General features: G+C 58.1%; 98 protein-coding genes, 3 tRNA genes and 1 pseudogene (1 of these 102 running past the window's edge). 52 read left to right on the top strand and 50 right to left on the bottom strand.

Annotation, left to right across the window (positions count from 1 at the left end; all coding sequences use genetic code 11):
• The 3 genes from ACFO6X_RS13015 to ACFO6X_RS13005 form a co-directional block, all read right to left on the bottom strand.
• A protein-coding gene (locus ACFO6X_RS13015; protein ID WP_382433729.1) for a high-affinity branched-chain amino acid ABC transporter permease LivM crosses the window boundary here: on the bottom strand, positions 1-553 show its 5' portion. It extends 677 nt beyond the left edge of the window; only the first 553 of its 1230 coding nucleotides appear in the window; it begins with the start codon at positions 551-553; its stop codon lies beyond the left edge, outside the window.
• The gene (livH, locus tag ACFO6X_RS13010) at positions 553-1479 is read right to left on the bottom strand and encodes a high-affinity branched-chain amino acid ABC transporter permease LivH (protein WP_382433727.1); all 927 of its coding nucleotides are present in this window, start codon (positions 1477-1479) and stop codon (positions 553-555) included. Before livH ends, ACFO6X_RS13015 begins: the two co-directional genes overlap by 1 nt.
• A gap of 117 nt (positions 1480-1596) precedes the next feature.
• On the bottom strand, positions 1597-2721 hold the full coding sequence (locus ACFO6X_RS13005; RefSeq protein ID WP_382433724.1) for a branched-chain amino acid ABC transporter substrate-binding protein: 1125 nt from the start codon (positions 2719-2721) through the stop codon (positions 1597-1599).
• A gap of 121 nt (positions 2722-2842) precedes the next feature.
• On the opposite strand from ACFO6X_RS13005, the gene ACFO6X_RS13000 reads away from it, so the two are divergent.
• The 3 genes from ACFO6X_RS13000 to ACFO6X_RS12990 all read left to right on the top strand — a co-directional run bounded on the left by ACFO6X_RS13000 (position 2843) and on the right by ACFO6X_RS12990 (position 5747).
• Positions 2843-3682: a helix-turn-helix transcriptional regulator gene (locus ACFO6X_RS13000; RefSeq protein ID WP_382433722.1), complete on the top strand. Its 840-nt coding sequence runs from the start codon at positions 2843-2845 to the stop codon at positions 3680-3682.
• 159 nt (positions 3683-3841) lie between these two features.
• Positions 3842-5533 (top strand): FAD-dependent monooxygenase, encoded by a 1692-nt coding sequence (locus ACFO6X_RS12995; RefSeq protein WP_382433715.1) that lies wholly within the window; start codon positions 3842-3844, stop codon positions 5531-5533.
• Between the two features lie 16 nt (positions 5534-5549).
• A complete protein-coding gene (locus tag ACFO6X_RS12990; protein WP_382433713.1) occupies positions 5550-5747 on the top strand; it encodes a DUF2783 domain-containing protein in 198 nt (65 codons plus the stop codon).
• A gap of 203 nt (positions 5748-5950) precedes the next feature.
• Here ACFO6X_RS12990 and ACFO6X_RS12985 read toward each other — a convergent pair.
• A tRNA-Lys gene (locus ACFO6X_RS12985) sits at positions 5951-6026 on the bottom strand.
• A 187-nt stretch (positions 6027-6213) separates the two neighbouring features.
• Between ACFO6X_RS12985 and ACFO6X_RS12980 the strand changes: the two genes are divergently transcribed.
• Together ACFO6X_RS12980 and rraA are read left to right on the top strand one after the other, a co-directional pair.
• Positions 6214-8259 (top strand): methyl-accepting chemotaxis protein, encoded by a 2046-nt coding sequence (locus ACFO6X_RS12980; protein WP_382433712.1) that lies wholly within the window; start codon positions 6214-6216, stop codon positions 8257-8259.
• A gap of 30 nt (positions 8260-8289) precedes the next feature.
• On the top strand, positions 8290-8799 hold the full coding sequence (gene rraA / locus ACFO6X_RS12975; protein ID WP_382433711.1) for a ribonuclease E activity regulator RraA: 510 nt from the start codon (positions 8290-8292) through the stop codon (positions 8797-8799).
• Between the two features lie 34 nt (positions 8800-8833).
• On the opposite strand, the gene ACFO6X_RS12970 is transcribed toward rraA, so the two are convergent.
• Genes ACFO6X_RS12970 through ACFO6X_RS12960 form a run of 3 tightly spaced genes read right to left on the bottom strand, consistent with a single transcriptional unit; the run spans position 8834 to position 11783 of the window.
• A complete protein-coding gene (locus tag ACFO6X_RS12970; RefSeq protein ID WP_382433709.1) occupies positions 8834-10039 on the bottom strand; it encodes an alpha/beta hydrolase family protein in 1206 nt (401 codons plus the stop codon).
• A 47-nt stretch (positions 10040-10086) separates the two neighbouring features.
• The gene (locus tag ACFO6X_RS12965) at positions 10087-10947 is read right to left on the bottom strand and encodes a MipA/OmpV family protein (protein ID WP_382433707.1); all 861 of its coding nucleotides are present in this window, start codon (positions 10945-10947) and stop codon (positions 10087-10089) included.
• An 8-nt stretch (positions 10948-10955) separates the two neighbouring features.
• Complete coding sequence (locus ACFO6X_RS12960; protein ID WP_382433705.1) at positions 10956-11783, bottom strand: undecaprenyl-diphosphate phosphatase; 828 nt, start codon at positions 11781-11783, stop codon at positions 10956-10958.
• A 209-nt stretch (positions 11784-11992) separates the two neighbouring features.
• Between ACFO6X_RS12960 and ACFO6X_RS12955 the strand changes: the two genes are divergently transcribed.
• The 3 genes from ACFO6X_RS12955 to ACFO6X_RS12945 are packed head-to-tail and all read left to right on the top strand — an operon-like array spanning position 11993 to position 14321.
• Positions 11993-12406: a DUF2306 domain-containing protein gene (locus ACFO6X_RS12955; protein WP_382433703.1), complete on the top strand. Its 414-nt coding sequence runs from the start codon at positions 11993-11995 to the stop codon at positions 12404-12406.
• Between the two features lie 26 nt (positions 12407-12432).
• On the top strand, positions 12433-13506 hold the full coding sequence (locus tag ACFO6X_RS12950; protein ID WP_382433701.1) for a sensor histidine kinase: 1074 nt from the start codon (positions 12433-12435) through the stop codon (positions 13504-13506).
• A complete protein-coding gene (locus ACFO6X_RS12945; protein ID WP_382433699.1) occupies positions 13503-14321 on the top strand; it encodes a LytR/AlgR family response regulator transcription factor in 819 nt (272 codons plus the stop codon). The genes ACFO6X_RS12950 and ACFO6X_RS12945 overlap by 4 nt, the downstream gene beginning before the upstream one ends.
• A gap of 14 nt (positions 14322-14335) precedes the next feature.
• Here ACFO6X_RS12945 and ACFO6X_RS12940 read toward each other — a convergent pair whose 3' ends face one another.
• Positions 14336-14971 carry an ABC transporter ATP-binding protein gene (locus ACFO6X_RS12940; RefSeq protein WP_382433697.1) on the bottom strand — a complete coding sequence of 212 codons (636 nt, stop codon included), beginning with the start codon at positions 14969-14971 and terminating at the stop codon, positions 14336-14338.
• A 98-nt stretch (positions 14972-15069) separates the two neighbouring features.
• Here ACFO6X_RS12940 and ACFO6X_RS12935 point away from each other — a divergent pair, with 98 nt between their 5' ends.
• Genes ACFO6X_RS12935 through ACFO6X_RS12915 form a run of 5 tightly spaced genes read left to right on the top strand, consistent with a single transcriptional unit; the run spans position 15070 to position 18486 of the window.
• Positions 15070-15447, top strand: coding sequence for a hypothetical protein (locus ACFO6X_RS12935; protein WP_382433695.1), 378 nt, complete (start codon positions 15070-15072; stop codon positions 15445-15447).
• Positions 15448-15473: 26 nt separating this feature from the next.
• Entirely contained in the window at positions 15474-15770 is a 297-nt protein-coding gene (locus ACFO6X_RS12930) for a DnaJ domain-containing protein (RefSeq protein WP_382433693.1), read from the top strand.
• 53 nt (positions 15771-15823) lie between these two features.
• A complete protein-coding gene (locus ACFO6X_RS12925) occupies positions 15824-16402 on the top strand; it encodes a hypothetical protein (protein WP_382433691.1) in 579 nt (192 codons plus the stop codon).
• 27 nt (positions 16403-16429) lie between these two features.
• Positions 16430-17179, top strand: coding sequence for a hypothetical protein (locus ACFO6X_RS12920; RefSeq protein ID WP_382433689.1), 750 nt, complete (start codon positions 16430-16432; stop codon positions 17177-17179).
• A gap of 14 nt (positions 17180-17193) precedes the next feature.
• Positions 17194-18486 carry a hypothetical protein gene (locus ACFO6X_RS12915; protein ID WP_382433687.1) on the top strand — a complete coding sequence of 431 codons (1293 nt, stop codon included), beginning with the start codon at positions 17194-17196 and terminating at the stop codon, positions 18484-18486.
• Here the strand turns inward: ACFO6X_RS12915 and ACFO6X_RS12910 are convergent.
• From ACFO6X_RS12910 to scpB, 3 genes are all read right to left on the bottom strand, one after another.
• A complete protein-coding gene (locus tag ACFO6X_RS12910) occupies positions 18457-18924 on the bottom strand; it encodes a bacteriohemerythrin (protein WP_382433685.1) in 468 nt (155 codons plus the stop codon). The two genes, ACFO6X_RS12915 and ACFO6X_RS12910, sit on opposite strands and share 30 nt — an antisense overlap.
• Entirely contained in the window at positions 18914-19051 is a 138-nt protein-coding gene (locus ACFO6X_RS12905) for a hypothetical protein (protein ID WP_382433683.1), read from the bottom strand. The genes ACFO6X_RS12910 and ACFO6X_RS12905 overlap by 11 nt, the downstream gene beginning before the upstream one ends.
• Positions 19052-19162: 111 nt before the next feature.
• Entirely contained in the window at positions 19163-19978 is an 816-nt protein-coding gene (scpB, locus tag ACFO6X_RS12900; RefSeq protein ID WP_382433681.1) for a methylmalonyl-CoA decarboxylase, read from the bottom strand.
• Positions 19979-20230: 252 nt separating this feature from the next.
• Between scpB and ACFO6X_RS12895 the strand changes: the two genes are divergently transcribed.
• The gene (locus tag ACFO6X_RS12895) at positions 20231-20833 is read left to right on the top strand and encodes a TRAP transporter small permease subunit (protein WP_382433679.1); all 603 of its coding nucleotides are present in this window, start codon (positions 20231-20233) and stop codon (positions 20831-20833) included.
• An 11-nt stretch (positions 20834-20844) separates the two neighbouring features.
• On the top strand, positions 20845-22677 hold the full coding sequence (locus tag ACFO6X_RS12890) for a TRAP transporter large permease (protein ID WP_382433677.1): 1833 nt from the start codon (positions 20845-20847) through the stop codon (positions 22675-22677).
• A gap of 65 nt (positions 22678-22742) precedes the next feature.
• Here the strand turns inward: ACFO6X_RS12890 and ppc are convergent, their stop codons facing one another.
• The gene (gene ppc / locus ACFO6X_RS12885) at positions 22743-25589 is read right to left on the bottom strand and encodes a phosphoenolpyruvate carboxylase (RefSeq protein ID WP_382433675.1); all 2847 of its coding nucleotides are present in this window, start codon (positions 25587-25589) and stop codon (positions 22743-22745) included.
• Positions 25590-25717: 128 nt separating this feature from the next.
• Here ppc and hemC point away from each other — a divergent pair, with 128 nt between their 5' ends.
• From hemC to ACFO6X_RS12830, 11 genes and pseudogenes are all read left to right on the top strand, one after another.
• On the top strand, positions 25718-26644 hold the full coding sequence (hemC, locus tag ACFO6X_RS12880) for a hydroxymethylbilane synthase (protein ID WP_382433673.1): 927 nt from the start codon (positions 25718-25720) through the stop codon (positions 26642-26644).
• Positions 26645-26689: 45 nt separating this feature from the next.
• The gene (locus ACFO6X_RS12875) at positions 26690-27502 is read left to right on the top strand and encodes a uroporphyrinogen-III synthase (RefSeq protein WP_382433671.1); all 813 of its coding nucleotides are present in this window, start codon (positions 26690-26692) and stop codon (positions 27500-27502) included.
• A complete protein-coding gene (locus ACFO6X_RS12870; RefSeq protein WP_382433669.1) occupies positions 27499-28614 on the top strand; it encodes a uroporphyrinogen-III C-methyltransferase in 1116 nt (371 codons plus the stop codon). The genes ACFO6X_RS12875 and ACFO6X_RS12870 overlap by 4 nt, the downstream gene beginning before the upstream one ends.
• 20 nt (positions 28615-28634) lie before the next feature.
• A pseudogene (locus ACFO6X_RS12865) lies at positions 28635-29885 on the top strand (heme biosynthesis HemY N-terminal domain-containing protein); the annotation flags it as partial.
• 33 nt (positions 29886-29918) lie between these two features.
• Entirely contained in the window at positions 29919-33125 is a 3207-nt protein-coding gene (locus ACFO6X_RS12860; protein WP_382433751.1) for a PAS domain S-box protein, read from the top strand.
• 40 nt (positions 33126-33165) lie between these two features.
• Positions 33166-34164 (top strand): substrate-binding domain-containing protein, encoded by a 999-nt coding sequence (locus ACFO6X_RS12855; RefSeq protein ID WP_382433667.1) that lies wholly within the window; start codon positions 33166-33168, stop codon positions 34162-34164.
• A gap of 16 nt (positions 34165-34180) precedes the next feature.
• On the top strand, positions 34181-37231 hold the full coding sequence (locus ACFO6X_RS12850; RefSeq protein WP_382433665.1) for an ATP-binding protein: 3051 nt from the start codon (positions 34181-34183) through the stop codon (positions 37229-37231).
• Positions 37204-38544: a diguanylate cyclase gene (locus ACFO6X_RS12845; protein ID WP_382433663.1), complete on the top strand. Its 1341-nt coding sequence runs from the start codon at positions 37204-37206 to the stop codon at positions 38542-38544. Before ACFO6X_RS12850 ends, ACFO6X_RS12845 begins: the two co-directional genes overlap by 28 nt.
• 147 nt (positions 38545-38691) lie before the next feature.
• Positions 38692-39279 carry a cytochrome b gene (locus ACFO6X_RS12840; protein WP_382433661.1) on the top strand — a complete coding sequence of 196 codons (588 nt, stop codon included), beginning with the start codon at positions 38692-38694 and terminating at the stop codon, positions 39277-39279.
• A gap of 50 nt (positions 39280-39329) precedes the next feature.
• Positions 39330-39905, top strand: a complete 576-nt coding sequence (locus ACFO6X_RS12835) for a YceI family protein (protein ID WP_382433659.1) — start codon at positions 39330-39332, stop codon at positions 39903-39905.
• 41 nt (positions 39906-39946) lie between these two features.
• On the top strand, positions 39947-40522 hold the full coding sequence (locus ACFO6X_RS12830) for a YceI family protein (protein ID WP_382433657.1): 576 nt from the start codon (positions 39947-39949) through the stop codon (positions 40520-40522).
• A gap of 149 nt (positions 40523-40671) precedes the next feature.
• On the opposite strand, the gene ACFO6X_RS12825 is transcribed toward ACFO6X_RS12830, so the two are convergent.
• From ACFO6X_RS12825 to uvrB, 11 genes are all read right to left on the bottom strand, one after another.
• Positions 40672-40746 (bottom strand) — tRNA-Val (locus ACFO6X_RS12825).
• A 36-nt stretch (positions 40747-40782) separates the two neighbouring features.
• Positions 40783-40857: transfer RNA gene (locus tag ACFO6X_RS12820), tRNA-Val, on the bottom strand.
• A gap of 46 nt (positions 40858-40903) precedes the next feature.
• Complete coding sequence (gene dnaQ, locus ACFO6X_RS12815) at positions 40904-41608, bottom strand: DNA polymerase III subunit epsilon (protein ID WP_382433655.1); 705 nt, start codon at positions 41606-41608, stop codon at positions 40904-40906.
• 1 nt (position 41609) lies between these two features.
• Entirely contained in the window at positions 41610-41948 is a 339-nt protein-coding gene (gene fdx, locus ACFO6X_RS12810; protein ID WP_382433653.1) for an ISC system 2Fe-2S type ferredoxin, read from the bottom strand.
• 20 nt (positions 41949-41968) lie between these two features.
• Complete coding sequence (gene hscA, locus ACFO6X_RS12805; RefSeq protein ID WP_382433651.1) at positions 41969-43840, bottom strand: Fe-S protein assembly chaperone HscA; 1872 nt, start codon at positions 43838-43840, stop codon at positions 41969-41971.
• A 35-nt stretch (positions 43841-43875) separates the two neighbouring features.
• Entirely contained in the window at positions 43876-44394 is a 519-nt protein-coding gene (gene hscB / locus ACFO6X_RS12800) for a Fe-S protein assembly co-chaperone HscB (protein WP_382433649.1), read from the bottom strand.
• 75 nt (positions 44395-44469) lie between these two features.
• Positions 44470-44793, bottom strand: coding sequence for an iron-sulfur cluster assembly protein IscA (gene iscA, locus ACFO6X_RS12795; RefSeq protein ID WP_382433647.1), 324 nt, complete (start codon positions 44791-44793; stop codon positions 44470-44472).
• Positions 44794-44797: 4 nt separating this feature from the next.
• The gene (gene iscU, locus ACFO6X_RS12790) at positions 44798-45202 is read right to left on the bottom strand and encodes a Fe-S cluster assembly scaffold IscU (protein ID WP_382433645.1); all 405 of its coding nucleotides are present in this window, start codon (positions 45200-45202) and stop codon (positions 44798-44800) included.
• Positions 45203-45217: 15 nt separating this feature from the next.
• Positions 45218-46438, bottom strand: a complete 1221-nt coding sequence (locus tag ACFO6X_RS12785; protein ID WP_382433643.1) for an IscS subfamily cysteine desulfurase — start codon at positions 46436-46438, stop codon at positions 45218-45220.
• A gap of 93 nt (positions 46439-46531) precedes the next feature.
• Positions 46532-47068 carry a Fe-S cluster assembly transcription factor gene (locus ACFO6X_RS12780; protein ID WP_382433641.1) on the bottom strand — a complete coding sequence of 179 codons (537 nt, stop codon included), beginning with the start codon at positions 47066-47068 and terminating at the stop codon, positions 46532-46534.
• 221 nt (positions 47069-47289) lie between these two features.
• The gene (uvrB, locus tag ACFO6X_RS12775; protein ID WP_382433639.1) at positions 47290-49353 is read right to left on the bottom strand and encodes an excinuclease ABC subunit UvrB; all 2064 of its coding nucleotides are present in this window, start codon (positions 49351-49353) and stop codon (positions 47290-47292) included.
• A gap of 172 nt (positions 49354-49525) precedes the next feature.
• Here uvrB and ACFO6X_RS12770 point away from each other — a divergent pair, with 172 nt between their 5' ends.
• A complete protein-coding gene (locus tag ACFO6X_RS12770) occupies positions 49526-50728 on the top strand; it encodes an amino acid aminotransferase (protein WP_382433637.1) in 1203 nt (400 codons plus the stop codon).
• A gap of 64 nt (positions 50729-50792) precedes the next feature.
• On the opposite strand, the gene ygfZ is transcribed toward ACFO6X_RS12770, so the two are convergent.
• Positions 50793-51710 (bottom strand): CAF17-like 4Fe-4S cluster assembly/insertion protein YgfZ, encoded by a 918-nt coding sequence (gene ygfZ / locus ACFO6X_RS12765; protein WP_382433635.1) that lies wholly within the window; start codon positions 51708-51710, stop codon positions 50793-50795.
• Positions 51711-51757: 47 nt separating this feature from the next.
• On the opposite strand from ygfZ, the gene mltG reads away from it, so the two are divergent.
• From mltG to ACFO6X_RS12735, 6 genes are all read left to right on the top strand, one after another.
• Positions 51758-52741 carry an endolytic transglycosylase MltG gene (mltG, locus tag ACFO6X_RS12760; protein WP_382433633.1) on the top strand — a complete coding sequence of 328 codons (984 nt, stop codon included), beginning with the start codon at positions 51758-51760 and terminating at the stop codon, positions 52739-52741.
• A gap of 39 nt (positions 52742-52780) precedes the next feature.
• A complete protein-coding gene (gene tmk, locus ACFO6X_RS12755; RefSeq protein WP_382433631.1) occupies positions 52781-53437 on the top strand; it encodes a dTMP kinase in 657 nt (218 codons plus the stop codon).
• Positions 53434-54465 carry a DNA polymerase III subunit delta' gene (locus tag ACFO6X_RS12750; protein ID WP_382433629.1) on the top strand — a complete coding sequence of 344 codons (1032 nt, stop codon included), beginning with the start codon at positions 53434-53436 and terminating at the stop codon, positions 54463-54465. Before tmk ends, ACFO6X_RS12750 begins: the two co-directional genes overlap by 4 nt.
• 16 nt (positions 54466-54481) lie before the next feature.
• Positions 54482-54847, top strand: a complete 366-nt coding sequence (locus tag ACFO6X_RS12745; RefSeq protein ID WP_382433627.1) for a PilZ domain-containing protein — start codon at positions 54482-54484, stop codon at positions 54845-54847.
• Positions 54848-54917: 70 nt separating this feature from the next.
• Positions 54918-55724 carry a TatD family hydrolase gene (locus tag ACFO6X_RS12740; protein ID WP_382433625.1) on the top strand — a complete coding sequence of 269 codons (807 nt, stop codon included), beginning with the start codon at positions 54918-54920 and terminating at the stop codon, positions 55722-55724.
• Entirely contained in the window at positions 55721-56389 is a 669-nt protein-coding gene (locus tag ACFO6X_RS12735) for an ankyrin repeat domain-containing protein (protein ID WP_382433623.1), read from the top strand. Before ACFO6X_RS12740 ends, ACFO6X_RS12735 begins: the two co-directional genes overlap by 4 nt.
• Here ACFO6X_RS12735 and ACFO6X_RS12730 read toward each other — a convergent pair whose 3' ends face one another.
• Both ACFO6X_RS12730 and ACFO6X_RS12725 read right to left on the bottom strand, forming a co-directional pair.
• The gene (locus ACFO6X_RS12730) at positions 56390-56911 is read right to left on the bottom strand and encodes an ImmA/IrrE family metallo-endopeptidase (protein ID WP_382433621.1); all 522 of its coding nucleotides are present in this window, start codon (positions 56909-56911) and stop codon (positions 56390-56392) included.
• 122 nt (positions 56912-57033) lie between these two features.
• Positions 57034-57546, bottom strand: a complete 513-nt coding sequence (locus ACFO6X_RS12725) for a tellurite resistance TerB family protein (protein WP_382433619.1) — start codon at positions 57544-57546, stop codon at positions 57034-57036.
• A 301-nt stretch (positions 57547-57847) separates the two neighbouring features.
• Between ACFO6X_RS12725 and ACFO6X_RS12720 the strand changes: the two genes are divergently transcribed.
• Both ACFO6X_RS12720 and ACFO6X_RS12715 read left to right on the top strand, forming a co-directional pair.
• Positions 57848-58489: a histidine phosphatase family protein gene (locus ACFO6X_RS12720; protein WP_382433617.1), complete on the top strand. Its 642-nt coding sequence runs from the start codon at positions 57848-57850 to the stop codon at positions 58487-58489.
• Positions 58486-60663: an EAL domain-containing protein gene (locus ACFO6X_RS12715; RefSeq protein WP_382433615.1), complete on the top strand. Its 2178-nt coding sequence runs from the start codon at positions 58486-58488 to the stop codon at positions 60661-60663. The genes ACFO6X_RS12720 and ACFO6X_RS12715 overlap by 4 nt, the downstream gene beginning before the upstream one ends.
• A 12-nt stretch (positions 60664-60675) precedes the next feature.
• Here the strand turns inward: ACFO6X_RS12715 and ACFO6X_RS12710 are convergent, their stop codons facing one another.
• Positions 60676-61734: an AI-2E family transporter gene (locus ACFO6X_RS12710; RefSeq protein WP_382433613.1), complete on the bottom strand. Its 1059-nt coding sequence runs from the start codon at positions 61732-61734 to the stop codon at positions 60676-60678.
• Between the two features lie 206 nt (positions 61735-61940).
• Between ACFO6X_RS12710 and ACFO6X_RS12705 the strand changes: the two genes are divergently transcribed.
• From ACFO6X_RS12705 to ACFO6X_RS12685, 5 genes are all read left to right on the top strand, one after another.
• The gene (locus ACFO6X_RS12705) at positions 61941-64817 is read left to right on the top strand and encodes a 2-oxoglutarate dehydrogenase E1 component (RefSeq protein ID WP_382433611.1); all 2877 of its coding nucleotides are present in this window, start codon (positions 61941-61943) and stop codon (positions 64815-64817) included.
• 48 nt (positions 64818-64865) lie between these two features.
• Positions 64866-66110 (top strand): 2-oxoglutarate dehydrogenase complex dihydrolipoyllysine-residue succinyltransferase, encoded by a 1245-nt coding sequence (gene odhB, locus ACFO6X_RS12700; protein WP_382433609.1) that lies wholly within the window; start codon positions 64866-64868, stop codon positions 66108-66110.
• 86 nt (positions 66111-66196) lie between these two features.
• Positions 66197-67624, top strand: a complete 1428-nt coding sequence (lpdA, locus tag ACFO6X_RS12695) for a dihydrolipoyl dehydrogenase (protein ID WP_382433607.1) — start codon at positions 66197-66199, stop codon at positions 67622-67624.
• Positions 67625-67717: 93 nt separating this feature from the next.
• Positions 67718-68821, top strand: coding sequence for a cell division protein ZapE (gene zapE, locus ACFO6X_RS12690; RefSeq protein WP_382433605.1), 1104 nt, complete (start codon positions 67718-67720; stop codon positions 68819-68821).
• A 5-nt stretch (positions 68822-68826) separates the two neighbouring features.
• Positions 68827-69459 carry a hypothetical protein gene (locus ACFO6X_RS12685; RefSeq protein ID WP_382433603.1) on the top strand — a complete coding sequence of 211 codons (633 nt, stop codon included), beginning with the start codon at positions 68827-68829 and terminating at the stop codon, positions 69457-69459.
• A gap of 21 nt (positions 69460-69480) precedes the next feature.
• On the opposite strand, the gene ACFO6X_RS12680 is transcribed toward ACFO6X_RS12685, so the two are convergent.
• Positions 69481-70281 carry a PP2C family protein-serine/threonine phosphatase gene (locus ACFO6X_RS12680; RefSeq protein ID WP_382433601.1) on the bottom strand — a complete coding sequence of 267 codons (801 nt, stop codon included), beginning with the start codon at positions 70279-70281 and terminating at the stop codon, positions 69481-69483.
• A gap of 33 nt (positions 70282-70314) precedes the next feature.
• On the bottom strand, positions 70315-71115 hold the full coding sequence (locus tag ACFO6X_RS12675) for an outer membrane protein assembly factor BamD (protein ID WP_382433599.1): 801 nt from the start codon (positions 71113-71115) through the stop codon (positions 70315-70317).
• 131 nt (positions 71116-71246) lie between these two features.
• On the opposite strand from ACFO6X_RS12675, the gene dnaE reads away from it, so the two are divergent.
• The 3 genes from dnaE (at position 71247) to clpA (ending at position 77629) form a co-directional block, all read left to right on the top strand.
• Positions 71247-74759, top strand: coding sequence for a DNA polymerase III subunit alpha (dnaE, locus tag ACFO6X_RS12670; protein ID WP_382433597.1), 3513 nt, complete (start codon positions 71247-71249; stop codon positions 74757-74759).
• Between the two features lie 88 nt (positions 74760-74847).
• Positions 74848-75216 (top strand): ATP-dependent Clp protease adapter ClpS, encoded by a 369-nt coding sequence (gene clpS, locus ACFO6X_RS12665; protein WP_382433595.1) that lies wholly within the window; start codon positions 74848-74850, stop codon positions 75214-75216.
• 55 nt (positions 75217-75271) lie between these two features.
• Positions 75272-77629: an ATP-dependent Clp protease ATP-binding subunit ClpA gene (gene clpA / locus ACFO6X_RS12660; protein WP_382433593.1), complete on the top strand. Its 2358-nt coding sequence runs from the start codon at positions 75272-75274 to the stop codon at positions 77627-77629.
• Between the two features lie 60 nt (positions 77630-77689).
• Here the strand turns inward: clpA and ACFO6X_RS12655 are convergent, their stop codons facing one another.
• From ACFO6X_RS12655 to ACFO6X_RS12625, 7 genes are all read right to left on the bottom strand, one after another.
• Positions 77690-78589 carry a YbgC/FadM family acyl-CoA thioesterase gene (locus ACFO6X_RS12655; RefSeq protein WP_382433591.1) on the bottom strand — a complete coding sequence of 300 codons (900 nt, stop codon included), beginning with the start codon at positions 78587-78589 and terminating at the stop codon, positions 77690-77692.
• A 4-nt stretch (positions 78590-78593) separates the two neighbouring features.
• Positions 78594-79517 carry an alpha/beta hydrolase gene (locus ACFO6X_RS12650; protein WP_382433749.1) on the bottom strand — a complete coding sequence of 308 codons (924 nt, stop codon included), beginning with the start codon at positions 79515-79517 and terminating at the stop codon, positions 78594-78596.
• An 82-nt stretch (positions 79518-79599) separates the two neighbouring features.
• Positions 79600-80871, bottom strand: coding sequence for an Hsp70 family protein (locus ACFO6X_RS12645; protein ID WP_382433589.1), 1272 nt, complete (start codon positions 80869-80871; stop codon positions 79600-79602).
• 69 nt (positions 80872-80940) lie between these two features.
• On the bottom strand, positions 80941-81840 hold the full coding sequence (gene galU, locus ACFO6X_RS12640) for a UTP--glucose-1-phosphate uridylyltransferase GalU (RefSeq protein ID WP_382433587.1): 900 nt from the start codon (positions 81838-81840) through the stop codon (positions 80941-80943).
• A 6-nt stretch (positions 81841-81846) separates the two neighbouring features.
• Entirely contained in the window at positions 81847-84849 is a 3003-nt protein-coding gene (locus ACFO6X_RS12635; protein ID WP_382433585.1) for a valine--tRNA ligase, read from the bottom strand.
• Between the two features lie 110 nt (positions 84850-84959).
• On the bottom strand, positions 84960-85565 hold the full coding sequence (locus ACFO6X_RS12630) for a VOC family protein (protein ID WP_382433583.1): 606 nt from the start codon (positions 85563-85565) through the stop codon (positions 84960-84962).
• 129 nt (positions 85566-85694) lie between these two features.
• Positions 85695-86483, bottom strand: coding sequence for an SDR family NAD(P)-dependent oxidoreductase (locus ACFO6X_RS12625; RefSeq protein ID WP_382433581.1), 789 nt, complete (start codon positions 86481-86483; stop codon positions 85695-85697).
• A 228-nt stretch (positions 86484-86711) separates the two neighbouring features.
• Between ACFO6X_RS12625 and ACFO6X_RS12620 the strand changes: the two genes are divergently transcribed.
• The 3 genes from ACFO6X_RS12620 to ACFO6X_RS12610 all read left to right on the top strand — a co-directional run bounded on the left by ACFO6X_RS12620 (position 86712) and on the right by ACFO6X_RS12610 (position 87802).
• The gene (locus ACFO6X_RS12620) at positions 86712-87023 is read left to right on the top strand and encodes a DUF883 domain-containing protein (RefSeq protein ID WP_382433579.1); all 312 of its coding nucleotides are present in this window, start codon (positions 86712-86714) and stop codon (positions 87021-87023) included.
• A gap of 63 nt (positions 87024-87086) precedes the next feature.
• A complete protein-coding gene (locus ACFO6X_RS12615; protein ID WP_382433577.1) occupies positions 87087-87482 on the top strand; it encodes a phage holin family protein in 396 nt (131 codons plus the stop codon).
• A 20-nt stretch (positions 87483-87502) separates the two neighbouring features.
• Positions 87503-87802, top strand: coding sequence for a hypothetical protein (locus tag ACFO6X_RS12610; protein ID WP_382433575.1), 300 nt, complete (start codon positions 87503-87505; stop codon positions 87800-87802).
• A gap of 41 nt (positions 87803-87843) precedes the next feature.
• Here ACFO6X_RS12610 and ACFO6X_RS12605 read toward each other — a convergent pair whose 3' ends face one another.
• Entirely contained in the window at positions 87844-88911 is a 1068-nt protein-coding gene (locus ACFO6X_RS12605; protein WP_382433573.1) for a quinone-dependent dihydroorotate dehydrogenase, read from the bottom strand.
• Positions 88912-88947: 36 nt separating this feature from the next.
• On the opposite strand from ACFO6X_RS12605, the gene rpiA reads away from it, so the two are divergent.
• Positions 88948-89637 carry a ribose-5-phosphate isomerase RpiA gene (gene rpiA, locus ACFO6X_RS12600; protein WP_382433571.1) on the top strand — a complete coding sequence of 230 codons (690 nt, stop codon included), beginning with the start codon at positions 88948-88950 and terminating at the stop codon, positions 89635-89637.
• A gap of 14 nt (positions 89638-89651) precedes the next feature.
• Here the strand turns inward: rpiA and ACFO6X_RS12595 are convergent, their stop codons facing one another.
• From ACFO6X_RS12595 to tolB, 4 genes are read right to left on the bottom strand one after another with little or no spacing between them, the layout of a single operon-like run.
• The gene (locus ACFO6X_RS12595) at positions 89652-90437 is read right to left on the bottom strand and encodes a tRNA threonylcarbamoyladenosine dehydratase (RefSeq protein WP_382433569.1); all 786 of its coding nucleotides are present in this window, start codon (positions 90435-90437) and stop codon (positions 89652-89654) included.
• Positions 90437-91246 carry a tol-pal system protein YbgF gene (ybgF, locus tag ACFO6X_RS12590; RefSeq protein ID WP_382433567.1) on the bottom strand — a complete coding sequence of 270 codons (810 nt, stop codon included), beginning with the start codon at positions 91244-91246 and terminating at the stop codon, positions 90437-90439. The genes ACFO6X_RS12595 and ybgF overlap by 1 nt, the downstream gene beginning before the upstream one ends.
• Positions 91246-91797: a peptidoglycan-associated lipoprotein Pal gene (gene pal / locus ACFO6X_RS12585; protein ID WP_382433565.1), complete on the bottom strand. Its 552-nt coding sequence runs from the start codon at positions 91795-91797 to the stop codon at positions 91246-91248. Before pal ends, ybgF begins: the two co-directional genes overlap by 1 nt.
• A 45-nt stretch (positions 91798-91842) precedes the next feature.
• On the bottom strand, positions 91843-93162 hold the full coding sequence (gene tolB / locus ACFO6X_RS12580; protein WP_382433563.1) for a Tol-Pal system beta propeller repeat protein TolB: 1320 nt from the start codon (positions 93160-93162) through the stop codon (positions 91843-91845).
• Positions 93163-93276: 114 nt separating this feature from the next.
• Between tolB and msbA the strand changes: the two genes are divergently transcribed.
• Complete coding sequence (gene msbA / locus ACFO6X_RS12575) at positions 93277-95094, top strand: lipid A export permease/ATP-binding protein MsbA (RefSeq protein ID WP_382433561.1); 1818 nt, start codon at positions 93277-93279, stop codon at positions 95092-95094.
• Positions 95095-95159: 65 nt separating this feature from the next.
• Positions 95160-96602 carry an exodeoxyribonuclease I gene (gene sbcB / locus ACFO6X_RS12570; protein WP_382433559.1) on the top strand — a complete coding sequence of 481 codons (1443 nt, stop codon included), beginning with the start codon at positions 95160-95162 and terminating at the stop codon, positions 96600-96602.
• Positions 96603-96651: 49 nt separating this feature from the next.
• On the opposite strand, the gene ACFO6X_RS12565 is transcribed toward sbcB, so the two are convergent.
• Positions 96652-102759, bottom strand: a complete 6108-nt coding sequence (locus tag ACFO6X_RS12565) for a DUF4347 domain-containing protein (protein ID WP_382433557.1) — start codon at positions 102757-102759, stop codon at positions 96652-96654.
• 157 nt (positions 102760-102916) lie between these two features.
• Between ACFO6X_RS12565 and ACFO6X_RS12560 the strand changes: the two genes are divergently transcribed.
• Positions 102917-103891: a LysR family transcriptional regulator gene (locus ACFO6X_RS12560; protein WP_382433555.1), complete on the top strand. Its 975-nt coding sequence runs from the start codon at positions 102917-102919 to the stop codon at positions 103889-103891.
• Positions 103892-103916: 25 nt separating this feature from the next.
• Here ACFO6X_RS12560 and ACFO6X_RS12555 read toward each other — a convergent pair whose 3' ends face one another.
• From ACFO6X_RS12555 to ACFO6X_RS12540, 4 genes are all read right to left on the bottom strand, one after another.
• Positions 103917-104909: a Bug family tripartite tricarboxylate transporter substrate binding protein gene (locus tag ACFO6X_RS12555; RefSeq protein WP_382433553.1), complete on the bottom strand. Its 993-nt coding sequence runs from the start codon at positions 104907-104909 to the stop codon at positions 103917-103919.
• Positions 104910-105096: 187 nt separating this feature from the next.
• Positions 105097-105990 carry a 3-hydroxyisobutyrate dehydrogenase gene (gene mmsB, locus ACFO6X_RS12550; RefSeq protein ID WP_382433551.1) on the bottom strand — a complete coding sequence of 298 codons (894 nt, stop codon included), beginning with the start codon at positions 105988-105990 and terminating at the stop codon, positions 105097-105099.
• 39 nt (positions 105991-106029) lie between these two features.
• Positions 106030-107196 carry an acyl-CoA dehydrogenase family protein gene (locus tag ACFO6X_RS12545; RefSeq protein WP_382433549.1) on the bottom strand — a complete coding sequence of 389 codons (1167 nt, stop codon included), beginning with the start codon at positions 107194-107196 and terminating at the stop codon, positions 106030-106032.
• A gap of 83 nt (positions 107197-107279) precedes the next feature.
• Complete coding sequence (locus ACFO6X_RS12540; protein WP_382433547.1) at positions 107280-108779, bottom strand: CoA-acylating methylmalonate-semialdehyde dehydrogenase; 1500 nt, start codon at positions 108777-108779, stop codon at positions 107280-107282.
• A 132-nt stretch (positions 108780-108911) separates the two neighbouring features.
• Between ACFO6X_RS12540 and ACFO6X_RS12535 the strand changes: the two genes are divergently transcribed.
• A complete protein-coding gene (locus ACFO6X_RS12535) occupies positions 108912-109802 on the top strand; it encodes a LysR family transcriptional regulator (RefSeq protein ID WP_382433545.1) in 891 nt (296 codons plus the stop codon).
• A gap of 23 nt (positions 109803-109825) precedes the next feature.
• On the opposite strand, the gene ACFO6X_RS12530 is transcribed toward ACFO6X_RS12535, so the two are convergent.
• Genes ACFO6X_RS12530 through ACFO6X_RS12515 form a run of 4 tightly spaced genes read right to left on the bottom strand, consistent with a single transcriptional unit; the run spans position 109826 to position 114663 of the window.
• Positions 109826-111391 (bottom strand): DHA2 family efflux MFS transporter permease subunit, encoded by a 1566-nt coding sequence (locus tag ACFO6X_RS12530; protein ID WP_382433543.1) that lies wholly within the window; start codon positions 111389-111391, stop codon positions 109826-109828.
• Positions 111392-111406: 15 nt separating this feature from the next.
• Complete coding sequence (locus ACFO6X_RS12525; protein ID WP_382433541.1) at positions 111407-112642, bottom strand: HlyD family efflux transporter periplasmic adaptor subunit; 1236 nt, start codon at positions 112640-112642, stop codon at positions 111407-111409.
• A gap of 48 nt (positions 112643-112690) precedes the next feature.
• The gene (locus ACFO6X_RS12520; protein ID WP_382433747.1) at positions 112691-114097 is read right to left on the bottom strand and encodes an efflux transporter outer membrane subunit; all 1407 of its coding nucleotides are present in this window, start codon (positions 114095-114097) and stop codon (positions 112691-112693) included.
• A 56-nt stretch (positions 114098-114153) separates the two neighbouring features.
• A complete protein-coding gene (locus tag ACFO6X_RS12515) occupies positions 114154-114663 on the bottom strand; it encodes a MarR family winged helix-turn-helix transcriptional regulator (protein ID WP_382433539.1) in 510 nt (169 codons plus the stop codon).
• Between the two features lie 175 nt (positions 114664-114838).
• On the opposite strand from ACFO6X_RS12515, the gene ACFO6X_RS12510 reads away from it, so the two are divergent.
• Positions 114839-115343 (top strand): nuclease/transposase family protein (locus ACFO6X_RS12510; protein ID WP_460536911.1); only part of this gene is annotated, 505 nt, incomplete at its 3' end.

Genomic DNA, 115343 nt, shown 5'->3' with positions numbered 1-115343 from the left:
AATCACCCCGCAAACGCAGCACCGGAAAGCCGAGCAAAAAGCCAAACAACGCCGAGGCTGCACCAGCCAGCGGCAGTGCCTCCCAGAAGCTCCAGCCCGCCCAATGGAACAGCAATCCATAGGTGTATGCGCCCACTGCATAAAAGCCGACAAAGCCCAGATCGAGCAGGCCTGCAAAGCCAACCACAATGTTCAGCCCCAAGCCCAACATGACATAAATCATGGCCAGCGTGGCAATGTCTACCGCATTGCGCCCAGCAAAGAAAGGCCAGCTTACGGCAATCAGCAAAGCCGCCAACACCAGCCCCATACGCTGGCTACCAGACACTGGTGGCAAAGTGGGCCAAGCAAGGTGCGATAGGCGTTTACCCAGCAGTGGGCGCAACATCTGCACCACAAACACCAAAGCGCAAGCCCAGAACACAAAACCCCACTGCGGCTGCACCACCGTGCGGCCTCCAGCACGCTCTAGGTGCAGGCCAAAAATCGGAATCACGACCAGTGCCGTGAGCACAGTAGCCATGAGCGCATGGCGAAGGTTAGAACGCAGCATCACACCTTCTCCACTTCTGGTTTGCCCAACAGGCCCGTGGGGCGGAACAGCAAAATCAGCACCAACAGGCCAAAGGCGACAATGTCTTTGTATTCAGACGAGATATAAGCGGCGGCAAAGGTTTCAGCCACCCCCAATAGCAAACCACCCAACATAGCACCCGGAATACTGCCAATACCTCCCAAGACGGCGGCGGTAAAGGCTTTGATGCCCACCAAAAAGCCAATAAACGGATTGAGCTTGCCCACGGCCAGTGCGATCAGCACCCCCCCCACCGCAGCGAGCATGGCTCCCAAAATAAAGGTGAAAGAAATCACACGATTGGTATCAATGCCCAGCAAATTAGCCATGTGCATATCTTGCGAGCAAGCGCGCGAAGCCCGGCCCATGCGTGAATGCTTGATATAGAGCGTCAAGGCAATCATCAAGGCCACGGCCACCACAATAATCAGCACGCGCGAGTAGGGGATATAAATCTCAAAGCCGCCCTCAGTACCAAAGCGCATGGCACCAGGGATGAGCGATGGCACCGCCATATCGCGTGCGCCTTGGCCCAAGGCCACCCAGTTTTGCAGAAAAATCGACATCCCGATGGCCGAAATCAGCGCCACCAATCGGGGGCCGTGGCGCACGGGCTTATAAGCCACCTGCTCCACCACAAAACCATAAACGCCCGTGAGCAATGCCGATACCAGCAACATGAGCCCAATCACCACCGCCACGGGTAAACCACTTTGCGTTCCAATGACCGACAAAGTGACCAGACCGGCATAAGCACCGATCATGTAAATTTCGCCATGCGCAAAGTTGATCATGCCGATGATGCCGTACACCATGGTGTAGCCAATGGCAATCAGCGCATAAATCGCACCCAGCGACAAGCCGTTGAACAGCTGTTGAATCAGCTGTGGCAAGAGTTCAGACATCCAAGGACATCCCAAAAAAAGGGGGCCACACGCCCCCAAAGTGAATGACGCACCAAAGCATGGCCGCCGCTGCCGCGGGGCCATGCTCAGGCAAAGGGTTGAAGAGTAAGGAGCGGTTTACTTGGTAGCCAACGACTTACCGCCGTCTTTGTGCCATTGGTAAATCTGGAACTCAAACGACTTCAGATCGCCCTTCTTATCCCAGGCCACAGTGCCAATGGGGGTGTCAAACGAAGCTTTGTGCAAATGCTCAGCCACTTTGGAGGGGTTGTCACCCACGGCCTTGATGCTGTCGATCAGCACCTGGGCCGCAGCGTAAGAAGACAATTGGAAGGCACCGGCAGGGTCGCGCTTCTTGTCTTTGAAGGCCTTGACGATGGCTGCATTCTTGGGATTGGCAGAAAAGTCAGCGGGCAAAGTCAGCAGCATGCCATCTACAGCCGGGCCAGCAATCGCATTGATTTCGGGGTTACCCACACCTTCTGGGCCCATGATGCGGGTTTTGAGGCCTTGCTCTGCCGACTGGCGCAACAGCAGGCCCATTTCGGGGTGGTAGCCACCGTAGTAGACAAAATCTACACCGGCACTCTTGAGCTTGGTGATGACAGCAGAGTAATCGCTGTCGCCCGCATTGATGCCTTCAAACAACACCACATTGACGCCCGCCTTCTTCAGATCGTCGCGCACCGAGGCGGCAATGCCTTGGCCGTAGGATTGCTTGTCGTGCAGCACGGCCACTTTTTTCGGCTTGACTTTGTCCGCAATAAACTTGGCGGCAGCGGGGCCTTGCTGGTCGTCACGGCCAATGGTACGGAAGATGAACTGGAAGTTTTTGCCTTCAGTCAGGGCTGGAGAAGTCGCCGAGGGCGTGACCGCCACAACGCCTTCGTTGTTGTAAATAGGCACGGCGGCAATAGCGGCACCCGAGCACACTGGGCCGACCACATAGCCGATTTTGGCATTGACCACACGGTTGGCGGCTACTGGGCCTTGCTTGGGTTCACAAGCATCATCCACCGGAACCAGCTCAATCTTCTTGCCGTTGATGCCACCAGCAGCGTTGGCCATTTCTACAGCAGTGGTCACGCCTTCTTTGACCATATCACCGTACTGCGTCACGGGGCCAGTAGCCGGAATGACCATCGCAATTTTGATATTTTGTGCATGCGCCACAGGCAGCAACATGGCACCAGCCAAACCCAAAGCAGCAGCGACGGTATGCAAACGGAACGGGAGCATCATCAGGAATCCTTCCAGAATAGGGTGATACCAAACTTACAATTTGGTGAAAAGTAACGCTATTGTCCGTCAGGACGGCCCATTTTGTGCCACAAAGCCATTGCACTGCACTACAGTGCTGCTTATGTCCAACTATTGGCTGCTTGCGCCCTCCCCCAGCCACGGTCTGCCGTTGCCACTGGAAGATGCAACCGCCTTACTAGAAAAATTGGGCCGTGCCAGCAGTCATGCCGTAGCGGAAGATTTGCTGCACCTGCTGGGCCGCCATGTCGGCTTGGCGCAATGCACGATCTTTACCTTGCGAGGCCAAGGCACACCGCAATTGGTGGGGCTGGGGGATCGTTCGCGCACCCACCAATTGCCCCTGATCTCTAGCGACTATGTGAGCCGTTTTTATCTGCTGGATGGCAGCCAGCAGGTCATGCAAGCCGAAGAAAACCGCCATCGTCGCTTGGATGCCACCCGTCACCAGCAGCGCATTGTGCTACACCGACAACGCAGTAGCGATGTGCAACACACTGAATACCGGGCCGTATGCTATGAACAGCCCCAGCTGCTAGAGCGATTGTCTGTCTTGCAGCCACAGGAAGGTGGGCGCTGGCTATCGGTCAATTTATACCGCGGTACAGAACATGGCTTTTTTGACGCCACAGCCATTGCCACCGTCGAAGCCTATGCCCCCTTTGTCATGCAGGCCATGCGCTTGCACTATGCGGGCCAAACCTTGCAAGACGATCTGGCCGGCTTGGTACTGACCCGCCTGCAACAACGTTGCCCTGCCTTGACACCCCGTGATCTGGATGTGGTGCGTAGCGTGTTGCAAGGGCTGAGCACCGAGGCGCTGGCCGAGCGCCTCGGCCTGACCATAGAAAGCGCCCGAACCTACCTTAAGCGCCTGTACCGCAAACTAGGGGTAGCCGGTCAGCGTGAACTGTTTTCGCTGCTACTAGAGCCTTTGGCCTGAGACCTGCCACGAAGCCCAGGGAAAACCCACCCCTGAACCAAGACGATACGTCCCCTTTTAGGGACAGTGTGGGCTGTATGGGTTTCTACACTGCATACCATCTCAACCCAAGGTGAGCGCCATTCACCGGGCTCATCCCCACCACTGGAGACCACTTTTATGCACCGGCCCAGCACCCAGCCTCGTCCTTCCATTTATTACGATTACCAAGTGTTTGCCCCTTGGCTCCCCTCACAAAACCCCGCACAGGAGCGCAAAAAAGTAGTGATTGTGGGCGCGGGGCCTTCTGGCATGGTCACAGCCCTAGAACTGGCCCGCCACGGTGTACCCTGTGTGGTGTTGAATGCTGAACTACAGTTTTCCCAAGGGAGCCGGGCCATTGTGTTCACTCGGCGCTCGATGGAAATTTTGCAACAGGTCGGTGTGGCCGACCGAATGACCGAAGGCGGCCTGCCTTGGCGCTTTGGCAATTCCTACTACCGCAACCAACGGTGTTTTCGCATGGAGGCACCGCATGATCCGGATGACCGCTTTTTTCCGATGATCAACGTGCAACAACAATACATGGAAGAGTATTTGCACGATGCCTGCCAAGCACATGGGCTGATCGATTTTCGCTGGGGCAATAAAGTCATTCAAACCGAGCAAAAAGAAGGCTTTGTCACGGTGACCGTAGACACCCCAGAAGGGGAATACACCTTGGACAGCGCGTGGGTAGTAGCCGCCGATGGCGGACGCTCTGCCATCCGCGAAGGCATGGGCTTGCGTATGGAGGGCGCATCGTACGAAGGCTTTTTTGTGATTGCCGACATCAAAATCGACCTGCCTCTGCCTACCGAACGACTGGCCTACTTTGATCCTGCCTGGAACCCTGGCAACACCATTTTGATGCACCGTGAACCCCACGGCATCTGGCGCGTCGATTACCAATTGCCCGCAGGCGAAACACCCGAAGAAGCCCTTCGTCCAGAGTCGCTCAAGGCCCGCATTGATGCACAGTTGGCGATGATTGGTTTTGGCGGCACGCCTTGGGAGATGGACTGGTCATCGGTTTACTCAGCCCGCACACTGACCCTGCCCGACTATGTGCATGGCAACGTCATCTTTACTGGGGATGCTGCGCACCTGCTACCCATTTTCGGGGTGCGTGGGGCCAACACTGGTTTTCAGGATGCGCAGTCGCTGGGATGGCATCTGGCGTTTGTCATCCAAGGGCTGGCAAGCGAAAAACTTCTAGCCAACCACAGTGCCGAACGTGTGGGCGCTGCGCGTGAAATTATCGATGAAGCAGGCAAAAGCACCCGTTTCATGGCCCCCCCTTCGGGCGGCTTTACAGTGCTGCGCAATGCCGTGTTGTCATTGTCACTGACACAGGATTTCGTGCGCCCGCTCTACCACTGGCGCACCTCACGGCCCCATGAGTACACACATTCAGCACTCAACAGCCGCGGCGATGACAACGCTCTGTTCACTACCGGGCCTGCCCACGGCGCCCCACCACAAAATGTTCGTCTGGGGGGCAATGACTTTTTGCTCGATCATCTGGGCGGTGGTTTTGATTTACTTTATTTCACCCATGCAGCAGCCATCCCACAGCCCCTGCAAGAGGTGGTAGCCGCGGCACGCGCCCAAAAGATACCACTCAAGGTGATTGCTGTAGGCGCCATCCAACCCGTGGCGGGCGCTGACCTCACCCTGCCAGACACGCACAGCCATTGCCGCCAGCGTTATGGCATCCAAACCGATGGTGGCGCCTACCTGTTGCGCCCCGATCAGCATGTCTGCGCCCGCTGGCTCACGCTGGATGCGACACGCCTACAAGCAGCCTTGAATGCTGCCCTACCCCAATAAGAGAAGAAAGAGCTTTATGTCGAGCACCACACCCCACACCTTGACCGTTCCGGCACTAGAAACGGTTTACGACACTCTGGCTACCGCCATTGACCAAGCTGGGCCAGAAAAATCACAGCTTTTTTTAGTCAAGCTGGCGCTGCTCAATGCCAATGTGCTGGCAGATGCCGAGTTGTTTGGGCAACACATCCAAATCGCTTTGCGTGACCTGTAAGACACCCTGCAGCGCCAAGTAAGTATCTTGTTCTGTGCTGCGCCCACTACACACAGACTCCTAGTCAACCGAGGGTTTGGAGCAGCACAAAGACTGCTACCTCCCCCGACTCTCAGCAAGCGCCTAGCTTAGGTGCCATGAACAACAAAAAACCCTGCCACCAAAAAGTAGCAGGGTTTTGTTGCGCCGTAAGGCTAAATACTTGGTGGGACGTGCGGGAGTCGAACCCACGACAAACGGATTAAAAGTCCGCTGCTCTACCAACTGAGCTAACGTCCCAACTGTGTTTCGACTCGAATTATAGCATGGAAAATTCTTTCGGGGAGCAACCAGCACCAATCTTGCTCTTTACGACGACAAAAACAGCACGTTTGCTGTACCAGGCAACCTCAGTGAGCACAAGCTCCCCTATGATCCCCGCCTGTCAGCAAATCGTCATAAAAATACTATCAAGACAAGCGATGCCATGAATGATTCCGTTCCACACTCTACCGCCGCGTCCTTACACCGCTCTGATGATTCCGGTTTTTTTGAACACCACGGCGTCTGGGCACCAGGTGTGCGGGCTTTTCGTAACCTGCGTTTTGCCACCAAAGCCCTGATCATCTCGCTGGCCTTTATGCTGCCAATGTTGGCGCTGGTAGGCTGGATGCTGAAAACCGAGTTTGATACCTCTATCCAGTCGCGCATGGACGCCACCCGTCAACATGTAGAGGTGGCTTATGGTTTTCTGACGTGGGCACATGGTCAAGAAACATCGGGGCAACTGACCCAAGCACAGGCGCAAACATTGGCCAAACAAGTGATTGGTAACCTACGCTACGACAAGCAAGAGTATTTTTGGATCAATGATGTGCAACAGCGCATGGTGATGCACCCGATCTTGCCCGATCTGAATGGTAAAGATATGCGCGACCGCAAAGACCCTAACGGTTTTGCGCTGTTTCAAGCCTTTGCAGAAACTGGTCGGGATGGTGGCAAAGGCTTTGTGTCTTACCAATGGCCACGCCCAGGCAATCAACTGCCAGTAGACAAGCTGGCCTATGTGCAAGGTTTCCAGCCCTGGGGTTGGGTGCTGGGCTCTGGTATTTATGTGGACGATCTTTACAGCGTTTTTCTGCATGAATTAACCATCGCCGGACTGGGCGTACTGGTCAGTGTGGTGGTGGCAGGCTACCTGTTTTTGACCTTTTACCGCGTGATGGATGGTGGCCTCAAAGAAACGCGCCGCCACCTGCGGGCCATGACCAGTGGCGATCTGACCACCTCGCCTTCGCCTTGGGGCAAAGACGAAGCCGCCCAACTGATGATTGAACTGCATGCGATGCAGGATGCACTGCGCACCATGGTGCTGCGCGTGCGCCGCTCCAGCGATGACATCGTCCATTCAGCCAGCGAAATTGCCAGCGGGGCGCTGGATCTGTCTCGTCGCACAGAGCACACCGCCAGCAATTTGGAGGAATCTGCGGCCTCGATGGAAGAAATTGCCGCCACCGTGAGCAACACCACACAGCACACGCAAGAGGCGTCCAAAGTGGCGCAACACAATGCCCAAGTTGCTAGCGATGGTGGCAATGTGATGCGGGAGGTGGTCAACACCATGGAAGGCATCCGGCAGTCGTCGGCACAGATCTCCGACATCATCAGCACGATTGATGGCATCGCTTTCCAGACCAATATCTTGGCACTCAATGCAGCCGTAGAAGCTGCCCGCGCTGGAGAGCAAGGCCGAGGCTTTGCCGTGGTCGCCTCTGAGGTGCGCAATCTGGCTGGGCGCAGTGCCGCAGCCGCCAAAGAAATCAAAACCCTGATTGACAGCAGCGTTGACCAAGTAGCTACCGGCACCGACATTGTGCGCAAAGCGGGCAGCACTATCGAAGATATCGTGCATTCCTCCCAGCATGTCAACAACTTGCTGAGCGAGGTGGCCACAGGCGCCCGCGAACAAGACCAAGGTATTGGCCAAATCGGTCAAGCCGTGCAGGAACTCGACCGGATGACACAGCAAAACGCTGCGCTGGTCGAAGAAACGGCCGCTGCCGCAGCCGCCATGCAAAATCAGGCCCAAACCTTGGCCAGTGAAGTCGCTCGTTTTATCCTTCCTGCCATGGCCCAACTGTCAGAGCAGGACGATGCGGGGTACGGCACCACCGCCGTGACAGATTTTGATTTTGACACTGCCATTGAGGCCCACCGCCAATGGAAGGTCAAGCTGCGTTCGGCCATTGCCAAACACGACAAGTTGGATGCCGACACCATTTGCCGCGATGACCAGTGCCCCTTGGGCCGCTGGATTCATGGCCCCGGTGGTGAACGCTGGGGCAACCGCCCTCTGTTCTCGCAATTGCTGACCAAACATGCCGACTTTCACCAAAGCGCAGGTGCAGTGGCCCGCAAAATCAATGCGGGGCAATACAACGATGCCGAAAAACTGATTGGTGCGGGGTCTCACTTCTCTGATATTTCACTGGAAGTGACCACCCTGTTGAGTACGGCCAAACGTGGTCTGTAGAGAGATTTTTTCTGTCTGGAGTTTTTTGACATGAGCAACATCCCTGCCCCTACCTTCAGCACCTGTGATTTTTGTGATGCCTACAAAAATGATGACAGCGGTAGCTTTCGGGTACTGCCACCCGTTTTTCGAGATTTTGGCGGACTGACACAGTTCAGCGGCCCTATCAGTACGGTGCAGTGCCACGAAGACAACTCTCTGGTCAAGGCGGCCTTGGACACTCCGGGAGAGGGCCGGGTGCTGGTGGTCGATGGGGGGAGTTCTCTGCGCCGGGCGCTAGTTGGGGGCAATCTGGCCGCTGCTGCGGCCCGCAACGGTTGGGCTGGCGTGGTAGTGGACGGCTGTGTGCGCGATGTAGCGGAGCTGTCCGCCAGCGCCGTGGGCATTCGGGCGCTGGCTAACATGCCCCTGCCCACCGAAAAACGAGGCCAAGGTTTACGGGACGTGGCCGTGCGGATTCAGGGAGTTTGGGTGCGTCCGGGCGACTGGCTCTATGCTGATGCCGATGGCATCGTCATCCACACCACAGCCCTGCCATAAACCTTTTTGGGGCAAGCCAAGCTTGCCCCGCCAATCACAAGCCTTGGGCCTGCAAAGCCAACTGATTGAGCATGAAATCTAAAAAAGTGGGCACGCACTGCAAATGGCCTGCAGGGGTGGCAGGACAGTCGGTCAGGTTGACCAGATCACCTGCCCCCTGAGCCTGCATGGCTTGCAGGGTTGTCAAAGAACTGGCGTAGGGCACCGTGCGATCATCACGGCCATGATAGAAGTGGACAGGCAGATTGGGCTTCCAGTTGTGAACGTTGCTCAGCCGCTCTAGATTTTGCACATCATCAGACAAAAAGTTGTCGATAAAGGTGGCATCGATCACCACGTCTGCATCATCGGGCAGCAACTGTTTGAGCAAAGCACGACGCACCTCCCTTTGTGCGCTTCCCCCCAGATAACGCAAGAAACCTGGATTGATCAAGGCACCAATCAAGCGGTTTTCGTTGCGCACCACATCGACCAAGCCATCCATAGTGGCTTGCACGTTGTAGGGGCCACTGCCCACCACCACCTGACGCAGGTTTTGCAAATGGGCTGAATGGCTGTTTTGCAAGGCCCGGTAGGCTGCCAATGTGACATAACCACCTTCTGAATACCCCGTCAGGAAAAGTTGACCATTGTCACCCACCCCCTGTTGGCGGCGCCAAGTCTGGGCCGCTGTCAGAAAATCGACCGTGGCAGCCGCCGATGGTACGGACAACAAGTATGGATGGGGCGCCCCTTTGGAGACGCCATAACCCACATAATCGGGAGCCAACACGATATAACCCAGCGAAGCCATGAGCACTGCGACTTCAGAAGCCACAGCGTTGTTGCTGGGTGCTTCTATGTCACGGAAAATAGTGCCATGCTGGTAACTCAATACCGGGCTGGAAGCTCCTGGCATCTTGACAGGCACACTGACCAGCCCAGACGCCCGGATCAATTGACCATTGACGTCCGTAGTCATGTATTCCAGACGATAGGCCGTCACGTCGTAGCGGGGCTGCAAATTCTGCACCCGGGTCTCTTCGGCCTGCAAAGCCTGGGCCATGTCTGCCGTGGTGATCGTGGCCAACACCGTAGCGGCCTTGAACTCACCTGAACCCACCGGGGTTACAGGCACCACGGGAGTGTCTGGGCCGCTGCCTGTGTCGGTGTTGCCGTCTTCACCACCACAGGCGGCCAATGCGGCCACCAATACCCAAGTCAGGGCCAGACGGGGCCAACGGGAAACAGAATGTTGCATAGATAAAACTCCTGTGGCGAAAGAGCCCGTTGGTGGCACACCGGGCATCAATAACGATAGGCCAACCCCACAGAAACACTGTAGTTGTCTGGCTTGACGGTGAGCGGACTGCGACGGGCATCGCCACGCAATTGGGAGTAGCGCAACCCACCCAACAACACCCAGTGGTGGTGCAAGTTCTGACGCCAATCTACACCCACCTCGGTGCTGTGTACCCCCGCGCGGGGTTGAAAGGCGGGCAATGGCGTGGTAACGCCTGCCAACGCCGCAGGCACACCAAAAAAGCTACGCATGTAGGTGCGATCGGCCAGATGCAGGCCCGCTACCAGCGCCAGCTCGGTGCCAGGGGGCAAATCCAACTCATAGCGGGCGGTGTTGTTGAGTATGGCCCCTCCACCGCGCCCCAACAAATCTTGGCTCAGCGAGCTTCGGAAAGACCAATGGTCATTAGCGTCATAGACGACGCCCAAACGCCCACGCAAAGTGCGCCGAATTTCTGGTAGGCCTTGCAGCCGGGGCTCATCACCCGCTTTTCGCCCTCCGCCAAAGCGCAAAGAGCCTGTCAGACGCATCTTGCCATGATCGACCAAACGGGCACTCAACCCAGACTCCGCCCGATCCAAATCGCGATCGAGCAGGGCGCCCCCACCACCAGAACTAAGGGTGTAGCGCCCCAGCGCCACCCCGATCACTGGCCTCAGGCCCGTACTGCGCCGATCACTGCCCGCATAGCTGGCTCCATTGTCTAACGTAGCGCCCAGCGCCCAAACAAACCCAGCATGTCCTGGTGTGCCCTCGACAGGTGCTGTGGTTGCTGGCGCACCCTGCGCACTTGCGTTGGCAGACAACGCCATGCCCACAGCACACAGACAGGCTTGCCAAGCTGTGGTGGTAGAGAAGGTGTTCATTTGGGCAATTATGAATCAGCCCATTGCACCCAGCCAGTCCAGGCCGTGAGCAACACCAACGCCCCAAAGGCAATACGGTAGTAGGCAAAGACAACAAAACTGTGCGTGCTGATGTAGCGCAAAAGCCAGCGTACACAGAGCCAAGCACTGAAAAATGAGAATACCAGCCCCACGGCAAACATCGGGGCATCAGCCCAATCCAGCAGCGCCCGCTCTTTGTACAGGCTATAGACCCCAGCACCAATCAGCGTGGGCATAGCCAAAAAGAAGGAAAAGTCGGTAGCGGCCTTGCGTGACAAGCCCAACAACATGCCACCGATGATGGTGGCCCCACTGCGGCTGGTGCCTGGAATCATGGCCAAGCACTGCACCAGCCCCACCTTGAGGGCATCGATGGTACCCATATCGTCTACCGAATGCACCCGAACAACAGACACTGGACGGCGCTCAGCCCACAAGATGATGAAGCCCCCAATAATGAAGGTGCTCGCCACCACCACCGGCGTGAACAGGTGTGCCTTGATGGCCTTGCCCAACAACAAGCCCATGACCACCGCTGGGACAAAGCCAATCAACACATTGAGTGCAAAACGCTGTGCCTGTGGTTGCGTAGGCAAGGCCACCAATGTGGCCCGGATTTTTTGCCAATACACCAAAATGACAGCAAAAATCGCCCCCGTCTGGATAGCAATGTCAAATACCTTGGCCTTGGCATCATCCATACCCAGCAAGGCACCCGCCAAAATCAGGTGCCCGGTTGACGAAATGGGCAAAAACTCGGTCAACCCTTCTACCACCCCCATGATGGCGGCTTTGACCAACAAAACGATATCCACGGTTGTCCTTCAAGCCCGCAGGCGGGCCAAAAAAGCGCGGATTATCCGCCTGCGCTGTGGCTAAGACTTCTCATGCACCTAGAAACGTGCCGCCGTTTGTCCCAACGTGCGTGCGTTGCACGCCGCCAAATGGCATTTCGTCGCTGGTGGGTGGCCTTGGCTACCGTGGCTCGGCACAGTGGCGGCATCAACCAACCGACGCTTTCACCATGCAGCCACTGACACCCACCATCGCCATCCATCTCACCGCAGCATTGGCGGCCACCGCCATTGGCCCCTTGGCCCTGTGGGCGCGACTGGGCCGCTCCACTTACCCACGCTTGCACCGCGCTGCTGGCTATGCTTGGGTGATGCTGATGCTGATTACTGCGCTGTCTGCACTGTTTATCCGGGATGTACGCGGGCTTCATCTGGCGGGCTACAGCCCTATTCATTTACTGATTCCCGTCACGCTGCTGAGCGTGGGGCGGGGACTGTGGTATTTGGCAAAGCACAACATCACGGGCCACCGACTCACGATGCAACGGACTTATATCGGCGCTTGTGTCGTGGCAGGGGGCTTTACGCTATTGCCCAGCCGATTTTTGGGGCAGTGGCTATGGGGTCATCTGGGTTTGCTCTGATCTCTCGTCCCATTCCGATTCAAGCTATGCAAAATTTTGATTGGCGCTCCTTTGGGGGCCACGGTTTAGCTACTACCCTGTGCTGTGGCCTGATCGCTTTGGCACTGGTATTGGCCCAACATCGCACTTGGGACGTTGCGCTTGTCTACTCTTTGTCGATTGGACTGATCAGTTGGCTGGTGATTGATCTGGGCCGGTGGTGGTGGTGCCAAGCCCAAGCCGTTGCGTGGCCCCGAGGCTGGCGGGGAGGGGCCCTGCTGGCGCTGGGCATAGGCAGCGGCTTTGTATTTGGCAAGGCGCTGGGGGATGCTTATAGCGGTGGCCGCCCGGAGGCACTGCACCTGTGGACACCCCATGATACTGCCTTGACCTTGGCGATCACTGTAGTGGTCAGCGTGTCTATGTCGTTCTTTTTCTATAGCCGGGGCAAAGCCCGGTTTTTGGAAACACAGATGGCTTTGGCTCAACGCGATGCCGCACAGGCCCGCCTGAAACTGCTGGAGGTTCAATTGGAGCCACACATGGTGTTTAACACCTTGGCCAATCTACATACCTTGATTGCTACCGATCCGGTGCGCGCCCAAACCCTGCTAGAGCACCTGATTGCCTATTTGCGTGCCACCCTTGGTGGTTCGCGCAGCACACAACACCCCTTGACCGAAGAGTTTGAGCGGGTGCGCGACTATCTGGAAATCATGGCCGTGCGCATGGGAGCAAGGCTGACCTATACGCTGGACTTGCCTGAGGCCTTACACGATCTTCCTGTACCCCCGCTATTGCTCCAGCCCTTGGTGGAGAATGCTATCCGCCACGGCTTAGAGCCACAGGTGCAGGGCGGGCACCTGCTGGTGCAGGCCCGTGTTGTAGAGGCAGCACCCACGCGCCTGCTGCAATTGCAGGTGCTGGACAATGGCGTCGGTCTGGCAGCCACGGCCGCGGCCCATCTACAAGAGGGCGGCCACTTTGGTTTGGCCCAAGTGCGTGAACGGCTTAGTACGCTGCATGGCCCCACCGCAACGCTGGAGCTGGCCGCTGCGAGTGCCGGGGGCACCAGCGCCAACATCACCTTGCCCTTACCGCCTGAGACTTGCCCCACATGACATCTCCTCCCCGCGCCTTGATTGCTGAAGATGAACCGCTTTTGGCCGCAGCCTTGGAGCACGCACTGCGTCAGGTCTGGCCGGAGTTGCACATTGTGGCCACGGTGGGCGATGGCATCAGCGCCGTGGAGCAGGCATTGGCATTGCGCCCCGATGTGTTGTTCTTCGATATTCGGATGCCGGGCCAGACGGGTTTGGAAGCCGCTGCTCAACTGGCGGATGCTTGGCCTGCCGACCAGCCTTTTCCAGCCTTGGTGTTGGTTACTGCTTACGAACAATATGCGGTGCAAGCCTTTGAAGCGCAGGCGGTGGACTATCTGCTCAAACCGATACAGACCGCGCGATTGCAAAAAACAGTACACCGACTCCAGCAGCTACGGCAGCAGCCATTGCCCTCTGCACCAGCACTCGACGCCACGGTAGAACAACTGCGCCAACTGCTGACGGTGCCGGGCTTGGCCAGTGCTATGCAGGTACCATCGCCACGCCCACTGCTCACGGTGATTCAAGCCAGCAGCGGGGCACATCTGCATTTGGTTCCGGTCTCAGACGTGTTGTACTTTGAGGCCGCCGACAAATATGTGCGCGTACTGACCGCCGAGCGTGAATTTTTGATCCGCACCCCCCTCAAAGAGCTGGTAGCACAACTAGACGCCCAAGTGTTTTGGCAAGTACACCGGGCCGTGCTGGTGCGTGCCAGCGCCATTGCCACAGTCGTGCGCGATGAGGCTGGTCGATTACACCTGCAATTGCGCCAACGACCAGAGAAACTGACCGTGAGCAGGCTGTATGCGCACCGTTTTAAGGCTATGTGAGGCCCACTGCCCATTCAAGCCTCGTCAGGCAGTTCGATCACTTGTGCCCACGGCAGGCCATCCAACGCCTCGTAGTGGGCAACGATCAGGGTGCGACCGGGCTGCGCTGCCGCATCGGCCAACGCCTGTTGCAGGTACTGCACCGAGGCACGATCCAGCCCAGCCATCGGCTCGTCGATCAAAGTAAGAGTAGCCCCGGAGGCCAATGCCGCCGCCATCAGCACCTTGCGCCGGGTGCCCGCCGAAAGCTGGTACAACGCTTTGTCCAGATGCGGCTCCAAAGCAAACCCCGCTACATGGGCTGCTAACGCTGCCGCATCCCAGTGGCTGTGGCGAGCGGGCAGACTGTCCCACCACTGCTGCACGCTCAAGGCGTCTAGGGCGGACGAGCGCGGGTCTTGCCAGAACACCTGCTCGCGGTAGGCTGGGGCGTCTTCGTGCAGCGCCACACCCGCCAGCGTGAGCGTGCCAGACTCTGACAACACATCACCGGCCAGCAATTGCAGCAAAGTGGTTTTGCCACTGCCGTCGCTACCTAACACCAGCGTCGCACCAGCCCTCACCGTGACTGACCAATGCGCCCAGAGTTTGCGCTCTGGGTAGCCAAAACACAGCTCTTTCACTTGCAGCACTGCGGCCTTATCGTCCATCTACACTCCTTGTTTGCCACGGCTTGAAAACCCGCCGCACACTACCTATTTTGCATTTGCCGCACAATCGTTGCCCCGCTACCCGATGCCTGCGCACCATGACCTTGTCTTACCTCGATTTTGACTACAGTGAAGACGATCAGGGCATCAGCACCTGGGATGCCATGGCTTGCGTGCCTGCACAGCGCCTGGCCGCACTACTGGCCGAGATCACGCTGGTGCTGAACTGGGCACAGCAGCAATTTGGCGCTCAACGCGGCCCACTGGATGAAGATGGCCTGTGGGACTACGATCTGCAAAGCCAGTCAGAAGACCATGCGCCTGCCCTGCATCTGCACTACGACGAAGAAGCCGGGCAGCTCGCCTTGGGCCAGCCTCCCGAGCCCCACGCCCGCTATACCCTGACCTTGACCCTCAGTGGCAGCCCTCCCTTTGCCCAAGCCCTGCGGGCACGCTTTGGGCTGGATACAGAATAATTTCTCTCTTTTGGATAAAGCCCCGCATGACAGACCACTACGCCGCCCTAGGGCTGGGCAGCGATGCCTCGCTGGCCGACATCAAAAAAGCGTTTCGGCAAAAAGCCTCGTTTTATCACCCCGACAAGAACCCCGCACCCGATGCAGCCGCCCGCTTTCGCGCTGTGCAGCAAGCCTACGAGGTGTTGTCCGACCCAGAAGAGCGCCAAGCCTACGATGACAACCGACGCCGCAATCTGTTGGACGACCCACTAGAAACCGCCCAAGCTATTTGGCAATCGTATTTTCAGCAGGTGCTGGCAGGCGTTCAGCCACCGCGCTAAGGCGCCACCACCTGCCCCTCTACGTCTTTCCACCTATTTTTCTGTCAAAACACATGCGACTGACTTCCTTTTTCCATCCTCTGCGCTCGGCTTACCAAGCTGAATTGGACGACCTGACCTCTGACTCCGAAGGCAAAGACGTGCTGCGCAAACGCTTGGCCGACAAACGCAAGGAACTCGATTTTCTGGTGCAAATGATCGAGCTCAGCCCCGAAATGGTGGCAGTGGTCTTTCATCGTGCCTTCCGCTTTGGCAACGCAGCGGCCACCTTAGAGCGATTTTTGACCCACGAAAACAGCCAACCCCACTGGGCAGAGTTGGCCCCCACCGTCACGTTGGAAACTTGGGCACAACCGCTGGCGCAGCGTGTGTTGCAAGAACCACAAGGTGCTTGGTTTCTGGCCGTGGCAGCCTGTTTGGAATACCTGCAACAACACCCCCGCCTAGGCTTGGCCTCCGCCGCTGTGGACGAAGACGACGACAACGCCCAAGACCACGAAGACAACGACCGTGACGACGACAACGCCCAGCCCCTGAGCGCCGACGATGCCACCGACCCACAAGACGAACGCAGCCGCGATGAAGCCAGTGAAGACTGGCTGTCCGGACAAGGCTTTGATCGCAAAGACTAAGCAGCAAGCAGCACCAAGAAGCCCCCCATGAGCAACCACCTGGCCCTCATTACCCAAACCCAAAGCCTGATCGCCGCTGGCGACATCGTTGGCGCCGAATACGCACTGGCCGAACTGGCCGACACCGAAGGCGACCACGCCCTGATGGAAGTCATCGCCCAACTGCCCGCCAAAGACGTGCTGGCGGTGATCCGGGAATACGACTCCTCGCGTGACTCGGTGGTCAACCTGCTCATCACCCCTGAGCAGTTTGCCCGCGCCTTGGTGCTAGAGAAACAATACAAAGACCTCACCCACACCCACCTGCGCGGCATGGTCAACGGGATCATCTTCCGCGACGAAGCCGATCCCCTGGAGTTTTTGAACGCGATTGGCGATTTGGAAGGCGGCAGCGAAGCCTTGGCCAACTACTTTGCCGAAAAGTGGAGCCGCATCGAGGCTTTTGCCCGCACCGGCCACTTTGACACCATCGAAGACGACGGCGATCTGCTCAGTGACGACGAACTGCGGGCCTCAGCCTATGTGCGTCCTCACATCAGCCAAGACGAAGTGGCCGATGGCGACTGGATGGAGTTGGCCTGGCTGCTGCGCTACGAATGCCGCGACCTGTTCATTGAAATGCTGTTGGTGCTGCGCGCCAAGGCCCGCGCCCACGACCTTGGCTTGGGTGAAGAGGAAGAAGCCGAAGAAGACGATGGCAAATTTGAAACCCGCGACACCGACCGCGGCAAAGCCACCCCGGTAGCCCGCGACCCGGACGAAGAATCGGCCATCTGAAAGCAACCGCGTCTATGTCTGCTTCGGCCCTTCTTTCTCCTGCCGCTTCGGCGCTTTCGCTGCACGATGCCCGCCCGTTCTTTGAAAAGGCGCTGGTGTATGGCGTACAGCACGGCCTGCTGAGTGCTGCCAAACTAGACGCCATCTGCACTGAAGCCCCCAAAGGCATGGTGCAGATTGCCCGCTACTTTGGCAACGAAAACCTGCGCCCCGATCTGGAGCAGGCCCGACTGCGCATCGTCAATTTGGTCAGCCTGTACCTGCTGGAAAGCTGTGGTGGCGACCTCCATCTGGCGGCGCAGTCTCTGCGCGACCACAGCCTGCTGTCGCGCTCCAAAGGGGGCTCCGAGATGCTGAAAAAACTCATCTCTATGCCGCAAAACACCCACTTTGCCATGCACGACCGCGAGGGCTTTACCGAGGCCCAGATACCGCAACTGGCCAAGTGGAGCCTGCAAAGCCATGCCCAGTACCAGGCCGAGTTGGCTGTGCGCCAACCCATCGGCCAACTGATCGACGCTGCGTTGTGGTTGGCCGCCCGTTTTGACTTGCACGCTGATGATCTGGAAGAAGCAGGCACCGATGCCGAAGCCGTGATTCGCACCGCCCTGCTGCTGCACACCTTGACCCCCCAAGCGCAGCAATGGCCCGACAGTGTGGGTTTTGAAGCTCTGATTGGCGCATTGCGCAAAAAGACGGGCTCTATCAGCTTGACTCTGCCAACACAGTTTCCGGCAACACTGCGTCCAGCAGTAGAACGTGTGCGCGCCAGCGTACTGTCCGACTTGCCACGCCTGCGTGACACCAGCCAGAACTTGCGCACCTTGCTGCGCAGCCCAGCCTTCAGTGGTCACTATTTCTGGCAAGAAGATCCGCTGGCCGAAATCGACCACTATCACCACAGCCTAGACGATGAAGCCCACGGCCACGATCCAGCCACAGCACCCACCAGCGGTAGCAAGACTTGGCAACGCGTCACACAAGGTCAATCGGATGAACATGCCCTGCTCACGCTATTTTTGTATCTCTCGGTAGGAGCGCCCAAACGTTACGTGCCTGCAGACAAAACCCTACTGACCGAAAAGGCAGCGGTTGCCCTGTTGCGCTCCATTCAACAACGCGGCTTGCACCCCACACAAGCAATCGACTTTATCCGCAGCCATGCCCCGGCTGCGCACCAAGACACTTACTGCACGCTATGGCAAAGCTTTGTCGAAGAATCCCACCGCACCCTGTGTGGTGACCACCACGGCCAACGCCAAGAAGCCTTGGCATTGCTACGACGCGAATGCCATATCATGGATTAACACAGGACGCACCCCTACGGCCTGTGGCTGGCGTGGGTGGTGCAAGAACTGTTTGACTCTGAGATCCATCTCGCTGAGATGGTGGTTCATCCAATCTGTCAGTGCATGGCGCAGGTGGGCTTGGTCTAGGCACAATTGTGCTGCCTGGCACAAAGCAGCATGAATATGCTCTCTGGATTGGGCATGGGCCGCCCGGTGCTCCAACAGGCTAGGGCAGCCGTTGTCAGACAAAATGCTTTCTTCCAGCGCATCGTGATGGCTGGAAATGACAAAAAAGTCGTTCAACAACGACCACAGCCGCTGCTGTGCCATGCCACCACGGTCTAGCAACTCGATCATCTCACGGCCAATTTCCAGCAAGATGATGTGCTGTGCATCCAAATCGGCATTGCCCACACTCAGCGCCGGACTCCAGTGCAGAAGGTGCTCATCGGTCATAACTGCCTACCCCCAATTCCCCTTGGTACACCAGCAGGGCCACCAGCAAGAAACCCAGACAAATCACAATCTTGGGCTTAGCGCTGTAGGCAAACCGCAGAATTTTTTCCATGATGGAACGCTGCATGACGAATTTCCCCATAAAAAATAGGGATTCATCATGAAAACGTTTTTTTACACCCTGATGAAAAAACCTGCCTCCGTGTAGACCCGCACCGCACAGGCCAGCATCAGGGGCTTATTCGCCGTGGTAATGGGGCAGACGCTTTTCTTTGAACGCCTGTATACCCTCGGCATAGTCGTGGCTGTTGTATACCACCCGACGCAAACTCTGAATACGCTCAAAGTCTCCTGGTGACACTGCATTGGCACCCGCCAAAATGCGCAACTGCTCTTTCATCACACTCACTGCCAAGGGAGCATTCTGCGCAATAGTGCGGGCCATTTCAAAAACATGGGCTCCAATATGCTCGGCAGGCACCACGCCATTGATCACCCCTTGGCGCTCTAAGCGTGCGGCAGTCATGGGGCGCCCCGTGAACAACATCTCTTTGGCAATATGCGGGGGGGCCACATTCAAGAAGGTCAGCAAGCCTGTGACGTTGTAGGGTACGCCCAACTTGGCTGGGGTGGCCGCAAAGGTGGCTTCGGGGGTAGCAACCACCATATCGCAAGCAAACACCAACTCACAAGCTCCACCCCACACACCACCTTCGATCAACGCCACCACAGGGCCAGGAAATATTTCCACCTCCCGGATCAACGTGCGCAGCGAGTCTTGCCAACTCAACGGATCATGCCCGCCAGCCGGCAACTCCGTCACATCATGCCCCGCAGACCACACCTTGACGCCAGGCAGCGCACGCAAAATGGCTACACGCACCCCTGCCTGCTTGAACTGGTCAAAAGCCTGAATCATTTCCTGCACCATGTGCTCAGACAAAGCGTTGCGCTTGGCCTCGTGGTGCAATGTGATGGTGCCGATACCATTGCTGACCTCGGTCAGAATGAGGGAGGGTGCTTGCATTTCAGTCGTATGGCTTGGTATTTGCATGAAAAATCCTGTGCCTATGGGCCGCAGGGGAATCCTGCCACCGCCGCTCACTGTGGGACAGGGCGGCCCAGCCATTATCGGCTGCGCTTGTGTCGCTGCCATGACCACGGCCTGACCGCTGGCTTTGCCGCATCTTAAAATCGCGCTCCTTGCGCCACCATTGCGCATGCTCCTGCACAGGCCCGCAGTACCCCTGCGGGCCTGTGGCGTTTTCAACACCTCTTGTGACCGCAGGGTTTTCTCGGAGAGAACATGCACGCTTTACTCAGATTGTCCCAGGGCATCGACCGGCTCAACAGCCAGATTGGCAAATACGTCTTGTGGCTCATTTTGGCCTCTACCGTCATCAGCGGCGCCAACGCTGTGGTGCGCAAGGCATTCAACTACAGCTCCAACGCTTTTCTGGAGGTGCAATGGTATTTGTTTGCAGCCGCCTTCATGCTGACAGCAGGCTACACCTTGCTACAAGGCGAACATGTGAAGGTAGACGTCATCGCCAGCCGCTTGTCTAAGCGGGCACAAATTTGGATTGATATTTTTGGTTTCGCCTTCTTTTTGACTCCGGTCTGTTTGGTGGTGCTCTGGTATGGCGTTCCGTTTTTCCTACAAGGCTACCAGTCCAATGAAATGTCGGGAAACGCTGGCGGCCTGATCCGCTGGCCGGTGTATGCACTGATTCCAGCAGGCTTTGTGTTGCTGTTGCTCCAAGGTTGGTCTGAACTCATCAAACGCTTGGCCTTCTTGCATGGCCTGATCGATGACCCTACCGTGAAGAAGATCGAGAAAACGCCAGAAGAAGAACTGGCCGAAGCCATCCGCCGCCAAGCGGAAGCCCAACCCAGTCAGCCTCACTGAGCGTCCCTATCATGGAATTCATTACCCACAACATTGCGCCGATCATGTTCGGCGGCCTCATCATTTTTTTGCTGCTGGGCTTTCCAGTGGCTTTCAGCTTGGGTGCCTGCGGACTGTTTTTTGGTTTCATCGGCATTGAGCTAGGTTTACTGCCAGAGGCGCTGTTGCAGGCATTGCCACTGCGCATCTTTGGCATCATGCAGAACGAAACGCTGCTGGCTATTCCCTTCTTTACGCTAATGGGCCTGATCCTAGAGCGCAGTGGCATGGCCGAAGACCTGCTCGACACCATTGGTCAGCTCTTTGGCCCCATCCGAGGTGGCTTGGCCTTTGCCGTGATTTTTGTGGGGGCGCTGCTGGCTGCCACCACGGGGGTGGTTGCGGCCTCGGTCATCTCGATGGGCTTGATCTCGCTGCCCATCATGCTGCGCTACGGCTACGACCGGCGCATTGCCACAGGCGTCATTGCCGCCTCGGGCACCCTAGCGCAGATCATTCCCCCCTCGCTGGTACTGATCATCCTGGCCGACCAACTCGGACGCAGCGTAGGCGATATGTACAAGGGCGCGTTTCTGCCCGGCTTTATGTTGACTGGGTTGTATGCCCTGTTTGTGATCGCCTTGGCTGTCTTCAAACCCCATTGGGTGCCAGCGTTGCCCGCCGAAGCCCGCACCATCCGAGAAGACAGCGGCAAAACCGGCCTGCCTTCTTTGACGGTACTGACGGCACTGTGCACTGCGGTGAGTGTCTATCTAGGCAAGAACATGGTGACTGTGCACTCTTGGTGGAAGGGCGAAGCCGTGCAGCAGGTGGCCTTGGACGAAACCATTGTCGTGTCGATGTGCGCTGGCGTGGCCTTGGCTTTTGTCATCGCAGTGGTCAACAAGGTATTGCGTCTGGGCTTGCTCTCACGCATGGCCGAGCGCGTGACTTTTGTGCTCATTCCACCACTGTTGCTGATCTTTTTGGTATTGGGCACGATCTTTTTGGGCGTAGCCACCCCCACTGAGGGCGGTGCCATGGGTGCATTGGGTGCCTTCGCCATGGCCCTGGCCCGTGGCCGCCTGAATATGTCGTTGCTGCAACAGGCACTCAACACCACCACCAAACTCTCGTGCTTTGTGGTGTTCATCCTGATCGGCTCCACCGTATTCGGGCTGGTGTTTCAGGGGCTGGACGGCCCACGCTGGGTCGAGCATTTGCTGGGCAATTTGCCTGGTGGACAAACAGGCTTTCTGATTCTGGTCAACGTCATGATTTTCTTCTTGGCGTTTTTCTTGGACTTTTTTGAGCTTTCATTCATCGTGGTGCCATTGCTGGCCCCGGTGGCCGACAAGCTGGGGATTGACCTGATCTGGTTTGGTGTGTTGCTGGCGGTGAACATGCAAACTTCATTCATGCATCCCCCCTTTGGCTTTGCCTTGTTCTTTTTGCGCAGTGTGGCCCCGAGCACGGCCTACACCGACAAGGTGACCAAAAAATTGGTACAGCCCGTGACGACCATGCAGATTTACTGGGGTGCCGTCCCCTTTGTGCTGATCCAGATCGTGATGGTGGGATTGATCATCGCCTTCCCAGGCATTGTGTCGGGCAATCTGGACAAGGCCCAGGTTTACGACATGGACAAAATCCAGCAGCAAATGGAGGCAGAAATGCCGGATGCCACACCGTTTGGCTCCGACCCCTTCGCCAACGAAGAAAACCGCACCGACAGCGCCGATCCGGCCAGCCCCTCAGCCCCGGCGGAGTCAACCCCTGACCTGCCCGCCACCAGCGATGCAGATGCCCAGGCCGAACTGCTCAAGGCGGCGCAGGAGAGCGTGCCCTCCGACAAAAAGCCCTGATCTCCTTGGCCTGCACACCAAAAAGCCCTGCATTGCAGGGCTTTTTTTATCGGGTGATTGTGGCGTTAACCGGTGTTGCGTAAACCCGCTGCAATACCGTTGATCGAGATATGGATACCCGTCTGCACGCGCTCATCACCCTCCCCCTCACGCCAGCGGCGCACCAGTTCTACTTGCAGATGGTGCAGCGGGTCGATGTAAGGGAAACGGTGGCGAATCGAGCGGGCCAACGCCGTGTTATTGACCAGGCGCTGCTTCTCGCCAGTGATGCGTGCCAGTGCCTCGGCGGTACGGTGCCATTCTGTTTCAATGGTGCTAAAAATCTTCTTGCGCAGGCGGGGGTTGTCTACCAACTCGCTGTAGCGCGAGGCCAGTGCCAAATCACTTTTAGCCAACACCATGTCCATGTTCGACAGCAGCGTGCTAAAAAACGGCCACTGGCGGTACATCTTGCGCAACAGCGCCAGCTGGGCCTTGGGGTCGGTGCCTTCGGCATGCAAAAAGGCGTCTACCGCCGCACCAAAGCCATACCAACCTGGCAGCGTCAGGCGGCACTGGCCCCAACTGAAGCCCCAAGGAATAGCCCGCAAATCCTCAATCTTTTGTGAAGGCTTGCGCGAGGCCGGGCGCGAACCGATATTGAGCTCGGCAATCTCGCGGATGGGCGTGGAGTTGAAGAAGTAGTCGGTAAAACCGGGGGTCTCATAGACCAGCGCGCGGTAGGCGTCCATGCTGGCCTGTGACAGCTGGGCCGCAGCCGCCAGAAAATCTGGCGTGGCCGACTTGGTGGGCTGCAACAAGGTGGCCTCCAAAGTGGCTGCCACCAATGTTTCCAAATTGCGGCGGCCAATTTCGGGGTTGGCATATTTGGAGGCAATCACTTCGCCTTGCTCTGTCAGGCGAATCTGGCCGCGCACGGTGCCTGGGGGCTGCGCCAAAATCGCTTGGTAGCTGGGGCCACCGCCCCGACCTACCGTGCCGCCACGCCCGTGGAACATGCGCAAACGGATGGGCGTGTTGCCCGCAGACAGCTCGTCAAACAGCTCCACCAAAGCGATTTCTGCCCGGTAAAGCTCCCAGTTGCTGGTAAAGATGCCGCCGTCTTTATTGCTGTCGGAGTAACCAAGCATGATGTCCTGCTCGGCACCACTGCGGCGCACCAAGGCCGCTACATCGGGGAGTTGGTAGAACTCGCGCATGATGGTGGGGGCGTTGCGCAAGTCTTCAATCGTCTCAAACAGCGGCACCACAATCAGGTCGCAATGGGCTTGGCCCCATACCGGAGAGGCCTGCCCCAAAGTGCCACGCAGCAGCCCCACCTCTTTTTGCAACAACAGCACTTCCAGCAAATCGCTCACGGTTTCTGTATGGCTGATGATGTAGTGCCGGATGGCCTCGGCCCCATAGCGGCGGCGCATTTGCAAGGCTGTCTCAAAAATCGCCAACTCGCTTTGCGTATGTTCAGAATACGGCACGCCCTGCACCCGCAACGGACGTGCGTCCTGCAATAGACGCATCAGCACAGCCCGTTTGGCAGCCTCGCCCAAATCCGCATAGTCTGGCTCAATACGGGCCACAGCCAATAACTCGGCAATCACCCGCTCGTGCTGGTCAGAGCTTTGACGCAAATCCACCGTAGCCAGATGGAAGCCAAACACCTCTACCGCCCGTATCAACGGGCTCAGACGTTCAGGCACCAAAGCAGCACCGTGGTGTGCCTGGAGTGAAGCGGCAATCGTGCGCAACTCGGCCAAAAATTCGGCCGCATCACCATAGGGGTTTTGCGGTGCCACGGCATGGCGTGCCGCTTCGGTACCGGCCAACTGCTCTAGGGTTGCTGCCAGACGCGCATAGATGCCTGTGAGGGCGCGGCGATAAGGCTCATCTTGGCGGTGGGCATTGCTATCGGGCGAGCTTTGGGCCAAGGCTTGCATCTCAGGCGTTTGTTCCACCAGCCGGGCCGACATGGACAACTCGCTGCCCAACAAATGCACCTCGGTCAGGTAGTGGCGCAGGGCCACTTCACTCTGACGGCGCAACGCCTGCTCCAACGTGGTGGCACTGACATTGGGGTTGCCGTCGCGGTCACCACCAATCCATTGCCCCATGCGCAAAAAGCTGTGTACGTGCTGATCACCCAGTTCGCTTTCCAACTCGGCATAGATGCGTGGAATTTCGCGCAGAAAGGTGGCCTCGTAATACGACAGGGCATTTTCAATCTCGTCGGCCACGGTCAATTTGCTGTAGCGCAGCAAGCGGGTTTGCCACAACTGGGCCACCCGGGCGCGCAATTGGGCTTCGTTGGCAGCCAAAGCGCGTGGAGTCAGGGCGTCTTTGGCACTGTTGTAGAGCTGTGCGCGCTCCACAATGTCGTCACGGGCACCCAAGAGCTGCGCAATGCCGCGTTCGGCGTCCAGAATGCTTTTGCGCTGCACCTCGGTGGGGTGGGCGGTGAGCACCGGAGCCACATAACTGCTGGCCAGTGCCTCGGCAATGGTGCTGGGTGCAATGCCCTCCCAACGCAAGCGCGACAACGCCACAGCAATGCTGCCCTCTTGCGTATCACCCGCACGATCGCGAATGGTGCGGCGGCGGATGTGGTGGCGGTCTTCGGCCAAGTTGGCTAAATGGCTAAAATAGGTGAAGGCGCGGATCACGCTCACCGTTTGGTCGCCACTCAAACCCTTGAGCAACTTTTTAAGCGCCTTGTCGGCGTCGTGGTCGGCATCCCGGCGAAAAGCCACCGAGAGTTTGCGCACCTGCTCAATCAGCTCAAAAGCGTCTACGCCTTCTTGCTCACGGATCACATCACCCAGAATGCGCCCTAACAGGCGGATATCCTGGATCAGGGGCGCGTCTTTGTCGGTTTTACGCGCCGGTGGGGCTTCTGTCTTACGAACGGACGAAGTCATTTTGGTTGAGTCTCCTGGCTCAATGGTTTTAAAACTGGAGCCATGCTAGCATCCCGCGCTTGGCTAACCATGTGCCATACAGCCGGTTTTTCTCCTAGGTTCGCCCTCTTTTTGCTCCGCCTGCCGCGATGACTTCCCAAGCCCCCTCCTTACCCTCCATCGTCATTGCCACACGCGAAAGCCGCCTGGCGTTATGGCAAGCCGAACATGTACAGCAGCTGCTGCAAGCGCGCGGCCATGCGGTCTCCTTGCTGGGCATGACCACCTTGGGTGACCAAATTTTGGATCGCAGCCTGAGCAAAGTGGGGGGCAAGGGGTTGTTCGTCAAGGAACTAGAAACCGCTCTGCACGATGGGCGGGCTGATATTGCCGTCCATTCACTCAAAGACGTGCCCATGGAGCTGCCCGAGGGCTTTGCCTTGGCCTGCGTGATGGAACGCGAAGACGCCCACGATGCCTTTGTTTCCCCCCACTATGCCAGCTTGCAAGATTTACCCGCCGGTGCGGTGGTGGGCACCTCCAGCCTGCGCCGTCAGGTGCTCTTGCACGCCCTGCGCCCCGACTTGCACATTCAGCCGCTGCGGGGCAACCTGGACACTCGGCTGCGCAAACTCGACGAGGGCCAATACGATGCCATCGTGCTGGCCGCTGCCGGGCTCAAGCGTCTCAACCTGCATGAACGCCTCCGCAAAATCTTCACCCCCTCCGAGATGTTGCCCGCCGCAGGCCAAGGTGCCTTGGGCATTGAGGTGCGCAGCGACCGCCAAGACTTGATCGATGCTTTGGCTCCCCTAGCACACCAGCCCACCTGGCTGCGCGTGACAGCCGAGCGAGCCGTAAGCCGTTGTCTGGGGGGCAGTTGCTCCATGCCACTGGCGGCCCACGCCGTGTTGCACCATGACCAATTGCAACTGGATGCTGCTTGGGGAGACCCAGAACAACAACAGGCACTGGTACGCGCCAGTGCCTGTGCCACCGTCACCACTTTGGCCGATGCCGATGCGCTAGGACAGGCCGTAGCGGCACAGCTACGGGCTGGCGGTGCGGGCAGCTAAGAAGCAACCACAGCACACCCACCCCACTCCCTTTGTGCGCCTGCCATGCCACCACGGATCGTCATTACCCGCCCTGCGCACGAAGCGGCGCAGTGGGTCGCTGCATTGCAATTGCGTGGGCTGCCAGCGCAGTCTTTGCCCCTGATTCAAATCACGGCCCCCCAAGATACCGAACTGGTGGACAGGCTGCACACTGCGCGACAGCAATTGGCACAGTACGATGCGGTAATGGTGGTCAGTGGACAAGCCGCCCGGTACTTCTGGACGCCTGCTGCGGTTCAAACCCTGGCCTGTTTGGTGGCTACAGGCCATGCACCCAGAGTGTGGGCACCCGGCCCCGGCACCGCCAGCACATTAGAGGCACTGGGTATGGCGCCTTCGTGCATCGACCAACCCGCCAACGATGCCCCACAGTTCGATTCCGAAGCCCTCTGGCAACAGGTACACACACAGATCCGGCCGGGCTGTCGGGTCTTGATTGTGCGCGGCAGCAACGCCACAGCCTCTAACGCCCCCACAGAAGGCTCTGGGCGAGATTGGTTAACCCACCAATTACAACAGGCAGACGCTCTGGTTCACACAGTGGTTGCCTACCAACGTACCGCCCCGCATCTCACACCCGACGAAAAAGCACTGGCCGTACAGGCCGCCCATGATGGCTCACTTTGGCTGTTTAGCAGTTCACAAGCCATCGCCCATCTGCAAGCGCAGCTACCCACACAGTCTTGGCAGCAGGCATTGGCCCTGACCACACACCCTCGCATTGCGGCAGCAGCACAGGCCATCGGCTTTGGCACAGTGCGTCAATGCCGCCCCGCACTCAAGGATGTAGCAGTCTCGATAGAATCCATGCCATGAGCTCTGCGCCTTCTCCCGACCTGTCTGCTGCAACCCCGGTGCCGCCGACAACGGCCTCTGTAGCACCAGAGGCTGCGCCCGGCGGTGCAGGCAAGCTGTGGAGTTACAGCTTGGCTGTCGTAGCCACCCTGGCGGCAGTGGGCCTGACCAGCAGCACCTTGCTGTGGCAAAAGCTCCACACCATCCAAGAACAGCTGGCCCGTCAAAGTGCCGATGCTGGCACCCAAGCCGTAGAAGCCCGCACCTTGGCCCGCGAGGCACAAGAACAAGCCAACGACAACGCCACCCGACTGACTGTGGCCGAAACCCGCCTCAACGAGGTAGCTTTGCAACGCGGTCAGCTAGAAGAGCTGATGCGCAGCGTCTCACGCTCACGCGATGAAACGCTGGTGGTCGATATTGAAGCGGCCTTGCGGCTGGCCCAGCAACAGGCCCAGTTCACCGGCCATCTGGAACCTCTGGTGGCTGGGCTCAAAAGCGCACAGCAGCGCATAGAGCGGGCGGCACAACCGCGCCTGCAACCCTTGCTACGGGCCATGGGCCGCGATCTGGAGCGCCTGAGCACCGCCCATGTCGCCGACACCGCCGGTCTGCTGGCCCGTCTAGACGACTTGGTACGCCAAGTGGACGACCTGCCACTGCAAAATGCGGTGGCGCAGGCAGCAGCCACGCGCCGCCTGCAAGCCAAAGCCAACGCCCAAGCCCATCACAGCAGCACAGCCCCTACCGCCGACCAACCGTGGTGGCAAACCACCCTGCTGCATGGCTGGGAGGTCGTGTGGGACGAAGTGCGCAGCTTGGTTCGTGTCAGCCGCATAGACCAGCCCGAGGCCATCTTATTGGCGCCAGAAGAAGCCTTTTTCCTGCGTGAAAACCTCAAACTCAAACTGCTCAATGCCCGTTTGGGGATACTGGCACGACAATCTGAGTCGGCCCGCTCCGACTTGGCCACCGCCAGTGCCGCCATCAATAAATACTTCGATCCCGCCTCGCGGCGCACCCAGAATGCGGCCACAGTGCTGCAACAGGTGCAGACCCACATGAAAAATACCGAGCTCCCCCGTCTAGACGAAACCTTTGCCGCCCTGGGCAGTGCGGCAGCAGGCCGTTAAGGCCCAGAAAGCACCCGCCTATGCGTGCCGCCCTCTGGCTTTTGGCCCTTTTTGCTGTTGCTGTGGCCTCGGCACTGTTCGCAGGCAACAACCAAGGCACCATCACCCTGTTCTGGCCCCCTTACCGACTAGATTTGTCACTGAATCTAGTGTTGCTGCTACTGGTACTGGGTTTTGCCACCATCTATGCGGCTCTGCGTGGGCTAGCGGCTTTGCTGGCCCTGCCACGCGAAGCCCAACGCTGGCGCCTGCAACAAAAAGAACGGGCCATGCACGCAGCCCTGCTGGATGCCTTAGCCCAATTCATGGCAGGGCGATTCTTGCGCTCACGCAAAGCAGCCCTGCTGGCACTGGCACAGGAGGCCGCCCTCACCCAAGCAGGTGAGGCCATCCCCCACGCACATCAACTGCGGGCCTTGGCCCATCTGATTGCGGCCGAAGACTCCCAGGCACTGCAAGACCGCAAGCACCGTGAACAACATGTGCAACAGGCCATGGAGCAAGCCCCCGCCCACGGCACTGCCCATGCGCAGGTGCTGCGCGAGGGCATACAACTGCGGGCAGCCCGCTGGGCCTTAGAAGACCACGATGCCCGCAGCGCCTTAGACTGGTTAGGAGCCTTGCCCCAAGGAGCAGCACGCCGCACGTTGGCGTTGCGCATTCGGCTCAAGGCCGCACGCCATGCCCACCAGACCCAAGATGCCCTAGAAACCGCCCGCCTCTTGGGCAAGCACCGTGCGTTCTCTGCAACTGCAGCCCAAAGCATTGTGCGTGGGCTAGCCACCGAACTGATAGACAGCGCACACGACCACATCCAATTGCAGCAAGTTTGGCAATCGCTCGAAACCCACGAACGCGCCATGCCCGAGTTGGCCATCCATGCCGCCCAGCGCCTGAGTGCTTTGGGGGGAGACCCTGCCCAAGTGCGCCACTGGCTACTGCCTGTATGGCCGCTGCTGCAAGAATATCCGGGCACTCTGAGTGATACCCTGGCCCTCAAACTGGTCTGCACCCTAGAAGCCAGTCTGCATGAAATAGATGCTCCCTGGCTAGCGCGCATTGAGTCCGCTGCCCAAGCGCAGCCACAACATGCCCGCCTGCAATACTTGGCTGGCGTAGCTTGCCTACAGCGTCAATTGTGGGGCAAAGCCCAGCAATTGCTGACCCCATGCAGCCAGCAATTGCCCGATACGGGGCTGCGTCGGCGGGCTTGGTTGCACTTAGCGGCTCTGGCAGAACGGCGTGGTGACACCCCAGCCGCCACCACAAGCCCAAGCCGAATAACCAGTGGCGCTGGCCCCCCTATGCCGTCCATGCGCCCACCTCCCTCCTCGCGCGACTGGTTGCCCTACCTGACTGGGGCCAGCGTGATTGGCATTCTGATCGTGGTGCTCACTGCTATGGCACTGTGGCAAGAAACCCAGCGCCAGCAAGAACGCCACGTCACCCAGACGCAGGAAACCACCCATCTGCTGGCCCACCATATCGAATCCATTTTCGATCAGACCGACACGGCCCTGCAGTCAATTGCCTATCACTACACCGAACAACAGCACACAGGCACCTTCCATCCAGCACGCTTCAACGCGGCCATGCAACAGCAACTGACGCTGTTGCCACATCTGTACAGTTTGCGCATTACCGACCCCCAAGGCGTGCTGCGTTACGGCACGGGTGAACTCCAGCCACTCGACTTGGCCGATAGACCCTACTTCCAATCGGTGCGCAGCGCAACAGTTACGCCAGGCCATGCAGGTCTGGTCATAGAAGGGCCACTGCAAGATCGGCTGGGTGGCCGTTGGATACTGGTGCTGGCCAGGCGGCTAGAACAGCCCGGCGGTGATTTTGCAGGCATGGTCTATGCCACTTTTGCGATTGCCTCGCTCGACCATATTTTGAGCCAGACCCCCATCGGCCCCGCTGGGATGGTGGCTCTGCGCACCGCCCAATCGCTGACCCAGATCGCCCAATACCCTGCCACGCCAGACACCCACCACCGCCCAGAGCAGTCCAGCCCAGTCTCACCCAAGTTACACGAACACTTGGCTACAGCCCCCCACAGCGGCAGTTACTTGGATACCTCTCCACTGGACAGCATCACACGCTTTTATGCCTACCAACGGCTTGATAACTACCCTCTCTTTGTCATAGTTGGCAAAGCGCGTGAGCACTGGATGGCGGCTTGGGGGCCAAACACTTACCTGTTGCTGGGTTTTAGTGGCCTGATGGTGTTGCTCACATTGCTGGGTGCCCACCGCCTATACCGCATGGCCCAGCAGCATGGTCAGCGGCGCAGCGAGCAAAGTGCAGCCCAAGTGCTGCAAGCCTCGCCCATCGCCATGCTGGTGGTAGACCGGCAAAGCACCGTGCTGCGCGCCAACCAAGCCGCCTGCGCACTGTTGGGCTACACCCCCGAAGAACTGGTCGGCCTGCACAGCATCTATTTGCTACCACCATCTATGCACGATGTGCAAACGCAACTGGCACAACGCTTGCTGCAAACCGCTAGTCCTGCACTGTCTCCACTGTTGGAGCGGGAAGTTTTGCTGCTGCACCACTGTGGCAACCCAATTCCGGTGCAAATCACTGCGGCCGTGATTGAAGTTGACGGCCAACGTCAGGCCATTTTGGCGCTAGAAGACCTGAGCGCCCGCCAACAGGCCGAGAAAATCGTCCACGAAGTGCTCAAGCTACAAACGGCCATCCTCAACCATGCTGCCTATGGCATCTTGGCTACCGACCCTGCTGGAGTGCTGACACTGTTCAACCGCACTGCAGAGCAGATGCTTGGCTACCGGGCCAAAGAGGTGGTGGGTCGGCAGCGTCCCACCCTGTTTCACGACCCACAAAACCAACAAGCCGACTTTGTCACTCTGTTTGCGGGCCGCGATGATCACCAGCCCGTCCAAGACGAGATCATCTATGTGCGCAAAGACGGCAGCCATTTTGTAGGTTCGCGATCAGTCTCGGTGCTCAAAGATGAGCATGGAGCTGCCAGCGGCTACTTGACTATCGTGGCCGACATCTCTGAACGCCGGGCCAATGAACAACTGGTATCCAATGCCCTGGCACGGCTCAAAATGGCCACCGACATTGCCGACTTGACCATCTGGAGCTGGTGTTTTGCCAACGACCAGATTGACGGGGATGAACGGTTGCACCAATGGTATCGGCTGGCTCCAGAAGTACCACTTCAAGGCATCCGCCGCCGTGATTGGCATCGATGGGTGGCTGCCGACGACAGTGCCAAACTCGACGCTCGGATGGAACACAGTCGCCAGACAGGTGCCTCTGGCGGAGGCAGTTTTCGTGTGCAGCAGGCAGATCACAGCTACCGCCATTACGAGGCCCGTTGGATGCTGGAGCGCGACAGCAAGGGCCAACCCCTGGGCCTGCTGGGGGTGGTGCGTGACATCACCACCGAGAAAGAATACGCCCAAAGCCTGCGTGCGGCCAAAGACGCTGCCGATGCAGCCAATCAGGCCAAAAGTGATTTTCTGGCCAACATGAGTCACGAAATTCGCACCCCCATGAATGCCGTGCTGGGCATGACCGCCTTGGTACTGAACTCAGAATTGACCCCGCGCCAACGCGACCACTTAGGCAAGGCCCACGCCTCAGCACAAGCCCTACTGCAGCTGCTCAACGACATCCTCGACTACTCCAAAATGGAAGCGGGCAAACTGCAACTGGAGCAACAGCCTTTTGCACTGGCCACAGTGGTGGGCAAGGTGCAAGACATGTTTGCACATCGCCTAGAGGCCAAGCACCTAGGCTGGCAGGTTCTGCTAGACCCTGCACTGCCCACCCACCTGCTCGGCGATGCCTTGCGCCTAGGCCAAATACTCACCAACCTGCTGGACAACGCCATCAAATTCACAGAGCAAGGTGGCATCACCCTGTCCCTGACCGTGCAAGAGCAGCAGAACGACACCCTGATGCTGTGCGGCGAAGTCCGTGACACGGGCATCGGCATGACCCCCGAGCAAATTGCACGCCTGTTCTGTGCTTTCACACAGGCCGATGGCTCCATCACCCGCCGATACGGTGGCACCGGGTTGGGGCTGTCGATTGTGCAACGTCTGGTGCAACTCATGCACGGCCAAATCACGGTACACAGCAGCCCCGGCCAAGGCAGCACCTTTCGCTTTGCGCTCAGGCTCCAGTGTGTCACCACCACAGAGTCCCCGCATGCCCCCGTCACGGCTGCCTGCGTGGCACCACGGTTGACTACGGCAGCGCCAGCGCCCACGCCACCACAGCAGGCCAGCGTCGCGCACCACACGCGCCTCCAACTCGATGTTTTGCTGGCCGAACTCGAACCCCTGCTGATCCACAACCGCTTGGCCGCCAAGCGCGTGGGTGAACAAATCGAAACCCTGCTGCAACCCACCCCCTGGGCCGATAGCTTTGCAGCCGTCATGGGGCCGACCCGCCGACTTCAGTTCAAAGAGGCGCTCAACGCCTTACACCACTGGATAGCCAGCCTGCCCCCCGAAGAAAAACAATAATGGTGCACAGCACCCTGCCCGTACAACGGAGATCCTGATCTTGACCACCCTTTTGCAATTTTTTTCTGTGATCTTGCTGGCACTTGGTCTGTTGGGCTGCAAAGATGCCAACGAACTGCAACTCAACAGCGTCACCACCGCCTCAACGCCCAGCGTCTCTGCCCCGGCCCCAACGGCTACAGAACAAAAAACGGTAGCGTTGGTGATGAAAACACTGACCAACCCCTTCTTCATTGCCATGGAACGGGGTGCGCGCCGTGCCGAACGCCAATTGGGTGTGCAACTCCAAGTCAAGGTGGCCGCCCAAGAAACCTCTATTGAGCAACAAATTCAGATCATCGACGACCTGATCGGTGCAGGCGTCCATGCCATCATCATCGCCCCCGGCGACTCGCAGCGCCTAGTGCCAGTGCTCAAAAAGGCCGCCGATGCAGGCATCAAGCTGGTCAATGTAGACAACCGGCTAGACCCACAGACGGTGCAACAGGCAGGTCTGGCACCTGTTCCGTTTTTAAGTGTGGATAACGAAAAAGGCGCCTATGCTGCTGCACAGGCGCTGGCCCTTCATGCAGCCCCCGACACCCAAGCCATTGTGTTGGAGGGTATTCGCAGTGCCGACAATGCCCGCCAACGCCAGCGTGGCGCCGAACGCGCCCTGGCCGACAACCCAGCAGTGCAGCTGGTGGCCAGCGAGACAGCACACTGGAAAATTGACGAGGGCTATAGCGTCACACAAGAGCTCATGACCCGCCATCCCAAAGTGCAGTTGGTGTATGCCGCCAATGACATGATGGCGCTGGGAGCCATACAGTACCTGCAAGAGCAAGGACGCACCGACGTCAAGGTAGGAGGCTACGACGCCATTGACGAGGCAGTGGCAGCCATTCGCAAAGGCCAGATGAGCGTCACCGTCGACCAACAGGCCGCCGAACAAGGCTTTCAGGGCGTGGTGCTGGCGCAGCGCCTGCTCCAAGGTGAAACCGTGCCGCTGATGACACTCATCGACGCCCGATTGGTCACGGCCTCTACTCTGCACTAATTTGGTAGGGATGGCCGTGCGCTGGAATACCAACATCACCACCCGGCTGGTGGTCTATCTGCTGCTGACCGCTCTTGTGCCGCTGTTACTGTTTGGCAGCAGTGCGTTCTACATGGCCCGCAGCATCGTCATTGAACAAACCACAGCCAACAACCACCGCACGCTGTCTGAAGTGCAGCAGTTTCTGACCCTCTATACCGAACAAATAGAGGACTTGGCGGCCAATATTGCTGGCAATGAGGCCATTGCCAAAGCCTTGTACGAGGTAGATCGCTCTGCCGGAAAAACCTACGACCGGCTCAACACCCAAGCACAGATTGGTTATATCCTGAACCACTTTTTGCGGGCGCGGGGGTTGGTGTCGTTGGATGTGCTGTCGCTGCATGGTCAGCACTTTCATGTTGGCTCCACGCTAGACACCCACGACGTGCCAGCGCAAACCGTTCGGCGCTTGGTGCAAGAAGCCCAAGTTTCTGGGCAAAGCACCTACTGGCGTGGCATGGACGATGGTGCCAATTTGGGACTGACCTCCAACAAGGTCTATACGCTGATCCGGCCCATCAGCCATTACAACGAAAAAGCCCATGTGCACTCGGTGGTTGGTGTGCTGGTCATCAGCCTCAACGATGCCATCTTTCAAAGTTACCGGGGCCAAGACCCTCACCAAATCCGCCTGATGGCTGTAGATCGGGATGGCCGCTTCATACACCACCCCGAGCGCAACCACTTTGGTCAACCTGCAGCCCCCGGCTTGCTGCGCCTGCTGCACCAAAACCCGACTGATCAACGCCTGGTGCTGGATGGACAAAAAGTATTGCTGTCGTCCATGCCACTACCCAAAATTGGGGGGTATCTACTGCTCACCACCCCGGTAAAACAGCAAACCTCCCAAGAGATGCGTCTGGCCCTGTTGGCGCTGTCGTTGTTGCTGGTGTGCCTGACTGTGATGGCGCTGTTGGTGCGCCACCATGCACGGCAAGTGGTCATGCCCCTGCGGGCCGTGGCGCAAAGCTTCCAGCGGCTGAGCCAAACCCCAGAGGCCACACACACCCCTTTGCCCCTGCCTGCGGTACGCGATGAGATTGCCGACCTGGTCTCAGGCTTCAATGCCTATTTGCAAACCATCCAAGACCAACGCGATGCCGCTGATGCACTGCGCCGCACACAACAGGAAGTGCTAGACAATGCACAAACCCTGCGCACCGCCATTGAGGCCATTGACGAAGCCTTTGTACTGTTCGACCACCACGACCGTTTGGTCTTTTGCAACGACAAATACCGCTCCCTCATCCCCGGCAATCAACACATCAACCCCCAAGGCAAAACCTTTGAGGCACTGCTGCGCGCCCGCATAGAGGCTGGGCAATATGCCGAACTCTTGCATGCACCGCCAGAGCAACAAGAGGCATGGATTCGCCACCGCATGAACATCCACCACAGCGGCCAAGGGGTGATAGAACAAAAGCTGCAAGACGGACGCTGGCTGCGCATTGTGGATCGCAAAACCCCGGCAGGCTATACCGTAGGCTTTAGGGTAGACATCTCCCACATCAAACAAATGCAGGAGGCCGCCGAGGCGGCCAACCATGCCAAGAGCAATTTTCTGGCCAATATGAGCCACGAAATTCGTACGCCGATGAACGCCATCATCGGCATGACGGCGCTGGTGCTCGACTCCACACTGACACCCCGTCAGCGCGACTACCTGGGCAAGGTACACAACTCAGCACGAGCCTTGTTGCAACTGCTCAATGACATTTTGGACTACTCCAAAATTGAGGCCGGGCGACTAGAACTGGAGCAGCTGCCGTTTGAACTGGCAGGCGTACTGCAACAGGTCAGTGATATGTTTGCCCACCAACTCGACGAGAAGCACCTGAACTGGCAAATGGTGCTTGACCCACGTCTGCCACGCTACCTTGTGGGCGATGCCTTGCGTTTGGGGCAGATTCTCATCAACTTGGTGGGCAATGCCATCAAATTTACCGAACGGGGCAGCGTGCAAGTGCAACTCACGTTGCACACAGAAACTGACCATACCGTGACGCTCCAGGGCAGCGTATCCGACACCGGCATTGGCATGACGCCAGAGCAGGTAGCGCGGTTGTTTGCTGCCTTCACCCAGGCCGACAGCTCCATCACACGCAAATACGGCGGCACGGGGTTGGGCCTGTCCATCGTGCAACAACTCGCCCATTTGATGCATGGCAACGTACAAGTGCAAAGCCACGCCGGCCAAGGCAGCACCTTCCGCTTTGAGGTGACCCTGGCACGGGCCAGCGAAGAGGCCCTGCCCCACACTGCCGATGCCCTGGCCCAAGCAACCTGGACATTGCAGACAGCACCGTTACACCACAAACAAGTGCTGGTGGTCAGCCCCCCAGATGCGCCCTGTGCCGACATCCAGGACATGTTGACGCACATGGGGATGAGCGTGAGTACCGCAGGCAACCCCACCGATGCCATTGCCACCGCACAACACAGCCCACTGGCAGCCATTGTGGTGGATTTGCGCCTGCCTGGCATGGATGGGTTCTGCCTTACCCAACAGCTGTACACCACACTGGGCGCACAATGCCCGCCCATCATTGCACTGGCAGCACAGGCCAGCCACCCCCCAGCCACCCCACAGAACCTGACCACAGGCATAGTGGCACAGCTTGATCCCCCCTGGGCCGCAGAACAGTTGCGAGACACCTTGTTGCACTGGATTGCGCCCATCACCCACACCGCACCAGACGAAACCACCTGCGTTGCCAGACAACTGCCTGTGGCCCCGCCTTTGGACTACGCTCTGCTACAACAACGCATAGCGCAACTGGAGCCACTGCTCAGCGCCAACCGGCTGGCGGCCAAACGCATGACCGAAGACATCGAACTGCTGTTACAAAACACTACACTGGCCCCGGCCTTTGCGCCTGTCAGCATAGCCGTGCGGCGCTTGCAATTCAAACCTGCACTAGAGGCCTTGTGGGTGTTTGCATCCCACCTGCCCAGCCATTCACCACTGGCAACACCCCAGATACAAGAGACACCGCCATGCCCAGCCCACGCGCCCAAGTCCTGATTGTGGACGATCAACCTGAAAACATCGAAGTCCTGGGTGAAACGCTGGCCGACATCTGCGAAATCGGTTTTGCACTGTCTGGGCCAGAAGGTTTGACGCAGGTGGCCGAGCATCGGCCCGACCTGATTTTGCTCGACGTGATGATGCCAGACATGAACGGCTACGAAGTGCTGGAAATACTGCAACGCGACCCCAACACCCGCGAGGTGCCCGTGATCTTCGTCACGGCCCGCATCGATGCCGACAGCGAAACACGGGGTATCGAGGCAGGGGCGGTGGACTTCATCCACAAGCCCATCAATCCACAGGTAGTCAAGGCCAGGGTCTCGGCCCATCTAGAGCGGGCGCAGCAACGTGCAGCCCTGGCCGAGCTCAACCAGCAACTGCAAGACTCGCTGGCCCAAATCAAGGCGGCGCAAAGCCGGTTGTTGGTACTCTCAACGGCCATTGAGCAAAGTCCACTCACGGTGATGGTGACCGACTTGGATGGCCATATCGAGTACGTCAACCCCTACTTCACCCAGCTCACGGGCTATACCTTTGATGAGGTTCATGGCCGCAAGCCCTCTATGCTGAAGTCGGGCCTGACCGACCCCACCATCTACCGAGATCTGTGGATACAACTCTCCCAAGGGCAATGCTGGGTCGGAGAAATCATCAACCGCACCAAAGCCGGTGACACCTATGTGGAAGAAACCCACATCGCTCCAGTGGTCGATGCTGAAGGCCAGCGCCAACACTATGTCGCCATCAAACTCGACATCACAGAACGCAAACATGCCCAGCAAAAACTCGACCATCTGGCCCACTACGACATTCTGACCAATCTGCCCAACCGCAGTCTGTTTTTGGATCGCGCCGAGCGCGGCTTGGCTCTGGCCAAACGCCATGACCGCCCACTGGCTTTGCTGTTCATCGATCTGGACAAGTTCAAACCCATCAACGACACCTGGGGCCATGCTGTTGGCGATGTGGTGTTGCAAGAAGTGGCACGGCGCATGCAAGCCTGTGTGCGCGAATCCGATACGGTCAGCCGCGTAGGGGGCGATGAGTTTGTGGTGCTGCTGCTCAATCTCAACACTCCCGCCGATGCCCTGATGGTGGCAGAAAAAATCCGTGTCGCCCTGAACGAACCCATGCTGATCGATGACAAAACCCTGTCCATTTCTTCATGCATCGGTGTGGCCCTCTACCCAGAACACGGCCAAACGCAAATGGAACTGTCACGCCATGCCGATGCCGCGATGTACCAAGCCAAAGAACGGGGCCGCGACCGGGTGGTACTGTTTGACGCCACCATGAGCTCTGCATAGCGCCACTGCCCAATATTCAATTTTTTTCAATTGAAACATCAATTCAATTGGAACTAAAAGAATTTGGTGGTTCTTACACTGACACGTGTTCCACAACGCAACCGCCTCTGGCCGTTGCCGGAACCCCCTCAGATGCAAGCGACCACCATGCCAGATCACCGCCCACCCCATACCCCTGCCGACAGCACACCCGCCAGCCGCTACAACACCACAGCCATAGCCCTGCACTGGGTGCTCGGCGGTGCCTTGGTGGCCGTGTTTGCCATCGGCATTTACATGGCCGACCTGCCGTTTTCTCCCCAACGCCTGCAACTCTACAACTGGCATAAATGGGCAGGCGTAGGCATCTTGCTGCTGTCGGCGCTGCGGTTGGCTTGGCGCCTAACGCACCGCCCTCCAGCCTTGCCCGCATCCATGCAGGCAGCCATGCCCGCATGGCAAAAGGCAGCCCACCACGGCACCCACCATGCCTTGTATTTGCTGTTCTTTGCCGTTCCTCTGCTAGGTTGGGCTTACAGCTCCGCCGCCGGGTTTCCTATCGTTTTTCTGGGGATGCTGCCCCTGCCCGACTTTGTACCCGTCAGCCCAGCCTTGGCAGAGTGGCTCAAACCACTGCACAAGTTATCCGCCTTCGGGATGGCGGCGCTAGTGCTGGTGCATGTGGCAGCGGCCCTGAAACACCAATTCATTGATCGCGACCAGTTGCTGCTCCGCATGTGGCCTGGTCAACACTGAACTTTCCTTCACTGATCGCGCTCAGACCCCCTTTCTTCTCCAATACCACCATGAAACCCACTTCTTTTCTTTCTGCCCTGCTGTTGGGTAGCACCGCCTTGCTCATGGGCACCCCCGCCAGCGCACAACAAGCCTTGGTGCCCGCACAAAGCAGCATCGGCTTCACCGCCAAACAAATGGGCGTGCCACTGCAAGGACATTTCAAAAAATTCACGGCCCAAGTCGTCTTCGATCCCACCAAGCTGGCAAGCAGCAAAATCAGCTTTAGCGTAGATACCGGCAGTGCCACGCTCGGCTCTCGGGAAACCGATGCCGAACTGCCCAAGGCGGTATGGTTCAACGTGCCGCAGTTTCCGCAAGCCACATTTGAATCCAGCAGCATCAAGGCACTGGGCGCAGGCAAGTTTGAAGTGCTTGGCAAGCTCAACATCAAAGGTACCGTCCGCGATGTGGTAGTGCCCGTCGCCCTGACCCAAAACGGTGCTGCCACCACGGCCACCGGCACGCTGGCCCTCAAGCGTCTGGCCTACAAGATCGGCGAAAACGAATGGGCCGACACCTCTATGGTGGCCGACGATGTGCAAGTCCAATTCAAGCTCGCGCTGACTGGCGTGGGCAAACTTTGATTTCTTCAACCCTGTTTTCTTACTTTTTTTAGGAGCCTTTCATGCGCAAATCCCTCTTTACTCTGGCTGCTGTAGCCACCTTGGCCGCTGGTGCTGTGCAAGCGGCACCCGCCGACTACGCTATCGACCCCACACACACCTTTGCCACCTTCGAGATCAGCCACTTCGGTGCCTCGGTCAACCGTGGCCGCTTTGACAAGAAAGAAGGCTCGGTGCAGTTTGACCGTGCAGGCAAGACCGGCAAGGTAGACATCACCTTCGATATCGCCTCGATCAACACGGGCACTGCGGCTTTTGACAAGCATCTGCAAAGCGCCGACATCTTTGATGTGGCCAAGCACCCCACCGCCAAGTTTGTCTCCGACAAGTTCCATTTCGACGGCGACAAAGTCACCGCAGTGGATGGCAAACTGACGCTGTTGGGCAAAACCCAGCCTGTCACCCTCAAGGCCCACCAATTTGCTTGCTACAACAACCCCATGCTCAAGCGCGAAGTGTGCGGCGGCGATTTTGAAGCCACCATTGACCGCACAGCCTTTGGTCTGAACTATGGCGTGGACTGGGGCTTCCCGAAGAATGTGCGCTTGGTCGTACAAGTAGAAGCCGTGAAGCAATAAAACCGGCTCACTCACGCTAGGGTTCGGGTTGGCCTGCGCAGCACTGGTGCAGGTAGCCCGAACCTTTTTGCACTCTGCGTTGTATGGTTTAGAACCGTGCCGAGCAACAAAAAGCCTCTTAAATTGAGAATTTAAGAGGCTTTTGTGTTTGGTGGGTGATACATGGATCGAACATGTGACCCCTGCCGTGTGAAGGCAGTGCTCTACCGCTGAGCTAATCACCCAATGGCTTTGATTCAAAAAACCAAAGCCGCAAATTGTGGTGGGTGATACATGGATCGAACATGTGACCCCTGCCGTGTGAAGGCAGTGCTCTACCGCTGAGCTAATCACCCGTGTCTTAATGACAAGACTGCTATTATGGCACAGTTTTTTGCTGTTTTACATTGCCCGCCACACTGTCTTGCCACCGCTGGCCTTGTCAATCTGGGCCAGCACAGCCTCATGGGCCTCTATTTCCTGTGCTGTGGCTTGCAACACCGGCAGATCAATACCGCGCAAATCCAAGCCCGGCACCTGTACGGCGCCCCCCAACTGGGCATCGTCCTCAGCAATCAACAACGCATCTTGGCCACGGGTCAGGTTGATATAAACATCGGCCAGCAACTCCGCATCCAACAGCGCACCGTGCAAGGTGCGCCCAGAGTTGTCCACGCCCAAGCGGTCGCACAAGGCATCGAGCGAATTGCGCTTGCCAGGGTACATCTCCTTGGCCATGACCAGCGTGTCGGTGATCTCGCCCACAAAATGGCTCAGGGGCGGGCGGCCCGTGCGTTCCAGCTCTTTGTTCAGAAAGCCTATATCAAACGGCGCGTTGTGGATGATGAGCTGGGCACCTTGCAAATAGTCCAGCAACTCTTCCACCACCGCCTCAAACTTGGGTTTGTCTTGCAGAAACTCGTTGCTGATACCGTGGATACGCAGCGCATCTGGGTGGCTGTCGCGCCCAGGGTTGAGATAGAAATGCTTGTTGCGCCCTGTCAACTTGCGGGCCACCAGCTCTACACAACCGATTTCAATGATGCGGTCGCCGTTGTCTGCCGACAGCCCTGTGGTTTCGGTATCGAGAATAATCTGGCGCAACATGTCAGTGGTTTTCTCGGGCGTGATTGATGGTGTATTTGGGAATTTCCACCGTCAGATTGTGCGCACCGACAATGGCCTGGCAGCTCAAGCGCGATTGCGGCTCCAAGCCCCAAGCCCGATCAAGCAGGTCTTCTTCTTCCTCTTCTGCCGCATTGAGCGAGGCATAGCCTTCGCGCACGATGACGTGGCAGGTGGTGCAGGCACAGCTCATGTCACAAGCGTGCTCAATGGCGATGTGGTTTTCTAGCAAAGCTTCACAAATCGAGGTGCCAGCGGGGGCCGTGATCTCGGTGCCTTGAGGGCAGAGCTCAGGGTGGGGCAAAATTTTAATGACGGGCATAGCGTGTCGGGGTAGTGGTTTTACAGACTTTGGACATTTTTGCCGGCCAGCGCCTGGCGGATACCTTGGTTCATGCGCTGGGCGGCAAAACCTTCGGTGCCTTTAGCCAATGCTTGGGTGGCAGCCTCAATGGCAGCAGCATCGTCGCTGCCCTTTTGCTGGCGCAGGGCATCCATCAGGGCGTCAATCGCGGTGCGCTCATCACTACCGAGCAACGCACCGTCGATATCTAAGGCACTTTGTGTCGCCAGCAACATCCGGTCGGCATCCACGCGGGCCTCTACCAACGCACGCGCTTGCATATCTTGGGCTGCCGTGGCAAAGCCGTCTTGCAACATTTTGGCAATCTGCTCATCGCTCAGGCCATAAGAAGGCTTGACATCGATATGGGCCTCGACACCACTGATTTGCTCTTTGGCACTGACCGACAACAGGCCATCGGCATCCACGGTAAAAGTGACACGGATACGCGCCGCCCCAGCCGCCATCGGTGGAATGCCGCGCAACTCAAACCGGGCCAAACTGCGGCAGTCTTGCACCAAATCGCGCTCGCCTTGCACCACATGCAGCGCCAGCGCGGTCTGACCATCTTTGTAGGTGGTGAAGTCTTGCGCCTTGGCCGTGGGAATGGTTTCGTTGCGCGAAACGATGCGCTCCACCAAGCCCCCCATCGTCTCAATACCCAAAGAGAGCGGAATCACATCCAGCAGCAACAAATCGCCAGCGGTGTTGTTGCCTGCCAATTGATTGGCTTGGATGGCTGCGCCCAAAGCCACCACTTCGTCGGGGTTGAGGTTGGTCAAGGGTGTATGGCCAAAAAACGCACCCACGGCCTGCTGGATGTGCGGCATCCGGGTAGAGCCACCGACCATCACCACGCCTTGCACCTCATCGACCGCCAGTTGGGCATCACGCAAAGCCCGACGCACGGCAGCGAGCGAACGGGCGGTGAGGTGGGCGGTGGCGGCTTCAAAATCGCTGCGCTGCACGGTGCATGCAATGGTGGTTTCAGCCAATGTGGCACTGAACTGCGCCGTCTCGTGGCAGGTCAGGGCTTCTTTACAGGCACGGGCAGCCAAACGGGCTGCCGTTTTGTCGCTCGGGGTGTGCAAAGACACGCCCAAGGGAGCCAACACTGCATCAGCCAGTGCCGCGTCGTAGTCATCACCGCCGAGTGCCGAATCGCCCCCAGTGGCAATGACCTCAAACACGCCTTGCGTCAGGCGCAGAATAGAAATATCAAACGTGCCCCCGCCAAGGTCATAAACGGCATAAACGCCCTCACTGGCGTTGTCCAAGCCATAAGCAATAGCGGCTGCCGTGGGTTCGTTAATCAGACGCAGCAGGTGAATACCAGCCAGTTGGGCTGCATCTTTGGTGGCTTGGCGCTGGGCATCGTCAAAGTAGGCTGGGACAGTGATCACAGCCCCATACAGATCATCGTTGAAGGTGTCTTCAGCACGGTAGCGCAGCGTAGCCAAAATATCGGCACTGATTTCTACAGGCGATTTCACGCCCCCAGCCGTTGCTATATGCACCATGCCGCTGGGCGTGCCTGCCTGCGCACCCACCAATGCGTAGGGTAACTTGTCGGCGTGGGTAATGTCGGCCAACCCTCGCCCCATGAACCGCTTGACCGAAGCAATCGTGTTACTGGCATCGTCGGACTGTGCAGCAGCAGCGGCATAACCAATTTGGCGCTTGCCCCCTTCCAGATAACGCACGATAGAAGGCAGCAGCACCCGGCCCTGATCGTCGGGCAGGCATTCGGCCACGCCATTGCGCACGGCAGCCACCAAAGAGTGGGTAGTGCCCAAGTCAATGCCCACGGCAATGCGCCGCTGGTGGGGATTAGGGGATTGGCCGGGTTCGGAAATCTGCAACAGCGCCATGAATTTTTTCTTCTGTGGGATTGGGAGATGGGGCGTTATTGTCCCAGTTGATCTTGGCGCTGCCCAATATCATGGGCAAAACGCGCAATGAACATGAGGGCTCTGACCTGCTGGGCAGCAGCGGCAAAGTCTTGCTGTGTGTCGATGAGTGCTGCGCAACGCTCTAGCCCCGCTTTTTGTGCTTGGCGCACCTCGCGCTCTAAGGCATCCACTTCTGCCAACGTCTCGGCCTCTTCCAAGGCTTCACGCCATTCCATCTGTTGCATCAGAAAGGCCGCTGGCATTGCGGTGTTGTCTTCGGCACGGATTGGCATGCCATGCAACTCGCACAGGTAGGCAGCGCGGCGCTGCGGGTCTTTGAGGCGCTGATAGGCTTCATTGATGCGCACCGACCACTGCATGGCCACCCGTTGGGCGGCAGCGCCTTGGGCAGCAAAACGGTCGGGGTGGGCTTCGCGTTGCAGCTCTTTCCAGCGGTTGTCAATGGCGTTGCGGTCTTGGGCAAAGCGCCGGGGCAAGCCAAACAGTTCAAAATCGTCAGATTGGAGGTTCATTGGGAAAATCCATAAAAAAACCGCCAGCACGCTGCGCGGTGGCGGTTTTGCAGCCAAAGGCCCACCAGAGAGGCGTTAGACGCGGAAGCTCTCTCCACAACCGCAGCGGTCACGCTCGTTAGGGTTGTTAAAACGAAAGCCCTCGTTCAAACCTTCGCGCACAAAATCGAGCTCAGTACCATCAATGTAGGCCAAGCTTTTGGGGTCAATAATCACCTTGACACCGTGGTTCTCAAACACCAGGTCTTCAGGGGCGATTTCATCGACATATTCGAGCTTATAGGCCAACCCCGAGCAGCCGCTGGTCTTGACGCCCAGACGCACCCCCAGTCCTTGCCCTCGGCGGCTGAGGTAGCGAGTGACATGCCGCGCAGCGGCTTCGGTCAGCGTGATGGCCATGATGTCAGGCTGCCGTGCTGCCGTCGCCACCGTGGCGGGCTTTGTAGTCGTTGACTGCGGCCTTGATGGCGTCTTCGGCCAAAATGGAACAGTGGATTTTGACCGGCGGCAGCGCCAGTTCTTCGGCGATTTGGCTGTTTTTCAGGGCAGCCGCCTCGTCCAACGTTTTGCCCTTCACCCATTCTGTCACCAATGAACTGGACGCAATCGCCGAGCCGCAACCGTAGGTTTTGAAGCGTGCATCTTCAATCACACCGGTGTCGGGGTTGACTTTGATCTGCAACTTCATCACATCGCCACAGGCTGGTGCGCCCACCATGCCGGTGCCCACGGTGTCGTCACCCTTGTCGAACGAACCCACGTTGCGGGGGTTTTCGTAGTGATCAATCACTTTGTCAGAGTAAGCCATGAGGAATTTCCTTGATTAGTGCGCGGCCCATTGGATCGTCGAGAGATCAATGCCGTCTTTGTACATATCCCACAAGGGGCTGAGTTCGCGTAGCCGGGCTACGTTAACGCGAATGGTGTCGATGGCGTAATCGATTTCTGCTTCGGTAGTAAAGCGGCCCAAGGTCATGCGCAAGCTGCTATGGGCCAGCTCATCGCTGCGGCCCAAGGCGCGCAACACATAGCTGGGCTCCAAGCTGGCCGAGGTGCAGGCCGAGCCAGACGAGACCGCCAGCCCCTTGATGCCCATGATGAGCGATTCGCCTTCAACATAGTTGAAGCTGATGTTCAGGTTGTGTGGCACACGGCGCTCTAAATCGCCATTGATGAATACCTGTTCGATGTCTTGCAAGCCCTTGAGCAGGCGCTGTTGTAACGCTTGGGCCTTGGCCGCGTCTTGGGCCATTTCTTCTTTGGCAATGCGGAAGGCCTCGCCCATGCCCACACATTGGTGCGTGGGCAAAGTGCCCGAACGCATACCACGCTCGTGGCCGCCCCCGTGCATTTGTGCCTCTAAGCGCACGCGGGGTTTACGGCGCACATACAGGGCACCGATGCCCTTGGGGCCATAGGTTTTGTGCGAGGCCAAGCTCATCAAATCGACGGGCAGCGTTTGCAGGTCGATCTCGACTTTGCCTGTGGCTTGGGCTGCATCGACGTGGAAGATGATGCCTTTTTCGCGGCACAGGGCACCAATGGCCGGAATGTCTTGGATGACCCCAATTTCGTTGTTCACGAACATCACGCTGATGAGGATGGTGTCGGGACGGATGGCAGCCTTCAGGGCTTCAAAATCCACCAGGCCGTTCTCTTGCACATCCAAATAGGTGACTTCAAAACCTTGGCGCTCCAACTCGCGCATCACATCCAGCACTGCCTTGTGCTCGGTCTTGACCGTAATCAGGTGCTTGCCCTTGCCCTTATAGAACTGGGCCGCCCCCTTGATCGCCAGATTGTTCGATTCGGTGGCACCGCTTGTCCAGACGATTTCACGCGGGTCGGCATGGATAAGGGCTGCGACCTGCTCGCGGGCTTTTTCGACAGCGGCCTCAGCTTCCCAGCCCCAAGCGTGGCTGCGGGAAGCAGGGTTGCCAAAATGCTCACGCAACCAAGGAATCATGGCGTCTACAACGCGCGGATCGACGGGCGTAGTAGCGCCGTAGTCCATGTAAATGGGAAAGTGCGGGGTCATGTCCATGGCTGGCTCAATGAAGGTTCAGGCTGGCAAAGAAGAAAATACAGGCGAAACCAAGCCGACCCCTGTGGGCCAGCTTGCGCATCCAGCAATCAATCAGGACTTGGCGAAAGCGTTGCCCAGCGCAAACACCGAGTTGGGCGCATTGACACGAATAGGCTTGACCACTGGCGTGGTGGATATGGCACGGCGCACAGCAGGCTTTTCCTCAACCTGTACGCCCTTAGCCACCTGATCGTCCACCAACTTTTGCAGCGTGACGGCGTCCAAAAACTCCACCATGCGCTGGTTGAGTGCCGACCACAAATCATGGGTCATGCAGCGGCCCGACTCACCCAAGCAATTTTCTTTGCCACCGCATTGAGTGGAATCAATGGGCTCATCTACCGACACGATGATATCGGCCACAGTGATCTCTGTGGCCTTGCGGGCCAAGGTGTAGCCGCCACCGGGGCCACGGGTGGACTCCACCAGCTCATGGCGGCGCAGCTTGCCAAAGAGTTGCTCCAGATACGACAGGGGGATGCGCTGGCGCTGGCTGATGGCAGCCAAAGTAACGGGGCCGTTGTTTTGACGCAAGGCCAGATCAATCATGGCAGTGACCGCAAAACGGCCTTTGGTGGTAAGACGCATGGCAAGCTCCTTTTTCGCTTGTGGGTTCATGAAACAGCCCTCGTAGCGGATCGCGCACTGGACACCGTTTCATCCCCATCGCCTTGCAATGGCTGCAAGACGCTTTCATCGGGGTAGTTGTTGAGTGTTTCGCCCCAGTATAGCACAATTCCCATTAAATTTGTCGGATAAGTAAGTTGGTGGTCATCTACGAGGCGTACAGGCAACACTTACCGCGCAACTCAAGGTTCTGCATCGTCACCGGGGCCACCAAATGCCTGATTTTTGAGGTGGGTCAATTGGTCACGCACCCGTGCCGCTTGCTCAAACTCCAGATTTTTGGCATGACCCAGCATCAGCTTTTCCAATCGCTTGATTTCTTGGGCCACCGCCTTGGGTGACATAGATTCCACTTTGGCACGTTCCAGTGCGGTTTTTGCCAATTTTTCGGCTTCTTTACCCGATTTTTCGCTATACACCCCGTCAATCAGGTCTTTCACCTGCTTGACAATGCTGCGCGGCGTAATTCCCTGCATCGCATTGTGTTGGAGTTGTTTTGCGCGTCGGCGTTCCGTTTCATCGATGGCTTTTTTCATCGAGGCGGTGGTGCGGTCGGCATACAAGATGGCTTTGCCATGCAAATTGCGGGCAGCGCGGCCTATGGTTTGAATCAAACTGCGCTCAGAGCGCAGAAACCCTTCTTTGTCGGCATCCAAAATAGCCACCAAAGACACCTCAGGGATGTCCAGCCCCTCGCGCAGCAAGTTGATGCCCACCAACACATCAAAAGTGCCTAAACGCAGGTCACGGATGATTTCAACCCGCTCCACAGTGTCAATGTCGCTGTGCAGGTAACGTACCTGCACGCCGTTGTCGCTCAAGTAGTCGGTGAGCTGCTCGGCCATGCGCTTGGTCAGGGTGGTAATCAATACGCGCTCTTGACGCTCTACACGCAGGCGGATTTCTTGCAGCACATCATCGACTTGGCTGCTGGCCGGACGCACTTGCACTTCGGGGTCGACCAACCCGGTAGGGCGCACCAGTTGTTCTACCACTTTGCTGGCATGGGTTTTTTCATACTCTGCCGGGGTGGCAGAGACAAAAATCACTTGCCGCATCCGTTGTTCAAACTCTTCCAGCTTGAGTGGGCGGTTGTCCAAAGCACTGGGGAGCCGAAAACCGTATTCAACCAGTGTGGTCTTGCGTGAGCGGTCGCCGTTGTACATGGCCCCCAACTGGCCAACCATCTGGTGACTCTCATCCAGAAACATCAGCGCATCTTTAGGCAAATAATCCGTCAGGGTGCTGGGCGGCTCGCCCGCCGCTGTACCCGACAGGTGGCGCGAGTAGTTCTCAATGCCTTTGCAGTGGCCCACTTCGCTGAGCATTTCCAAATCAAAGCGGGTGCGCTGCTCTAGCCGCTGTGCTTCTACCAGTTTGCCGTCTTGTTGCAGTTGCTGCAAACGCTCGGCCAGTTCGGTTTTGATGGCTTCTATGGCCAGCAAGACCTGATCGCGTGGCGTGACGTAGTGGCTGCCCGGATAGACGGTAAAGCGCGGGATGCTTTGGCGCACCCGTCCGGTGAGCGGGTCAAACAGTTGCAGGCTGTCGATTTGGTCGTCAAACAGCTCTATACGCAAGGCCAATTCAGAGTGCTCGGCAGGAAACACGTCAATCGTGTCGCCCCGTACCCGAAAGTTGCCCCGCGCAAAATCCATATCGTTGCGCTGGTACTGCATACGCACCAGTTGGGCAATGGCATCGCGCTGGCCCAATGTGTCGCCCACCCGCAGCGTCATGACCATGCGGTGGTAGCTCTCAGGGTTGCCAATGCCATAGATGGCCGACACCGTTGCCACAATCACCACATCACGCCGCTCCAACAGACTTTTGGTGCAAGACAGACGCATCTGCTCAATATGCTCATTGATCGCGCTGTCTTTCTCAATAAACAAATCACGCTGCGGCACATACGCCTCGGGCTGGTAGTAGTCGTAATAGCTGACAAAGTATTCGACGGCGTTCTTGGGGAAGAACTCACGAAACTCGCTGTACAACTGCGCGGCCAGCGTTTTATTGGGTGCAAAGACAATGGCCGGTCGCCCCAGTTGGGCAATGACGTTGGCTATCGTGAAGGTTTTGCCCGAGCCAGTCACACCCAGCAGGGTTTGAAAGACCTCGCCATCTTGTACGCCTTCTACCAATTGGGCAATGGCGCTGGGCTGGTCACCCGCAGGGGGATAGGGTTGGTAGAGCGCAAAGGGAGAGCCGGTGAAGCTAACAAAGGAGCCTTGGAGACCTGACATTCAAAAAATCCTCAAACGGTTCGTAGCGCATTCTGCGGGCTGGCAACGCGGCCCTGCTTGCACAGGGCAGATAGATGCAGCACAAACACCTGCCCTATCGGAGTGTCATAGCCGTTTTGTGGCGACCCACAGTAGAATCCGGCGTTTGTTCACCCCTCCACAGGAACGTTCCATGTCTCTGTTCTCCGCCGTCGAAATGGCCCCCCGCGACCCTATCCTGGGTCTGAATGAGCAATTCAACGCCGACACCAACCCCAACAAGGTCAATCTGGGTGTGGGCGTGTATTTCGACGACAACGGCAAGCTGCCACTGCTGCAATGCGTACAAGCGGCTGAAAAAGCCCTGATGGACAAGCCCACAGCCCGTGGCTATCTGCCCATTGACGGTATCGTGGCCTATGACAACGCCGTCAAAGGCTTGGTGTTTGGTGCCGACAGCGAGCCTGTGACATCGGGCCGTGTAGCTACCGTGCAAGCTATCGGCGGTACAGGCGGCCTGAAAATCGGCGCCGACTTCCTGAAAAAGATCAGCCCCGATGCCAAGGTGCTGATCTCCGACCCTAGCTGGGAAAACCACCGTGCGCTGTTCACCAACGCGGGTTTCGTGGTCGACACCTATGCCTACTACGATGCAGACAAACGTGGCGTCAACTTTGACGGCATGCTCGCCAGCCTGAATGCCGCAGCCCCCGGCACCATCATTGTGTTGCACGCCTGCTGCCACAACCCCACCGGCTACGACATCACTTCGGCCCAGTGGGATCAGGTGGTGGAAGTGGTCAAGGCCCGTGGCCTGACCGCCTTCCTAGACATGGCTTATCAAGGCTTTGGCCACGGCATTGCCGAAGATGGTGCTGTCATCCAGAAGTTTGTGGCAGCTGGCCTGTCCTTCTTTGTCTCGACTTCGTTCTCTAAGAGCTTCAGCCTGTACGGCGAGCGCGTGGGTGGCCTGAGCGTGCTGTGCGACAGCAAAGAAGAGGCCGGTCGCGTGCTGAGCCAACTCAAGATCGTCATTCGCACCAACTACTCCAACCCACCCACCCACGGCGGTGCTGTGGTGGCAGCCGTGCTGGGCAACCCCGAACTTCGTGCCCTGTGGGAAAAGGAACTGGGTGAAATGCGCGTGCGCATCAAAGCCATGCGCCAAACATTGGTCGATGGCCTCAAAGCAGCTGGTGTGCAGCAAGACATGTCGTTCATGACCCAGCAAATCGGTATGTTCAGTTACTCCGGCCTGAGCAAAGACCAAATGGTGCGCCTACGCAGCGAGTTTGGTGTGTATGGCACCGATACTGGTCGTATTTGCGTGGCCGCGCTCAACAGCAAGAATATCGACTACGTCTGCCAAGCCATCGCCAAGGTGATTGCAGGCTGATTGCCGTTGTTTCTTTAAAAAAAGCCGCTCCAGTTGGAGCGGCTTTTTGCCTTTGGGTACAAGCTCAGATTTCTTGGGCCAGCGTGTAAGGCAAGGGCTGTAAGGCCAATGCCGTGCCATCGCTGACGCCCACTTGCAAGCCCCCTTGGGCTGCTGCAGCCACTTGCAGCGATACCAGCGCATCCCAGCCACCTGTGGGGGCTGGGGCAGCCTGCACCACAATGCCACAAGGCTGCTCGGTATCACTGGCCACAAACACCTCGGCGCCCACGGCCATCTCTGCCGCTGCATGGGCCAAATAGGCCCGGCGTTTGAGTGTGCCCCGAAACTGGCTACGTGCCACTACTTCTTGGCCGGGGTAGCAGCCTTTCTTGAAATTGACGCCGCCCACCGATTCGTAATTGAGCATTTGTGGCACAAACTTATCCACCAAAGGCGCACTCAGGGTCGCAATGCCACTGCGCACTTCACCCCAAGCCCACAAATCGGGGGCCAACGCTGGGCCTATTGGAGCGGGTGTGCCAGCAGGCGCTACCAGCAACGCACGGGGCTGATCTTCGGCAGGATAGAGGTGTATCCAACTGCTATCGCCTTGGTCCATCTTGCCCCAAGGTGCTTGTACGCCACCTGCCAGCGCAGCCACACTGGCTCCGGCCACACCATACAAGGCAAATTCTTCCGATGCATCGCTCAGCTTGGCTTTGGCCCGCAGCACAAACATGCTCAGGCGCTTGAGGGTAGGGGCCAGCAAATCACGGCTGCATACCAACAGCACCTCGGTGGCGCTGCGTTTGAAACCAATCAAACTGGCCTGCATACGGCCTTGGGCCGACAAAAAGGCCGTAAGGCGGGCCTGCTCCATACCCAAGAGGGCAAAATCGTTGGTCAATTGGCCGTGCAGAAACTTGACGGCATCATCACCTTGGGCGCGAATGACGCCCAGGTGACTGAGAGGGGTGATTCCATTCAGGTGAGAGGTCATGTGCTGAATTATGATGGGCGGTTGTTTTTTCTACAGGGCACAGATTTGTGGCTCGTTTGCTGACATGGTTGTTGCTGCTGGTTCTGGCCTTGTGCGCAGCCGCAGCGTGGTGGCTGTACCAACCGCTTGAATTGCGGCACAGCCCCCTAGAACTCGAAATCGAGCATGGCACCACACCACGCGGTGTGGCGCAAGAAGTGGTGGCTGCTGGTGTGCGCACCGATGCCCGACTACTGTATTGGTGGTTTCGGCTGTCTGGGCAAGACCGGCAAATCAAGGCGGGCAACTATGAGCTGGAACGTGGCACCACACCTTACAGCCTGTTGCAAAAGCTAGCCCGCGGCGAAGAATCACTGCAAACCCTGACGTTGGTGGAAGGCTGGAGTTGGCGCCAAGTGCGTGCGGCCCTGACCAAAGAAGAAGGACTGCGCCACGACAGCGCCAGCTTGAGCGACGAGGCCTTGATGGAACGCTTGGGCCGACCCGGCCTGCCACCAGAGGGGCGATTCTTTCCAGACACCTACACCTACGCCAAGGGCAGCAGCGACCTGGCTTTGCTGCGCCGGGCTTTGCACGCTATGGATCGTCATCTGGAAGCCGTCTGGGCGCAGCGTGCCAGCGACACACCCCTGCAATCGCCACAGCAGGCACTGATTTTGGCCAGCATTGTCGAAAAAGAAACCGGCCGCGCCAGCGACCGACCACAAATTGCCGGGGTGTTTGTCAACCGCCTGCGCATCGGTATGCTGCTGCAAACAGACCCTACCGTGATTTACGGTCTGGGCGAAAAGTTTGATGGCAACCTGCGCAAAAAAGACCTGCAAACCGACACCCCTTGGAATACCTACACCCGCGCTGGCCTTCCTCCCACACCCATTGCCATGCCCGGCAAGGCTGCATTGATGGCCGCTGTACAGCCTGAAGCCACCAAGGCGCTCTATTTTGTTGCCAAGGGCGATGGCAGCAGCCACTTCAGTGCTTCATTGGACGAGCACAACCGCGCCGTCAACCGCTACCAGCGGGGCCGCTAACGGCCTCTGGTGCCTTTTTATTCCCAGGATTTTTGTTGCATGGCTTCTGGCTTTTTTATCTCTTTTGAAGGCATTGACGGCGCAGGCAAATCCTCGCACATTGCGCCCTTGGCAAAAGCGTTGCGCGCCCAAGGCCATGTTGTCACCGTCACACGCGAGCCCGGCGGAACAGCACTGGCAGAAAAGCTGCGCACCTTGTTGTTACACGACGAGATGGATGCCTTGACTGAAGTTCTGCTGGTATTTGCGGCCCGCCGAGACCATCTCCGTTGCGTGATTGAACCCGCTTTGGCACGCGGCGAGGTGGTGTTGTGCGACCGCTTTACCGATGCCACCTTTGCTTACCAAGGTGCCGGACGGGGCTTTAGTCCCACCATCTTGGCACTGCTGGAGCAGTGGGTGCAGGCCCAGCCCGATCTGCCCGACAGCACGATCCGCCAGCCCGATGTCACGCTCTGGTTTGATCTGCCCCCAGCAGTGGCCGCCGCCCGTTTGGTGGATGCCCGCCAGCCAGACCGCTTTGAAGCACTCAACCAAGATTTCTTTGCGCGGGTAGCCCAAGGTTATGCCGACCGTGCCGCACAAGACCCGCATCGTTTTGTACGCTTAGATGCAGCCCAAACGCCAACGGCTGTCTGGCGGCAGCTGCTGGCTGCCTTGGTCTGCCGGGGCTGGCTGGATGAGGCACAGCCATGAGCCTGCCGGAGGCGGGCCAGGCCCAATCACCGTTGGCACCGTGGATTTCGGCCCAGCGTGATGCCCTACTTGCCCAGCGCGGCCATGCGTGGCTGTTACAAGGACCATCTGGGCTAGGTCAATTTGCTTTGGCACAAGAGTTGGTACGGGCTTGGCTGTGCGATACCCCCAGCAGCCAAGGTGCCTGTGGGCACTGTGGCAGTTGCCATGCCATCGACGTACATACCCATGCCGACTTGTGTGTGCTGATGCCCGAAACCGAATTGCTGGCCCGTGGCTGGCCGCTGCCAGAAAAGGCCCAGGCAGAGATCGACGATAAAAAACGCAAACCCAGCCGAGAAATCCGGGTGGAGGCCATGCGCGAGGCGGTGGAGTTTGCCCAACGCACCAGTGCCCGCAACCGGGGCAAGGCCGTGTTGGTGTACCCCGCCGAGCAGATGAACACCATCACCGCCAATGCGCTGCTCAAGACGCTGGAAGAGCCCCCCGGCGATGTGCGCTTTGTACTGGCCAGTGAAGCAGCCCACCAGTTATTGCCCACCATCCGCAGCCGTTGTCTGGGGCACACCATGACGTGGCCCCAGCAGGAGCAAATGCTGCAATGGCTGGGGCAGCAAGGCGTGCCACCCGACACGGGCACGGCCTTGCTACGCATGGCGGGTGACCGCCCCGACGATGCTTTGGCCTTGGCCCATGCCAACCACAGCCCACACAGCTGGGCGCAATTGCCGCAGGCACTGCTGCGTGGTCAGGCCCATGCCCTGAGCAGCTACACGCCTGTGCAAGCCATTACAGCATTACAAAAACTCTGCCACGACCTGCTGGCATTGTCTGTGGGGGCACCGCCGCGCTACTTTGCCGCAGCAGATCTGCCCGTAGCCCCGCCATTGGCTGCGCTCACCCAATGGAGCAAAATGCTAATGCAAGCTGCGCGCACAGCAGAGCATCCCTTTAACACCGGCCTCATGCTCGAAGCCTTGGCCGCACAAGCGCGAAACGTTCTAAACTCACGCCCATCCACTGTTTGAAGCCCCTTGCCCTACCATGCTGACCAGTAGCCCTTCTACCGCGCCCCGCCCCAGCGTCATGCAATTGGCCATCAAGGAAAAAGCGGCACTGCATGCGGCTTACATTCCGTTTTTTGCCGAGGGAGGGATTTTTGTGCCCACCCCACGCGAATACCGACTGGGCGATGATGTCTATGTGCTACTCACCCTGCCCGAAGATACCCAACGCTACCCCGTGGCTGGTCGGGTGGCTTGGGTCACGCCCGCCCGTGCCGGTGGCAACCGCATCCAAGGCGTGGGGGTTCAGTTTCCCAAAGATGAGAAGGCCCGCCAACTCAAGGCCAAAATTGAATCCATCCTTGGTACGGCCCTAGGGTCTGACAAACCCACACAAACCATCTAACCCCGCTCTGCCTTTGGTGCCGACCTGCACAGTGCTGGTCGGCATTTTCTTTTTGCATCCCAGACTGTCCATGTTTATCGATTCCCATTGTCATCTCAACTTTCCTGAACTCAGCAGCCAGTTGCCCGCCATCCGCGAAGCCATGACCCAAGCACAAGTGGATCGTGCCTTGTGCATCTGCACCACGATGGAGGAGTTTCCGGCAGTTCACGCCCTTGCCACCCAATACCACAACTTCTGGTGTACCGTTGGTGTGCATCCCGACAACGAGGGAGTGCATGAGCCCTCCGAACAAGAGCTGCTGGCCCATGCTGCTTTGCCCCGCGTGGTCGCTATTGGCGAGACCGGACTCGACTACTACGGCATGGAAGATCGCAAAGGCGGGCGCAGCATTGCCGATTTGCAATGGCAGCGTGAACGCTTTCGCACCCATATCCGGGCTGCCCGTGCCTGCGGCAAACCACTGATCATCCACACCCGTAGTGCTGCTGACGATACCTTAGCCATCCTGCGTGAAGAAGGCGAAGACGGCCACCACAATCGTGCCGGCGGCGTATTCCACTGCTTTACCGAGTCCATCGAGGTGGCCCGCGCAGCACTGGACTTGGGCTACTACCTCTCATTCTCCGGCATCATCACCTTCAAAAGTGCGCAAGCCCTGCGCGATGTGGTGGCCATGGTGCCACTGGATCGCCTCTTGATCGAAACCGACAGCCCCTATCTGGCCCCAGTGCCCTACCGTGGTAAGGTCAATACCCCTGCCTACGTACCTCTGGTAGCCCAACAGATTGCCACGACCAAAAACCTGCCCCTGGAAGCAGTGGCCCAAGCCAGCAGCCGTAATTTTGAAACCTTGTTTGCTGGGGTCGGCACATGAATCGCCGCTCTTTTCTATCTACCAGCCTCTGCGCCACCGTCGCCCTCAACGTGCAAGCGGGCGCGCACGATGACTTCTTTGTGGCTATTCACCGTGATGACGGTCAGGGTTTGCAAACCCTGTTGCGCCGAGGCATGGACCCCAACACCAGCAACGACAAAGGCCAAACCGGTCTGGTGCTGGCGTTACAACTGGGCTCATTGCATGCATTTCAAGCCTTGGTCAATGCCCCCCGGGTGAATGTGGAAGTGCGTAATGCCCACGGCGAGAGCCCCCTGATGATGGCAGCCCTGAAAGGCTATTTGGAACCCGCACACCTGCTCATTGCCCGTGGTGCAGATGTGAACAAGACCGGCTGGACGCCCTTGCACTACGCAGCCTCCAAAGACCAACCAGCACAGGAGCAAATGGTGGCACTGCTGCTAGAGCACCATGCCTATATTGATGCGGCCTCGCCCAATGGCACCACGCCGTTGATGATGGCAGCGCAGTACGGCAGCATGGCTGTCTTGCAACTGTTGCTCGATGAGGGCGCAGACCCCTTGCTAAAAAACCAACTGGGACTGCGGGCAGTGGACTTTGCGGCACGCGCACAACGCCCTGACAGCATCACCCTATTGCAAGCAGCCATCCGCCAACGCTTGCCCAACCAAGGCCAATGGTAGTTATTCGCCGCCATCCCAAGGCACACGCTGCAAGGCCAGTGGACGGTTAAAGTGCAGATTCAGATCGGCCATGCGTTGTTTGACCAAAATTGGGGGCACCTCAAATAACGGTGCCAAATCCTCCCACTGCGCCATGCGCAGCTCCTGCACCCGCTGCTGTAGCGCCTGCGCAGGCATCAGCAACGCCAAGGCAAACTGATTGGCCTCGGTTTCGCTGCGATTATTGGCATCCACGCCAAAGTTGTCGGACACATCTATCAGGCGCTGATGTCCCGGACGCAAATGGTGCAAAGCCACATGCCCTATAGCATGGGCCACCCCATACCGCTGGCGCAGCACACTTTGCTGCTTGCCAATGGTGATACATGCCTTGTTCTGCACACTGATGTCGAGTTGCGCACAGGCTTGCAGGGTATCGCTCAGGCGCACAGCAATATCCATACGCCGGGCAATACGCGCTAGATTGACTGGTACCGATTGATCCCAGTGAAGTTTCAGGATGCCTTCCGCAAACATGGCCATAAGACGGCATTATCCTAGGCTCGGCCATGACCAACGCCCTGACTCATAGCCTTTCACGGGTACAAGACAGGGCGTTGTGCAAGAGACTGGGGCTGCCCGAATAGGCAGCCTTATCCTGCCGCTCAGGACGGCAACGACAACTTGACTTGGTAGCTTGGGTCGTTCTTGGGGTGGTTCTGGTTGGTAAACACCGTACGATCGTTTTTGAGCACGATGATTTCAAAGAAGGGGCGGAAACGCGCCTCCGAGACGCTAAAAGCCTGCAGGAATTTGCCAAACAATGCCTGCTCTTCGGGCTCGGGCTGACCATCTACCAACGAAGAGTCGATCAGGTTAACCAAAATGCACATTTTTTGTGCATCGCTCAACAGTGGTGCGGCCTCTTGCAAGAAGGTATCGACCGAATTCTTGCGGCGGTACTTGACCGCGCTATCGAGCAGTGCCTGATTTTGCGCACCCACACCCACAGTGCCATTGCCCTGATCGGCACCGCCCAGCACCGACAACAAATGACCGATTTCTTCGTGGTCAATCTCACCATCAGCAGACATCATGTAGATCAGGCTGGTGGCAAAAGCCAGGTGGGGCGTCATTTTGTCGCCCGAATCGCTCTTGAACATATCAAACAGACCCATTGTGCTTACTCCTTGAAAACAAGTTGGCCAGAAAACCGAACCGGTACACCACAGTGCCGGGGCTCGCCGCAGTGTACCGAAGCAGGCCACGCATTGAACCTGAACCCCTGCAAGTTGCAGGACATTTGCCATCGATAGCGCCCTGCGCCCACCCTGAAGAAGGCATTGCCTCAATGCCCCCCTGCCTTCGGTACACTTTGCACTGCAACAGACCCCACAGGCGCCAGTACAAGGAACATTCATGGACAACACGAGCACAAGACACCTATCCAGCCCTCGGTGCAGGATTTGGTTCGGGGTCTTGACTGCCCTGTTACTGACCAGCGGTGGGGCTGTCGCTGCCGATGTGCCCATCCCGCCTCCTGCCCATTTCCGAGTAATACCGGCCAATAAAAGCCATGTGCAACTGTTGCGCCGTGGGGGTCTGGTGCTGTACATGCGCCACGGCGCTACCGATGCGCGCATTCCTGATCAAATCCCCGTCAAGCTGGATGACTGTCAGAGCCAACGTCCACTCACCGATGCAGGACGCACCCAACTCGACCAGATCAAGGGTTTTATCAGCCGATTGCGCCTGCCTTACAACGAGCTCATCAGCAGCCCGTTTTGCCGAGCCGTGGAAAGTGCCCGCCGTGTCTTTGGTGCATCGGTACAGATAGACCCCGAACTGCGCTACACCGCCACCATGCCAGAGGCGGAAAAAAAACCTGCTGTGGCCCGCACTCGACACTGGCTGTCGCGCAAGGTATCCACCGCCGGTCACAATCGTGTGGTGGTGGCCCACGGCCCCAACATTGCCGAGCTGATGGACTACCTGCCCCCCGAAGCCACCCTGATACTTTTTCGGCCCCTGGGTGGTAGCGCACACCCCGGTTTTGAATACATTGCCAGTATTGAACCAAGCCACTGGCCTCAATTGCTCTCACAACTGGAAACGCCATGAACACAGGCCGCCGACTACAGCTTTTTTTGCTGGGGCCAATGGTGTTGATAGGGCTGGTAGCACTGTTGGTGCTTTACGGCTCCTTGACCAGCATGCGCCAGCAATTTGAGATTGCCAATACCGCGCAACACAACGATCTGCAAGTCATGGCAGATGCGGCTGGGTTTGCACGCGACATCGGCCTGATTCAAAAAAGAGTAGCTACGGCACTCAATGGTGCGCAAAACGGTACGCTGAACGAGTTACAGCTCTACCGCATGCACAGTGCCATCGTCAATGACCTCGACACTCTGGGCCAGCACATAGAGCAACTCACCAGCTCTGCACTGGTGGTGGATGCCAACCACGGCAGTGCCAAAGGGCTGAAACAGGAATTTGAGTCGTATCGGCGCTTTATCATCATGTCTACCGACGCCTTGGCCGTAGACCCCTCTGTGGCGCGTGACTTCATGGAACAAGGGCGCCAACACTTCCGTGATTTTTCCATCTTTGCCAGCAGCATTGGCGTCTTGCTGGCGCAGCGGTCACAAGAGCGCAATGCCATGCAAGCGCAGACCTTTATCAGACAGGCCAAGCAGGTATTGGCGCTTGGTATAGCCGCCTTGCTCATGCTGCTGGGCATCGCTTACTGGCTGGCACGGCGGGCCAGCCAGTCCATGCTGGATCTTGCCGATGCACTGCACACCCTGGCTGGCAACCAAAACACAGAAATTCCGCTACCGCGCGTGGAGGCTCTGCACAAACAGGGCCAAGGTGAGTTGGGCCGCTTGGCTGGGGCGGTACTGGCATTTCGCAATGCCATTGAGCGCCAACGCCAAGCAGAAGCCACGGCACACCAACTGGCTTTTTACGACACCCTGAGCCAACTGCCCAACCGACGCATGCTCATGGAGCGGCTCAAACTAGCACTGGATGGCTGCGCACGCAGCGATCAGCGTGGTGCAGTGATGCTCCTGGATCTTGACGGGTTCAAACGCATCAACGATGCCCGTGGTCACAGCATTGGCGATCAACTACTGCAGCAAGTGGCCCAGCGTTTGGCACAGACCGTGCGTGCCAATGACACTGTGGCACGTCTGAGTGGTGACAAATTTGGTTTTGTGCTGGCCGCCTTGAACCCACTGCCCCAACAAGCCGCCAGCGAGGTAGAACAGATCGTGGTGGAATGCGCCCAGAGCTTGGCACAGCCCATCTTGCTGGAAGGACAAACCTACTTCATCACCGCCAGCATTGGTATCACCTTGTTTGATGCCGAACGCCAAAGCCTTGACGCCCTGCTCAAGCAAGCCGAGGCAGCCATGTACCGGGCCAAGAACGAAGGGCGCAATACCTATCGCTTCTATGACCCGCAAATCCAAGCCCACCTTGAGGCCAAGGTGAGCCTAGAAACCGATTTGCGTCTGGCAGTCGAGCAACAGCAACTTTGCTTGTTTTACCAATTGCAGGTAGATGAGCAAGATCGCGTGCAGGGTGTCGAAGCCTTGGTACGCTGGATTCATCCCGACAAAGGCATGGTCTCACCAGCACAATTCATTCCGCTGGCTGAAGAGTCTGATCTCATCCTTCCCATCGGCCATTGGGTGCTAGAGACTGCCTGCCGACAGCTCAGTCAATGGGCCAGCCAACCCGAACGCGCGCACCTGAGTATTGCCGTCAACGTCAGCGCCCGACAATTTCGCCAGCGTGATTTTGTTGAACAGGTGCGGGCCGTGCTGGCCAGCACGGGCGCACCAGCACAAAGCCTAAAGCTCGAACTCACCGAAAGCCTGGTGTTGGAAAACGTTGAAGCAACCATCTCCAAAATGCTGACCCTGCGGGCATTGGGGGTGCGTTTCTCTATGGACGACTTTGGCACGGGCTATTCATCCTTGCAATACCTCAAGCGTTTGCCACTGGATCAGCTCAAGATAGAACAATCCTTTGTACGCGACATCACGACCGACAGCGATGACGCCGTGATTGTGCAGACCATCATTGCGATGGGCCGCGCTTTGCGGCTCGAAGTGATCGCTGAAGGCGTAGAAACCAGAGAACAACAAGCCTTTTTGCGTGCACAAGGCTGCTCTGCTTACCAAGGTTATCTGTTCAGCAAGCCTATGCCGATTGGGCAACTGGAGCCACACCTGCCGCCCGCCACCACGCCCCATGAAGCACAGGCTACAGCGCCTGAGTGAACAACGCCTTGGTTATTGGGGTGGGCGGCTTTTTTCCACCGCAAAAATATCCCAAGTAGCCATGAACAGTGCAGCAATCACGGGGCCAATCACAAAGCCATTGAGACCCAACAAGGCCATGCCGCCCAAAGTAGAAATCAGCACTACATAGTCGGGCATCTTGGTGTCTTTGCCCACCAAAATCGGGCGCAGCAGGTTATCTACCAGCCCAATCACGCCCACACCAAACCCGGTGAGGATAAGTGCCTGCCCTACCGCCCCAGTGGCTAAGAAATAAATAGCCACCGGCCCCCAAATCAGCCCCGCCCCTACCGCAGGCAGCAAAGACAAGAAGGCCATCAATACCCCCCAGAGCAAAGCGCCCTGAATACCCAACACAGCAAAAATAAAGCCCCCCAACATCCCTTGGGAAGCGGCGACCAACACATTGCCTTTGACCGTAGCACGGATGACTGTCGTGAATTTGGCCCCAAGATGGTTCTTGTGCGCCTCATCAAGCGGCACCGCATCGCGCAAACGGGCAACCAACGCAGCACCATCGCGCAACAGAAAAAACAGCAAATAGAGCATGATGCCCAAACTGACCAAGAACTGAAATGTGTTCTGCCCAATGTTGAGTGCCCTGGTCGCCACAAATTGACTGGCCTGCACCGCCACCGAAGACAGCTTGTGTTGTACCGCCTCCATGCTGGTCAACTCCAGCCGAGCCAGCAACTCCACCGCCCATGCGGGCAAGGCTGCAATGATTTGCTGAAAATACAGTCCCAGATTGAGTTGCCCAGAGCGCAACCGTTCATAAATGTGCGTGGCTTCCTGCACGAGCGACAGACCCAGCAATGTCATGGGCAAAATCACCACCATCAGACACAAGCCCACCATGATCAAGGCCGCCAGGTTGGGATGCATGGGCAAACGCTGCAACAAACGCCGGTGCAATGGCGCAAACAAAATAGCCAGCACCACACCCCAGAAAATGGCATCGTAAAAAGGCCACAGAATGGCCAAGAAAGCCAGCGAGACACAAATCAGCAGCAACAAAAAGGCTTTGTTCGGTGACGAAGGGGAATTCATGGCGGGTGCAAGGGGTCAATTAACAGACCCAATGTAAGCGACAAGGGAAACTCCTAGCACGCAGAGATGGATTTTCGGTGGCACAATCTCGGGTGAACAGGCCCTTCCCAGCCACAGTCGCATCCGCCAATCGGTTCAGCCGTGTCGCGGAAGGTTTCTTAAACCAGCTAATGCTTTCCAAAGGAAAGCTGAGGTCAGCGGAAAATATGAGCGATCAGACATCAGTCTATCAAGCCTACCAAGGCAACACCTATCTCTTCGGCGGCAATGCGCCTTATGTTGAAGAGATGTATGAGAACTATCTCGCCAACCCAGGCAGCGTGCCTGACACTTGGCGCGACTATTTCGATGCACTGCAGCATGTACCCGCTGTAGATGGCACCAACGCCAAAGACGTTCCGCACCTGCCTGTCATCAATGCCTTTGCCGAGCGTGCAAAGCAAGGTGGTACCAAGGTGGTGTTGGCCAGCGCAGATGCCGAAATGGGTCGCAAGCGCACCGCCGTGCAACAGCTCATCGCCGCTTACCGCAATGTCGGCCAGCGTTGGGCAGACCTTGATCCCCTCAAGCGCACCGAGCGTCCCGCCATCCCCGAACTGGAGCCATCGTTCTACGGTTTCAGTGATGCCGACCAAGAAACCGTGTTCAACACCAGCAACACGTTCTTCGGCAAAGACTCTATGCCGCTGCGCGAGTTGATCAATGCGCTGCGCCAAACCTACTGCGGCACCATTGGTGCCGAGTTCATGCACACCACCGACCAAAACCAAAAACGTTGGTGGCAGCAAAAACTCGAAAGCATCCGCAGCAAACCCCAGTTCAATGCAGACAAAAAGAAGCACATCCTCGACCGTCTGACAGCAGCCGAAGGCCTAGAGCGTTATCTGCACACCAAGTACGTGGGTCAAAAGCGTTTCTCGCTCGAAGGGGGCGAGAGCTTCATTGCAGCGATGGATGAACTGATCCAACAAGCTGGTGCCAAGGGCGTACAAGAAATCGTCATTGGCATGGCACACCGTGGCCGCCTGAACGTGCTGGTCAATACCTTGGGCAAAATGCCCAAGGATCTGTTTGCCGAATTCGACCACACCGCCCCCGAAGACCTACCTGCCGGTGACGTCAAGTACCACCAAGGCTTCAGCTCTGATGTCGCCACAGCGGGCGGCCCAGTGCATTTGTCGCTGGCCTTCAACCCATCACACCTTGAGATCGTCAACCCTGTGGTGGAAGGCTCGGTGCGCGCCCGTATGGACCGCCGTGGCGACCCCAAAGGCAGCCAAGTGCTGCCAGTGCTGGTACACGGTGATGCGGCCTTTGGTGGTCAAGGCGTCAACCAAGAAACCTTGGCTCTGTCTGAAACCCGTGGCTACAGCACGGGTGGCACGGTACACCTGATCATCAACAACCAGATCGGGTTCACCACCTCCGACCCCCGCGACATGCGCTCGACGCTGTATTGCACCGACATCGTCAAGATGATTGAGTCGCCCGTGCTGCACGTCAATGGCGATGATCCAGAAGCCGTGGTTTTGGCCATGCAGTTGGCGCTCGAATTCCGCATGGAGTTCCGCAAAGACATCGTGGTGGACATCATCTGCTTCCGCAAACTGGGCCACAACGAGCAAGACACCCCTGCGCTCACCCAGCCACTGATGTACAAAAAGATCAGTCAGCACCCTGGTACACGCAAGCTGTATGCCGACAAACTGGCGGCACAAGGTTTGGGCGACTCGCTGGGCGACGATATGGTCAAGGCTTACCGCGCTGCAATGGATGCGGGCAAGCACACAGTAGATCCCGTGCTGACCAACTTCAAGAGCAAGTACGCCATTGACTGGTCGCCATTCGTTGGCAAAAAGTGGACAGATGCTGGCGAAACCGGCATCCCACTGACCGAGTGGAAACGCCTGTCCGAAAAGCTCACCACCCTGCCTGCCACCGTCACACCACACCCGTTAGTCAAGAAGGTCTATGACGACCGCGCAGCGATGGGTCGGGGCGAGATCAATGTGGACTGGGGCATGGGCGAACACATGGCCTTTGCCTCGCTGGTGGCCAGCGGCTACCCCGTGCGCTTGTCGGGCGAAGATTGCGGCCGTGGCACCTTCACGCACCGCCACGCCGTCATTCACGACCAAAACCGCGAAAAGTGGGATACCGGCACCTATGTGCCCCTGCAAAACGTGGCCGAAAACCAAGCCCCCTTCGTCGTCATCGACTCTATCCTGTCGGAAGAGGCAGTGATGGGCTTTGAATACGGCTACGCTGGCTCCGATCCTAGCTCGCTGGTGATCTGGGAAGGCCAGTTTGGCGACTTCGCCAACGGTGCCCAAGTGGTGATTGACCAGTTCATTGCCTCGGGTGAAGTGAAGTGGGGTCGTGCCAATGGCCTGACCTTGATGCTGCCGCACGGCTACGAAGGCCAAGGCCCAGAGCACAGCTCGGCCCGTGTGGAGCGTTTCCTGCAATTGGCCGCTGACACCAATATGCAGCTGGTGCAGCCCACCACAGCCAGCCAGATCTTCCATGTGCTGCGTCGCCAAATGGTGCGCGACCTGCGCAAGCCGCTGGTTATCTTCACGCCCAAGTCGCTGCTGCGCAACAAGGATGCTACATCGCCACTGAGCGAGTTCACCTCGGGCAGCTTCCAAACCGTGATTGGCGAGCAAGACGAAGCCATCCTCAAGAAGGCAGACAAGGTCAAGCGCGTCATTGCCTGCTCTGGCAAGGTGTATTACGACTTGGTGAAGAAGCGTGTCGAGAAGGAAGCGACCGATGTGGCCATCATCCGCGTCGAACAGCTCTATCCGTTCCCACACAAGGCTTTTGCTGCCGAACTGAAGAAGTTTGTCAACGCCACCGACATCGTGTGGTGCCAGGACGAGCCACAAAACCAAGGGGCTTGGTTCTTCATCCAGCACAACATCCACGAAAACATGTGGGAAGGTCAAAAGCTGGGCTACTCCGGTCGTGCCGCTTCGGCTTCGCCTGCTGTGGGCTACTCGCACCTGCACCAAGAACAGCAAAAGGCGCTGGTCGAAGGCGCGTTTGCCAAGCTCAAGGGTTTTGTCCTGCCCAAGTAAGGCCAAGCCCCACCTCCAGAACAAAACCCTGTATTTGAAAGAATTGAAATGGCAATCGTAGAAGTCAAAGTTCCACAGCTGTCCGAATCCGTGGCCGAAGCCACCATGCTGACTTGGAAGAAAAAAGCCGGTGAAGCCGTAGCCGCCGATGAAATCCTGATCGAAATCGAGACCGACAAGGTCGTGCTGGAAGTGCCCGCCCCTGCCGCTGGCGTGCTGGCCGAAATCATCCAAGGTGACGGCGCTACCGTCACCGCTGAGCAACTGATCGCCAAGATCGACACCGAAGGCAAAGCTGGTGCTGCCGCTCCTGCTGCGGCCCCCGCAGCTGCGGCTCCAGCAGCAGCCCCTGCTGCCGCTGCCGCCAACAAGGGCGACGTGGCCATGCCCGCCGCAGCCAAGCTGTTGGCCGACAACAACCTGTCTGTCTCTGCTGTCACAGGCACTGGCAAGGATGGCCGTGTCACCAAAGGTGATGTGCTGGCCGCTGTGGCTGGTGGCGTGCAATCCACTGCCGCCGTGATCCCCACTGGCGTACCTACCAAGGCACTGCCCCAAGTGTCGGCCCCTTCGTCCAAGCAAGATCTGGGTGACCGCCCCGAGCAGCGCGTGCCCATGAGCCGCCTGCGCGCCCGTGTGGCCGAGCGTCTGTTGCAATCGCAGTCGACCAATGCCATTCTGACCACGTTCAACGAAGTGAACATGGCCCCAGTGATGGACATGCGCAAGAAGTTCCAAGATGCCTTTACCAAAGAACACGGCGTCAAGATTGGCTTCATGAGCTTCTTCGTCAAGGCGGCTGTTCATGCACTGAAGAAATTTCCCGTGCTGAATGCCTCGGTCGATGGCAACGACATCGTCTACCACGGTTACTTCGACATCGGTATCGCTGTCGGCTCGCCCCGTGGTTTGGTGGTGCCCATTTTGCGCAATGCCGACCAAATGAGCTTTGCCGAAATCGAAAAGAAAATCGCCGAATTTGGCAAGAAGGCTGCTGAAGGCAAGCTGGGCATTGAAGAAATGACCGGTGGTACCTTCTCCATCTCCAACGGTGGCACTTTCGGTTCGATGCTGTCTACCCCCATCATCAACCCACCCCAATCGGCCATTTTGGGTGTTCACGCTACCAAGGATCGCGCTGTGGTCGAAAACGGCCAAATCGTGATTCGTCCCATGAACTACCTGGCTATGTCCTACGACCACCGCATCATTGATGGTCGTGAGGCTGTGCTGGGTCTGGTGGCCATGAAGGAGGCGCTGGAAGACCCTTCGCGCCTGCTGTTTGACATCTAAGCCCTGACCCACCAACCCACCCATGTGGCCCAGCCTGTGCTGGTGCCCATCGGTGGGTTTTTTTGAACCGATAAAGAAAGATTTTTATGAGCAAAGCATTTGATGTGGTGGTGATTGGTGCGGGCCCCGGTGGTTATATTGCTGCCATCCGTGCTGCCCAACTGGGCTTTAACGTCGCTTGTATCGACGAATGGAAAAACGAAAAGGGTGGCCCAGCCCCCGGCGGCACCTGCACCAACGTAGGTTGCATTCCATCCAAGGCACTGCTGCAATCGTCCGAACACTTTGAGCACGCCAACCACCACTTTGCTGAGCACGGCATCACCGCCAAGGATGTGAAGATCGACGTGGCCAAAATGGTGGCCCGCAAAGACAACGTGGTCAAGCAAAACAACGATGGCATCTTGTACCTGTTCAAGAAGAACAAGGTCAGCTTCTTCCACGGTCGTGGCTCTTTTGCCAAGGCCGTCGAAGGCGGTTACGAAATCCAAGTGGGCGGCGACAAGCCCGAAACCTTGGTGGGCAAGCAAATCATTGTGGCTACCGGCTCCAACGCCCGTGCCTTGCCCGGCCTGCCCTTTGACGAAGAAAACATCCTGTCCAACGATGGCGCCCTGCGTATCGGTGCCGTGCCGAAAAAGCTGGCCCTGATCGGTTCGGGTGTGATTGGCCTGGAAATGGGTTCCGTCTGGCGCCGTCTGGGTGCAGAAGTGACTATTCTCGAAGGTCTGCCCACTTTCTTGGCCGCTGTGGATGAACAAATCGCCAAAGAAGCCAAGAAAGCTTTTGACAAGCAAGGCCTGAAAATTGAGCTGGGCGTCAAGGTTGGCGAGATCAAAACCGGCAAGAAGGGCGTTACCGTGCCCTATACCAACGCCAAAGGCGAAGAAGTGGCGCTGGAAGTGGACAAGCTGATCGTATCGATTGGTCGTGTGCCCAACACCAATGGCCTGAATGCCGAAGCGGTGGGCCTGCAATTGGACGAGCGCGGTGCGATTGTGGTCGATGGCGACTGCAAGACCAATCTGCCCGGCGTCTGGGCTGTGGGTGATGTGGTGCGTGGCCCCATGCTGGCGCACAAAGCCGAAGAAGAAGGTGTGGCCGTGGCCGAGCGCATCGCGGGCCAGCACGGGCATGTCAACTTCGGCACCATTCCTTGGGTGATCTACACCAGCCCCGAAATTGCCTGGGTAGGCCGTACCGAGCAGCAGCTCAAGGCCGATGGCGTGAAATACAAGGCGGGCACCTTCCCATTCTTGGCCAATGGCCGCGCCCGTGCCTTGGGTGACACCACCGGCATGGTCAAGTTCTTGGCAGACGCCACCACTGACGAAATCTTGGGTGTTCATATCGTGGGCCCTATGGCTTCCGAATTGATCTCCGAAGCGGTGGTCGCCATGGAATTCAAGGCCAGCGCCGAAGATATTGCCCGCATTTGCCATGCCCACCCCTCTTTGAGTGAAGCCACCAAAGAAGCTGCCTTGGCCGTGGACAAGCGCACACTGAACTTCTGAGCCTTCCTGCCCAGTTAGTTCGGTCATTTTGTAACTCTGGCACCTGCTTGGTGGGTGCCAGAGATTTTCTTTTTTGAGAGCAAGGAGGCTGGTTTGTCTGTTTCCGTTCTTCAGGCTTATGAGGCCGAACTGGTAGCCAAGGGCTTTCAGAGTGATCCGGCCCAGCTGCGTGCCGTGCAGGCTTTAGATCGCTGTGCCCAAGCGTGGGCGGTGTATAAGTCACGCCGCTCTAATGCGCTCAAAAAACTCATCAACCGTCCAGACATTCCTCAGGGGGTTTACATGTACGGTGGCGTGGGGCGCGGCAAGAGCTTTCTGATGGATTGCTTTTTTAATGCCGTACCACTCAAACGCAAAGTGCGCCTGCATTTTCATGAGTTTATGCGCGAGGTACACCGCGAACTAGCGGTATTGCAAGGCACACAAAACCCGTTGGATGTGCTGGGAGCGCGCATAGCCAAGCGTTACAAACTTATCTGCTTTGATGAGTTCCATGTGGCCGATATTACCGACGCCATGATTTTGCACCGCCTTTTGGTGGCGCTGTTTGATAATGGCGTGGGTTTTGTTACCACTTCCAATTTTGAGCCAGACGGGTTGTATCCCAACGGGCTGCATCGTGATCGAATTTTGCCCGCCATTGCGCTGCTCAACCAGCGCATGGAAGTCATCAATGTGGACAACGGCACCGACTACCGCCGCCGCACGCTGGAAAATGCCAAGCTCTACCACTGCCCCTTGGGGGAGCAAGCCGATGCGGAGATGACGCAAACTTTCAACCAATTGGCAGAAATTCACGACGAAGACCCTGTGCTGCACATTGAGGCACGCGAGTTGCGCGCCCGACGCAAAGCGGGTGGCGTGGTGTGGTTTGATTTTCGGGAGTTGTGCGGTGGCCCACGCTCACAAAACGATTATCTGGAGCTTGCCAACCAGTTTCATACGGTGTTGCTGTCCAACGTGCCACACCTGCCTGTGAGCATGGCCTCGCCAGCACGGCGCTTTACGTGGTTGGTGGACGTGCTGTACGACCGCCGCGTCAAGTTGGTGATTTCTGCTGCCGTGCCACCAGAGCAACTCTATACCGATGGGCCGCTGGCGCACGAGTTTCCGCGCACGGTGTCTCGGCTCAATGAAATGCAGTCCAAAGAGTTCCTGGCACTAGAGCGCCGGGTGGTCGATACCGGATTGACCTGATGTGCATGCGCTCACTCTTGCATGGCTTGCGTCGCCTGAGCTTGGCGGCTTGTCTGGTGCTGCTCCCAGCCTATGGCATGGCCCAGCAAGCACCATCGATGGCCACGACCAGCCCCACTGTGGCCCCAACCACCGATGAGCGCACCACCTTGCGCCAAGAACGTGCCCAGCTTGATGCTGCGTTAAAGGCGGCTGAGGCTGCCTGTCAGCGGCGTTTTGCGGTGGAAGATTGCTTGCGGGCCGAACGGCGCAAGAGCCGCCAAGCCAAGGATACTTTGCGTACACGCCAGAACCAACTGGACTTGCTGGAGCGGCGTGAACGGGCTGAGCAACGCCTGCAAAGTATCGAAATGCGTCAGCGGGAACATGGCCCTACAGGTGAGGCACGGTTGCCCACGGCTGCACAGCGCCCTCGGGCACATCCAGAGAACCGCAGAGCCACTCCCCCCTTAGCCGTCATCCGCGCCGAGCGCCAGTCACGTCAACACGAAGCCGCACTGCGGGCCGCACAAGCGCAGCAACAGCAACGGGAAAAACAGGCTGCTGCGCAAGAACACAAGCAACGTGTACAACAAGCCCAGGCCGAGCGTGCGCAAAGGGGGCTGCCTGTAGCAGCACCGTTACCCACACCCAAATAATTGGTTTTTCAGCACACTGCTTTAAGGTGCAGGCCGCATCCCCAAACGCAAGGGCTTCTTCTCGACCTCCAACGCCTCAATCTTGACGATCACCAGCGACAGATTGTCGCCACCGCCCCGTCCACGCATCCGTGCTTTTTCAATCAAAAACTCGGTAGCTTCACGCGGCGTCAGGGACTCCACGACTGTCGCCATTTCGGTGGCTGAAAAATAGTGCCAAACACCATCGCTACAAGCCATCAGCACATCGCCGGGGCGTAACTGGTGGATGCTGTGCGTGCCTATGGGTGGATCGGCATCGGTGCCCAGGCAACCCAGCAAAATATTGGACTGAGGATGCACCTGTGCTTCATCTTCCGTCAAGTCACCACGATCGACCAAGGCCTGCACATAAGAGTGATCCATGGTGCGATGCACCATCTGACCATCACGAAAATGGTAGATACGAGAATCGCCCGCATGCACCCAATAACAATCCCCCCGAGGATTGATCAGAAAAGCGGCAATGGTGCTGTGGGGCTCTTCCTCAGAAGAAATAGCCGTGAGGCGAATCACAATATGCGCTTCTTCCACCATGGTTTTGAGCATGATGGGGCCATCGTCGTAGTCGGGAGAATAGCGTTCAAACAGCTGGCGGGCCGTCATCATCACCTGATCCGAGGCTTTGCGGCCACCACTGCGCCCGCCCATGCCATCGGCCAATACCCCCAACAAGCAACCGTTGTAACGCGGATGCGTCAGCAGAGCTACCTGATCTTGCTGGTAACTACGATCACCTTTGTGAATGCCGGTGGATGCAGTAATGCGAAATGCTTTAGACATGTCCAAACCGAAAAGAGGACAGGCCGCTGGTGCTCACCAAGGCTTCCACCATGAGGAAGAACGCTGCTGGATGCCATGCTTCAGATAGTTGCTTTGTGGGTAGCTGGCATCCAACACCCGGCGAGCATCATCGCGCAATTGCGCCATGCCCAAGGCATCATAAGACTGGATGAGGATATAGAGTGCCTCTTCTTGGGCAGGCACCCCTTGGTAATCAGACAGCGCGATCTGCGCCCGGTTGATGGCCGCAACGTAGGCACCACGCTGAAAATAATACCGCGCCACATGCACCTCGTATTGGGCCAGTGCATTGACGATATAGGTCATGCGTTGGCGGGCGTCTTGGGCATAGCGAGACTCCGGAAAACGCGTGCTCAACTCACGAAAGGCTTCAAAGGAGTCTTTGGCCGCCTTTTGGTCACGCTCCGACAAATCCTGATTGGCTACCCAAGAAAACAGGCCCAGATCGTCATTGAAATTAACGAGTCCTTTGAGGTAGAGGGCGTAATCTACGGCAGGGCTGGCCGGGTGCAGCTTCAAAAAGCGGTCTAACGTAGCCAGCGCCTGTGCTTTATCGCCCCCCTTGTATTGGGCATGGGCTTTGTCGAGCTGGGCCTGCTGGGCCAATGGAGTGCCTGCGGCACGGCCTTCCAGTTTCTCGAGCAGGGGCACGGCCTTGTCATAAGCACCGCTGCTGACTTCCTCGCGGGCCTCGGCATAAAGGCGTTCGGTACTCCAACCCGCTGTTTTGTCTTCAGTGGTGCTGGAGCAACCGGCCAGCAAGGCACTGGCGGCCAGCAGGGCGGGAAGGATCGCGAGAGACACACGCGGCATGGCAAACAGCTTTCTGGCAAGAGGAGGCATGAACTGGAGCACCACCCACCGTGGCGCACACGGCAGATCAGGGCCGGGCTGCGATTGTACCGGCGGCCAGAGACCTGCTTGGTCTTTCTACAATGGTGCCCATGTTTGTTCATTTGCGCCTGCACACCGAGTTTTCCGTCATTGACGGCACCAACCGTATCGATGAGGTGGTTCAAGCCGCCGCCGCCGATGGTCAGCCTGCGCTGGCGATCACGGATTTCAACAACCTGTTTGGGGGCGTTAAGTTCTACAAACAAGCACGGGGCAAGGGCGTTAAACCTGTCTTGGGCGCAGAGATTTTGCTCGAAGGCGAGGCTGCGGCAGACCCCTGTGCCCGCATCGTACTGCTGGTGCAGAACATGCAAGGCTATCTGAACTTATCAGAATTGCTGGCCCGTGCTTGGACACGCAATCAGATCAAATCCCAAGCAGTATGCACTTGGCAATGGTTAGAAGAACTGCACCAAGGGCTGATGGTGCTCACTGGTGCGCAAGCTGGCCCTGTAGGGCAAGCCTTGGTGCGGGGCGACAGTGTAGGGGCCATAGCCATTGCACAACGTCTGGCAACCCTGTTTCCTGAACGCTGCTACATCGAAATCCAACGCGCAGGCCGCCCCGATGAAGAAAGCCATGTAGCCGCCACTGTGCAGTTGGCTGCGCAATTGGCCTTGCCAGTGGTGGCCACCCATCCGGTGCAGTTTGCAACCGAAGACGATTACGAAGCCCATGAGGCCCGCGTGTGTATTGCCGAAGGCGAGATTCTGGGCAACCAACGCCGCGTGCGCCGTTTTACGCGCGAGCAATATTTCAAGTCGTCTGCACAGATGCAAGCACTGTTTGCCGATGTGCCCTCGGCGCTGGCCAATACGGTAGAGATTGCCCGGCGCTGCAACCTGACGTTGGTGTTGGGCAAACCGCAGTTGCCTAATTTTCCGATTCCACCGGTCAATGGACAAGTGCTGTCGGTGGATGATTATTTCCGCCATGTCTCGCACGAGGGGCTGGAACAACGTTTGCAGCATCTCTATCCCAACCCCGCAGTGCGCGAAGCGCAACGTCCACGTTATTTAGAACGACTGGAGTTTGAGCTCAACACCATCTTAAAGATGGGGTTTCCGGGCTATTTTCTGATTGTGGGCGACTTTATCCAGTGGGCCAAAACCCACGGCTGCCCAGTGGGGCCTGGCCGGGGGTCGGGGGCAGGCTCGCTGGTAGCCTACGCGCTCAAAATTACCGACCTTGACCCGCTGGAATACAAGCTGCTGTTCGAGCGTTTCTTGAATCCAGACCGGGTGTCCATGCCCGACTTTGATATTGACTTTTGCCAGTCCAACCGCGACCGGGTGATTGACTACGTGAAAGAAAAATACGGCAAAGATGCCGTGAGCCAAATTGCCACCTTTGGCACGATGGCCGCCCGCGCCGCTATCCGCGATGTGGGGCGGGTGCTAGACATGAGCTACACCTTTTGCGATGGCATCAGCAAATTGATTCCCAACAAGCCCGGCCAACACATCACTATTGCTGGGGCCATTGAAGCCGAGCCCGTGCTGGCCGAACGGTTAGCCAAAGAAGACGAGGTCAAAACCCTGTTGGCATTGGCGCAAAAGCTCGAAGGCCTCACACGCAACATTGGTATGCACGCAGGAGGGGTCTTGATTGCACCGGGCAAACTGACCGACTTTTGCCCGCTTTACCAACAGCCAGGCAGTGATTCGGCAGTCAGTCAGTACGACAAAGACGATGTAGAAGCCATCGGGTTGGTGAAATTCGACTTCTTGGGCTTGGCCACGCTCACCATTTTGGAGCTGGCACGCGAGTTCATCGTGCAGCGCCACCCTGACCAGGCCCATTTTGCCTTTGAAGATATTGCGCTCAACGACAAAGAGACCTATGCCCTGTTTTCCGACGGTCTGACCGAGGCCGTGTTCCAGTTTGAAAGCCGAGGAATGCAGGGGATGCTCAAGGAAGCCCGCCCCACCCGCCTAGAAGACCTGATCGCCCTGAACGCGTTGTACCGCCCAGGCCCAATGGACTTGATTCCGAGCTTTGTCAACCGCAAGCATGGCAAAGAGCCGGTAGAGTACCCACACCCACTGGTGGCCGAGATGCTGTCCGAAACCTACGGCATCATGGTTTACCAAGAACAGGTGATGCAGACCGCGCAAATTCTGGGCGGCTACTCGCTGGGCGGCGCAGACTTGCTGCGCCGGGCTATGGGCAAAAAGAAGGCCGAAGAGATGGCTGAGCACCGGGCCATCTTTCGAGCCGGGGCAGCCAAAAATGACATCAGCCAAGAAAAGGCCGATGAGATTTTTGACTTGATGGAGAAGTTTGCGGGCTACGGCTTCAACAAATCGCACGCTGCCGCCTACTCTTTGCTGGCTTACCATACCGGCTGGCTCAAGGTGCATTTCACGGCAGAGTTCTTTTGCGCCAACATGACCATCGAAATGGACGACACCGACAAACTCAAGGTGTTGTTGGACGACGCGCAAAAGAATTTTGGCATCTCTTTTGAGCCCCCCGATGTCAATCGAGGCGCTTACCGCTTTGAGCCGATCTCTGACACCGCTATCCGCTACGGTTTGGGTGCCGTCAAAGGCACCGGCAAAGCAGCCATTGAGGCGATCATTGCTGCCCGCGAAGGTCGGGGCGAAGGCCCACAAGGAGACCGGTCTGGCCCCTTCAGCAGCTTGTTTGACTTCTGCCTGCGCGTAGAGCGCAGCAAGATCAACAAGCGCACCGTAGACGCCCTCATCAAGGCAGGTGCCTTCGATGCCATCGAACCCAACCGTGCGGCGTTGTCGGCCTCTATTGACCGCGCGTTTGAGTTTGCCACCGCCACGTTGGCCAATGCCAACCAAAGCGGCTTGTTCGATATGGATGCCGATGCCCACGGCTCCAGCACCCAAGAGCCAGCGTTGGTCGATGTCGCCCCTTGGGGCGTGAAAGAGCGCCTGACCTACGAAAAGCCAGCATTGGGCTTTTACTTGTCTGGTCATTTGTTTGACGAAGTGGCCCCAGAAGTGCGCCGTTTTGTCCGCACCCGCATTGCCGATCTGCGTGACACCCGTGACACGCAAACCATTGCCGGTATTGTGGGCGGCTTTCGGGTCGTCAATGGTATGCGCGGCAAGCAAGGGATTTTGGTGCTGGACGACACTTCAGCCCAGATCGAGGCCTCAGCCAGCGAAGCGGTGCTCAACACCTACCGTGAGCTGCTGCAAGACGACGAGCTGGTGATTGTCTCGGGCCGCTTGCAGCCGGGACGCAACGGCTTTGAAGCCCGATTTATCGTGCAACAGGTGCATGATCTGGCCACAGCCCGCACCCGCTTTGGCCGATACCTGCATGTGGCGGTGGGCGAGAGCGTCCCCGATGTGGCCCGCTTGCTGCGTGAATACCCCTGCCGCCCAGAAAATACCCCACAGGGAGAAGTGCTAGAGCACGGCTTGCGGGTGCGTCTGGAGATTCGTTGTGCCACACCTTGGGGCCAAACCAGCGCAGAATTGCAATTGGGCGATGCTTACCGCACTTACCCCAGTGATGAAGCCTTAGCTGCTTGGGCACAACAGGCAGAACAGGGGCAAGCCACCATCGTTTACGAATAGTTGCCTAGGATGTAGCCTCTGGCCTTGAAAAACCCGGCCAATATGCTCAGATTCCCTTATTCAGCGCCAATGCGCGCGCATCGTTAGAATGAATTTCATGGCAACACACCCCCCCACCCCTGCCCGTGCGCCTGCTGTGCAGCGGCCCGCGTCGGACGACGGCGATGCCGTTGTGCTGGAGCGTGTGCCGCAAAAAACCCAACCACCGCAGATGTATCGCGTCGTCATGCTCAACGACGACTACACACCGATGGAATTTGTCATCGTGGTGTTACAAGAGTTTTTTGGCAAAGACCGCGAAATGGCCACCCAAATCATGCTCCAGATACATCTGGACGGCAAAGGGGTGTGCGGTATCTATTCACGCGACATTGCAGCCACCAAAGTGGAGCAAGTGATGGATGCGGCCCAGCAAGCAGGCCATCCCCTGCAATGTCTTAGCGAGCCGGTTGAATAAACCAGCACCGTCCCGAAATACAGTCCACTTTACCCGCAAGCACAAAGGAGTTCACATGATTGCCCAGGAACTGGAAGTCAGCTTGCACATGGCCTTTGTAGAGGCCCGCCAGCAACGCCACGAATTCATTACCGTGGAGCACCTGTTGCTCGCACTGCTCGATAACCCTAGCGCCGCTGAGGTGTTGCGGGCCTGCTCGGCCAATATGGACGATCTGCGCACCGCGCTGTCCCACTTCATTAAAGACAACACACCGCAGGTGGCAGGTACCGACGAGGTCGACACCCAGCCTACGCTGGGTTTTCAGCGCGTCATTCAGCGCGCCATCATGCACGTACAGTCCACGGGCAACGGCAAAAAAGAAGTCAACGGCGCCAATGTGCTGGTGGCCATCTTTGGTGAAAAAGACTCACATGCGGTCTACTACCTGCACCAGCAAGGCGTAACCCGGTTGGATGTGGTCAATTTCATCGCCCACGGCATCAAAAAGAGCGAACCGCCCGAGCCAGCCAAAGGTGCGGAAGGCAGCGGCAGCCCCGAAGGGGAAGACGCAGCCCCCACTGAAAAAAGCGAAAAGGCTTCGCCGCTGGAGCTGTACACGCAAAACCTCAATCAACTGGCCAAAGACGGCAAGATTGACCCACTGATTGGCCGCCATTTTGAGGTAGAGCGCACCATCCAGATCCTGTGCCGCCGCCGCAAAAACAACCCCCTGCTGGTCGGTGAGGCTGGTGTGGGCAAAACCGCCATTGCCGAGGGCTTGGCTTGGCGCATCACACAACAAGATGTGCCAGAGATTTTGGCCGAAGCCACCGTCTATTCGCTGGACATGGGTGCCTTGTTGGCAGGCACCAAGTACCGGGGAGACTTTGAGCAGCGCCTCAAAGGCGTGCTCAAGGCACTGAAAGACAAGCCGCACGCAGTGCTGTTTATTGATGAGATTCACACGCTGATCGGTGCTGGTGCCGCCTCGGGCGGCACGATGGATGCGTCTAACCTGCTCAAACCGGCGCTCAGTTCGGGGGTACTCAAGTGCATTGGAGCCACCACCTTCACTGAATACCGGGGTATTTTTGAGAAAGATGCCGCTCTGTCGCGGCGCTTCCAGAAGGTAGACGTGGTCGAACCCAGCGTGGCCGAGACAGTAGACATTCTCAAGGGACTGAAGTCGCGCTTTGAAGAGCACCACAGTGTCAAGTATGCAGCAGCAGCCCTGCAAGCGGCTGCGGAGCTGTCGGCCAAATACATCAGCGACCGCCACCTGCCCGACAAGGCCATTGATGTGATCGACGAGGCTGGGGCCGCTCAGCGCATTTTGGTCGCCAGCAAGCGCAAAAAAACCATTGGCAAGGCCGAGATTGAGGAGATTGTGGCCAAGATTGCGCGCATTCCGCCGGCCAATGTCTCCAACGACGACCGGGGTAAGCTGCAAGTGCTGGAGCGTGACCTCAAAAGCGTGGTGTTTGGTCAGGATAAGGCATTGGAGGTGCTGGCCTCCAGCGTCAAAATGGCCCGCTCGGGCTTGGGCAAGCCCGATAAACCGATTGGCTCGTTCTTGTTCAGTGGCCCCACCGGTGTGGGCAAAACCGAGGCCGCGCGCCAGCTTGCCTACATTCTGGGCATTGAGCTGATTCGCTTTGATATGTCGGAATACATGGAGCGCCATGCGGTCAGCCGCCTGATTGGTGCGCCCCCCGGCTATGTCGGTTTTGACCAAGGTGGTCTGTTGACCGAAGCCATCAGCAAAAAGCCACACTCTGTGCTGCTGCTCGATGAGATTGAAAAGGCACACCCCGACATCTTCAATGTGCTGCTGCAAGTCATGGATCACGGCTCCCTGACCGACAACAACGGGCGCAAAGCCGACTTCCGCAATGTCATCATCATCATGACCACCAATGCGGGGGCCGAAACCATGAACAAAGCCACTATCGGCTTTACCACCCAGCGCGAGGCCGGTGATGAAATGGCTGACATCAAGCGCCTGTTCACGCCAGAGTTCCGCAACCGTCTGGACGCCATCGTGAGCTTCAAGGCGCTGGATGAGCAAATCATCTTGCGGGTGGTAGACAAGTTTCTGTTGCAACTCGAAACCCAACTGGCCGAGAAGAAGGTGGAAGTCACCTTTACCGATGCCCTGCGCAAGCATCTGGCCAAGAAGGGCTTTGATCCGTTGATGGGCGCTCGCCCCATGCAGCGCCTGATCCAAGACACCATCCGCCGCGCTCTGGCCGATGAACTGCTGTTTGGCCGCCTGACCGAGGGGGGCCGTCTGACGGTGGATGTAGAACAGCACAAAGACGAGAAGGGTACAGAGACAGCAGAGGTCAAGCTCGACATCCAACCCCTTCTCAAAAAGGAGCGGACGGCCAAATCTGAACCGGCAGAGCCCGAGGAAGCTGCGGCCCGTTAAACCTTCGCGTTTGACGAAACGTCCAGGCCCGTTGTCTGCACTGTCAGACAACGGGCCTTTTTACACAATGGCCGTGATATCGCCCACACCCAAGGCGGGGCCGTGCAAGGAGCGTTCCATTGTGATGTGGGTGATACCGGCTTCTTCGTAAGGTGCCCCACGGGTGACAAAACCAGCGCGGGCATAGAAAGGGATGGCGGTGCATTGGGCATGCAGCTCAATACAAGTGTCGCCACGACTGCGGGCAGCCTCCAGCAAGGTTTGAAGTAACGTATGGCCCCAATGGGCACCACGCAGTGCCCGATGCACTGCCATGCGGCCGATGCGGCCCATGCCGTCTTGGGCAGGCAACAAGCGCCCGGTGGCAATGGCTTGCCCCAGACGGTTGTACAACACCGCATGGACGCAGTGCGTGTCGTGGGTATCGAGTTCCAACTCTGGAGCAATTCCTTGCTCTTGCACAAAAACGGCGGTACGCAAGGCCAAGGCATCATGGCCCAACTGTTGCCAGTCTCCCGTGCGCACTTCGGCCATGTGGTGGCCCGCCTCAAAGCTCTCCAACAGAGTGCGCAAACCACTGGGCACGGGGCAACTGCTGTGCGTTGTCAAGTTCACAAACACGGTGACGATTTCTGCCGAGACCAGCAACTGTTCACCCTGAAAAATACCCGCCTCCAGTTGCACAGAAGAAGTGCCCACGCGCACGCAGCGCAAAGCCACATCCAACACATCGTCTAACCGTGCCGAAGCGTGGTATTCGAGCGTGACTTTCTTCATGACCAGTTCACCCCCCAACAGCGCCATGCCAGATTCATAAGGCAGGGCCAAGGCCCGCCAGTAATCCATCATTGCGGCCTGAACATAGATCAGGTAGTGTGGGCTAGAAACAATTTTCTGGCTGTCAACCTCAGCCCAACGCACACGCAAACGGTGCAAACAACGAAAATCCGTGCGTTGCATGGCATCACTCCAGGGAAAAGGCTTGGCGCAATGCACGGGCTGCATCGGCGTGGGCGGTGCGGGCCTCGGCAATTGCACGGCCCATTTTGATAAATTCATGGGTGACGCCACGATAGATCTCCAAATCCACCGCTACCCCGGCCAACCGCAGCTTGTCGGCGTAGTCCACGCCCTCATCCACCAAGGGATCGCATTCGGCCAGTCCCATCCAAGCGGGGGCCACCCCTTCCACATCGGGGGCCAACAGCGGAGCAAAGCGCCAATCTTCACGCTCTTGCCGCGTCTGCACATAGTTGCCAAAAAACCAACTGATGGCAGGCTCCTCCAAGACCAAGCCACGCGCATAGGTAGCGTGCGATGGAGTATCTTGGTGGGCAGCACAGCCGGGGTAAAACAGCAACTGAAGGGCCAATGGCAGACCAGCATCACGCGCCAAAATAGCATTGACCGCAGCCAGTGTGCCCCCGGCACTGTCACCGCCAACGGCCAGCCGAGAAGCGTCCGCACCCAATGTGGTGGCGTGCAGCGCCAGCCATTGCAAGGCATCCCACGCATCATGGGTCGCGGTAGGAAAGCGGTGCTCGGGGGCCAGACGGTAGTCTAACGACACCACCATGCTATCGGCCAGCCGAGCCAGCTCGCGGCACAGAGTGTCGTGGGTGGCAATGCTGCCAATGGTAAAACCGCCGCCATGCAGGTACAACAGCAGTCCGGGGGCTGGGCCTGCTGCACTTGGGGCATAGAGTCGGGCAGGCAGTGCATAACCATCGCGGGCAGGAATGGTGAAATCTTCCACCCGTGCCAGGGTGGCTTTGGGCACTTCTAGCACCCCAGCCCCCGTTTCATAAGCGATGCGGGCTTGCAGGGGCGTCAGGGTGTGTAGGGGGGCACCGCCAGCACGGTGCATGCGCTGCAAAACACTGCGCATAGGTGCCGTTAAGCGGGTGTGGTGAAGATGCAGTTCAGGATGGGCAGTCACAAGTGGGGCATACAGGCAATCGAAGCCGCCATTATGCGGATGCCCTTGCCAATGGCCCGTAAGCCAACCCAGAGGCCACACCACCAAAAAGATCTCCCTCAACCAAAGGCACCCCAGGAAAGCCTTGTGCCAGCACCTGTTGAAACGCCCGCAAAGCCGACGAGCCCCCCGTGAGGTAAATGGCCCCCAGTTGGGCCGGTTGTAGTCCTGCTTGGCGCACACATTCTTGCGCACACTGCACCACACGCTGCAGCAGGGCAGAGAGATGGTGCGCCACCTGCTCTGGGGCCAACGTGGCAATCAGTGCAGCCTCTACTTCTGACAAATCCAATGTTTGTGGCTGCTCGTGGATGGAGCAGGCAATTTTGGCCTGCTCCATCGCATTCATCAGACGGTGCCCCAGTTGCTCACGCAGCACGACCATCAGGCGCTGGTGCAGGCGCTCATCACGAAAATCTTCGCGCAGGGCTTGGGCTTCACGCACTGCCTTGGGCGACGACAGCCAATGGATCATGTGCCAAGTAGCCAAGTCAAAAAACACCCGGCTGGGCACCTCGCGGCCTTTGGGGCCAATATGGCGATAACCCAGCAATGGCATGACCTGCTCTAGGTGCAGTTTGTGGTCGTAGTCAGTGCCTCCAATATGCACGCCGGTGGTTGCCAGAATGTCGGCGCTGCGATCCGTTTGGGCAATGCGCTGCGGCCCTAGGCGCACCACAGTGAAATCGGAGGTGCCACCACCAATGTCCACCACAAGCACTGTGCTTTCTTGTGCCAAGCGGCGCTCATAGTCCAGCGCGGCGGCAATAGGCTCCAACTGAAACCCCACTTCGGCAAACCCACATCGGGCCGCCGCTTGCAACAGCGATGCTTGCGCCAACTGATCTCGTTCGGGATTGTCATCTACAAAATGGACGGGGCGCCCCAACACCAGCCGCGTTGGCAACCCACCCAATTGCACACGAGCGCGCTGCACCAGCTCCAACAAAAATCGCTCGATGATGTCTTGAAAACTCACCATCTCATGGTGGATGGCGGTTTTCTCCTGTAGCAACGGGCTGCCCAACAGGCTTTTGAGCGAACGCATCAAGCGCCCTTCGGTATGCGCCAGATAGTGGGTCATGGCGTCGCGGCCAAAATGGGTGCTGTGGTTTTCGCTGTTGAAAAACAGGGCTGTGGGCAGGGTGGTAGCCTGGCCTTCCAGACAGAGCAGTCGGGCCGTGCCTTGGCCATCGGCCCAAGCCACGGCAGAGTTGGACGTGCCAAAATCGATACCCAACGTACCAGGAAGATGAGAGGTCATGCGCAGCAAAGCAAAAAAGCGGGCGATTGTGGCATGACACCACAATCGCCCGCAGCAAGTGGCGCAGGATTACAGCGCCAAACCCTTCAGGTATTCGCGGAAGGAGGTGCCCACCTGTGGATGGCGCAAGGCCAACTCTACAGTGGCTTGCAAAAAACCCTCTTTACTACCGCAGTCGTAGCGTTTGCCGGCATATTGGTAGGCATAGACGGCCTCGTGCTGCATCAGGCGGGCAATCGCATCAGTGAGCTGAATTTCGCCCCCGGCACCCTGCGTTTGTTGACGGATATGAGCAAAAATGGCAGGGGTCAAGATATAGCGCCCCGCCACCCCCATGCGCGAGGGCGCATTTGCTGGGCTGGGCTTTTCGACAATGCGCTCAATGCGCAACAGCGGTGAGGGGCCACCTGCTGGCGGCCCGGCCACAATGCCATAACGATTGACCTGCTCTAGCGGCACTTCTTGCACTGCCAACAGCGAGCGCCCCTGCTCGGCAAAGGTGTGCGCCATTTGCGCCAATACGGGCAGCCCTTCGGCGGGAGCCGTCATCAAGTCATCGGCCAGCAGCACCGCAAAAGGCTCTTGCCCCACCAGCGGTTCTGCACACAGCACGGCATGGCCCAAGCCCAGAGCACGCGGCTGGCGCACAAAGGCACAGTCCATGTCAGGGGGCTGAATGGAGCGCACCAGCGCCAGCAGCTCCTGCTTGCCCGCCTGCTCCAGTTCATTTTCCAGCTCGTAGGCGGTATCGAAATGGTCTTCGATAGCCCGTTTGCCACGCCCCGTCACAAAGATCATGTGCCGCACGCCAGCGGCATAGGCCTCTTCCACCGCGTACTGGATCAGCGGTTTGTCTACCACCGGCAGCATCTCTTTGGGTGATGCCTTGGTGGCGGGCAAAAAGCGGGTGCCCAACCCAGCCACCGGAAACACGGCTTTGCGGATGGGGGTCTGGAGGTGCAGGCTCATCGTTGTTTAACCCAAGCGGGACAGTTGCTCCTGAATACGACCCAGCGTGGCCGTAAAGTCGGCCACCCGCTTTTGCTCTTGCTCAATCACCGCTGGGGGTGCTTTGGCCACAAAAGCCTCGTTGCCAAGTTTGCCTTGGGCCTTGGCAATTTCGCCTTGCAGGCGGGCCGCTTCTTTGCCTAAACGGGCCTTTTCTGCCACGACATCAATCTCGACAAACAAGGCCAAGCGGGCTTCACCCACCACGGCCACAGGAGCCGTTTGTGCAGCGGCTTGCCAAGCGGCCTCATCGTCAAACACCTTGACCTCGCTCAGTTTAGCCAACGCTTGCAGCACGGGGGCCACGCCACGCACAAAGCTGGCATCCCCCACCACCAGCAGGGGCAGACGGGTGGCGGGCGAGACATTCATCTCGCCGCGCAGGGTGCGGCAAGTATCTACCAGCGCCTTGAGGCGGGCCATTTCGGCCACGGCAGCGGTGTCGATGGCTTCGGTGTGGGCCTCGGGGTAGTGGGCAATGCTGACCGAAGCGCCAGCCAAGCCAGCCACCGGTGCCACGGTTTGCCACAGGGCTTCGGTGATGAAGGGAATCACAGGGTGTGCCAAACGCAAGATGGCTTCGAGCGTGCGGATCAGGGTATGGCGGGTGGCGCGTTGTTGCGCTTCGTTGCCCTGCTGGATTTGCACCTTGGCGATTTCCAGATACCAGTCGCAGAACTCGTTCCAAACAAAGTCGTAAATGGTGTTGGCAACGTTGTCGAGGCGGTATTCGGCAAAGCCTTTGGCCACTTCAGCAGCCACTGTTTGCAGTTGGGCTTGAATCCAACGGTCGGCGGCGCTGCGCTCCAGCACGGCATTGGCGGTGGTGCCGCAATCGTAGCCTTCGCAGTTCATCAGCACAAAGCGGCTGGCGTTCCAGAGTTTGTTGCAGAAGTTGCGATAGCCTTCGCAGCGTTTGCTGTCAAAGTTGATGCTGCGGCCCAAGCTGGCAAGGGCCGCAAAGGTAAAGCGCAGCGCATCCGCGCCATAGGCCGGGATGCCGTCTGGAAACTCTTTTTGCGTGTCTTTGCGCACACGCGGTGCGGTTTCGGGCTTGCGCAGGCCGGTGGTGCGCTTGTCCAGCAGCGGCTCTAAGGCAATGCCGTCGATCAAGTCCACTGGGTCCAGCACATTGCCCTCGGACTTGCTCATCTTCTTGCCTTGGGCATCGCGCACCAAGCCGTGGATATACACATGCTTGAATGGCACACGCCCGGTGAAGTGCGTGGTCATCATGATCATCCGGGCTACCCAGAAGAAAATGATGTCATAGCCCGTGACCAGCACGCTGCTAGGCAGGTAGAGGTTAAAGTCGTCGTTGGCCGCTGCGGTTTGCTCCGGCCAGCCCATGGTGCTAAACGGCACCAAGGCGGAGGAATACCAAGTATCCAGCACGTCTTCGTCGCGGCGCAGGGTTTTGCCTGGCGCTTGGGCTTGGGCCTCGGCTTCGTTGCGCGCCACATACACATGGCCTTCTTCGTCGTACCAAGCTGGGATTTGATGGCCCCACCACAGTTGGCGGCTAATGCACCAGTCTTGGATGTTGTTCATCCACTGGTGGTAGGTGTTGATCCAGTTTTCGGGCACAAACTTCACGGCCCCGGAATCGACGGCTTCAATGGCTTTTTGGGCAATGCTCTTGCCGGTGGCATCGCCCTCACCCACCTTGTTCATGGCCACAAACCACTGGTCGGTGAGCATTTTTTCAATCATCTCGCCGGTGCGGGTGCAGATCGGGGCCATCAGCTTGTGCTTTTTCGAATCCACCAGTGCGCCAGTCTCTTGCAAATCAGCCACGATTTTTTTGCGCGCCACATAGCGGTCTAAGCCTTGATAAGCCACAGGCACCAAACGGGCCACGGCTTCGGCGGTAGGCAGTTGGCTCAATTCGTGCAGAAAGGCGGCATGGGCAGCGGGGGCAGCGCGTTCTTCTTCCGCTTCGCTCAGGCCGTAGCTCCAGATTTGCGTATGGATGTCGGCAATGCGCTCGGCAGACAAGGTGCGCGCTTGCAAGTCAAAAATAATCAGTGCGCTCAAGCGGTGGCGGCGGCCTACAGCGTAGTCGTTCTCGTCGTGGGCCGGTGTGACCTTGACCACGCCCGTACCAAAGTCTTTGTCCACGTAGTCATCGGCAATCACCGGAATCTCACGGCCCACCAGTGGCAGCGTGACGGTTTTGCCAATAAAGCCTTGGTAACGTTCATCGTCCGGATGCACCATCACGGCCACGTCGCCCAGCATGGTTTCGGGGCGGGTGGTGGCTACCGTGAGGCTGCCAGAGCCATCGGTGAGCGGGTAGACGATGTACCAGAGCGAGCCGTCTTTCTCTTCGTTCTCCACTTCCAAGTCCGAGACGGCCGATTGCAACTTAGGGTCCCAATTGACCAAGCGTTTGCCCCGGTAAATCAAGCCCTGTTGGTACAGACGCACAAAAGTTTCGCTGACGACCTTGGACAGTTTGTCGTCCATCGTGAAGTATTCGCGGCTCCAATCCACGCTGTCGCCCATACGGCGCATTTGGGTGGTGATGGTGTTGCCGCTTTTTTCTTTCCACTCCCAGACTTTAGAGACAAAGTTTTTGCGTGCCTCGGGCGGCGTAGCCCCCATATCATGGCGGCTGATGCCTTGCTCTTGCAGTTGGCGCTCCACCACGATTTGCGTGGCAATGCCCGCATGGTCAGTGCCCGGAATCCAAGCCGTGTTGTAGCCCTTCATACGGTGGTAGCGCGTCAGGCTGTCCATGATGGTCTGGTTAAACGCATGGCCCATGTGCAGCGTGCCAGTGACATTGGGGGGGGGCAACTGGATAGAGAAGGCCGGTTGGCTGGCATCGGCTTGGCCGCTACCACGCACACCGGCAGCACCGTAGCCGCGTGCTTCCCACTCGGGGCCCCACTGGGCTTCCAGCGCGGCGGGTTCAAACGATTTGGACAGACTGGCAAGGCCGGGTTGGGAGAGGGTGTCGCTCATCGGGAATCTCAGAAATGACAACGGCATCCACCAGGGATGCCGTCGGGTTGACAGGTGACGGAATGGAAACTGATTCTACCGGCCTGCCTTGAACTAGCGTGTGGGCTGCTTTATGCCGACTTGGGCACGAACTCTGGGCGGTCGTTGGTGTCGGGCTTGAGCAGGGTGTTGACCTTGCCTTCGGCACGTTCTTTGCGCCATTGTTCTTTGCGCGCCGTCCAGGCATTCAGGCGCTCATGGGCCACTTGGCTGTCTTTTTCCATCTGATCGGCATCGGCCACTTGGGCGGCCAGTTCCAAACGGATGCCGTTGGGATCAAAGAAATAAATGCTCTTAAAGATGTGGTGATCGGTCACACCCAACACCTCCACACCATGCGCTTCCAGTCGGGCCTTGGTGTTTTCCAACTCTTGCACCGTGTTGACACGGAAAGCAACGTGGTTAATCCACAGTGGGGTATTGGGCGAAGGCTCGGGCTTGACATCGTCGCCAATGTCAAAGAACGCGATGAACGAGCCATCTTGCAGCCGGAAAAAGAAGTGCGTGTAGGGGCAGTATTCGCCCGTGGACGGCACATAGTCACTCTGGATGATGTGGTACAGCGGCAGCCCCAGGATGTCTTCGTAGAAATGGCGGGTTTCTTCGGCATCACGCGATTTGTAGGCGTAGTGGTGCAGTTGTTGGATGGGGGCTGCGGGGGGCAAAGCGGCGTTCATCGATGTCTCCTGATGGTTGTTTTACTAAACGTAATTAGTTTACCTTAAAGAAATTTAATCTGCACACGCGGGCACAAAAAAGCCAGTCCGATGGGACTGGCTGGTGCAAAAGAAAACGACAGCGTTGTGTCAGATGATGCTCTCCACAATCCCGCCTTCAACGCGTAGCGCAGCCCCAGTGGTGGCGCTGGCTTGGGGCGAAGCCACATACACACACAAATGGGCCACTTCTTCTGGGGTGGCAAAACGGCCAATCAGGCTCGAAGGGCGGTTTTCGCGAAAGAACCGCACTTCCATCTCGGGCACCGAAATACCCTGCTCCTGTGCCAAGTTGGCAAAAAAGGCTTGCACGCCCTCAGTGCGGGTAGGGCCAGGCAAAATGGTATTGACCGTTACACCCGTGCCCGCCAAGACCTTGGCCAGTCCGCGCGACAGCCCCTGCAACGCCGACTTGCTGACCCCGTAGTGCACCATGTCTGCAGGGATGTTGATAGCCGACTCGCTAGAGATAAATTGGATGCGCCCCCAGCCATGCGCCTTCATGCCCTGAGCGTAGTGGCGTGACAAACGCAGACCACTCATCACGTTGGTCTGGAAGAAGTTTTCCCAGTCCTCATCGGTCAAGGCAAAAAAGTCTTGCGTGCCATAGATGCCCAAGTTGTTGATCAGGATGTCAACGCCAGGTACGGCAGCGACCAACGCTTGGCAACCTGTGGCCGTAGCCAAATCGGCAACAACGCCTTGGGCTTGCAACCCCTCGGCCTGCAAGGCGGCTACAGCGGCCGCCAAGCGTTGGGCATCGCGAGCACAGAGGGTGACACTGGCACCCGCCTGTGCCAACCCACGGGCAATGGCCAGACCAATACCGGCGCTGGCACCAGTGATGAGGGCGGTTTTTCCGGAAAGATCAATCTGCATACAAAACTTTGCTGAAAAGAAAAACAAAAAGGCACCGGCCCTGATGCGGGCATGGCGCTTGCATTATTTGGTCTGATGCCGGTTGCCATCAGGAAAAACCCAGAAAAACCCTCCTGACCGGTTGCGGCCACTTTGTCGGTGGCTGCACTTCGCTAAGATGGCAACAATCATCGCCATTGTGTTGTTATTGCAGGGTGGTGAGCGTCTTACCTCTCTAGAAAGGCTGATATGAACCATTCCGTCTCTGAAACCATCTCTAGCACCCAAACCGAACTGGAAAAACTGGTTGCTGATCTGCGTGGCCTGATCTCGAGCAAAGACCTCGACAACGTGCCAGAAATCAAAATCTTGCGCCAGCGTCTGGACGATGGCATGCACAACGTCCGCGACGCAGCAGTGCACGCCGCACAAGAGGCCGCCCGTCAAGCCAAAGATGCTGCCCGCGCCGCTGACCGTTATGCCCACGACGAGCCTTGGCGCGTTGCTGGCGCTGCACTGGCCGTTGGTGCTGTGGTGGGCTTTCTGCTCTCGCGCCGCTAAACCCTTGTTGGCTTTGCAAACCGTGCCCATCGCAGCCCCCCCCAGACGGAGCCAGTGCCCTCTATGAACTGGATTGCTTTACTGGGGTTGGATGCTTGGGTGGCGCGCTGGCGTGTTCTGCTGGCAGAAGGTGCCATAGCCGCCGAAGACCGTCTGTCGCTGGCACGGCTGGAATGGTTGGAACAAAGGCAACGTCTGCGCCAAGTGCTGGTGCTGGCAATTGTCGTCACCGCCATTACAGTGGTGGCATTGCTGGTGCTGTCATTGGCGGTGTTGGTGCATTTTTGGGACACCCCACAGCGCGGCTTGGTGGCGTGGGTGCTGGCAGGCCTGTGGTGCTTGGCTTGGATTGGCACTGTGGTGGCGCTGGTGTCGAGCGTCCGGCGCGCAGGCCATGCTTTTGCCCTGACACGCCAAGAGTTGCACAAAGACTGGCAGGTGGTCAAAGACCAACTCTGAATGCAATGCTGCACAACCCTATGTCTCTCTCTCCCACCACGCCCACACCAGAACAACAGCGTTTGTTGGATCGAATGCACGCTCAGCGCCAGCGTTTGGTGGCTTGGCGGGCCCAACAGCGCCAAGCCAGTAGTAGCGGTCAAGGCCATGTCGGGGCTGCCCTGCTGTCTTCTGCATTGACAGGGCGTCTGGCGTGGTTTGTACGGCAGCATCCGTTGGCCGTGGCCGCCTGCGCGGGCCTGGCCTGGGCCGCTGGCCCCCAACGGCTGGCTCGTTGGGCGGGGGTGTTGCTACCCCTGTTGCTTCGGCTGCGCGGCTAAACAGCCTAACCATCCGGGGGGCTTATGCCCCCCGGATGGTTTTAGCGCATCGCCTTGATCGCACGGGCGGCGCTGCTGGGCAGCCCCGGCCCGGCATAAATCAGCCCTGTATAAATTTGCACCACATCGGCGCCCGCGCGAATTTTGCTGACTGCATCTTCGGCGCTCATGATGCCACCCACGCCAATGATCGGAAACTGCTTGCCCAAGGCAGCACGCAGTTGTGCAATCACCCGGTTGCTGGCCTCGAGCACTGGCGCACCACTCAAGCCGCCCGTTTCTTGGGCATGAGGCAAGCCCTGCACCGCCTCACGGCGGATGGTGGTGTTGGTGGCAATCACACCATCCATGCCGTGGCGCTGCAAGGTAGCAGCAATCACCGATACCTGAGACTCGTCCAGATCCGGCGCAATCTTGACAAAGATTGGTACGCGCCGTGCCTGACCGCCGGGGCCGGGCTGGCGGGCCAATACCTCACGTCGATCGGCAATCGCCCCCAACAAGGCGTCCAAGGCCTCATCGCTTTGCAGGCTGCGCAGATTTTGCGTGTTGGGCGAGCTGATGTTGACCGTCACATAATCGGCATGGGGGTAAACGCCATCCAAGCAAGTGAGGTAGTCGCGGGTGGCCTCCTCAATAGGCGTGGTCGCGTTCTTGCCAATATTCAGCCCCAACAACATGGGATGGCGGCGCTTTTGCTGGCGAAACTTTGCTTGTTGCACATTGCGGACAAAGGCATCCAGACCATCGTTGTTAAAACCCAAGCGGTTGATGAGTGCATGGGCCTTGGGCAGGCGAAACATACGGGGCTTGGGGTTGCCGGGCTGGGGTTTGGGTGTCACAGTGCCCACCTCTACAAACCCAAAGCCCATAGCCCCCAGGGCATCAATACAGCGGGCGTTTTTGTCCAATCCGGCGGCCATACCCACCCGATTGGGAAAGGTCAGACCAGCCAACTCAATAGGATCGTTCACCGTGTCATGGCACCAAGCCCATTGCAGGGGGGTGCCTTGACCACGGGTCAGCATGTCCATCGTCAAGTCGTGGGCAGCTTCGGCATCCATGCCAAACAGGAACGGGCGGGTAAGGGCGTAGGGAATCAGGGACATGGGGATAATGAAGGGTTAATCCCTAGATTTTCTCCCATGACGACTCTCTCCTCCCCCACCCAAGACGAACTCAAAGCTCTAGTAGGCCAAGCAGCCCTGCGCTATGTCACCCCTGGCGACATTGTGGGCGTGGGCACGGGCTCTACGGTCAACAAATTTATTGACGCATTGGCCACCATCAAAGACCAAGTGCGTGCCGCCGTGTCCAGCTCGGTAGCCAGCACCGAACGGCTGCGCGCTATTGGCATTCCGGTACTAGACGCTAATGAGGTGGAGCAGTTGTCGGTGTATGTGGATGGTGCCGACGAGATCGACGGCCACGGTTACATGATCAAGGGTGGCGGTGCCGCATTGACCCGCGAAAAAATTGTTGCCGCACTGGCACAGCGTTTTGTCTGCATTGCCGATGCCTCTAAACGCGTGCCCACATTAGGGCAGTTTCCACTGCCCGTGGAAGTGATTCCGATGGCGGCCCAGCAAATTGCCCACCGCTTTGCCGCACTGGGTGGTGAGGCCACCCTGCGCCTGAAGGATGGCCAACCACTGGTGACCGACAACGGCCAGCACATTTTGGATGTGCGTGGCCTGCATATCACCGATCCATTGGGCTGGGAATCCAACATCAACCAATGGCCCGGCGTGGTCACGGTGGGCATTTTTGCCCACCAGAAAGCATCGGTCTGCCTATTGGGCACAGCCCAAGGCGTGGAAACCATCACCTACTGAACACCGCAGCCGCCCTACTGGGCCAGTTGCTCCAACACCCAACCGGCAGCACACTGACCAAAGGTAGCCGTCACGGCCACCACAGAGCCATAGCCGTGGCAGTTGAGGCTGCCATCCCCCTCGACAGCACAAGAAGCATCGGGGGGTGCCACGGCTTCTCGACTGAACACGCAGGGGACACCGATTCTTTTGCCCTCGCGGGGTGCCCCGTGCTGCTTACGCAACCGATAGCGCAACTGTGCCAGCAACGGGTCGTGGGTCGTATGGGCCAAGTCGTCAATATCCACCTTGTGGGCATGGCGCTTGCCGCCTGCCGCGCCCACACTGATAAAGCACTGACGCTGCTGCCGCGCCCAAGCAGCCATTGCTGTTTTGGCCTGAATTTGATCACAGGCATCTATGACTGCGTCCACGCCCGGTGGCAAGATGGCAGGCCAGTTGCCCGGCTCGACAAAGTCCTCAATGCAATGCACCAAGCTGTCGGGGTTGATATGGGCAATACGCTCACGCATGGCCTGCACCTTGGCTTGGCCCACCGTGCTATCCAAAGCATGAATCTGCCGGTTGAGATTGGACTCCGCTACATGGTCAAGGTCGATCAGCGTGAGCCGCCCAACGCCACTGCGTGCCAACGCCTCGGCAGCCCAAGAGCCAACCCCGCCAATGCCCACCACAGCCACATGGGCTGCACGTATCTGCGCAGCCCCAGCACGACCATAGAGCCGCTCCAGCCCACCAAAACGGCGCTGCTGGAGGGCTTGGCGCTCGGCATCGGCTTGCATCTCCGGTGCTGGCAACATCACTTCATCTGCGCCAGCCGCTCTTTGGCGGTGCTGGCGGCTTCCGATTTGGGATAGGCCACCAGCAAGTCTTCTAGCGTCTTGCGGGCACCACGGGTTTCTTTCAGCTCCATTTGGCAGTTGGCAATTGACAAGGCGGCCTCTGGAGCGCGGGCATGGTTAGGCGCTGCGGCCAGCAATGCCTTGAAGTGGGTGATGGCTTCTTTGTAGTTGCGCGTGGCGTACTGGGCATTGCCCAACCAGAAGCGAGCCGATGCCGCATAGCCACTGCGGGGGTATTGCTTCAAGAAACCGGCAAAGGCCGTTTGCGCATCGGCAAACTTGCCACTGCGAAACCCGGCCAGCGCAGCCTCAAAAGCTGTTTTCTCTGCCGGATCGGCCATGAACTCCTGACCATCGACCGATACTTTGATCGGTTCGAACTGGCGCAGGCGCTCATCCACGCCCACAGCAATATCACGCTGCTGGCGTTGCAGCTCGGCCACTTCACGCAGCAACTGCTCGTTTTGACCACGCAATTTGGCTGTCTCGGTGCGCAAAGCGTCAATCTGGTTTTGCAACTCCAGCAAACTGCGGCGCACCTGAGAGCCATCATCACCCGTGCGACGCACATCTTCTGTCGTGCGCTGATTGGCTTGCTGCAAGCTATCGACGCGCTGGCGCAGCTCCAAAATGGCCCGCCGGGCTTCATCGTCTTCAAACAAGGCCGCTTGCGCCGCAGGCAGGCAAGCGCCCGACAGCACCAACACCAAGGCGGGCAGCGAGGCCGCCGCAAAACGGCGGGGCAACGTAGTAGTAAACCTTGGCATCAGCGGTAAGAGAGTTCAGCGCGGCGGTTTTGCGCGTGGGCATCTTCGTTGTGGCCCATCGCAGCGGGCTTTTCCTTACCAAAGCTCACCGCTTCCATTTGGGTGTCGGGCACACCCAGCAGCCCCAGAGCGCGGCGCACGGCTTCGGCACGTTTTTGGCCCAAGGCAAGGTTGTATTCACGCCCACCGCGCTCGTCTGTGTGGCCTTCAATCATCACGGTACGGCCTTGACCAGACTTGATAAAGCTGGCGTGGGCATCAATCAAAGACTGGAAATCGGGCTTGATGGCATAGCTATCGTAGTCAAAATAGACCACACGGCTGATGCCAGCGGGGCCAGCTTGGTTAGCACCAGATTGAGACAGATTGACGCCAGCCACACCGCTGATGCCCGCATTGCCCGACTGTGCGCCATTGAGCGTGCCATTTTGCGTTGGGATGGCGATGGCCGATGCATCCTCCACGGGTGCTTTGCCATCCAGGTTGACACCAGAACTGCAACCGGCTACCAATATGGCAGCCGCTACCGCCAAGGAAAAACGCTTGATCATGAAAAACTCCTACAACTTGAAAAATAATAAAGAAACTACGAAAAATCACTGCTTTTGGAATGGCCCCCAGTCAGGCTCGCGAATATCGCCGCCCTGACCGGCCAAACGGGCTTTGATTTTCCCATCGAGGGTCGTCGTCATCAGGGCTTCGCGGCCTTGCTGCTGGGTCGCATAAACAATCAAGCGGCTGTTGGGGGCAAAACTGGGGTTTTCATCGGCACTGGTATCGGTGATGGCTGTGGCATTGCCGCTAGAAAGCTCCATCACATGCAGTTTGAACGCTCCGCCCACACGCGAGATATAGGCCAGCCAACGGCCATCGGGGCTGACGCTGGGCGAAATGTTGTAGCTGCCCGTGAAGGTGACACGGTCAGCACTGCCCCCAGAGGCGGCTACACGGTAGATCTGTGGTGCGCCCCCCCGGTCACTGACAAAATAAATGCTGCGGCCATCGGAAGAGTAGACCGGCTCGGTATCAATGCCAGCACTTTGCATCAGACGGCGCGGCTCGCCGCCGTTGGCATCAATGGCATAAAGCTGCGAATTGCCATCGCGGCTCAGGGTAACGGCCAAAGTGCGGCCATCAGGAGACCAAGCCGGAGCACTATTAGACCCTCTGAAATTGGCAATCAGGCGCCTGCGGCCAGTTGCAATGTCGTGCACATAAACCACTGGCTTGCGCGACTCAAACGACACATACGCCAGTTGCATTCCCGAAGGCGACCAAGCCGGAGAAATAATAGGCTCTGGGCTCGACAGTGCGGCTTGGGCGTTTTCTCCGTCTGCATCGGCCACCCAAAGGCTGTAGCGTGGCCCCGCCTTGGTCACATAGGCCAGACGGGTAGAAAAAATGCCCGGCTGGCCGGTGAGTTTTTCATAGATAAAGTCGGCCACCCGATGGGCTGCCAACCGCAGATCTGCCGTGACTACGGCATAACTTTGGCCGCCCATATCCTGACCGCGCACTACGTCCCATAGACGAAACCGCACTTCAAAACGGCCATCGGCCAACCGAGTGATGCTGCCAGCGGCCAGTGCCTCGGCAGATTTTTGCCGCCACTGGCCCAAATCAGGGCGCATGCTCTCATCCATGGAGGTGCCACTGGCATCCACACCACGGAACTGGCCGCTGCGTTCGAGGTCGGCCTGCACGATGGCGGCAATTTTTTGTGGCGATTGGTTTTCGCCACGGAAAGGGGCAATAGCCACCGGCAATTGGGTCAGACCCACGCCAGAGACTTCGACCCGGAACTGGGCCAGCGCCGGCAGGGCCGAAGAAGCCAGCGCAGCAGTCAGGGCATGGCGACGGGACAGGCGCGGCAGAGCCGCAACAGAGGAGGTGGGGAAGATCGGGTGGTGGGTCATAAGCGGACAGGAGTCGGGCAATGGCCGAACAGAAGCGGCGATGTTACCAAGGCGCAAAAACCATGTGTGCAAGCACCAAGGCAAGGACAGTGGCAACCGTAGAATCCGCGCCACATGCAAACCACTGATCACTCTACAACGCCAGTCGGCTCTGAGCCCTCCTCTGACGTCGCCCATGCGCGCCTGAGCACCCGTTTGGCACGACTGGCCGTGTATTTTGGCGGTCAACGACTCGCCTGGGGCTTGGCCATCATCGGCACGTTGGCCGGTGCCTTGACCGAACCCCTTTTGGCCGCCTTGCTCAAACCACTGTTAGACCAAGGTTTTACCCAAGGCACGCTGGCGTTGTGGAAAGTGCCTGTAGCCATCATGGGGCTGTTTTTGGTGCGCGGACTGGCGCTGTTTGCCGCGCAGTATGCGCTGGCCCGCATTGCCAATGAGGGCATGTTGGCCCTGCGCCGCACCCTATTTGACCGCTTGCTGGCCGCCGAAATGGGTTTATTCTCCCGGCAATCGGCCAGCAGCCTGGCCAATACCATTGTGTATGAAGTGCAAACTGGCTCCACACTGCTGGTGCAGGCGGCACTGGGCATCTCGCGCGATGGCTTTACCCTGTTGGCGCTGTTGGCTTATTTGCTCTACCTGAACTGGCAACTGACCCTGATTGTGGCCGTGGTGGCCCCCGGCGTGGCCTGGGTCATGAAAACCCTTTCGCGCCGCCTGTACCGGCTGACCAAAAGCAGCCAACAAGCCACCGACGCCTTGGCCTATGTGGTCGAAGAGAATGTGCTGGCACATCGCATGGTACGCCTGCATGGCGCCCAAGCCAGCCAAGCGCAACGCTTTGCTGCACTGGGGCAAGAGCTGCGCCAACTGGCCATCAAATCCACCATTTCTGCCTCGGCCATGACGCCGCTGACACAACTGATGGCGGCTGCAGCCTTGTCCACCGTGATTTGCACGGCGCTATGGCAAAGCCGCACGTTGGGGCTGGCACAAAACGATTTAACCGTGGGTGGTTTTATCTCGTTCATCACGGCCATGCTGATGCTGATCACACCGCTGCGCCGTCTGGCCGATGTGAGCAGCCCCATCACCCGTGGGCTGGCTGCCCTAGAGCGTGGGCTGGCCTTGTTGGGGGAGGCTCCTGCAGAAAAGGGTGGCAGCTACGCCCCCACCCATGCACTGGGCACGTTGGAATTGCGGGCAGTGGGTGTACGTTTTGGCACCGATCAAGCACCGGCGCTGGCCGAGGTCAATCTGGTGATCAAGCCCGGTGAGGTGGTGGCGCTGGTTGGGCCATCTGGTGCTGGCAAAAGTACCTTGGTGCATTTGCTGCCGCGCTTTCTGACTCCCACCACCGGCGACATTTTGTTGGATGGACACACACTGGCAGACTGGCAACTCCAGGCGCTGCGCGCTCAGTTTGCACTGGTAAGCCAAGATGTGGTGATGTTCAATGACACCATTGCCGCCAATGTGGCCTTGGGCACTGTGGTAGATGAGGCGCGTGTGCAGGCTTGTCTGGAGGCCGCCAACTTGGCGGCCCATGTGGCCGCCCTACCCCAAGGAATGCACACACCCGTAGGCCACAATGCCACCCAGCTCTCGGGTGGACAACGCCAGCGGTTGGCCATTGCCCGTGCCTTGTACAAAAATGCACCGATCCTGATTCTGGATGAGGCCACGTCGGCACTAGACACCGAATCGGAGCGGCTGGTACAGGAAGCCCTGCAACGCCTGATGCAAGGCCGCACTACGCTGGTGATTGCGCACCGGCTCTCCACCATTGAACACGCTGACCGTGTCGTGGTGATGGAGCACGGAAGCATTGTGGAGCAAGGCACCCATGCCGAACTGCTGGCCCGCGGGGGGCTGTATGCCCGGCTGCAAAGCCGCTCCACCGGCGACATTGTCCACATCCACAGCTAAAGCTGTAGCGGCCTGTTTCCGTTAAAGTTTCTTACCCTCCTTCCTTGCCTTTGGGGCACTGCGCCATGTCCAACCACACTTTTCTTTGGCACGATTACGAAACCTTTGGCGCAGACCCCCGGCGTGATCGGCCCGCGCAGTTTGCCGCCATCCGCACCGATGCCCAGTTGAATGAGATCGATGCGCCACTGATGCTGTACTGTCAGCCGTCCAACGACTACCTGCCCGATCCGCAATCGTGCCTCATCACCGGTATCACGCCACAACAGGCGGGGCAGTGGGGCGTGCCCGAGCGCGAGTTTGCCGCACGTATTGAGGCAGAAATGGCCCGCCCCGGCACCGTGGGCGTGGGCTACAACACCATCCGTTTTGACGACGAGTTCACGCGCTTTCTGTTCTGGCGCAACCTGATTGACCCTTATGCCCGTGAATGGCAAAACCAATGTGGCCGCTGGGACTTGCTGGACGTGGTGCGCATGGCCTATGCACTGCGCCCAGAAGGTATCGTCTGGCCCACCAAGGCCGATGGCAGCCCCAGCTTCAAGCTTGAAGACTTGAGCCGGGCCAATGGTCTGGCCCATGCACAGGCACACGATGCTTTGTCGGATGTACGTGCCACCATTGCACTGGCCCGGTTGGTGCGCCAGCACAACCCACGTTTGTTCGATTTTTGCTTTGCATTGCACAAAAAAGACCGCGTGGCAGCAGAGCTGCATTGGCCGGTGACGACACAAACGGCACGGCCTTTTTTGCATGTGTCGGGCATGTTTCCGGCAGAACAAGGCTGCTTGGCCGTAGTTTGGCCTTTAGCCCAGCACCCCACCAACAAAAATGAAGTCATCGTCTGGGACTTGGCCCACAACCCCAGCGAACTGGCCAACATAGATGCAGAAACCCTGCGCCTGCGCCTGTTTACCCGCAGTGCCGATTTGCCCGAGGGCGTCTGCCGCCTGCCCATCAAGACTATCCATTTGAACAAGTCACCCATGGTGGTGAGCAACTTAAAAACCCTCACTCCCGCACTGGCCCAACGTTGGGGCATCGACATCGACCAAGCCCTACAACACGCCGCCGTGGCCCGTGATCTGCCCGACATGAGCGCGATCTGGCCCACAGTGTTTGCCCGTGCGCCAGAACCTGCGCTGGATGTAGAGCAAGCCTTGTATGCTGGTTTTGTAGGCCCTAACGACCGCTACCGCCTGAACGATTTGCGCCGGGCCCACGGTGATGCGCTGGCACGGGTACACGGCCACTTTGATGACCCCCGGCTGGATGAAATCCTGTTCCGCTACCGGGCGCGGAATTTTTATGAATCGCTAGACGATATGGAACAAGAACGCTGGCTGGCCCACCGCAGTGCCTGCCTGCTCGATGGGCAGGGCGGCGCACGTACCCTAGAACAGTTGCACCAAGAAATCGACCAACTGTCTGAAACTGCGGACGAACGGGCCGAAGCCATTTTGGGGGCACTCTACGACTGGGCTGACACATTGGCCGAGGGGTTGTAACCACCACGCCAGATGCTTTGGTGCAACATCTGGAGCAGCAAAGGGCGGTTTACCAAAGCCAATTCTGGTTCCAAGCCAGCCCACCCTCCGTGGCCTGTCCCACCAACAACAGATGGTCGGCCAGTTCCACATACAGTGGGCTGGTCGATTGGGCCGGATCTTCTGGCATCTGGTACACCACACCGCCCACTTGCAGCATTTCTATCGCCCGCAACACATCCACCGCACCACTGGCTTTGTGCCGCATCAGTGCATCATGCCCACCCCCGGTGTTGGCATGGGGTATCGGGGCGATTTCATAATCGAGCAAGGCACCCCAATACACCGCCATATCTGTCCCTTCGCCACCATCGAGCGTATCGCTACCATGACCGCTCACCAACACATCGTGACCGCCCCCACCCAACAGGGTGTTGTTGCCCGCTTCTACCGACCAACCCGTCTCGCTCAGATGCTGGTCAATCAGCGAAAGATAGCCCTGGGCATCACGCAAACCGTGGCTGTGTTGCGGATGTTGGGCCAAGGCCAGCCAGATAGCAGACCAGCTCCCACCGGCGTTCAGATAGTCCACGCCCAGGGCGGTCAGTTCTGTAGTCGCTTGGCCCGCGCCCCACACCTGCTCCAAAACGGCAGCCACCTGCACCTGCATAGACGAGGCCGCCAGCGCAGCATGGGTTTGTAACCAGTAAGCATGGGCCATAGCCCCCAGGTCAGTGCTGTTGTAATCGCCTCCCGCCAAAGCCCCCATAGCGGTTAAGGTAGGGAGTTGCCCCACCAGTGCATGCACCAGCAGGGCAGCGTCTTGGGCCACGGGGTAGTCGTCATAGATCCAGGCAAAGCGCGGATCGGTGATCAAACCACTGCCATGATCATTGCTCCAAGCATCTGTCACGCTGCCCCCAGTGCTATTGGCCAGTGGGCTGTGTTGGGGCGTGAAGGCCACATGCAGCCATCCTGCTGGGGTCAGCGCAAAACGCCAGTGTCCTGCATCACTGGCCCCGCCTTGAAGCAGGTCGTTGCCCAGACCGCCTTGCAAGGTATCGTTGCCGATACCGCCCACCACCCAGTCGTTGCCCCCATCCCCAAAGAGCTGGTCGTCACCGCCTTGGGAGCCAATGGTGTCGTCACCATCGCCGCCACGCAGCACATCATCATCCGCACCGAGCACCAGAAATTGGGCACTACCATCGCCAATCACATAGTTGCGCCCAGTGCCACCAAAGGCGTGGGTGGGGCCAATGACGATGGCAAACTCGACCAAGCTCAAATCCAGCATGGTGCCGGGGGGCAACTGGCGACAATCAATCACCAGTGCCTCGCCGCGCTGCGGGTTGTGGCTGTCGTCTTCACCAGTGCCCGTGGTGCCACGAATGAGGATGGCCTCGGCAGGTGCCGTGGTGCTGGTAGTGCCCAGGGTGATGGTACGCACCGTGATTTGATCTGGGTCGGCAACACCGGGAACATACTGGTCAATGCCTTGGGCCAACACATCTTGAAAGTCAGCCGGCAGATCGATACGGGGCTGACTGGCCTGAATGAGCTTTTCGCGCAGAGTCAAACGGCTGGCGTCGATGCTTTCGGAGGTCAGGCCCACACCGACGGGCAAGCTCACCTGCAACAAAGGTTGTCCAGTGCTGTCTTTCGCCAAGGGGATATCGGCCAGTGCGCCGTGGGGGGTGTTGGCATCTTCGGGGCGGGAGTTGCTGACAGGGGAAATGGTTTGGGTAGTGGTGGTGAGGATTTGGCCGCTGCTGTCGGTCTGGGTCGTGATTTGTGTGTGAACGGTGGTGCCGTCCACCGTCTCGATATTGGGTGCAGGTGCAGGTGCAGGTGCAGGTGCAGGTGCAGGAGTGGGTGTGGGTACAGGAACTGGAGCTGGAGCTGGGGTGGGTGCAGGATCGGGAGTTGGTGCTGGTGCTGGTGCTGGTGCGGGCGCACTAGCGGTAGTGAAGTTGTAAGTATTGGTGTCGTTAACCCCAACCGCTGCATTACCCGCAGTATCTTGCAGGGCACCAGCATCCCAATTCACGTAATAAGCTACACCATAACCCAATGGGGTGTTGGGTTGGATAATCATCTCACCACTGCCATTGATATGTACCGTGGCCGCAATGAGAGTGTGGTTCACGATATCCTTCAAATAGACTTTGCTGGTATCTGAGCTGGAATGCAAGGCTTCTGTGAAACGCAGCGTAATATCGCTACCAATACCTGCACTGGCTGCATTGTCCGCAGGGGTACTACCTGCCGCATGAAGACTGGGCGCTACGGTATCCAATACATAGGCTTGGCTACTCTCAGTACCCGTATTACCTGCTGTATCGGCCACGCGTATCTTCAGGGTGTTACTGGCAATCAGTGTCTGCCCCGCCAGCGTCCAACTGCTAGAGCCAATGGTATTGGTAGCTGTAGTCCAAGTGGCACCATTATCTAGAGAAACCTGCACGATTTCTCCGGTCACAGTGGCTGTATTCAGCGTGCCGCTAACGGTCTGTTCATCGGTATAGGTAATAAAGTCGATACTGCTGGCTCCGGTATCGGCCAAGAGAGTTTTGGTAGCAATCGTGGTGGTTGGAACCGCCTGATCCAAAACATAGGGCCGTGCCAAGGCCGTACCAGTTCCAGAAGCATTGGAAACCCGTGCTTGCAGGGTGTTGCTGGCCGCGAGGGTCTGCGCCCCTAAACTCCAGTTGTTTTGGCCGATGGTGTTGGTGGCCACCAACCAAGTGACACCATTGTCCAAAGAGACCTCCACCGTCTCACCGGCTACGGTGATAGCACTCAGGGTACCGGTGATGGTTTGGGCGGCGGTGTTGGTCACCAAATCAGTGCCACTGACTCCTGTGTCCGCAGAGAAGACCACCGTGCTCACTGTGGTGCTGGGGCCCAGACTAATGTTCAGGGTTTCTGTTTGGCTGTCAGTTTGTGTGCCGCCTGCACCGCTATGGCCGCCATCGTCGCTGGCAATGTTGAGTGTGACGGTGCCAGTGGCCCCCACAGCACTGGTGTAGCTGACACCGCTGCCTGCCATAAAGGCATTCAAGCTGCTTTGGGCACCGCTCAGGGTCATGGCGTTGGTGCCACTGCCAGTGACCGTTACCCCCCCGCCGGTGGTGGCGCTAAAGCTCCCTGCGGCTGCCGACAGCGAGAGGGTGATCAGGCTGGCGCTGGCATCCGGGTCGGCCACGCTGATGCCCGTAAGGACGGTGGCGCTGGCCTGGAGAATGTTTTGTGAAGCCGGTGCGGTAATGACCGGTTTTTCGTTCAGGTTGCTCACATTGACAGTGAGCTCTTGTTCCGTGGTATGGGCGGCAGCATCCGCAGCAATCACGGTCAGGCTGTAGCTGCTCTTGGTTTCGTAATTGGCTGACGTGTTCAACGTCAGTGCGCCGGTGCTGCTGTGGATCGTGAATGCGCTGGCATCGGCTCCAGCCAATGAATAGCTCACTGTGCCACTTTCCGGATCACTGGCCACTGCGTTGTAAATGACCGTGCTGGTGGCGGCATTCTCTGCCACGGTGCCAGTGGCACCGCTGGCAAAGTGTGGTGCTTCATCAACATCAGTGACCTGAATAGTGACCGATTGGGTGGCCGCCGCATTGGTGGCATCCTTGGCATTGACAACCACGCTGTAGCTGGGCTTGGCCTCAAAGTCGGCTGCACTGATCAGGCGCACAGCGCCAGCGGCATCAATAGTGAACAAGGCAGCATCGGTGCCCGTGAGCGAGTAGGTGAGCGCATCACCATCGGGATCACTGGCGGTAGCGGCATACACCACCGTGCTGGTGGCAGCATTTTCAGCCACACTGCCGCTGGTACCACTGGTGACAATTGGTGCAGCATTGGCTACCGCAATATTCAAGGTTTCGGTCTTACTGTCGGTCTGTGTACCACCAACGCCCGTATTGCCGCCATCATTAGAGCCAATGCTCAATGTCACAGTACCAGTGGCACCAACAGCCGTGGTGTATTGCACCTTGCTGGCCGCCATGAAGGCGTTGATATTGGTTTGTGTGCCGTTCAGTGTGATGGCGCTGGTGCCGTTGCCCAGCACGGTCACACCGCCACTGCCCATGCTGGTGAATGTGCCCGCCGGTACCGACAGCGACATGGTGATCATATTGGCACCAGCATCCGGGTCTGCCACGCTGATCCCCGTGAGAGCCGTTGCCACGCCCTGATTGACACTTTGCGAGGCCGGGGCCGTCAGCACTGGCTTTTCGTTGATGTTGGTCACATTGATGGTGACTGCTTTCGGCGTGGTGGTCACACCATCCTGTGCCAACACACTAATGCTGTAGCTACTTTTGGCTTCGTAGTTGGCCGAGGCGTTGAGCGTTACTGCGCCAGTGCTGCCATTGATACTGAACAAGGCAGCATCGGTACCCAAAAGGGTATAGGTGATGGTGTCCCCATCCGGATCGGTAGCGACGGCTGTGTACACCACCGTAGTGGTGGCGGCATTTTCGGCAACACTGCCCGTACTACCGCTGGAATACACCGGGGCATCATTTAAATCATTGACATGGATAGTCACTGGTTTAGTGGAACTGGCGATGCCATCGCTGGCCACGATATCAATGCTGTAGCTGCTCTTGGCTTCGTAATTGGCCGATGCCAGCAGACGCAACACACCCGTGGTGCTGCCGATAGAGAACAAACTGGCATCTGTGCCAGACAGCGAATAGGTGATGGCGTTACTTTCTGCGTCAAAGGCAGTGGCGGTATACACCACCGTGCTGATATCGGCATTTTCATCCACCGCGCCAACGGCATCAGAAGTAATGGTCGGTGCAGTATTGAATGCAGAGAGCGCAATCTTGCTGATGGTGCTGTTATCCAACGTCACATACAGTGTATTAGACCCCGCTCCAGCCCACATCACCTCGGTAATGGATGCCCCAGAAAAGGTGTGCTCAATATTGGCCGGGGCGGCCACGCCACCAGAAAGACCAAATTTATACAACGTCCCTTCATCACCCACATAAAAATGAACCCCATCGCTGGTAATGTTTTGTGGATAAGACAAGCCAGTGATAAAGTCACTCGGGCTGCTAAGAGACACTTGCCCATTTGACGCTGAGAATTTAATAACTTTTTTACTATCTGCACTGGTTGCATACAGATTGTTATTGGCATCAATGTAGATTTGCTGCGCTCCTGGAACCACGGCAAATTCCAATGCGTTGACTGGCGTAAAAGGGCCACCCACGTTGGGCATCTTATAAACCTTGCCGTCACCAGAATCTGCAATATACAAATACCCATCTGATGCTACCAAAAGATCAGCAATCAGATTAAAACCAGTGGCAACATCCACCCCATCCGAATTGCCAGGCACACCGCCACTGGCCGGGTATTTAATGACAGAATGATTTCTATTTCCCGTCCCAGCATATAAATTGCCCAAAGAATCAATCGCTACGGATACGATATTTACTACAGAGACACTAAAAAACCCTGCCCCGGCAGCACCACCAGAAATAGCACCGCCCACAGAATTTATTTTATATATTTGATTATTGTCGTAAGAAACCACATACAAATTATTCTGACTATCCGTGGTTAAATCCACAGGAGAATTCAATCCTGTAGCAAAGTTATTACTCACGGTGACGGCCAGTGCATTCATATAGTCAGGCAATACCAATCCAGCGGCGCTCACCTCACCAACACGTGTTTCCAACACCCAGTCGCCTCCCTGTGCGGCATGGCCTGTGAGGTTGGTGGATGCGGCTATGTCGGCTTGGGTCATGCGGTGCAGCTGAGCTAGCAAAGAGGCGCCTGCCTCTGCGGCCCCCACATCGCAACCGTACAGCAGCCAGTCGCCCTCTGCGCTCAAGGCACGGCCAATCATGGCTAGCTCTGCTGCATACCCCTGTAGGTTGTGCGTCCCCAAAGTGGTATAGCCCAGTTGCACTTGACCAGCACTGCCATGACTCAACAAATGAATAGCATCGACACTGCCTTGTGGCAACCCGGCTAAATACTCCGCCATCTGCTGCAACCCGTCTTTTTGGCTGTCAAGCACCACAACATGGGCTTCTGATGCCAGTGATGGCACCAGTTTTTGCCAATCGGTAAGGTTGTCTTCAATAAAGACAATGTTTTGGCGGATGGTGGGTCTATCAAAAATGGGAGAAATCAGCGCGGTCATAAGGCAAGTTCCCAAAGGGCAATGGGGTAATGAGATTACGGTCTGCGCCATCTTTGAGATGCCCCTACTTGCTCTATCAGCTATGCGTTAGAGGCACAAGACTGGGAGCTATTTCAGAGTAACTGTGCAAAATCCAGCACTACACTGCACCAGCACCATGAATCTCAAACGCATCGAATACCTATTGCAAGTGGCCGAGTTAGGCAGCTTTTCGCGGGCAGCGGCTGTATTGGGTATTACCCAGCCATCCCTAGGGCGGCAGGTGCAAAAACTAGAAGAAGAATGTGCAGTGCGGTTGCTGTACCGCCACGGGCGCGGGGTGGCCCTGACCCCCGACGGAGAGAAATTCATTGCCCGCGTACAGCCACTGCTCAGCCAGTTGCGCCAAGTGGCCGCAGACATGCGTGCCAGCCGTGAACAGGTGGCAGGCGAAGTCGCGGTGGGTATGCCCCCCACCACAGTGAGTTTTCTAGGGCAAGCGTTGTTTCACATGGTGCGCCAGCAATTTCCGGGCATACGCCTCAATGTGGTGGAGGGCTACAGCGGCCATATCCATGAATGGCTGCAAGATGCTCGGCTTGACTTGGCAGTGCTGCACCACGCACGCCGCTCTCACCATATACGGCTGGAACCGTTGGCCGATATCCGGCTGGCACTGATCTGCGCCCCCCATGCAGCACCGTGTGAACACCAAGCACACACAGAAATCGACTTTGAACAATTGGCCCGTGTCCCGTTGCTGCTGTCTAGTCGCCAACATGGATTGCGTCGGACACTGGAGCAAACCGCACAACAACAGGGTTTTCGGTTAAATGTGGCGTATGAAGTAGACAGCCTGCGCATTACCAAAGACATCATTGCTGCGGGTTTGGCGCATACCGTGCTCGGGCCATCGGCCGTCAGAGAAGAGCTACAAACTGAACGCCTCGTGGCGTTTCCACTGCGCAATCCAGAAATCCATACCCGTCTGATGCTGGCCTCTGCCAGCCAACGCCCCTATACCGAAGCAACGCGCCAAGTGGCCCACTGCATCAAAACCATCATAGAGAGACTGATGGAGCACGATTGTGGCGAAATCGGGCTGCAGCGCGCATCGCCTTTTTCCTTGCACGAGCTGCCCGACAACCCTTGACTCCATCGGCCACCCCAGCAAGGATTTACCCCTCTATCACGGCCCCAGAAGCCTGGACAGTCTCCCGCCATGCAAGAATCTCTTGTAGCACGAACTGGGAAAATTCATGGCTGCTCATGGGCACAAAGTGCATGCCTTCCGCGTGCATACGTGCTTGTACCACCGGCAATTGCAAAATGCGCTGCACTTGCGCATGGATCTTCTGCACCACCGCCGCAGACATGCCAGCAGGCCCAAAAAGACCCGCCCAGTTCTCCAGCGCCTTGCCCATCCAAGGGGACTTTGCCAGCGATGGCAACCCTCTGACCAACGGCGGTGGGGTGGTGCTCAGTGCCCCTAGTACGGCCAAGGCCCGTAACCGCCCCGACTGCAAATGTGGCATCACGGTTTGCAGGGTGGCAAACATCATGGATGTTTGTCCGCCAATCAGATCTATCAGGGCCGGACTGTTACCTTTGTAAGGCACATGGATGAGATTGAGCCTATTTTTATGCCTGAACAGTTCTCCCGCCAAATGGCTGGTTGTTCCCGGCCCCGCGGAAGCAAAACTGAAATTGTTGTGTGTCCGTGCCAATCCAATCAGTTCCTGTACGGTTCTGGCGGGTGAGGCGGCTGGCACCACCAGCACACCTTCGGCCTGAACCACCAAACTGATCGCAGAAAAATCCGTCACAGGGTGGTATGGCAGACGGGCAAACAATGATGCGTTGATAGCATGGGTGCCGACCGTGCCCATCAAGAGGGTTTGGTGATCGCCCACGGCCTGTGCCACGGCCCCAGCGCCCACCACACCACCATTGCCTGGACGATTATGGACGGTGACAGGCTGGCCCCACGCAACCTCCATGTGCTCGGCCAAGAGGCGGGCATAAACGTCGGCATACCCCCCTGGCGGAAAAGGCACCACGATCTTGACGGGTTTGGTGGGCCAGTCTTCAGCATGGGCGACACACAACTCCCAGCCGCCCCACCCTGCCAGCAACTGTTTCAGTATTTTCCGTCGTGGAATAGTGAGCATGGCAAGGGATAGGAAAAGCACTCGAACACCAAGAGCAGACCCATTCAGGTTGTGTCTTTTTGTGACATCTTTGCTTATCGATCGGTGCGAATGGATAGATTTTTACGAATAGTAAGGTGTGTTGAAGTAAAAAAAAAGCCGACCTTTAAGGTCGGCTTGGATGCAGCCAGGGGTCTATCTGTGCAGATCAGCGTTTACCCACCATCTGAATGATGCTGGAGAAATCTAGCCCACCCTGCCCAGCAATGCTGTGCATGGCGTAGAGATTGCGGGCCAATCCACCCAAGGGCGTGGACGCCTTCACGGCAGTGGCATTTTCTTGCGATAGGCCCAAATCTTTCAGCATCAAATCGGTGCCAAAACCACCGGCATAGCCTTTGCTGGCAGGGGCATTCTCATGCACGCCGGGGCAGGGGTTGTATTTTTCTAAAGCCCAGTTGCCGCCCGAGCTGCGGCGCATGATCTCGCTCAGTACCTTGGGGTCTAGGCCATTGGCTACGCCCAAAGCAATGGCCTCGGAAGTGCCAATCATCAAAATACCCAGCAGCATGTTGTTGCAGATTTTGGCGGTTTGGCCTGCCCCCACAGCACCTGCATGGAAAATATTCGCCCCCATCTTTTCCAACAAGGGCCGGGCACGCTCCAGCACAGCAGCCTCGCCACCCACCATAAAGGTGAGGGTGCCCGCAATGGCACCACCCGTACCGCCAGACACCGGGGCATCGATAAATTGCACGCCTTGGGCTTGTGCGGCTTCGGCCACTTTGCGCGCACTGGCCGCAGCAATGGTGGAGCAATCAATCACCAAAGCGCCCGCAGGCAACAGGGGCAAGATACCAGCTTGCGTGCCTGTGCCCAAGAACAGCCCTTCGACATGGGCGCTGGCGGGCAACATGCTGATCACCACTTCGGCGCCCTGCACCGCAGCGGCGGTATCGGCAGCAATGGTGATGCCTTCGGCAGCCAGCTTGTCACAAGCGGCGGTGGACAGGTCAAATGCTTTGACGGTATGGCCGGCTTTGTGCAGGTTCAGGGCCATAGGGCCGCCCATATTGCCCAAACCGATAAATGCGATATTCATGAAGATGTCTCCAGTGTGTTTTATGGGGGTGAGGTGATGTCAGCGGATAGCGTCGGGGGCATCGGCATCCAACATGCGGCGGCCAATAATGACGCGCATGATTTCGTTGGTGCCTTCCAAAATTTGGTGTACGCGGGCATCACGCAGCAGACGCTCTAGCGGATATTCGCGGATATAGCCATAGCCACCATGCAGTTGCAGTGCCTCGTTGCAAACGGTAAAACCGGCATCCGTGGCAAAACGCTTGGCCATCGCGCAATAGGTGCTGGCATCGGGAGCCGCAGCATCGAGTTTGCTGGCGGCCAGCCGCACCATTTGCCGGGCGGCTACCAGCTCGGTCGCCATATCGGCCAGCTTGAATTGCAGGGCTTGGAAGCTGGCCAGCGGTTTGCCAAACTGTTTGCGCTCCTGCATATAGGCCTGTGCCTGCGTCAATGCGCCTTGGGCCGCGCCCACGGAGCAGGTGGCAATGTTGATGCGGCCACCGTCCAAGCCTTTCATGGCAATTTTGAAGCCCTCGCCCTCTTGGCCGAGCAGGTGGTCGTGGGGGATGCAAACGTTATCAAAGCTGATGGTGCGCGTGGGTTGGCTGTTCCAGCCCATTTTTTCTTCTTTTTTGCCGTAGCTGATGCCGGGGGTATCGGCTGGCACGGCAAAGGCAGAAATGCCTTTAGCGCCGTCTTCGGTGCTGCCGGTGCGGGCCATCAGCACCAACATATCGGTGCTGCCAGCACCCGAGATAAAGGCTTTGGCACCGTTAATCACATAACCAGCATCGGTGCGTTGGGCGCGGGTCTTGATGGAACCGGCATCAGAACCGGCACCGGGTTCGGTCAGGCAGTAGCTGGCTAACTTTTGGCCGGTGGTCAGTGCCTCGCCCCAAGTGGTGCGCACGGCATCGGTGGCCCAAGTGCCCAACATCCAAGTTGCCATGTTGTGGATGGTGATAAAGGCGGTGGTAGAGGGGTCTACCGCGGCCAGTTCTTCAAACACCATCGTGGCATCGAGCCGGGGCAAAGCCAGACCACCCGCATTCTCGGGGGCATAGAGGCCGCAGAAACCCAACTCGCCCGCCTTGGCGATGGCCTCACGCGGGAAAATGCCCTCGGCATCCCAATGGGCGGCATGGGGGGCCAATTCGGCTTGGGCAAAATCGCGTGCGGTTTGCGCGAAAGCCCGTTGATCTTCGGTCAGCTCAAAATCCATAGACAACAGTCTCCAGCAGGGTTCTGCAAGGCTGTGGGCCGGGGCAGCGCCAGTGCCACCCCGGCCCACAGCCTCGTGGCTTATTACTTCAGGCTGATGGTGGTGTTAACACCTTGACCCGCCGTGCTGTCGTCAAACCAGCGGGCCGTGACGGTCTTGGTCTGGGTGTAGAACAGGATGACTTGCTTGCCATAGGGGCCCAAATCGCCCAACTTAGAAGCGCGCGAGCCCGTGAACGAGAACAGCGGCACCGGCACAGGCACGGGCACGTTGATGCCCACTTGGCCCACATCGATTTCTTCTTGGAACTTGCGCGCCGCTGCACCCGACTGGGTAAAGATGGCTGTGCCGTTGCCATTGGGGTTGGCGTTGATGAATTCGATGGCTTCGTCCAAGTCTTTGGCAGCCACCAAGCTGAGCACGGGGCCAAAAATCTCTTGGTCGTAAATTGCCATGCCGGGCTGCACGCCCGAGAAAATGGTCGGGCCGACAAAGTTGCCATCTTCATAACCGGGCACTGTGGGCTTGCGGCCATCGAGTTCGAGCGTTGCGCCATCGGCCACGCCGCGCTCAATCAGGCCTTCAATGCGGGTCAATGCACCACGCGAAATGACTGGGCCTACATCGGTGCCTTTTTCCGTGCCCGCACTGACCTTGAGGGTTTGCGCCTTGGCGACCAAGTCGGGCACCCATTGTTGGGCCTCGCCCACCATAATCACCACTGGCAGGGCCATGCAGCGTTGACCAGCGGCACCAAACGATGCCCCGGCAATGGCGTTCAGGGTTTGTTCTTTGTTGGCATCGGGCAGCACGATGGCGTGGTTCTTGGCACCCATCATGCACTGGGCACGCTTGCCTGCCAGCGTGGCGCGGTTATAGACGTGGGTGCCCACTTTGGTGGAGCCCACAAACGACACCGCCTTGATGTCTTTGTGGTCGCAAATGGCATTCACGGCATCTTCGCCACCGTGAATCACGTTGAGCACACCGGCAGGAATACCGGCTTCCAGCGCCAGCTCGACCAAGCGCATGGTCACCAGTGGGTCTTGCTCGGAGGGCTTGAGCACGAAGGTGTTGCCAGTGGCAATCGCCATCGGGAACATCCACAGCGGAATCATGGCTGGGAAGTTGAAGGGGGTGATGCCAGCGCACACGCCCAGCGGTTGCAAGAGGGTGTAGGTATCCACACCACTGGCCACGTTATTGGCCAGCTCACCCAATTGCAAGTTGCCAATGCTGGCGGCGTGCTCTACCACTTCGAGGCCACGGAACACATCGCCTTCGGCATCGGGCAGGGTTTTGCCTTGTTCTGCCGTCAGCAGGGCGGCCAGTTCACCCATGTTTTCGCGGATGAGCTGTTGCAGCTTGAGGAAGATACGGGCGCGGGTGCCGATGGGGGTCTTCTTCCAAGTTTTGAAGGCTTCTTTGGCAGCAGCGACGGCAGCGTCAATTTCTGCGGGCGTGGCAAAGGGCACGCGGGCAAGCACTTGTTGGGTAGCGGGATTGACGACATCGCGCCATTGGGTGGTCTGGGATTCGACGAATTGGCCGTTGATCAGCAGTTTGACGGAAGGTGCAGTCATCAGTGTTGTCTCCTGGAAATGGGGCTATATGCCCGAGCCACTGCATCCTATCTGTGCGGTTTTATTCAAACAATAGGCAATTTTGCGCAATTGATCTGCAAAAATGCACATCCCTTGCCTGCCTGTAACACGATGGACTGGAATCACCTGCGCTACTTTTTGCAATTGGCCCGTGCGGGCACCCTGGTCAGTGCGGCGCGGCATTTGGGTGTAGACCACACCACTGTGGCGCGACACATTCAGGCACTAGAAAAGCAAATGGGGGCCGCCCTGTTTGCCCGCGAGGCCGGGGGCCACCGACTCACCGAACTGGGGCGCCAATTGCTACCTGCGGTAGAGGCGATGGAGTCTGCGGTCATGGGGGTGGAGCGTGTTGTGCCTGCGGCGGGCAGCGGCCCGGCGGGGTTGGTGCGTGTGGGCGCCACTGAGGGGTTTGGCACCTTGATTCTGGCGCCACAACTGGCCCGGTTAACACAACGCCATCCACAACTGTCCATCGATTTGTTGGCCCTGCCACGCATGGTGCATCTGTCGCGGCGCGAGGCAGATATTGTGATCTCGCTGGAGCGCCCTCGGCGCGGGCCGGTCATTGTGAGCAAACTGGCCGACTATGTGCTGCATCTGTATGGTCAACGTGAATATCTGGCCCGCCGCCCCTTGGTGACACAGCGTGAAGATTTGCGCCACCACGCTTTTGTCAGCTATGTGGATGACCTGCTTTTTACCAAAGAACTGCAGTTTTTGGATGCCCTACACCAGCCTGAACGCTTTGCCTTTCGCAGCACCAGCATCACCGCACAACACGAGGCTGTGCGCGCTGGGGCAGGGCTGGCAGTGCTACCGGCCTTTCTGGCCGACCGCGACCCACTCCTGATGCGCGTACTGCCCGAAGAAGCCCGCTTTACCCGCACCTTTTGGATGAGTATGCCCGCCGAGTCCAAGCATTTGGCCCGAATGCAGGCCGTGTGGGGCTTTCTGCGTGAAATTGCCAAGGAGCGCCAGCACTGGCTGCTACCCCCATAACGGTGTATGGTGCCGCTATGCGCTCAATGGGCACCGCTGGCATCCGCAGCCCCAGCAGCGCCCATGCGTGGTGGGCGCTGCGTCAACCACACTAGGCTGATCAGTACCAAAAACATCCCAGCCGAGCCGAGAAAAACGTCATTGGCCGCACGGGTGTAGGCTTGCTGGTCGATCAGGCGATTGATCTGCGCCAATGCCTGTGTGTTGCTCAGGCCCGAGGCCATTAAGGCATCGAGCGTACTGGCAAACACCCCTTGGCCTTGCACCAGCCCTTCCGTCAGGTGGGCATGGTGCATGGCGGCACGGTTGTCCCACAAGGTGGTGGCAATCGAGGTGCCCATGGCTCCCGCCGTGATGCGCACAAAATTGCTCAGGCCCGCTGCGGCGGGAATACGGTCTGGGGTCAATCCAGCCAACGTCAATGTGGTCAATGGAATGAAAAAGAAGGCCATTGCACCACCCTGGATCAATGTGGGGATCAGGATATGGCGCATATCGGTCTCTACCGTGAATTGCGAACGCATCCACAGCACCAATGCAAACACCATAAAAGCAGCCGTTGCCATGCGGCGGGGATCCCACACGGCCACTTTGCGCCCAGACAGTGGCGTCAGCAAGATGGCAAACACCCCCACAGGTGCCAATGCCATCCCGGCTGAAGTGGCGGTATAGCCCATCCACTGCTGTAACCACAGCGGCAACAACACCACATTGCCAAAAAACAGCGCATAAGCCACCGACAATGCCAACGCACCAAAGGCGAAGTTGCGCCGGGCAAACAGCCGCAAATCCACTACTGGGTGTGCATCGGTCAACTCCCAGACGATGAACACCGCAAAAGCGACCACTGCCACCACAGCCATGAGGACAATCTCACCAGAGGCAAACCAATCCAACTCCTTGCCCTTGTCCAGCATCAGTTGCAAAGCACCCACCCACAGCACCAACAACGACAGGCCCACGGTATCGATGGGGAGCTTGCGACGGGGGGTTTCACGATGGCGATAAATGCCCCAAGTGATAACTGCTGCCAGCAAGCCGATGGGCACATTGATATAAAAAATCCACGGCCAAGAAACGTTATCCGTAATCCAGCCCCCCAGCAGTGGCCCCACTACCGGAGCCACCAGCGTAGTCACCCCCCACAGCGCCAGCGCCGTGCCAGCCTTGGCACGCGGATAGCTGGACAGCAACAGCGTTTGCGACAGTGGAATCATGGGCCCAGCCACCAGCCCCTGCAACACCCGAAACAGCACCAACATTTCCAGCGACGAGGCAAAGCCGCACAGCCAGGAAGTCAGTACAAACAGCAATACGCTCCAAGTGAACAAACGCACTGCCCCAAAACGCTGTGTCAACCAGCCCGTGAGCGGCACGGAAATGGCGTTGGCTACGCCAAAACTGGTGATCACCCAGGTGCCCTGGCTAGGACTGACACCCAAATCACCGGCAATGGCCGGAATTGACACATTGGCGATGGAAGAGTCCAGCACGTTCATGAACGTTGCCAACGACAGTGCCAAGGTACCCAACAGCAGGGTGCTGCCCTGCAAAGGAACTTGGGCTGGGGGGGGTGCAGTCACACTCATCGCAATGGCCTACATTTATTGCACCGCACGGGCGGGGCTGGCGTTCGGCATCGGCGGATGGCCCAAGTGGGTGGCAATGATGGCTTGCACCTGAGCATCAGCGGTGTGTTGGGGGGTGTCAAACACTGGGGTGCTCTGGGCTGGTGCGGTGCGCGGCGTATCGGCCAACGATTTGCCCTCTTGCTGGCGCACGTCTACCACCGCCTCCATCGACAGCCCCACGCGCAACGGATGGGCTGCCACCTCTTTGGCATCCAGCGCAATACGCACAGGCACCCGTTGCACCACCTTGATCCAGTTGCCCGTGGCATTTTGTGCAGGCAGCAAAGCAAAAGCGGCCCCCGTTCCAGCGCCCAGCCCAGCCACCGTGCCGTGGTACACCACTTTGGTGCCATACACATCGGCAGTCAACTCGGCAGGCTGGCCCATGCGCAGGCTCTGCAACTGGCTTTCCTTGAAGTTGGCATCAACCCAGAGCTTGTCCAGCGCCACCACGGTCATTAAGGGGGCACCGGCAGCCACGCGTTGACCCAGTTGCACCGCGCGTTTGGCGATATGCCCATCTACCGGGGCGCGCAACTGTGTGCGCTCCAACGCCAGATGGGCCTCACGGACGCGGGCTACTGCCTGCTGCACACTGGGGTGCGCTTGTGGTGTGGTGCCATCGGTCTGTGTCTGGCTGGCCAGCAATTGCTCTTTGGCCGTCAGCAAGGCCGATTGGGCTGCCGCCACTGCACTTTGGGCCGATGTCCACTGGGCCTTGGCATGCTGGAGTTCTTCTTGTGCTACTGCGCCGGTAGCGAGCAGGGGCGCTCGGCGATTGACATCGTCTTGCAGCCGGGCAGCCTCGGCTTGGGCGCGGGCCAAATCGGCCTCACGCAGGCGAATCTGTGCTTTGAGTGCGCCATGACTGGCGAACAGCGTGCGCACTTCACGCACCGTCTGGGCCAATTGTGCCTGTGCCTGCTCTAGTGCAATGCGGGCATCTGCCGCATCCAGCTGCACCAGCACTTGCCCGGCGCGGACAAACTCGGTGTCTTCCACACCAATGGACACCACTGTGCCAGCCGCCTGCGGCGTGATCTGCACCACATGGCCTGCCACATAGGCATTGTCAGTGCTTTGGAAGTGCCCGGCGTGCCACCATTGCCAGCTCGCCCAGCCCGCACCTCCCACCAACGTGGCAGCAGCAATCAGGGCCAAACCACGACGGCGTGCGGTTTTCATCTCGGTAGAGGTCAGGGTGCTCATGGGCGTAGAACTTTCAGATACGAAGAGGAGACCAAAGATGCGCAGCCGTCAGCGGACTGCTGTGGTCAAGGTAGCGGTATCGTCGTGCCAGCCACCACCCAAGGCCTGCATCAGCACCACCTGGGTGTCCAGTTGCCGTGCGCGCACGTCTAGCGCCAGACGCCGCTGCACCAGCAGTGGGCTTTGGCTGTGCAAGAGGGCCAAGGCATTGGACAAACCGGCACGGTGGCGCTGTTCTGCCAAACGGTAGCTGGCCTCGGCCTCGGCACTGGCTTGGGCTTGCAGGGTGTGCTGACGAGCCAACGATTGCACTGACGCCACAGCATCGCCCGCCTGTTTCACGGTCTCCAAGACAGCGCCGTTGTACTGTGCAATGGCACTGTCTAGCTCCGCCTGACGGCTGCCCAGTTGGGCACGCAGGCGCTCTCCATCAAACAGCGGCAGCCGCAAAGCGGGTGTCACCCCGATCTGGCGTGCCCCAGCCGATAACAGATGACCCACGCCCAAGGCATTCAGCCCCACAAAGGCACCCAAATGGATATCAGGATAAAAATCGGCGCGTGCCCTTGTGACGCCTTGCAGGGCCGCTTCAACGCGCCAGCGAGCCGCCACCACATCGGCACGGCGACCCAACAAATCCGCCCCCAAAATAGCGGGCACAGGCTCCAGCACCAATTGCTCAAGACTGGGGGTGAGCGTGGATTGGGCATCGGGGGCTTGGGCACACAACACCGCAATCTGACGCCGCGCCAAAGTGATCTGCTCTTGCAATGCCTCTTGTTGCGTTTGCGCTTCGGTCAGGGCGGCCTGTGCTTGCGTGACCTCCAGTTGGCTATCGAGCCCCGCAGCCACCCGTTGCTGGGTCAAATGCAGCAAGCTCTGGCGTTGCGCCAGGGTTTGCTCCGCCACCGTTTGCTGGGCCAACCACCGGGCCAAGGCAATATAACTGCGCCCCAACTGGGCAGCCAGTGCCTGAGCAGCCACTGCGGCATCGGCCTGGGCCGCCCGTGCCTGCCCCAAGGCCGCAGCCAGCTCAGTGGCATTGCGGTCGAAAAAGTCGGGTGACCAGCCCAAGTTGGCTTGCAGGTTGGCACTGTTCCAAGTGTTTCCGGCGATGGGTGCGGGCACCAAACCGTGGGCACTGTAGCGTTGGCGGGTGGCATCAACGCCTAGGCTGGCATGCAGGCCATCTGCGCTACGGCTGCTATCGGCCAGCGCCTGCGCGCGGGCCAGCCGGGCGCGGGCTGCTGCCAGACTGGGATGCCCTTGCAGGGCCAGTGCCATCAGGTGGTTCAGTTGCCCATCGCCTAGCCCCCGCCACCACTGTGCAGAAACCTCCGCCGTTTGCGCAACACCCAGACCCAACATGGCGGCCGTGGTGGTGGCCAAAGGCAGGTGTTCAGGGCCGGGGGTAGAGCAACCGGCAGTCGCACATGCCACCAACACCCAAACCATTCGTGCAGGGCGGGGAAAAAAACCAGAAATTGGCATAAAGCACTAGCAAGAATGGTTTAGAGGTCTGGAGTCTCAGCCCCAGAGGGTTGGCACCAGCGGCTACCATTGAGCAACATGCGTTGCAACAGATGCTGCAATTGCTCCCACTCCTCTAGGCTGAAGTCGCACAGATGACCGTTGAGCACCTCGGCCAGCACAGCGGGCACCTGTTCTGCCACTTTGCGCCCCGCTTCCGTCAACACCACATGCACGACGCGGCGATCTTGGCTACAACGCTGGCGCTGTACCAATCCCTTGGCTTCTAGCCGATCGAGTGCACGGGTGATAGCGCCCGGATCAATCTCAATCTGGCGCGACAAAGCGGCCACCGTGCTGCGCCCAGATTGGAGCAATAGAAAAAGCGGCACCCACTGCACTGCAGTAACTCCATGCACAGCCAGCCGTGCATCGGCTTGCACACGAATGGATTCCACCACCTTGCGCATCCAATAGCCCACGCTCTGACCTGGCTCATAGTGCTCTGGTGAATAAAAGTTGCCTGGGGTGGGTGGGGGAATCATGGACATGCCTGCATTTTATTGACTAGGCAATTATTGTTTAGTCAATAAAATTGAGTTGACTAAATTTGTCGGAAATCGTGGTTTTCACCCGGTGCGCGGGAAGCCCCGGAGTTCAGTCCGGGGTTGAGAGCGCGCACGCCGTAGGCGTGCTAATAGGGATTAGCAATCCATAATCTACATCATGGACTGCACCAAAACCCTGCGTCTGCGCATCAAAGACAAGCACGCCAAAGTGCTCGCGTTGATGGCGCGTGAGGTCAATCAGGTCTGGAATTTTTGCAACGAAACCAGCCACCGCGCCATCCGCGAGCGCCACCAGTTTCTGACTGGTTACGACCTGCAAAAGCTGACCAATGGGTTCAGCAAGTGCGACTGTGTGCAGATTGGTTCGCCCACCGTGCAACAGGTGTGTGAGGACTACGCCAAAGTACGCAAGCAATTCAAAAAAGCCAAACTGCGCTGGCGCGTCTCCAACCCCCAGAGCAGCAAATACAGTCTGGGCTGGATTCCGTTCAAAGCGCGTGCTGTGCAATACAAGGCAGGGCAAATCGCTTTTGCGGGTCAGAAATTGAGCCTCTGGGACAGCTACGGTCTGGCGGACTACGAGTTGCGCGCTGGCAGCTTCAGCCAAGATACACGCGGGCGCTGGTACTTGAATGTGGTGGTGAAGGTGCAAGTCCAAGCCA

Origin of the sequence: Giesbergeria sinuosa, assembly GCF_042652905.1 — a bacterium.
Lineage (GTDB): Bacteria > Pseudomonadota > Gammaproteobacteria > Burkholderiales > Burkholderiaceae_C > Simplicispira > Simplicispira sinuosa.
The sequence above is the reverse complement of the archived record's forward strand: the minus strand, read 5'-3'. Positions and strand labels throughout refer to the sequence as shown.

Coding starts and splice junctions, on each gene's coding strand:
- ACFO6X_RS12905 (WP_382433683.1), bottom strand. CDS start 19,051: ATGCAGCGTTCCATCATGGAAAAAATTCTGCGGTTTGCCTACAGCGCT.
- ACFO6X_RS12965 (WP_382433707.1), bottom strand. CDS start 10,947: ATGAACACCTTCTCTACCACCACAGCTTGGCAAGCCTGTCTGTGTGCT.
- ACFO6X_RS12680 (WP_382433601.1), bottom strand. CDS start 70,281: ATGTCTAAAGCATTTCGCATTACTGCATCCACCGGCATTCACAAAGGT.
- ACFO6X_RS12710 (WP_382433613.1), bottom strand. CDS start 61,734: ATGAATTCCCCTTCGTCACCGAACAAAGCCTTTTTGTTGCTGCTGATT.
- clpS (WP_382433595.1), top strand. CDS start 74,848: ATGAATTTCATGGCAACACACCCCCCCACCCCTGCCCGTGCGCCTGCT.
- ACFO6X_RS12545 (WP_382433549.1), bottom strand. CDS start 107,196: ATGGATTTTGAGCTGACCGAAGATCAACGGGCTTTCGCGCAAACCGCA.
- ACFO6X_RS12625 (WP_382433581.1), bottom strand. CDS start 86,483: ATGCAGATTGATCTTTCCGGAAAAACCGCCCTCATCACTGGTGCCAGC.
- ACFO6X_RS12675 (WP_382433599.1), bottom strand. CDS start 71,115: ATGCCGCGTGTGTCTCTCGCGATCCTTCCCGCCCTGCTGGCCGCCAGT.
- ACFO6X_RS12920 (WP_382433689.1), top strand. CDS start 16,430: ATGAGCAACCACCTGGCCCTCATTACCCAAACCCAAAGCCTGATCGCC.
- ACFO6X_RS12525 (WP_382433541.1), bottom strand. CDS start 112,642: ATGAGCACCCTGACCTCTACCGAGATGAAAACCGCACGCCGTCGTGGT.
- livH (WP_382433727.1), bottom strand. CDS start 1,479: ATGTCTGAACTCTTGCCACAGCTGATTCAACAGCTGTTCAACGGCTTG.
- ACFO6X_RS13005 (WP_382433724.1), bottom strand. CDS start 2,721: ATGATGCTCCCGTTCCGTTTGCATACCGTCGCTGCTGCTTTGGGTTTG.
- ACFO6X_RS12890 (WP_382433677.1), top strand. CDS start 20,845: ATGGAATTCATTACCCACAACATTGCGCCGATCATGTTCGGCGGCCTC.
- ACFO6X_RS12535 (WP_382433545.1), top strand. CDS start 108,912: ATGGACTGGAATCACCTGCGCTACTTTTTGCAATTGGCCCGTGCGGGC.
- ACFO6X_RS12875 (WP_382433671.1), top strand. CDS start 26,690: ATGCCACCACGGATCGTCATTACCCGCCCTGCGCACGAAGCGGCGCAG.
- ACFO6X_RS12685 (WP_382433603.1), top strand. CDS start 68,827: ATGCGCTCACTCTTGCATGGCTTGCGTCGCCTGAGCTTGGCGGCTTGT.
- hemC (WP_382433673.1), top strand. CDS start 25,718: ATGACTTCCCAAGCCCCCTCCTTACCCTCCATCGTCATTGCCACACGC.
- ACFO6X_RS12910 (WP_382433685.1), bottom strand. CDS start 18,924: ATGACCGATGAGCACCTTCTGCACTGGAGTCCGGCGCTGAGTGTGGGC.
- ACFO6X_RS12840 (WP_382433661.1), top strand. CDS start 38,692: ATGCCAGATCACCGCCCACCCCATACCCCTGCCGACAGCACACCCGCC.
- tolB (WP_382433563.1), bottom strand. CDS start 93,162: ATGACCCACCACCCGATCTTCCCCACCTCCTCTGTTGCGGCTCTGCCG.
- iscU (WP_382433645.1), bottom strand. CDS start 45,202: ATGGCTTACTCTGACAAAGTGATTGATCACTACGAAAACCCCCGCAAC.
- ACFO6X_RS12995 (WP_382433715.1), top strand. CDS start 3,842: ATGCACCGGCCCAGCACCCAGCCTCGTCCTTCCATTTATTACGATTAC.
- ACFO6X_RS12940 (WP_382433697.1), bottom strand. CDS start 14,971: ATGGACGATAAGGCCGCAGTGCTGCAAGTGAAAGAGCTGTGTTTTGGC.
- sbcB (WP_382433559.1), top strand. CDS start 95,160: ATGTCCAACCACACTTTTCTTTGGCACGATTACGAAACCTTTGGCGCA.
- ACFO6X_RS12870 (WP_382433669.1), top strand. CDS start 27,499: ATGAGCTCTGCGCCTTCTCCCGACCTGTCTGCTGCAACCCCGGTGCCG.
- ACFO6X_RS12730 (WP_382433621.1), bottom strand. CDS start 56,911: ATGGCCATGTTTGCGGAAGGCATCCTGAAACTTCACTGGGATCAATCG.
- iscA (WP_382433647.1), bottom strand. CDS start 44,793: ATGGCCATCACGCTGACCGAAGCCGCTGCGCGGCATGTCACTCGCTAC.
- ACFO6X_RS12845 (WP_382433663.1), top strand. CDS start 37,204: ATGCCCAGCCCACGCGCCCAAGTCCTGATTGTGGACGATCAACCTGAA.
- ACFO6X_RS12560 (WP_382433555.1), top strand. CDS start 102,917: ATGAATCTCAAACGCATCGAATACCTATTGCAAGTGGCCGAGTTAGGC.
- ACFO6X_RS12990 (WP_382433713.1), top strand. CDS start 5,550: ATGTCGAGCACCACACCCCACACCTTGACCGTTCCGGCACTAGAAACG.
- msbA (WP_382433561.1), top strand. CDS start 93,277: ATGCAAACCACTGATCACTCTACAACGCCAGTCGGCTCTGAGCCCTCC.
- ACFO6X_RS12520 (WP_382433747.1), bottom strand. CDS start 114,097: ATGGTTTGGGTGTTGGTGGCATGTGCGACTGCCGGTTGCTCTACCCCC.
- ACFO6X_RS12955 (WP_382433703.1), top strand. CDS start 11,993: ATGCAGCCACTGACACCCACCATCGCCATCCATCTCACCGCAGCATTG.
- ACFO6X_RS12860 (WP_382433751.1), top strand. CDS start 29,919: ATGCCGTCCATGCGCCCACCTCCCTCCTCGCGCGACTGGTTGCCCTAC.
- odhB (WP_382433609.1), top strand. CDS start 64,866: ATGGCAATCGTAGAAGTCAAAGTTCCACAGCTGTCCGAATCCGTGGCC.
- ACFO6X_RS12945 (WP_382433699.1), top strand. CDS start 13,503: ATGACATCTCCTCCCCGCGCCTTGATTGCTGAAGATGAACCGCTTTTG.
- galU (WP_382433587.1), bottom strand. CDS start 81,840: ATGAGCCTGCACCTCCAGACCCCCATCCGCAAAGCCGTGTTTCCGGTG.
- ACFO6X_RS12725 (WP_382433619.1), bottom strand. CDS start 57,546: ATGGGTCTGTTTGATATGTTCAAGAGCGATTCGGGCGACAAAATGACG.
- ppc (WP_382433675.1), bottom strand. CDS start 25,589: ATGACTTCGTCCGTTCGTAAGACAGAAGCCCCACCGGCGCGTAAAACC.
- ACFO6X_RS12620 (WP_382433579.1), top strand. CDS start 86,712: ATGAACCATTCCGTCTCTGAAACCATCTCTAGCACCCAAACCGAACTG.
- ACFO6X_RS12715 (WP_382433615.1), top strand. CDS start 58,486: ATGAACACAGGCCGCCGACTACAGCTTTTTTTGCTGGGGCCAATGGTG.
- ACFO6X_RS12980 (WP_382433712.1), top strand. CDS start 6,214: ATGAATGATTCCGTTCCACACTCTACCGCCGCGTCCTTACACCGCTCT.
- ACFO6X_RS12780 (WP_382433641.1), bottom strand. CDS start 47,068: ATGCGTCTTACCACCAAAGGCCGTTTTGCGGTCACTGCCATGATTGAT.
- scpB (WP_382433681.1), bottom strand. CDS start 19,978: ATGCAAATACCAAGCCATACGACTGAAATGCAAGCACCCTCCCTCATT.
- tmk (WP_382433631.1), top strand. CDS start 52,781: ATGGCTTCTGGCTTTTTTATCTCTTTTGAAGGCATTGACGGCGCAGGC.
- ACFO6X_RS12565 (WP_382433557.1), bottom strand. CDS start 102,759: ATGACCGCGCTGATTTCTCCCATTTTTGATAGACCCACCATCCGCCAA.
- ACFO6X_RS12615 (WP_382433577.1), top strand. CDS start 87,087: ATGAACTGGATTGCTTTACTGGGGTTGGATGCTTGGGTGGCGCGCTGG.
- pal (WP_382433565.1), bottom strand. CDS start 91,797: ATGATCAAGCGTTTTTCCTTGGCGGTAGCGGCTGCCATATTGGTAGCC.
- ACFO6X_RS12655 (WP_382433591.1), bottom strand. CDS start 78,589: ATGCAACGCACGGATTTTCGTTGTTTGCACCGTTTGCGTGTGCGTTGG.
- ACFO6X_RS12750 (WP_382433629.1), top strand. CDS start 53,434: ATGAGCCTGCCGGAGGCGGGCCAGGCCCAATCACCGTTGGCACCGTGG.
- ACFO6X_RS12740 (WP_382433625.1), top strand. CDS start 54,918: ATGTTTATCGATTCCCATTGTCATCTCAACTTTCCTGAACTCAGCAGC.
- rpiA (WP_382433571.1), top strand. CDS start 88,948: ATGACGACTCTCTCCTCCCCCACCCAAGACGAACTCAAAGCTCTAGTA.
- ACFO6X_RS12930 (WP_382433693.1), top strand. CDS start 15,474: ATGACAGACCACTACGCCGCCCTAGGGCTGGGCAGCGATGCCTCGCTG.
- ACFO6X_RS12925 (WP_382433691.1), top strand. CDS start 15,824: ATGCGACTGACTTCCTTTTTCCATCCTCTGCGCTCGGCTTACCAAGCT.
- lpdA (WP_382433607.1), top strand. CDS start 66,197: ATGAGCAAAGCATTTGATGTGGTGGTGATTGGTGCGGGCCCCGGTGGT.
- ACFO6X_RS13000 (WP_382433722.1), top strand. CDS start 2,843: ATGTCCAACTATTGGCTGCTTGCGCCCTCCCCCAGCCACGGTCTGCCG.
- clpA (WP_382433593.1), top strand. CDS start 75,272: ATGATTGCCCAGGAACTGGAAGTCAGCTTGCACATGGCCTTTGTAGAG.
- ACFO6X_RS12970 (WP_382433709.1), bottom strand. CDS start 10,039: ATGCAACATTCTGTTTCCCGTTGGCCCCGTCTGGCCCTGACTTGGGTA.
- ygfZ (WP_382433635.1), bottom strand. CDS start 51,710: ATGACCTCTCACCTGAATGGAATCACCCCTCTCAGTCACCTGGGCGTC.
- ACFO6X_RS12610 (WP_382433575.1), top strand. CDS start 87,503: ATGTCTCTCTCTCCCACCACGCCCACACCAGAACAACAGCGTTTGTTG.
- ACFO6X_RS12605 (WP_382433573.1), bottom strand. CDS start 88,911: ATGTCCCTGATTCCCTACGCCCTTACCCGCCCGTTCCTGTTTGGCATG.
- ACFO6X_RS12950 (WP_382433701.1), top strand. CDS start 12,433: ATGCAAAATTTTGATTGGCGCTCCTTTGGGGGCCACGGTTTAGCTACT.
- ACFO6X_RS12935 (WP_382433695.1), top strand. CDS start 15,070: ATGACCTTGTCTTACCTCGATTTTGACTACAGTGAAGACGATCAGGGC.
- ACFO6X_RS12785 (WP_382433643.1), bottom strand. CDS start 46,438: ATGGACATGACCCCGCACTTTCCCATTTACATGGACTACGGCGCTACT.
- ACFO6X_RS12530 (WP_382433543.1), bottom strand. CDS start 111,391: ATGAGTGTGACTGCACCCCCCCCAGCCCAAGTTCCTTTGCAGGGCAGC.
- ACFO6X_RS12540 (WP_382433547.1), bottom strand. CDS start 108,779: ATGACTGCACCTTCCGTCAAACTGCTGATCAACGGCCAATTCGTCGAA.
- ACFO6X_RS12705 (WP_382433611.1), top strand. CDS start 61,941: ATGAGCGATCAGACATCAGTCTATCAAGCCTACCAAGGCAACACCTAT.
- dnaE (WP_382433597.1), top strand. CDS start 71,247: ATGTTTGTTCATTTGCGCCTGCACACCGAGTTTTCCGTCATTGACGGC.
- ACFO6X_RS12555 (WP_382433553.1), bottom strand. CDS start 104,909: ATGCTCACTATTCCACGACGGAAAATACTGAAACAGTTGCTGGCAGGG.
- hscA (WP_382433651.1), bottom strand. CDS start 43,840: ATGGCGCTGTTGCAGATTTCCGAACCCGGCCAATCCCCTAATCCCCAC.
- ACFO6X_RS12745 (WP_382433627.1), top strand. CDS start 54,482: ATGCTGACCAGTAGCCCTTCTACCGCGCCCCGCCCCAGCGTCATGCAA.
- ACFO6X_RS12830 (WP_382433657.1), top strand. CDS start 39,947: ATGCGCAAATCCCTCTTTACTCTGGCTGCTGTAGCCACCTTGGCCGCT.
- ACFO6X_RS12515 (WP_382433539.1), bottom strand. CDS start 114,663: ATGTCCATGATTCCCCCACCCACCCCAGGCAACTTTTATTCACCAGAG.
- ACFO6X_RS12630 (WP_382433583.1), bottom strand. CDS start 85,565: ATGAACGCCGCTTTGCCCCCCGCAGCCCCCATCCAACAACTGCACCAC.
- ACFO6X_RS12835 (WP_382433659.1), top strand. CDS start 39,330: ATGAAACCCACTTCTTTTCTTTCTGCCCTGCTGTTGGGTAGCACCGCC.
- ACFO6X_RS12735 (WP_382433623.1), top strand. CDS start 55,721: ATGAATCGCCGCTCTTTTCTATCTACCAGCCTCTGCGCCACCGTCGCC.
- mmsB (WP_382433551.1), bottom strand. CDS start 105,990: ATGAATATCGCATTTATCGGTTTGGGCAATATGGGCGGCCCTATGGCC.
- ybgF (WP_382433567.1), bottom strand. CDS start 91,246: ATGCCAAGGTTTACTACTACGTTGCCCCGCCGTTTTGCGGCGGCCTCG.
- uvrB (WP_382433639.1), bottom strand. CDS start 49,353: ATGTCAGGTCTCCAAGGCTCCTTTGTTAGCTTCACCGGCTCTCCCTTT.
- ACFO6X_RS12915 (WP_382433687.1), top strand. CDS start 17,194: ATGTCTGCTTCGGCCCTTCTTTCTCCTGCCGCTTCGGCGCTTTCGCTG.
- hscB (WP_382433649.1), bottom strand. CDS start 44,394: ATGAACCTCCAATCTGACGATTTTGAACTGTTTGGCTTGCCCCGGCGC.
- ACFO6X_RS12895 (WP_382433679.1), top strand. CDS start 20,231: ATGCACGCTTTACTCAGATTGTCCCAGGGCATCGACCGGCTCAACAGC.
- dnaQ (WP_382433655.1), bottom strand. CDS start 41,608: ATGTTGCGCCAGATTATTCTCGATACCGAAACCACAGGGCTGTCGGCA.
- ACFO6X_RS12595 (WP_382433569.1), bottom strand. CDS start 90,437: ATGTTGCCAGCACCGGAGATGCAAGCCGATGCCGAGCGCCAAGCCCTC.
- ACFO6X_RS12650 (WP_382433749.1), bottom strand. CDS start 79,517: ATGCGCAGTGTTTTGCAGCGCATGCACCGTGCTGGCGGTGCCCCCCTA.
- ACFO6X_RS12770 (WP_382433637.1), top strand. CDS start 49,526: ATGTCTCTGTTCTCCGCCGTCGAAATGGCCCCCCGCGACCCTATCCTG.
- rraA (WP_382433711.1), top strand. CDS start 8,290: ATGAGCAACATCCCTGCCCCTACCTTCAGCACCTGTGATTTTTGTGAT.
- fdx (WP_382433653.1), bottom strand. CDS start 41,948: ATGCCCGTCATTAAAATTTTGCCCCACCCTGAGCTCTGCCCTCAAGGC.
- ACFO6X_RS12645 (WP_382433589.1), bottom strand. CDS start 80,871: ATGACCTCTCATCTTCCTGGTACGTTGGGTATCGATTTTGGCACGTCC.
- ACFO6X_RS12635 (WP_382433585.1), bottom strand. CDS start 84,849: ATGAGCGACACCCTCTCCCAACCCGGCCTTGCCAGTCTGTCCAAATCG.